100 protein-coding genes, 1 tRNA gene and 2 pseudogenes (1 of these 103 running past the window's edge) are annotated in these 91,047 nt (G+C 60.2%); 43 read left to right on the forward strand and 60 right to left on the reverse strand.

The features are described from left to right. Positions 1–1,394: the 5' portion of a histidine--tRNA ligase gene (gene hisS, locus ASD31_RS10970; RefSeq protein WP_056332827.1), read on the reverse strand. It extends 127 nt beyond the left edge of the window; the window shows 1,394 of its 1,521 coding nt (coding positions 1–1,394); the start codon lies at positions 1,392–1,394; the stop codon falls past the left edge of the window. Between the two features lie 385 nt (positions 1,395–1,779). Here hisS and ASD31_RS10975 point away from each other — a divergent pair, with 385 nt between their 5' ends. The 3 genes from ASD31_RS10975 (at position 1,780) to ASD31_RS10985 (ending at position 3,078) form a co-directional block, all read left to right on the forward strand. Next, complete coding sequence (locus ASD31_RS10975) at positions 1,780–2,190, forward strand: hypothetical protein (protein ID WP_056332829.1); 411 nt, start codon at positions 1,780–1,782, stop codon at positions 2,188–2,190. Between the two features lie 65 nt (positions 2,191–2,255). Next, positions 2,256–2,624 (forward strand): hypothetical protein, encoded by a 369-nt coding sequence (locus ASD31_RS10980; RefSeq protein WP_156392587.1) that lies wholly within the window; start codon positions 2,256–2,258, stop codon positions 2,622–2,624. 49 nt (positions 2,625–2,673) lie between these two features. Continuing rightward, the gene (locus ASD31_RS10985; RefSeq protein ID WP_056332835.1) at positions 2,674–3,078 is read left to right on the forward strand and encodes a DUF305 domain-containing protein; all 405 of its coding nucleotides are present in this window, start codon (positions 2,674–2,676) and stop codon (positions 3,076–3,078) included. Positions 3,079–3,133: 55 nt separating this feature from the next. Here the strand turns inward: ASD31_RS10985 and ASD31_RS10990 are convergent, their stop codons facing one another. Then, positions 3,134–3,763, reverse strand: a complete 630-nt coding sequence (locus ASD31_RS10990; RefSeq protein WP_056333245.1) for a DNA-3-methyladenine glycosylase I — start codon at positions 3,761–3,763, stop codon at positions 3,134–3,136. Between the two features lie 249 nt (positions 3,764–4,012). Between ASD31_RS10990 and ASD31_RS10995 the strand changes: the two genes are divergently transcribed. Both ASD31_RS10995 and ASD31_RS11000 read left to right on the forward strand, forming a co-directional pair. Beyond that, a complete protein-coding gene (locus ASD31_RS10995) occupies positions 4,013–4,780 on the forward strand; it encodes a L,D-transpeptidase (RefSeq protein ID WP_082520507.1) in 768 nt (255 codons plus the stop codon). Positions 4,781–4,949: 169 nt separating this feature from the next. Then, positions 4,950–5,639: a L,D-transpeptidase gene (locus tag ASD31_RS11000; protein ID WP_056332838.1), complete on the forward strand. Its 690-nt coding sequence runs from the start codon at positions 4,950–4,952 to the stop codon at positions 5,637–5,639. A gap of 160 nt (positions 5,640–5,799) precedes the next feature. Here ASD31_RS11000 and glcF read toward each other — a convergent pair whose 3' ends face one another. The 3 genes from glcF to ASD31_RS11015 form a co-directional block, all read right to left on the reverse strand. Beyond that, positions 5,800–7,116 (reverse strand): glycolate oxidase subunit GlcF, encoded by a 1,317-nt coding sequence (gene glcF, locus ASD31_RS11005; protein ID WP_056332842.1) that lies wholly within the window; start codon positions 7,114–7,116, stop codon positions 5,800–5,802. A gap of 202 nt (positions 7,117–7,318) precedes the next feature. Further along, positions 7,319–8,521, reverse strand: coding sequence for a glycolate oxidase subunit GlcE (gene glcE / locus ASD31_RS11010; RefSeq protein ID WP_056332845.1), 1,203 nt, complete (start codon positions 8,519–8,521; stop codon positions 7,319–7,321). Beyond that, a complete protein-coding gene (locus ASD31_RS11015; protein WP_056332848.1) occupies positions 8,518–9,957 on the reverse strand; it encodes an FAD-binding oxidoreductase in 1,440 nt (479 codons plus the stop codon). Before ASD31_RS11015 ends, glcE begins: the two co-directional genes overlap by 4 nt. 136 nt (positions 9,958–10,093) lie before the next feature. On the opposite strand from ASD31_RS11015, the gene ASD31_RS11020 reads away from it, so the two are divergent. Beyond that, positions 10,094–10,990 carry a LysR family transcriptional regulator gene (locus tag ASD31_RS11020; protein WP_056332849.1) on the forward strand — a complete coding sequence of 299 codons (897 nt, stop codon included), beginning with the start codon at positions 10,094–10,096 and terminating at the stop codon, positions 10,988–10,990. Here ASD31_RS11020 and ASD31_RS11025 read toward each other — a convergent pair. Next, positions 10,975–12,414 (reverse strand): DUF6880 family protein, encoded by a 1,440-nt coding sequence (locus ASD31_RS11025; RefSeq protein ID WP_056332852.1) that lies wholly within the window; start codon positions 12,412–12,414, stop codon positions 10,975–10,977. The two genes, ASD31_RS11020 and ASD31_RS11025, sit on opposite strands and share 16 nt — an antisense overlap. A gap of 41 nt (positions 12,415–12,455) precedes the next feature. Continuing rightward, complete coding sequence (locus ASD31_RS11030; protein ID WP_056333250.1) at positions 12,456–13,739, reverse strand: DUF3422 family protein; 1,284 nt, start codon at positions 13,737–13,739, stop codon at positions 12,456–12,458. 158 nt (positions 13,740–13,897) lie between these two features. Between ASD31_RS11030 and ASD31_RS11035 the strand changes: the two genes are divergently transcribed. The 7 genes from ASD31_RS11035 (at position 13,898) to ASD31_RS11065 (ending at position 20,559) form a co-directional block, all read left to right on the forward strand. Next, complete coding sequence (locus ASD31_RS11035) at positions 13,898–14,740, forward strand: FCD domain-containing protein (protein WP_156392588.1); 843 nt, start codon at positions 13,898–13,900, stop codon at positions 14,738–14,740. A gap of 235 nt (positions 14,741–14,975) precedes the next feature. Further along, on the forward strand, positions 14,976–15,500 hold the full coding sequence (locus tag ASD31_RS11040) for an NUDIX hydrolase (RefSeq protein ID WP_056332855.1): 525 nt from the start codon (positions 14,976–14,978) through the stop codon (positions 15,498–15,500). A gap of 75 nt (positions 15,501–15,575) precedes the next feature. Beyond that, positions 15,576–17,081, forward strand: a complete 1,506-nt coding sequence (locus ASD31_RS11045; RefSeq protein WP_056332858.1) for an inorganic phosphate transporter — start codon at positions 15,576–15,578, stop codon at positions 17,079–17,081. Between the two features lie 10 nt (positions 17,082–17,091). Beyond that, entirely contained in the window at positions 17,092–17,829 is a 738-nt protein-coding gene (locus tag ASD31_RS11050; RefSeq protein WP_056332860.1) for a 16S rRNA (uracil(1498)-N(3))-methyltransferase, read from the forward strand. Positions 17,830–17,974: 145 nt separating this feature from the next. Further along, entirely contained in the window at positions 17,975–19,348 is a 1,374-nt protein-coding gene (locus tag ASD31_RS11055; protein WP_056332863.1) for a glutamate--cysteine ligase, read from the forward strand. Positions 19,349–19,480: 132 nt separating this feature from the next. Further along, a complete protein-coding gene (locus ASD31_RS11060) occupies positions 19,481–20,332 on the forward strand; it encodes a DUF937 domain-containing protein (protein WP_056332866.1) in 852 nt (283 codons plus the stop codon). Between the two features lie 17 nt (positions 20,333–20,349). Next, the gene (locus ASD31_RS11065; RefSeq protein ID WP_056332868.1) at positions 20,350–20,559 is read left to right on the forward strand and encodes a hypothetical protein; all 210 of its coding nucleotides are present in this window, start codon (positions 20,350–20,352) and stop codon (positions 20,557–20,559) included. A 17-nt stretch (positions 20,560–20,576) separates the two neighbouring features. Here the strand turns inward: ASD31_RS11065 and ASD31_RS11070 are convergent, their stop codons facing one another. Continuing rightward, a complete protein-coding gene (locus ASD31_RS11070; RefSeq protein WP_056332871.1) occupies positions 20,577–20,870 on the reverse strand; it encodes a DUF1127 domain-containing protein in 294 nt (97 codons plus the stop codon). A gap of 286 nt (positions 20,871–21,156) precedes the next feature. On the opposite strand from ASD31_RS11070, the gene ASD31_RS11075 reads away from it, so the two are divergent. Then, positions 21,157–22,107, forward strand: coding sequence for a LysR substrate-binding domain-containing protein (locus tag ASD31_RS11075; protein WP_056332874.1), 951 nt, complete (start codon positions 21,157–21,159; stop codon positions 22,105–22,107). A gap of 276 nt (positions 22,108–22,383) precedes the next feature. Here the strand turns inward: ASD31_RS11075 and katA are convergent, their stop codons facing one another. Then, positions 22,384–23,868: a catalase KatA gene (gene katA, locus ASD31_RS11080; RefSeq protein ID WP_056332878.1), complete on the reverse strand. Its 1,485-nt coding sequence runs from the start codon at positions 23,866–23,868 to the stop codon at positions 22,384–22,386. A gap of 188 nt (positions 23,869–24,056) precedes the next feature. Between katA and ASD31_RS11085 the strand changes: the two genes are divergently transcribed. Continuing rightward, complete coding sequence (locus tag ASD31_RS11085; protein ID WP_056332881.1) at positions 24,057–24,959, forward strand: hydrogen peroxide-inducible genes activator; 903 nt, start codon at positions 24,057–24,059, stop codon at positions 24,957–24,959. A 78-nt stretch (positions 24,960–25,037) separates the two neighbouring features. On the opposite strand, the gene ASD31_RS11090 is transcribed toward ASD31_RS11085, so the two are convergent. The 7 genes from ASD31_RS11090 to ASD31_RS11125 all read right to left on the reverse strand — a co-directional run bounded on the left by ASD31_RS11090 (position 25,038) and on the right by ASD31_RS11125 (position 32,304). Further along, complete coding sequence (locus tag ASD31_RS11090; protein WP_056332884.1) at positions 25,038–25,913, reverse strand: dienelactone hydrolase family protein; 876 nt, start codon at positions 25,911–25,913, stop codon at positions 25,038–25,040. Positions 25,914–26,098: 185 nt separating this feature from the next. Next, positions 26,099–26,881: a 3-hydroxybutyrate dehydrogenase gene (locus tag ASD31_RS11095; RefSeq protein ID WP_056332886.1), complete on the reverse strand. Its 783-nt coding sequence runs from the start codon at positions 26,879–26,881 to the stop codon at positions 26,099–26,101. Positions 26,882–26,977: 96 nt separating this feature from the next. Then, positions 26,978–27,394, reverse strand: a complete 417-nt coding sequence (locus tag ASD31_RS11100) for an MAPEG family protein (protein WP_056332890.1) — start codon at positions 27,392–27,394, stop codon at positions 26,978–26,980. Between the two features lie 385 nt (positions 27,395–27,779). Then, complete coding sequence (gene guaB, locus ASD31_RS11105) at positions 27,780–29,276, reverse strand: IMP dehydrogenase (RefSeq protein WP_056332893.1); 1,497 nt, start codon at positions 29,274–29,276, stop codon at positions 27,780–27,782. Positions 29,277–29,528: 252 nt separating this feature from the next. Then, a complete protein-coding gene (locus ASD31_RS11115; RefSeq protein ID WP_056333255.1) occupies positions 29,529–29,912 on the reverse strand; it encodes a VOC family protein in 384 nt (127 codons plus the stop codon). Between the two features lie 2 nt (positions 29,913–29,914). Then, the gene (locus ASD31_RS11120) at positions 29,915–30,694 is read right to left on the reverse strand and encodes an RlmE family RNA methyltransferase (protein ID WP_056332897.1); all 780 of its coding nucleotides are present in this window, start codon (positions 30,692–30,694) and stop codon (positions 29,915–29,917) included. Then, positions 30,691–32,304 (reverse strand): Ppx/GppA phosphatase family protein, encoded by a 1,614-nt coding sequence (locus tag ASD31_RS11125; RefSeq protein WP_056332899.1) that lies wholly within the window; start codon positions 32,302–32,304, stop codon positions 30,691–30,693. Before ASD31_RS11125 ends, ASD31_RS11120 begins: the two co-directional genes overlap by 4 nt. Positions 32,305–32,619: 315 nt before the next feature. On the opposite strand from ASD31_RS11125, the gene ASD31_RS11130 reads away from it, so the two are divergent. After that, positions 32,620–32,693, forward strand: a tRNA-Gln gene (locus tag ASD31_RS11130). Between the two features lie 237 nt (positions 32,694–32,930). Here ASD31_RS11130 and arsK read toward each other — a convergent pair. From arsK to ASD31_RS11160, 6 genes and pseudogenes are all read right to left on the reverse strand, one after another. Further along, positions 32,931–34,121 (reverse strand): arsenite efflux MFS transporter ArsK, encoded by a 1,191-nt coding sequence (arsK, locus tag ASD31_RS11135; RefSeq protein WP_056332902.1) that lies wholly within the window; start codon positions 34,119–34,121, stop codon positions 32,931–32,933. Further along, positions 34,118–34,843 (reverse strand): arsenical resistance protein ArsH, encoded by a 726-nt coding sequence (gene arsH / locus ASD31_RS11140; protein ID WP_056332904.1) that lies wholly within the window; start codon positions 34,841–34,843, stop codon positions 34,118–34,120. Before arsH ends, arsK begins: the two co-directional genes overlap by 4 nt. Further along, positions 34,818–35,246: an arsenate reductase (glutaredoxin) gene (arsC, locus tag ASD31_RS11145; protein WP_056332907.1), complete on the reverse strand. Its 429-nt coding sequence runs from the start codon at positions 35,244–35,246 to the stop codon at positions 34,818–34,820. The genes arsH and arsC overlap by 26 nt, the downstream gene beginning before the upstream one ends. Further along, positions 35,243–35,947 (reverse strand): MIP/aquaporin family protein, encoded by a 705-nt coding sequence (locus tag ASD31_RS11150; protein WP_056332910.1) that lies wholly within the window; start codon positions 35,945–35,947, stop codon positions 35,243–35,245. The genes arsC and ASD31_RS11150 overlap by 4 nt, the downstream gene beginning before the upstream one ends. Next, positions 35,944–36,105 (reverse strand): annotated as a pseudogene (locus ASD31_RS11155) (GNAT family N-acetyltransferase); the annotation flags it as partial. The gene ASD31_RS11150 and the pseudogene ASD31_RS11155, both read right to left, overlap by 4 nt. A 16-nt stretch (positions 36,106–36,121) precedes the next feature. Further along, positions 36,122–36,484 (reverse strand): ArsR/SmtB family transcription factor, encoded by a 363-nt coding sequence (locus tag ASD31_RS11160; protein ID WP_056332912.1) that lies wholly within the window; start codon positions 36,482–36,484, stop codon positions 36,122–36,124. A gap of 42 nt (positions 36,485–36,526) precedes the next feature. Here ASD31_RS11160 and ASD31_RS11165 point away from each other — a divergent pair, with 42 nt between their 5' ends. Further along, a complete protein-coding gene (locus ASD31_RS11165) occupies positions 36,527–37,036 on the forward strand; it encodes a DUF6428 family protein (RefSeq protein WP_056332915.1) in 510 nt (169 codons plus the stop codon). A gap of 268 nt (positions 37,037–37,304) precedes the next feature. Here the strand turns inward: ASD31_RS11165 and ASD31_RS11170 are convergent, their stop codons facing one another. The 3 genes from ASD31_RS11170 to ASD31_RS11180 form a co-directional block, all read right to left on the reverse strand. After that, the gene (locus ASD31_RS11170) at positions 37,305–39,548 is read right to left on the reverse strand and encodes a mechanosensitive ion channel family protein (RefSeq protein ID WP_156392611.1); all 2,244 of its coding nucleotides are present in this window, start codon (positions 39,546–39,548) and stop codon (positions 37,305–37,307) included. A 41-nt stretch (positions 39,549–39,589) separates the two neighbouring features. Further along, positions 39,590–40,849 carry an alpha/beta hydrolase gene (locus ASD31_RS11175; RefSeq protein ID WP_056333258.1) on the reverse strand — a complete coding sequence of 420 codons (1,260 nt, stop codon included), beginning with the start codon at positions 40,847–40,849 and terminating at the stop codon, positions 39,590–39,592. Between the two features lie 448 nt (positions 40,850–41,297). Next, positions 41,298–43,055: an adenylate cyclase gene (locus tag ASD31_RS11180; RefSeq protein WP_244483813.1), complete on the reverse strand. Its 1,758-nt coding sequence runs from the start codon at positions 43,053–43,055 to the stop codon at positions 41,298–41,300. Positions 43,056–43,209: 154 nt separating this feature from the next. Here ASD31_RS11180 and ASD31_RS11185 point away from each other — a divergent pair, with 154 nt between their 5' ends. From ASD31_RS11185 to ASD31_RS11225, 10 genes are all read left to right on the forward strand, one after another. After that, on the forward strand, positions 43,210–43,470 hold the full coding sequence (locus tag ASD31_RS11185; RefSeq protein WP_056332923.1) for a hypothetical protein: 261 nt from the start codon (positions 43,210–43,212) through the stop codon (positions 43,468–43,470). Between the two features lie 25 nt (positions 43,471–43,495). Continuing rightward, a complete protein-coding gene (locus tag ASD31_RS25925; RefSeq protein ID WP_156392592.1) occupies positions 43,496–43,639 on the forward strand; it encodes a hypothetical protein in 144 nt (47 codons plus the stop codon). Positions 43,640–43,720: 81 nt separating this feature from the next. Beyond that, entirely contained in the window at positions 43,721–44,752 is a 1,032-nt protein-coding gene (locus ASD31_RS11190; RefSeq protein ID WP_244483814.1) for an HlyD family secretion protein, read from the forward strand. Then, positions 44,742–45,761: a DUF2955 domain-containing protein gene (locus ASD31_RS11195; protein WP_056332928.1), complete on the forward strand. Its 1,020-nt coding sequence runs from the start codon at positions 44,742–44,744 to the stop codon at positions 45,759–45,761. The genes ASD31_RS11190 and ASD31_RS11195 overlap by 11 nt, the downstream gene beginning before the upstream one ends. A 314-nt stretch (positions 45,762–46,075) precedes the next feature. After that, positions 46,076–48,007: a hypothetical protein gene (locus ASD31_RS11200; RefSeq protein ID WP_056332931.1), complete on the forward strand. Its 1,932-nt coding sequence runs from the start codon at positions 46,076–46,078 to the stop codon at positions 48,005–48,007. Positions 48,008–48,194: 187 nt separating this feature from the next. Continuing rightward, on the forward strand, positions 48,195–48,428 hold the full coding sequence (locus ASD31_RS11205) for a hypothetical protein (RefSeq protein ID WP_056332934.1): 234 nt from the start codon (positions 48,195–48,197) through the stop codon (positions 48,426–48,428). 153 nt (positions 48,429–48,581) lie between these two features. Beyond that, on the forward strand, positions 48,582–49,091 hold the full coding sequence (locus ASD31_RS11210; protein WP_056332937.1) for a hypothetical protein: 510 nt from the start codon (positions 48,582–48,584) through the stop codon (positions 49,089–49,091). A 158-nt stretch (positions 49,092–49,249) separates the two neighbouring features. Then, positions 49,250–49,744 carry a BON domain-containing protein gene (locus ASD31_RS11215; protein WP_056332939.1) on the forward strand — a complete coding sequence of 165 codons (495 nt, stop codon included), beginning with the start codon at positions 49,250–49,252 and terminating at the stop codon, positions 49,742–49,744. A 46-nt stretch (positions 49,745–49,790) separates the two neighbouring features. Then, complete coding sequence (locus ASD31_RS11220) at positions 49,791–50,636, forward strand: TIGR02587 family membrane protein (RefSeq protein WP_413813807.1); 846 nt, start codon at positions 49,791–49,793, stop codon at positions 50,634–50,636. Between the two features lie 8 nt (positions 50,637–50,644). Continuing rightward, entirely contained in the window at positions 50,645–51,064 is a 420-nt protein-coding gene (locus ASD31_RS11225) for a TIGR02588 family protein (protein WP_056332942.1), read from the forward strand. A 7-nt stretch (positions 51,065–51,071) separates the two neighbouring features. Here the strand turns inward: ASD31_RS11225 and ASD31_RS25930 are convergent, their stop codons facing one another. The 3 genes from ASD31_RS25930 to ASD31_RS25410 form a co-directional block, all read right to left on the reverse strand. Next, positions 51,072–51,383, reverse strand: a complete 312-nt coding sequence (locus ASD31_RS25930; RefSeq protein WP_156392593.1) for a hypothetical protein — start codon at positions 51,381–51,383, stop codon at positions 51,072–51,074. A gap of 205 nt (positions 51,384–51,588) precedes the next feature. Next, entirely contained in the window at positions 51,589–52,842 is a 1,254-nt protein-coding gene (locus ASD31_RS11235; RefSeq protein ID WP_056332945.1) for an NAD(P)/FAD-dependent oxidoreductase, read from the reverse strand. 177 nt (positions 52,843–53,019) lie between these two features. Next, positions 53,020–53,184: a DUF1328 domain-containing protein gene (locus tag ASD31_RS25410; RefSeq protein WP_025426013.1), complete on the reverse strand. Its 165-nt coding sequence runs from the start codon at positions 53,182–53,184 to the stop codon at positions 53,020–53,022. Positions 53,185–53,400: 216 nt separating this feature from the next. On the opposite strand from ASD31_RS25410, the gene ASD31_RS11240 reads away from it, so the two are divergent. Then, positions 53,401–53,625 carry a hypothetical protein gene (locus tag ASD31_RS11240; protein WP_056332948.1) on the forward strand — a complete coding sequence of 75 codons (225 nt, stop codon included), beginning with the start codon at positions 53,401–53,403 and terminating at the stop codon, positions 53,623–53,625. A 91-nt stretch (positions 53,626–53,716) separates the two neighbouring features. On the opposite strand, the gene ASD31_RS11245 is transcribed toward ASD31_RS11240, so the two are convergent. The 3 genes from ASD31_RS11245 to ASD31_RS11255 form a co-directional block, all read right to left on the reverse strand. Next, a complete protein-coding gene (locus tag ASD31_RS11245; protein ID WP_056332951.1) occupies positions 53,717–54,661 on the reverse strand; it encodes a PRC-barrel domain-containing protein in 945 nt (314 codons plus the stop codon). A gap of 172 nt (positions 54,662–54,833) precedes the next feature. Continuing rightward, positions 54,834–55,031, reverse strand: coding sequence for a CsbD family protein (locus ASD31_RS11250; RefSeq protein ID WP_056332954.1), 198 nt, complete (start codon positions 55,029–55,031; stop codon positions 54,834–54,836). A gap of 38 nt (positions 55,032–55,069) precedes the next feature. Continuing rightward, positions 55,070–55,399, reverse strand: a complete 330-nt coding sequence (locus ASD31_RS11255; protein WP_056332957.1) for a hypothetical protein — start codon at positions 55,397–55,399, stop codon at positions 55,070–55,072. A 270-nt stretch (positions 55,400–55,669) separates the two neighbouring features. On the opposite strand from ASD31_RS11255, the gene ASD31_RS11260 reads away from it, so the two are divergent. The 3 genes from ASD31_RS11260 to ASD31_RS11265 all read left to right on the forward strand — a co-directional run bounded on the left by ASD31_RS11260 (position 55,670) and on the right by ASD31_RS11265 (position 57,088). Further along, on the forward strand, positions 55,670–56,539 hold the full coding sequence (locus tag ASD31_RS11260; protein WP_056332961.1) for an alpha/beta fold hydrolase: 870 nt from the start codon (positions 55,670–55,672) through the stop codon (positions 56,537–56,539). 91 nt (positions 56,540–56,630) lie between these two features. Further along, the gene (locus ASD31_RS25415; protein WP_082520514.1) at positions 56,631–56,786 is read left to right on the forward strand and encodes a DUF3309 family protein; all 156 of its coding nucleotides are present in this window, start codon (positions 56,631–56,633) and stop codon (positions 56,784–56,786) included. A gap of 53 nt (positions 56,787–56,839) precedes the next feature. Continuing rightward, positions 56,840–57,088: a glycine zipper domain-containing protein gene (locus tag ASD31_RS11265; protein WP_056332964.1), complete on the forward strand. Its 249-nt coding sequence runs from the start codon at positions 56,840–56,842 to the stop codon at positions 57,086–57,088. Positions 57,089–57,167: 79 nt separating this feature from the next. Here the strand turns inward: ASD31_RS11265 and ASD31_RS25420 are convergent, their stop codons facing one another. After that, positions 57,168–57,332 carry a NepR family anti-sigma factor gene (locus tag ASD31_RS25420; protein WP_274534263.1) on the reverse strand — a complete coding sequence of 55 codons (165 nt, stop codon included), beginning with the start codon at positions 57,330–57,332 and terminating at the stop codon, positions 57,168–57,170. 281 nt (positions 57,333–57,613) lie between these two features. Here ASD31_RS25420 and ASD31_RS25425 point away from each other — a divergent pair, with 281 nt between their 5' ends. Continuing rightward, entirely contained in the window at positions 57,614–58,411 is a 798-nt protein-coding gene (locus tag ASD31_RS25425; protein WP_082520516.1) for a response regulator, read from the forward strand. Between the two features lie 39 nt (positions 58,412–58,450). On the opposite strand, the pseudogene ASD31_RS11275 reads toward ASD31_RS25425, so the two are convergent. The 9 genes and pseudogenes from ASD31_RS11275 to ASD31_RS25935 form a co-directional block, all read right to left on the reverse strand. Continuing rightward, positions 58,451–59,478: pseudogene (locus ASD31_RS11275) on the reverse strand (AI-2E family transporter); the annotation flags it as partial. Between the two features lie 270 nt (positions 59,479–59,748). Continuing rightward, positions 59,749–59,919, reverse strand: coding sequence for a hypothetical protein (locus ASD31_RS26335; protein WP_200952163.1), 171 nt, complete (start codon positions 59,917–59,919; stop codon positions 59,749–59,751). A gap of 259 nt (positions 59,920–60,178) precedes the next feature. Continuing rightward, positions 60,179–60,523, reverse strand: coding sequence for a RidA family protein (locus tag ASD31_RS11280; RefSeq protein WP_056332973.1), 345 nt, complete (start codon positions 60,521–60,523; stop codon positions 60,179–60,181). A gap of 155 nt (positions 60,524–60,678) precedes the next feature. After that, positions 60,679–61,506: a dipeptide ABC transporter ATP-binding protein gene (locus ASD31_RS11285; RefSeq protein ID WP_056332976.1), complete on the reverse strand. Its 828-nt coding sequence runs from the start codon at positions 61,504–61,506 to the stop codon at positions 60,679–60,681. Next, a complete protein-coding gene (locus ASD31_RS11290; RefSeq protein ID WP_082520517.1) occupies positions 61,503–62,357 on the reverse strand; it encodes an ABC transporter ATP-binding protein in 855 nt (284 codons plus the stop codon). The genes ASD31_RS11285 and ASD31_RS11290 overlap by 4 nt, the downstream gene beginning before the upstream one ends. Beyond that, positions 62,357–63,250, reverse strand: coding sequence for an ABC transporter permease subunit (locus ASD31_RS11295; protein ID WP_056332979.1), 894 nt, complete (start codon positions 63,248–63,250; stop codon positions 62,357–62,359). The genes ASD31_RS11290 and ASD31_RS11295 overlap by 1 nt, the downstream gene beginning before the upstream one ends. Positions 63,251–63,259: 9 nt before the next feature. Continuing rightward, a complete protein-coding gene (locus ASD31_RS11300) occupies positions 63,260–64,264 on the reverse strand; it encodes an ABC transporter permease subunit (RefSeq protein WP_056332983.1) in 1,005 nt (334 codons plus the stop codon). Positions 64,265–64,368: 104 nt separating this feature from the next. Then, the gene (locus ASD31_RS11305) at positions 64,369–65,964 is read right to left on the reverse strand and encodes an ABC transporter substrate-binding protein (RefSeq protein ID WP_056332985.1); all 1,596 of its coding nucleotides are present in this window, start codon (positions 65,962–65,964) and stop codon (positions 64,369–64,371) included. Between the two features lie 29 nt (positions 65,965–65,993). Continuing rightward, a complete protein-coding gene (locus ASD31_RS25935) occupies positions 65,994–66,302 on the reverse strand; it encodes a hypothetical protein (protein WP_156392594.1) in 309 nt (102 codons plus the stop codon). Here ASD31_RS25935 and ASD31_RS11310 point away from each other — a divergent pair. Continuing rightward, positions 66,292–67,167 (forward strand): helix-turn-helix domain-containing protein, encoded by an 876-nt coding sequence (locus ASD31_RS11310; RefSeq protein WP_082520518.1) that lies wholly within the window; start codon positions 66,292–66,294, stop codon positions 67,165–67,167. The genes ASD31_RS25935 and ASD31_RS11310 overlap by 11 nt on opposite strands. Positions 67,168–67,249: 82 nt before the next feature. Next, positions 67,250–67,639: a response regulator gene (locus tag ASD31_RS11315; RefSeq protein ID WP_056332991.1), complete on the forward strand. Its 390-nt coding sequence runs from the start codon at positions 67,250–67,252 to the stop codon at positions 67,637–67,639. 26 nt (positions 67,640–67,665) lie between these two features. Here ASD31_RS11315 and rirA read toward each other — a convergent pair whose 3' ends face one another. From rirA to ASD31_RS11335, 4 genes are all read right to left on the reverse strand, one after another. Continuing rightward, on the reverse strand, positions 67,666–68,127 hold the full coding sequence (gene rirA / locus ASD31_RS11320; protein ID WP_056332994.1) for an iron-responsive transcriptional regulator RirA: 462 nt from the start codon (positions 68,125–68,127) through the stop codon (positions 67,666–67,668). A 257-nt stretch (positions 68,128–68,384) separates the two neighbouring features. Continuing rightward, a complete protein-coding gene (locus ASD31_RS11325) occupies positions 68,385–69,455 on the reverse strand; it encodes a M48 family metallopeptidase (RefSeq protein WP_056332997.1) in 1,071 nt (356 codons plus the stop codon). Continuing rightward, positions 69,445–70,533: a YjgN family protein gene (locus tag ASD31_RS11330; RefSeq protein ID WP_056333000.1), complete on the reverse strand. Its 1,089-nt coding sequence runs from the start codon at positions 70,531–70,533 to the stop codon at positions 69,445–69,447. Before ASD31_RS11330 ends, ASD31_RS11325 begins: the two co-directional genes overlap by 11 nt. A gap of 171 nt (positions 70,534–70,704) precedes the next feature. Continuing rightward, positions 70,705–72,201 carry a CoA-acylating methylmalonate-semialdehyde dehydrogenase gene (locus tag ASD31_RS11335; protein ID WP_056333002.1) on the reverse strand — a complete coding sequence of 499 codons (1,497 nt, stop codon included), beginning with the start codon at positions 72,199–72,201 and terminating at the stop codon, positions 70,705–70,707. A 298-nt stretch (positions 72,202–72,499) separates the two neighbouring features. Between ASD31_RS11335 and ASD31_RS11340 the strand changes: the two genes are divergently transcribed. The 3 genes from ASD31_RS11340 to ASD31_RS11350 all read left to right on the forward strand — a co-directional run bounded on the left by ASD31_RS11340 (position 72,500) and on the right by ASD31_RS11350 (position 76,072). Then, on the forward strand, positions 72,500–73,381 hold the full coding sequence (locus ASD31_RS11340; RefSeq protein ID WP_056333263.1) for a LysR family transcriptional regulator: 882 nt from the start codon (positions 72,500–72,502) through the stop codon (positions 73,379–73,381). 154 nt (positions 73,382–73,535) lie between these two features. Next, positions 73,536–73,724 carry a hypothetical protein gene (locus tag ASD31_RS11345; protein ID WP_056333005.1) on the forward strand — a complete coding sequence of 63 codons (189 nt, stop codon included), beginning with the start codon at positions 73,536–73,538 and terminating at the stop codon, positions 73,722–73,724. A gap of 296 nt (positions 73,725–74,020) precedes the next feature. After that, on the forward strand, positions 74,021–76,072 hold the full coding sequence (locus ASD31_RS11350; protein WP_056333008.1) for a hypothetical protein: 2,052 nt from the start codon (positions 74,021–74,023) through the stop codon (positions 76,070–76,072). On the opposite strand, the gene ASD31_RS27110 is transcribed toward ASD31_RS11350, so the two are convergent. Further along, a complete protein-coding gene (locus tag ASD31_RS27110) occupies positions 76,000–76,443 on the reverse strand; it encodes an SANT/Myb-like DNA-binding domain-containing protein (protein ID WP_162251150.1) in 444 nt (147 codons plus the stop codon). The genes ASD31_RS11350 and ASD31_RS27110 overlap by 73 nt on opposite strands. A gap of 71 nt (positions 76,444–76,514) precedes the next feature. Here ASD31_RS27110 and ASD31_RS11355 point away from each other — a divergent pair, with 71 nt between their 5' ends. Further along, positions 76,515–76,844, forward strand: a complete 330-nt coding sequence (locus tag ASD31_RS11355; protein WP_056333011.1) for a hypothetical protein — start codon at positions 76,515–76,517, stop codon at positions 76,842–76,844. 20 nt (positions 76,845–76,864) lie between these two features. Here ASD31_RS11355 and ASD31_RS11360 read toward each other — a convergent pair whose 3' ends face one another. From ASD31_RS11360 to ASD31_RS11400, 9 genes are all read right to left on the reverse strand, one after another. After that, complete coding sequence (locus tag ASD31_RS11360; protein WP_056333015.1) at positions 76,865–77,284, reverse strand: hypothetical protein; 420 nt, start codon at positions 77,282–77,284, stop codon at positions 76,865–76,867. Next, complete coding sequence (locus ASD31_RS11365; RefSeq protein ID WP_056333018.1) at positions 77,281–78,603, reverse strand: hypothetical protein; 1,323 nt, start codon at positions 78,601–78,603, stop codon at positions 77,281–77,283. Before ASD31_RS11365 ends, ASD31_RS11360 begins: the two co-directional genes overlap by 4 nt. Beyond that, positions 78,600–79,079, reverse strand: coding sequence for a hypothetical protein (locus ASD31_RS11370; RefSeq protein WP_056333021.1), 480 nt, complete (start codon positions 79,077–79,079; stop codon positions 78,600–78,602). Before ASD31_RS11370 ends, ASD31_RS11365 begins: the two co-directional genes overlap by 4 nt. Further along, positions 79,066–79,797 (reverse strand): hypothetical protein, encoded by a 732-nt coding sequence (locus tag ASD31_RS11375; protein ID WP_056333024.1) that lies wholly within the window; start codon positions 79,795–79,797, stop codon positions 79,066–79,068. Before ASD31_RS11375 ends, ASD31_RS11370 begins: the two co-directional genes overlap by 14 nt. A 50-nt stretch (positions 79,798–79,847) precedes the next feature. Beyond that, on the reverse strand, positions 79,848–80,273 hold the full coding sequence (locus ASD31_RS11380; RefSeq protein ID WP_056333027.1) for a hypothetical protein: 426 nt from the start codon (positions 80,271–80,273) through the stop codon (positions 79,848–79,850). Further along, entirely contained in the window at positions 80,270–80,812 is a 543-nt protein-coding gene (locus tag ASD31_RS11385; protein WP_056333030.1) for a metallophosphoesterase, read from the reverse strand. Before ASD31_RS11385 ends, ASD31_RS11380 begins: the two co-directional genes overlap by 4 nt. 181 nt (positions 80,813–80,993) lie before the next feature. Beyond that, positions 80,994–81,872, reverse strand: a complete 879-nt coding sequence (locus ASD31_RS11390; protein WP_056333033.1) for a hypothetical protein — start codon at positions 81,870–81,872, stop codon at positions 80,994–80,996. Continuing rightward, the gene (locus ASD31_RS11395; RefSeq protein ID WP_156392595.1) at positions 81,869–83,560 is read right to left on the reverse strand and encodes a hypothetical protein; all 1,692 of its coding nucleotides are present in this window, start codon (positions 83,558–83,560) and stop codon (positions 81,869–81,871) included. The genes ASD31_RS11390 and ASD31_RS11395 overlap by 4 nt, the downstream gene beginning before the upstream one ends. A gap of 314 nt (positions 83,561–83,874) precedes the next feature. Then, the gene (locus ASD31_RS11400) at positions 83,875–84,105 is read right to left on the reverse strand and encodes a hypothetical protein (protein WP_056333039.1); all 231 of its coding nucleotides are present in this window, start codon (positions 84,103–84,105) and stop codon (positions 83,875–83,877) included. Between the two features lie 242 nt (positions 84,106–84,347). Here ASD31_RS11400 and ASD31_RS11405 point away from each other — a divergent pair, with 242 nt between their 5' ends. Next, positions 84,348–84,776, forward strand: coding sequence for a hypothetical protein (locus tag ASD31_RS11405; protein ID WP_056333042.1), 429 nt, complete (start codon positions 84,348–84,350; stop codon positions 84,774–84,776). After that, on the forward strand, positions 84,766–85,128 hold the full coding sequence (locus tag ASD31_RS11410) for a hypothetical protein (protein ID WP_056333045.1): 363 nt from the start codon (positions 84,766–84,768) through the stop codon (positions 85,126–85,128). Before ASD31_RS11405 ends, ASD31_RS11410 begins: the two co-directional genes overlap by 11 nt. 56 nt (positions 85,129–85,184) lie before the next feature. Here ASD31_RS11410 and ASD31_RS11415 read toward each other — a convergent pair whose 3' ends face one another. Then, on the reverse strand, positions 85,185–85,925 hold the full coding sequence (locus ASD31_RS11415; protein WP_056333048.1) for a hypothetical protein: 741 nt from the start codon (positions 85,923–85,925) through the stop codon (positions 85,185–85,187). A 160-nt stretch (positions 85,926–86,085) separates the two neighbouring features. On the opposite strand from ASD31_RS11415, the gene ASD31_RS11420 reads away from it, so the two are divergent. Both ASD31_RS11420 and ASD31_RS11425 read left to right on the forward strand, forming a co-directional pair. Beyond that, positions 86,086–86,301 carry a hypothetical protein gene (locus ASD31_RS11420; RefSeq protein ID WP_056333050.1) on the forward strand — a complete coding sequence of 72 codons (216 nt, stop codon included), beginning with the start codon at positions 86,086–86,088 and terminating at the stop codon, positions 86,299–86,301. Positions 86,302–86,482: 181 nt separating this feature from the next. Beyond that, positions 86,483–87,331, forward strand: a complete 849-nt coding sequence (locus tag ASD31_RS11425) for a hypothetical protein (RefSeq protein WP_056333052.1) — start codon at positions 86,483–86,485, stop codon at positions 87,329–87,331. 28 nt (positions 87,332–87,359) lie between these two features. Here the strand turns inward: ASD31_RS11425 and ASD31_RS11430 are convergent, their stop codons facing one another. From ASD31_RS11430 to ASD31_RS11435, 4 genes are all read right to left on the reverse strand, one after another. Continuing rightward, a complete protein-coding gene (locus tag ASD31_RS11430; RefSeq protein ID WP_056333055.1) occupies positions 87,360–88,067 on the reverse strand; it encodes a hypothetical protein in 708 nt (235 codons plus the stop codon). Next, positions 88,064–88,198: a hypothetical protein gene (locus tag ASD31_RS26920; RefSeq protein WP_256372450.1), complete on the reverse strand. Its 135-nt coding sequence runs from the start codon at positions 88,196–88,198 to the stop codon at positions 88,064–88,066. The genes ASD31_RS11430 and ASD31_RS26920 overlap by 4 nt, the downstream gene beginning before the upstream one ends. Before the next feature lie 282 nt (positions 88,199–88,480). Continuing rightward, positions 88,481–88,831 (reverse strand): Shedu anti-phage system protein SduA domain-containing protein, encoded by a 351-nt coding sequence (locus ASD31_RS25430; protein WP_320409395.1) that lies wholly within the window; start codon positions 88,829–88,831, stop codon positions 88,481–88,483. A gap of 323 nt (positions 88,832–89,154) precedes the next feature. Continuing rightward, on the reverse strand, positions 89,155–89,874 hold the full coding sequence (locus ASD31_RS11435) for a hypothetical protein (protein WP_156392596.1): 720 nt from the start codon (positions 89,872–89,874) through the stop codon (positions 89,155–89,157). 40 nt (positions 89,875–89,914) lie between these two features. On the opposite strand from ASD31_RS11435, the gene ASD31_RS11445 reads away from it, so the two are divergent. Next, a protein-coding gene (locus ASD31_RS11445; RefSeq protein ID WP_156392597.1) for an IS3 family transposase occupies positions 89,915–91,002 on the forward strand; the annotation gives its coding sequence in 2 pieces (ribosomal slippage) (positions 89,915–90,176 and positions 90,176–91,002; 1,089 coding nt in all). Positions 91,003–91,047 lie beyond the last annotated feature (45 nt).

The raw sequence follows: 91,047 nt of genomic DNA on the forward strand, positions 1-91,047 counted from the left end.
TCCTCGATCTCGCCGGAGAGGCGCTTGCCCTCGATCAAATCCTTGATCTGGATCTCGCCCGCCTCGCGTTCGCTCGACCCCTGGATGATCGCCAGCGGCGCACCACGACGGTCGGCATATTTCAGCTGGTCGCCAAAATTCTTCTTGTTGCCCTGGTACATTTCGGCGCGGATGCCGGCATGGCGCAGCGCTTGCGTGAACTGCTGGTACTTGCCGAGACTTGTCGTGTCGCGGTCCATGACGCAGACGACGACGGGCGCCACCACCTCTTCCGTGCCGAGCTTGCCGAGATTCTTCAAAGCGGTCATCAGCCGCGAGACGCCGATGGAAAAGCCGGTCGCCGGCACCGGCTGGCCCATGAAGCGCGACACGAGACCATCATACCGCCCGCCGCCGCCGACCGAGCCGAACACGACTTTTTCGCCTTTTTCATTGGTGACGGGGAACTGGAGTTCGGCTTCGAAGACGGGGCCGGTGTAGTATTCGAGGCCGCGGACGACGGAGGGGTCGATCTTGATGCGGTCGGGGCCATAGCCGGCGGCCACGAACAGCTTGTGCATTGAGTCAAGTTCTTCGTAACCTGCTCTGGCAACTGCCTGATCGAGAAACTTTGAACCAAGTGCAAGCAGGTCGGTATACTCCGTGCTTTTCACCCAATTTAAAACGACACCGATATCGTCGTCAGAAAGCCCTGCACCCTTGGTGAAATCGCCGCTCTCATCTTTGCGACCAGGTCCCAACAGCAAGCCAACCCCTTGAACACCAAACTTGTCCAGCTTGTCGATGGCCCTGAGCACCGTCAGCCGCCGTCCGGCATTTCCCTCCCCGCCAAGCCCGATCGCCTCTAGCACTCCATCCAGCACCTTGCGGTTGTTCACCCGGATCACGTAATCGCCGCGTGCGATGCCGAGGGCTTCCATCGTGTCGGCCATCATCATGCACATTTCGGCGTCGGCCTGGACACCTGCCGCACCAACCGTGTCGGCGTCGAACTGCATGAACTGGCGGAAGCGGCCGGGGCCGGGCTTTTCGTTGCGGAAGACATAGCCGGCGCGGTAGGTGCGGTAGGGAAGCTGGATCTCGTTGAAATTCTCCGCGACATGGCGGGCAAGCGGCGCGGTCAGGTCGTAGCGCGCGCTCATCCATTGCTCGTCGTCGTCCTGCAGCGAGAAGACGCCCTCGTTCGGGCGGTCGCTGTCGGGCAGGAATTTTCCGAGCGCATCGGTATATTCGAACAGCGGCGTCTCCACCGGGTCGAAGCCGTAGCGTTCGTAGACTTCACGGATCTTCGCGGTCATCTCGTCGACGGCGCGGATATCGGCGGCGGAGCGATCGACGAAACCGCGCGGCAGGCGGGCTTTCAGCTTCTGTGGCTTGGTCTTCTTGTCGCTCATGGGAGGCCTGTACTTTCAGCGTCGATCGGTCGATGGTATCGGCGCTTTCCCTATCCGATCGAGGCCAAGGCGGCAAGTCTCGCAACCCGTAACGCCGGCGAAAGCCCTTGCTCCACCAGCCGTTCGGCATCGGTCGCGCCCGGCTCGGATCTGGAAGTGAAGGCCTATCGGCGTAAATGAGTCTCCGATCTCGCACCCGACGCCGGTTCCAGCATGGTTTCATGCACCGATTTTTCAATTTTTCCGCGTAGCGTGCTTTTGTCCGGGGCGCGTCGGAACAAATGGTCGGTCCTTCCATTTCGCAGGCGTGGCGCCGGGGCGTGGCCTTTGGGGGCAAGTTCCAGTTTGCCCGGACCACACATGTCGCAGGAAAGCGAGAGACGGCATGCTGCAATTCATGAAGCCTGGCTTCGGCACGATCCTGCCCGAGGACGGGCGCGCCCATGAGGAATGGGTGGAGGCGCTGATGCGGCAGGACTATGTCATCGAAACCTGGCACTGCGACCTATCGACGGGGCTGTTTTCTGTGGGCGAAGCGGCAAAAGCCCGGCACGGCCTCAGCGACCGCCTCTGCGGGCTCCTGGATATTATCCGCGGCTACCATCCCGACCAGCACCAGACGGTGCTGAACATTCTCGAACAGGCGACGGCGGCGGCCTCTTCCTTCTGTTTTTGCGCAAGCCTTGAGGACGCAGACGGCGACGCCATCCCGGTGTTCTGCGTGGGAACCTCGCGGATCGACCAGGCGGCGGGACGCATGCAGGGCGTCTTTGCCTTCATGCCCGTCGAGGATTGAGGCTGGCCGAGGCAAGGGACAGCGAGCACCTTTTATTTCGTCCGGCGGGTGCCTATCTTGCCGACATGCGCATCGCCATGCTTGCCCTTGCCCTTTTCTGTGCCCTGATCAGCGGCTGGTCGGCGACGCTTGCGCAGATACGCCATCTCGACGCTGCACCGGCCGCGTATCATGAAAGCCTCTCGCACTCGCCTCATTCCAAGCTGACAGCGAGCCATGATTGCCGAACGGCGGACGACGGCTGCGATCAACGCGTGAACGGCGTGCATCCGCTGCTCTGCGCCGCCTGTTACGCCGTTCTTCTGGAATCGGTCGATCTCGACCGCCTGGAACTTGCCACGGCGCCTGTTCTTCCCTCGCCACAAAGACCCTTGCTCGCAAGGACGCTCAAGCCGCATTTTCCTCCTCCCCGCTCCCTGCCGATGCATTCCTGACCGCGAACACACCCTCAAAATAGACATTCATCGATGAAAGGGAGCAGATATGTCTCCGAAAACAATCATGGCCGGCATGGTGCTGGCATTTGCGCTTGCCGGTCCCGCAGCCGCACAGGATGCCGACCACGGGGCGATGGACCACGGTTCCATGGACCATGGCGCCATGGACAAGACGATGGAGCCCAAGGGCGATAACGGCCCGTCGAGCAAGGCTTTCGCCGCGGCAAACTCCAAGATGCACAAGGGCATGGACATCACCTTCTCGGGCAATGCCGATCTCGATTTCGTGCGCGGCATGATCGCCCACCATCAAGGGGCGATCGACATGGCCAAGGTCGAGCTCGAGCACGGCAAGGACGCCGAACTGCGCAAACTGGCCGAGGAGATCATCGCCGCCCAGGAAGCGGAAATCGGCATGATGGAAGACTGGCTGGCCAAGAACGGCGGCTGATACAGATAGCCTATACCCGCAGACAGGACCCGCCGGATCAAACCGGCGGGTCTCTTCATGGCCTGACGAAGGCTTGCCGCATCGTCTCTATGCCATCGCGGCAGATGCAGCCTTCGATATGATCATTGACCAGGCCCATGGCCTGCATGAAGGCATAGACCGTTGTCGGGCCGACAAAGGTCCAGCCGCGTTTCTTCAGGTCTTTCGACAGCAGCGTCGAGGTTGGTGTCGTCGGATTGGCGGCGATCGCCTCGAAGGTCACCGTCTTTGGCCGTTCGTTACCGCCGGGCTCATGGCTCCAGAAATAGCGGGCAAGCGAGCCGAACTCGGCCTTCAGTTCCTGCGCCCGCTTCGCATTGTTGATGGTGGAGACGATCTTGCCGCGATGCCGGACGATGCCGGCATCCGCCAGGCAGCGCGCGATCTCCGGCTCGCCGAAATCTGCAACGACATCGAAATCGAATCCGGCGAAGGCGGCGCGGAAGGCTTCGCGCTTCCTGAGAATCGTCAGCCAGGAAAGGCCGGACTGGAACCCTTCGAGACAGATCTTTTCGAACAACCGGATATCGTCGGCCATCGGCCGGCCCCATTCCTCGTCGTGATAGCGCTGGTAATCCTCCAGATTGGCATGCCAGGCGCAGCGGTCGCGCCCGTCCGTACCGGTGATGATGCCCCTTGCCGTCACGCTTTTCTCCCCGATTTCCATCGCTTTACCATTTGCCAACCATAGTCCTAAAGCGGGCGATAACCCTACCCAAAGCTTTATCCGACCGAACGCCTTTTACCGGGCGAAGATTTACCTTTCGGTTGCCGCGCGGTGCCACGATTGGCCGATCGCGCCATTTGCATGGCGCTCACCGTCGCATCCGCCATCCGCCCGCCAATGGACGGCGGAGCGCCGAGTTATTCCCCGGCGAAAGGTAACGTAACGCCCATGCTGAAAAAATCCCTGATCCTTGCCACATCCCTGTTTTTTGCCGTCTCCAGCCTTGCGGAGGCGGGAGAACGTCGAAGCCGCCCGCCGGTGATCGTCAGCCCCGATCTGACCGCCCCCTGGCTCCTGCAACTCGGCGGCAAGGTCGAGCCCGTCATCTACCGGCAGCAGCAGCGCCGTAGCGCGGTGCAGGCGCCGGCCGCCACCCGAAAAAAACAATATCTTTTCCAGCCGCAGGTCCAGCGGTCCGGCGCAGCGCTCGCGCAGCCGGCTTCGGTGCCACGCGCCCGCAAGCCGGTGCAGACCCGGCTTGATCCGCAATTCCTGCCGCAAACGGTCGCCTACGATGGCGGCGAAAAACCCGGCACGATCGTCATCGACACCAATAGCCGCTTTCTCTACCTGGTGACCGGCAATGGCGAAGCGCGCCGCTACGGCGTCGGCGTCGGCAAGCCCGGCTTCGAATGGGCGGGCAACCACAAGGTGACCCGCAAGGCCGAATGGCCAAGCTGGACGCCGCCTTCGGAAATGATCGCCCGCGAAGCGGCCAAGGGACATTACCTGCCGGCCCGCATGGACGGCGGCGAGGCCAATCCGCTCGGCGCGCGCGCCATGTATCTCGGCTCGACGCTCTACCGCATCCACGGCACCAACGCCCCCTGGACCATCGGCTACGCGGTCTCCTCCGGCTGTATCCGGATGCGCAACGAGGATGTGGTCGATCTCTACGAGCGCGTCAAAGTCGGCACGCGGGTCGTCGTGATCTGACCTCGGTCGCCGCGCCTTAATGGGGCGCCGGCGTTGCCTTTCGGCAACAGCGGTTCCCGGGGTGACAGCTCCGGGGGCCGGATTTGCTCTATCCATGGCCCATCAGCCTTGCGTAAAACGTGATATGGAATAGCGTTTCGCATGCTTGGGACTGGAGAGGGATTTACCGATGACACATATTCTGAAAGGCATGGCCGCGCTCGCCTTTGCGGCCGCTGTCACGCTTGGCGCCACGAGCGCCTCTGCCTTCACGCCGGACCGGCCGGCGACGTCCGTATCGGATGTCACCCTGGCGGCCATGCCGGAGAAGAAGCCGGCAAAGAAATACTGGCGCACCAAGGTGCGGCTGCAGACCGATGAAGCTCCCGGCACCATCATCGTCGATACCAACAACCGCTATCTCTATTACATCGAAGGCCGCAACCGGGCGACGCGCTATGGTATCGGCGTCGGTCGCGAAGGTTTTGGCTGGTCGGGCGTGGTCAAGGTACAGCGCAAGGCGGAATGGCCGGGTTGGACGCCGCCGAAGGAAATGATCGCCCGCGAACGCAAGAAGGGCCATATCCTGCCGGCCTACCAGGAAGGCGGCATCGACAATCCGCTCGGCGCCCGCGCGCTCTATCTCTACAAGGGCCGCAACGATTCCGGCTTCCGCATCCACGGCACCAACCAGCCCTGGACGATCGGCCTCAATATGTCGTCCGGCTGTATCCGCATGATGAACAAGGATGTCGAGCACCTCTACAAGCGCGTCGATATCGGCACCAAGGTCATCGTCGTCGGCCCCGGCAACCGGCAGGGTGAGGTCTCCTATGACGACCGCGGCGTGGACATCCTGCGCACGATCTTCGGCGGCTGAGGACGGAACGGGCGGAGGGTTTCGCCCCCTCTGTCACTTCGTGACATCTCCCCCTCAAGGGGGGAGATTATTCTTTTTCCTTATGAAGGTCGGGGCTATTGGCGGCCTTGCCTTCGATAAGCCCAAGATTCTGCTCAGCCGACAGAGAGGGCGACTTTCCTCATTGTGCCATGCCAGCCGTTTCGAGCTCCTGCGGACACACGCCGCCATAGGCCCAGTCGAGCAGTTCGACCGTGTGCAGGATGGGGATGGCCGTGCCGGTGGCGATCTGGGTGATGCAGCCGATATTGCCGGTCGCGATGATCTCGGCCCTGGTCGCTTCGATATTCCCGACCTTGCGCGCCTTGAGCGTCGCTGAAATTTCCGGCTGGAGGATATTGTAGGTTCCGGCCGAACCGCAGCAGAGATGGCCTTCCGCCGGATCGCGGACGGTGAAGCCGGCATTCTTCAACAGAATTTTCGGCGCCAGCGTGATCTTCTGGCCATGCTGCATGGAGCAGGCGGAGTGATAGGCGACCGTCCTGTTCATCGCCTCGCGTCGCGGCAGATCGAGGCCCGCCAGATATTCGGTCACATCCTTTGCCAGCGCCGAAACGCGGGCGGCCTTCTCCGCATAGGCCGGATCGAGCCGCAGCATATGGCCGTAATCCTTGATGGTGGTGCCGCAGCCCGATGCGGTGATGATGATCGCATCCAGACCACCCTCGTCGGCGGCCCTTGTCCAGACATCGACATTGCGCCGGGCGGCCTCAAGCGCCTGTTCCTCCCGGCCCATATGATGGACGAGCGCGCCGCAGCAGCCCTCGCCCGCCGGCAGGACCACCTCGACGCCGAGCCGCGTCAAAAGCCGGACTGTCGCGGCATTGATTTCGGGCCTCAGCACCGGCTGGGCGCAGCCGGTCAAGAGCGCGACGCGGCCGCGCTTCGGCGCCGTCGCTGCATGGGTGCCAGGCATGAGCGCCGCAGAGCCGGGCGCAAGCCGTGCCGGCGCCAGGTCAAGCATGATGCCGAAGGTTTTGAGGAACGGCAGGCGCTTCATCAGCCCGGCAAGGGGCCGGCCGAGCCGTGCCGCCTTCAGGGCCAGCCGGAAGCGGCCCGGATAGGGCAGGACGGCCGCCAGCACGACGCGCGCCAGCCGGTCCTTCAACGGCCGCCTGTAGGTTTTCTCGATATGAACCCGAGCATGATCGACCAGATGCATGTAGTCGACGCCGGAGGGACAGGTGGTCACGCAGGCAAGGCAGGACAGGCAGCGGTCGATATGGGTGACCACTTCCTCATCCGCCGGCCGGCTGTTTTCCAGCATGTCCTTGATCAGGTAGATGCGTCCACGCGGGCTGTCGAGTTCGTTGCCGAGCGTCACATAGGTCGGACAGGTGGCGGTGCAAAAGCCGCAATGCACGCATTTGCGCAGGATGGATTCGGATTCGGCCACATGCGGATCGGCGAGCTGCTCGGGGGTGAAATTGGTCTGCATCAGATATGGGACTCCGAAGATTTGGAGGCATACCCCCCTCTGTCCCTCCGGGACATCTCCCCCTCAAGGGGGGAGATTGGCCGTGATCTCCGTGCCTCCCTTACGGGCGATGCGTCGAGGGAAAAGAATGATCTCCCCCCTTGAGGGGGAGATGTCCCGAAGGGACAGAGGGGGGTAAGGCACGGCAAACTCATGATCTCCATCACCCCATCTTCCCCGGATTGAAAATACCCTTCGGATCGAGCTTTTCCTTGATCCGCGCCGAGAGGCTCGCGATGCCCGGCGCCTCCGGTTCGAAAGCTGGCGTTGCAGCGCGCACGGCATCGGAGGCCCGTATCAGCGTCGCGTGGCCGCCGCCCAGGCCCTTGATGTAGCGCCGCAGCATATCGCCCTCGGCATCCGCCTCCATCCGTAGCCAGACGAGGCCGCCCTGCCAGTCGTAGAAGGCATCGACACCGGCCGCGAGCCTGAGGGCCGCGACCAGTTGATGGCCCATGGTCGGCGTGACCGAGACGCGCCACAGTGGCTTTTGCGTGCCGTCGGCATAGGGTTTTACGTCGCGGATGTCGCGCCAGAGCGTTTCCGTCGCCTTCCGGTCGAGCAGGGCGACAGGCGCCACCGCTGAGAAGGCCGACCGCAGTTTTTCGGCGCGCACCGACACCGAGGCCGCCAGGCCTTCGAGACGCAGCACCGTCGCGGCGCCCTCCGGGTGGCTGCTGCCGATGAAGCGGTAGCGCACGCTTTCCGTGAGATGCGCGGCGCCCGAGACCTCCACCGGCAGAGCCAGCGCATGCGCCATGGCACCCGCCGCCTGCGCATCGTCGAAGCCGAAGACGACGACCGTGGCAGAGGCCGGCGGCAGCGGCAGGACCTTGAAGGTCACCTCCGTCAAGATACCCAATGTTCCGTGCGAACCACAGAGCAGCTTGACCAGGTCGAGCCCGGTGACATTCTTCATAACCCGGCCGCCGGAGCGGATCACCTCGCCCATGCCGTTGACGAAACGGATGCCGAGGAGATGGTCGCGGGCGGCGCCGGCGGTCAGGCGGCGCGGGCCGGAGACATTGGCGGCAAAGACGCCGCCGATGGTCGGCTCGCCCGAGGTTCCCATGATGCCTCGATGATCGATCGGCTCGAAGGCCAGCATCTGGCGATTTTCCAAGAGAGCTGCCTCGATCTCGGCCATCGGCGTCCCCGCCTTCGCGCTCATGGTCATTTCCGCCGGATTATAGCTGGTGATGCCGGAGAGATTGCGCGTCGTCAGAGGCTGCTGTGCCGCGACGCGATTGCCGAAACCCGATCGCGTCGCGCCGCCCATGATCGCCAGCGCCGTTCCGGCTTCGGCAGCGGCCCTGACGATGTCGGCGATTTCCGCCTCGGTTTCCGGTTCGAAAGGACTGCTCATGCGGCCGGACGCCCTTCAAGCGGAAAGACCTTGGACGGGTTCATGATCCAATGCGGATCGAAGGCAGCGCGGACGGCCATCTGCTGGTTAAGATCGATCTGGCTGAACTGGTGCAGCATCAGGTCGCGCTTCTCGATGCCGACGCCGTGCTCGCCCGTCAGGCAGCCGCCGGCATCGACGCAGAGCCGCAGGATGTCGTTGCCGGCCGCTTCGGCGCGCGCCGCATCCTCCGGATCGTTGATATTGTAGAGGATGAGCGGATGCATATTGCCGTCGCCGGCGTGAAAGACATTGGCGACCCTCAACCCATAGCCCGCGACGATCTCGCCGGTCCTTTTCAAGACATGGGAGAGCTGGCTGAGCGGCACGGTACCATCCATGCAGATATAATCGGCAATGCGGCCAGTGGCGCCGAAGGCAGATTTCCGGCCTTTCCAGATCAGCGCCGCTTCCGTCGCCGACTGGCTTTCCCGGATCGTCGAAACGCCATGGCGGCCGGCGATCTCGATGATGCTTGCCAGCATCGCCTCCATCTCGGCCTCCGATCCCTCGACTTCGACGATCAGCAGCGCCTCGACATCCATCGGATAGCCGGCCTGTGCGAAGGCCTCGCAGATGGCGATCGCCGGCTTGTCCATGAATTCGATGGCGACGGGAATGATGCCGGAACCGATGACCTCGGCGACACAGGCGCCCGCTTCCTCCGAAGACGGAAATCCGAAAAGCACCGGGCGCGCGCCTTCCGGCCGCGCGATCAGCCGCACGGTCGCCTCTGTAACGATGCCGAGTTGGCCTTCCGAACCGCAGACAAGGCCGAGCAGGTCATAGCCGGCGGCATCCAGCGCCTTGCCGCCGAGATCGATCACCGTGCCGTCGAACAGCACCAGTTTCACACCGAGCAGATTGTTGGTGGTGACGCCGTATTTCAGGCAATGGGCGCCGCCGGAATTCATGCCGATATTGCCGCCGATGGTGCAGGCGAGCTGCGAGCTGGGATCCGGTGCATAGAAGAAGCCATTGGCCGAAACGGCTTCCGAGATATTGATGTTGGTGACCCCGGCCTGGACAATGGCCGCGCGGTTGGCAAGGTCGATATCGAGGATGCGCGACATTTTCGACAGGCCGATGACCACGGCATCCGCCTGCGGGATGGCACCGCCCGACAGCGAGGTCCCTGCCCCGCGCGGAACGACGGGAATGCCGTAGCGGCTGCAATATTTCAACACCGCCGCCACCTGCGCGGTGGTTTCAGGCAGGGCGACCGCCAGCGGCACCTGGCGATAGGCGATGAAGGCATCGGTCTCGAACGGCACCAGCCCGCGCTTCTCGCTGATCAGGCAGCCGGGCGGCAAAAGATCCGCCAGATCCTCGACGATCGCATCCCGGCGCGCGAGTACGGATCGTTTCGGCTCCTGAAAGGCGATCGTCTCGGGCAATTCGGCCTCCCGGCTCGTTCACAGGGCCCAGGCCGGGCACAGACTGGGCGCAATTGGTATTTTTTCTTTACCACTATCACCTCGACCCGGCAAATGATAATCAGCTTTTCCGTTTGTGCAACAATGGTCAGGATTGATGACAAATCTGGGCGATCTTGAGGTCTTTTCGCGCGTTGTCTCCACCGGCAGCATGTCGGCAGCCGGCCGGGCGCTGGGATTTTCGCCCGCCGTCATCTCCAAGCGCATCAAGCGGCTGGAAGACCGGCTGGGCACGCGGCTTCTCCAGCGCACGACGAGGCAGATTTCACTCACCGAAGCCGGCCAGGGATTTTACGATCGCGTGCTTGGGGTGCTCGCCGGCATCGAGGAGGCAGAGGCCTTTGCCTCCGGCCGCTCGGGTCAGCCGCAGGGTACGCTGAGGATCACGGCACCCACCTCCTTCGGGCGCATGCATGTGGCGCCGCATCTGGCGCGGTTCATCGAGACCCATGCGGACCTCGTCGTCAATATCGTTCTCTCCGACGAATTCAGCGACATCGTGGCTGATGGCTTCGACCTCGCGATCCGCATCGGCGAATTGAGCGATTCGACGCTGGTGGCGCGCAAGCTGGTGCCGGTGCGCCGCATCCTCTGCGCCTCGCCGGCCTATCTGGCCGAGCGAGGAAGGCCGTCGACCGTCGGCGATCTTGCCGATCACATCTGCCTTCGCCAGCACAATCACGACATCTGGAAGCTGGAAGGGCCGGAAGGCGTGCTCAGCTACAGGCCGCAGGGACGGTTGATCACCAATTCGTCGGAAGTGGTGCGCGAAGCGGTGCTGTCGGGTGCCGGCATTGCGCTGCGCTCGACCTGGGATGTCGGTGGCGACCTCAAATCCGGCAGGCTGGTCCAGGTGCTGCCGGCCTGGGAGGGATCGCGCAATATCTTCGTGTCCGCCCTTTATCCGAGCCGCCAGTTCCTGCCCGCCAAGGTGCGCCTGTTCATCGACTATCTCGCGGGCATCTACGGGCCGGAGCCCTATTGGGAGCGATAGACCTCCGGCGGGACCAGGTCCCACAGGCCATATCGGCGTGGATATTCCTTCCGCAGGCCGGCGACAAAATCGCCATGTGGCATCAGCCCCTCATTGTCGCCCGGGCGGGCTGCCAGCGCGGCGAGTTTCATCAGATAGCCGACAGCATAATCATAGGCCTGCGAAATCCCGCGGGTGACGATATGGACGGCGAGAGCGCGGTAGAGAACGGTCGCCGCCGCCGGATAGTCGTCCTCCAGCGCCTCGGCGGCCGGCAGGAGAATTTCGTAGTCCTCCCCGTGCCAGTTCCCCTGCCTTTCGACGATGTAACGGGCGGCAAGATCGAGCTTAGGCCATTCAAGATAGAAGCGCAGCGCCGCATGGGGATTGCTCTCGCGCTCGACATGGGCGAAGGCCCTGTCGAGCGCCTCGAACTCCTCGAAATCGCCGGCCTTGGCGATGTATTCCTTGAGCATCCCGACATCGAGCCGCTGTTCGAAAGCTTTCCAGCGTAGCGCCTGAGAGCCGGTGCGGTCCTTCAGTCCATCAAGGATGGCTGCCTCCAGCCGCTGCCGGTCGGGTGGCGCCTTCAACTCGCCGGAGAGCATATCGGCCCGGCGGAAAAAGCCGAGGCGGTCCTTGCGCGGCGTGCGCACCCAGACCAGCGCCTCGGCATGCCGGCCGCCGGCAAAAAGCTTTTCGGCCAGGATGACCGGTTCGCGCAGCGCTTCCGGCAAGGCGTCCTCGATCGCCACATGCACGTCGAGATCGCCCAGCGCATCGCCGATCGCCCGGCGCACATGCACGATGGCAGGTAGAAAGGGCGTTGCCGCCGGTATCGTCATGGATGCGGCAAGCTGCCCGTCCCAAACCTTCAGCACCTCCGGCGACAGCGCCGCGGCAATCCGCACGGCAAGTAGCGTCTTGAAGCCGTGATAATCCGTGCCCTTGAGGCCGGGTGCGACGAGCGCCGGGATTTCCGCCTGATGGGCCGCCGGCACCGCCTGCGCCAATTGCCCGGCGGCCCAGCAGGCCTGTCCGTAGATGCCGGCGATGCGCCCGCTGGAATCGTTGACGCGCTCGGCGATGCCCTCATAACCGAGCACGAAGCGGATCAGCCTTTCCAGCGCCATGAGGGGATCGACCGCGCCGAATTCCTTGATGATGCTCGCCGAAATGCTCTCGAGATCGTTGCCGAAGGCCCGTTCCTTCTGCCAGCGGATGCGCGTTCGGGATTTTTCCAGCGCCGCCAGGCGGTTGTCGATCAGTTTTGCGACGCCCGCAGCACCACCGAGACCGGCCAGCGCCGCGTTCAGCCGCTTCTTGAAGGACGGATTGAGGGCGGCCTCGTCGAGCACGATGCCGATCAGCCGGTCGGCGCCAAGGGCGGTCAGTCCGTCCCTGTCGAGTTTTGCTTTTCGTGTGGTCCTTGCCGTCTTCGCCATGATGCCTTGCAGCCGGGTAAGTCTCGGATATCGCGCAAGGTTTAAACGCTTTTGCCGTCCTCGTCTGCATGATGTTTGCGAATGGAGCGGACGATCAGCCAGAGGGTGAGCACCGCCACAGGCACGAAAAGCCCGGTCAGCACGCTCGATTTGACCGGCAGGCCCTCGCTTTCCAATGCCTTGGCGAGATAGCCGAACAGGCCGACGACATAATAGGAAATGGCGGCGACCGACAGGCCCTCGACCGTTTGCTGCAGGCGAAGCTGCAGCTTGGCGCGCCGGTCCATGGAATTGAGAAGCGCGCCGTTTTGCCGTTCCAGTTCGACATCGACCCAGCTTCTCAGCAGCGCCGTGGCGCGGGTAAGCTTGCGCGACAGGTTGGCCTGGCGCTCCTCGACCGACTGGCAAGTCCGCATCGCCGGCGCCAGGCGCCGTTCGAGGAAGGAACCGAGCGTTTCGTAGCCGGGCACGCCTGTCTCCGCCAGCGAGCGGATGCGCTCCTGGACGATGCCGTAATAGGCGCGGCTGGCGCCGAACCGGTAGAGGCTGAGCGCCGCGCCGGCTTCAAGTTCTGCGGCCAGCAGGGTGATCTCGGCCAGCATCTCGTCGGCCTTTTCGCGGACATTGCCGCGCATCTCCTGGGTGACGCCGGTCAGCCCGTCCTCGATCCGGCGGATATCCGGCGACAGCGACTGGGCGAGCGGCAGGCCGACCATGGCCAGCGTCCGGTAGGTCTCTATATCGAGCAGCCGCTGGACCAGCGCGCCGGTTCCGGCCTGCGTCATGCCGCGATCGATCACCAGGATTTGCGTCAGGCCATCGCCGTTCTGTCGGAAATCGGTCAACACTACGGCCTGGCCATCCTTGATCTCGCTGTAGCAGAGGCTGGTCGGATCGAAGGCGCTGATCGCCCCCCGCGTTTCTTCCGTATCCGGCCGGATTTCGAGACGGATGCCGGAAATCAGGCTGCCGGGCGGCGAAAACCCGTCACCGAAGGGATGCGTCGTCACTTCGCCGCCGAAGCGATCGGGAATGACGCCGTCCCAGAAATAGGTGGAGAACTCCGTGTGCCGCTCCCAGCGCAGGCTGCCCTGCCCGAAGGACAAGGCATGGTGGTTGGCCTCGCGGCTAGGCGGCGAAACACCGCGGGCCCGCGACAGTTCGGACAGGACCGCATGATCCACGGTCGAGCCGCCATCCGTCATGAAAGCCAGCTGGAAGATGACGCGCGGCGAGGTCACCAGCGCATAGGGGCGCGCATGGATTTCGCCGAGCGCCTGGGCGCGCGCTGGCGCTAGCGGAAATGCGAAACTGCGTTTGGCCATGTCCATTCCCCCATCCATCAGAAGCTTCTTATCAACAGGGCGATGAAAAGGAAAAGGACGCATTGACGCAGCAGCCGGTATTTCCACCCATTGCGAAGTGGCAAAAGAAATTGACCACTTTCACGCGGATAGCTAGATTGCCGGCAAGGAGAGATGCAGTGACAGACGACAGCCTCGATGCCTTTGCGCGCATCCCTCATAGCCGGACATCGGGCGAAATCGTCCAGCAGATCGAGCTTCTGATCCTGGAAGGCGTGTTGCGGGACAGCGAACGACTGCCGAGCGAGCGCGACCTGTCGCGTCGGTTCGACGTGTCGCGACCGATCCTGCGCGAGGCGCTGAAGGAACTGGAAGCCCGCGGGCTGCTCGTCAGCCATCATGGCGGCGGCACCTTCGTGGCGGATGTCATCGGACAGATATTCTCCAAACCGGTCATCGAACTGATCGCCCGACATCAGAAGGCGACGCAGGACTACCTCGAATATCGCCGCGAACTGGAAGGCATGACCGCTGAACTGGCGGCGCGCCGGGCCACGCGTTTCGACAAGGACATGCTGACCCGCATCATGGAAGAGATGCGCGCCGCCCATCTTACCGGCGCGGCCGAAGCGGGGTTGAAGGCGGACGTGGATCTGCACAATGCGATCGGCGAATGCGCGCATAATATCATCCTTCTCCATACGCTGCGGGCCTGCTACCGGCTTTTGAGCGGTGGCATCTTTTTCAATCGCGAAGTGCTGTTCGCCGCTCCCGGCGCCGGCGACAGGCTGCTTGCCCAGCACGAGGCAATCTACGAGGCGATCATGGCCGGCGCGCCGGAACAAGCCCGACTGGCGGCACACGCGCATATCGATTTCATCGTCACCGCGACGCGCGATGCGGAACGATCGGGCGAATGGGCGCGGATTTCCAGGCTGCGGATGCAGCAGCGCGAGCGCCATTCCCCACCGTCCACGGCTGTGCTCGCCACCGGCGACGAGACCAAGGCGGGACCGGCCTGACCGTTGCGCCACGCCCCCGCCGCAAAGGCGCGCTAAAAGGGCGTGATCGGCATATTCGAGCGATGCGATCGGCCTAGATTGACCATCATGCATCGCGTCGCGGCCCTTACCTCGGCGGCGCCGTGCTCCTATATGTGCTTCACAAAATCTGCACGTTTACAGGCTGCGTGAAGCGGGCATAGTCAGATGTCACGCGGCAGCCGGGTGATTCTCTTTTCGAAAGGACGTTTTGACTTTGAATATCCTGAACCGTATCGCGACCGATATCCGCCTGATGTTCCGCCGCCCGGTGAGAATGCAGTGCGCGGCGCTGTGCTACCGGTTCAAGAAGAGCGGAGCGCCCGAAATGCTGCTGATCACCAGCCGCGACACCGGCCGCTGGGTCATTCCGAAGGGCTGGCCGATGGAGGGCAAGCTCTGCCATGAGGCGGCTGCACGCGAAGCTTACGAGGAAGCCGGCGTCAAGGGCGAAGCCGGGGCCGCCCGGATCGGCACCTATCTCTACGACAAGGGCTTGCGCCACGGACTGAAGGTCCAGTGCATGGTCCAGGTCTATCCGCTGCTGGTCATGGACATGCTGAAGGATTTCCCGGAGAAGGGCAGCCGCAGGATCGAATGGGTGACCTTCCGAGAAGGCGCTGGGCGCGTGGCCGAGCCGATGCTCCGCGACCTGATCCTCGATTTCGAGCGAGGCCTGCAGGGCGCCACCAGCGCGGCGGCATCTTCCTCCGAAATATCCACGAAACCGGTGGTCGGATAGCGCGGCGCAAGACCTGTCCGGCATTCTGCGCCGGATGGCTACCGGTCATGGCCGGACATGAATGGAGAACAGTCGGTGGCAAAACCGCGCCCGCACCTGGAAAAACCGACGCTCGACAAATATCTCGACCGCATCACGCTTACCGAGGAGGCTTCGCATCATGTCATGAAGCCCTGGGCGGGCGTGGGCCTCGGCTTCCTGTTCGTGATCCTCAGCATGATCTTCGCCTCGGCCTATGTGTCGGCGCAGCCTGGCTATCTGATCATCATCGCGGCGGCCGCCATTGCTGGCTACATGGCGATGAATATCGGCGCCAACGACGTGACCAACAATGTCGGCGCCGCCGTCGGCTCCAAGGCGATCACCATGACGACGGCGCTGATCATCGCCGCGATCTTCGAGATCGCCGGGGCGATGCTTGCCGGCGGCCGGGTGGTCTCGACGATCGAGGCGGGCATTGTCGATGCCGCTCAGATGCCGTCCGGCCAGGCCTTCGTCTGGGTGATGATGGCGGCGCTGATCTCGGCGGCGGTGTGGATCAATGTCGCCACCTGGTCGGGCGCGCCGATCTCCACCACCCATTCGATCGTCGGCGGCATTCTCGGTTCCGGCGTCGCGGCCGCGGGCTTTTCCTCGGTGCGCTGGACGGAACTGGCCGGCATCACGGCAAGCTGGATGGTCTCGCCGATCCTCGGCGGCATCATCGCAGCGCTGTTCCTCGCCTTCATCAAGACCTTCATCATCTATCGCAGCGACAAGATCCGCGCCGCGATCTTCTGGACGCCGATCCTGATTTCGGTGATGGTCGGCGCCTTCGCGAGCTATCTCGCCTTGATCGGCGTGGAAAAGGTGATCCATTTCTCCGAAGCCACCGGCCTGCTTATCGGCCTTGCTGCGGCAGTCATAACCCTGCCCCTGGCGCGGCCTCTCATTGCCGCGCAGGCGCGCGGGCTCGACAACCGCAACCAGTCGCTGCGCATCCTGTTTCGCATGCCGCTCATCCTTTCGGCAGCGCTGCTGTCCTTCGCGCATGGCGCCAACGACGTCTCCAATGCCGTCGGCCCTCTCTCGGCGATCGTCGCCAATGTCGATGGGCTGGCCATCCTGAAGACGACCTATGTACCACTTTGGGTGATGCTGATCGGCGCATTCGGCATTTCCTGCGGCCTGCTTCTGTTCGGGCCGAGGCTGATCCGGGTTGTCGGCGAGGAGATCACCAAGCTCAACCCGATGCGCGCCTTCTGCGTTGCACTAGCAACGGCGATAACGGTGATCCTCGCCTCGGCGCTCGGCATGCCGATCAGCACGACGCACACCGCGGTCGGCGCGGTTTTCGGCATCGGCTTCTTTCGCGAATGGTACACGCGCAATTCCAAGCGGCGGCTTGCCTATGTGCGCGAGAAGACCGGCCAGACGGATTTCGAGCGACGCGTCCGCCATAGCCCGGACGAGCAGCAGCGACGGCGGCTGGTTCGCCGCTCGCATTTCATGACGATCATCGCCGCCTGGATCATCACCGTGCCCATTTCGGCGCTGCTTTCCGCCGCCCTCTACTGGGTTCTTTCGACACTTTTCATCTGAGGAAACATCGATGCGCGCCAATTTCCGCATGCAGCGGCTTTTCATCGAGGCGCCACTTTCGGCAGGCGCCGTTTACGAGGCATCGAAGGAGCAGTTCAACTATCTGGTCAATGTGCTGCGGTTCGAGGCGGGTGATGCGGTGCTGGTCTTCAACGGCCGCGATGGCGAATGGCGGGCGGAGCTTTCCTTTCCGACGCGGAAACGCCTTTTCCTGACAGCCATCGAACAGACCCGGCCGCAACCGGCGCCCTGCGATCTCCACTATCTGTTTGCGCCCTTGAAGGTTGGAAGGCTCGACTATCTTGTGCAAAAGGCCGTGGAAATGGGCGCTGGGCTGCTGCAGCCGGTGATGACCCAGCATGTCCAGGGCAGGATCGGCAATCTCGACCGCGTGCGAGCGAATGTCATCGAGGCGGCCGAACAATGCGGCGTGCTCGGCATCCCCGAAGTGACGGAGCCGCAGCGGCTGGAGGACCTGCTTGCCGACTGGCCGAAAGACCGGCGCATCATCTTCTGCGACGAAGGCGATGCCGGCCAGAATCCCCTACCGGTTCTGTCTTCAATCAAAGAGAGGAAACTGGCGCTGCTGATCGGCCCCGAGGGTGGATTTTCCGAGAGCGAACAGGATTTGCTGCGCAGCCTCGATTTCGTGACCGCCATCCCGCTTGGGCCGCGCATCCTGCGGGCGGATACGGCGGCCGTGGCGGCCATGGCGGTGATACAGGCGGCGATCGGCGATTGGCGCTGACGCGTGTGGCAATTTCGCGCCGGCAAGGTGTTGAAAATTTGATCCGGCCTTGAAACAATTTCACTTGCACCACACCTGAAAGCGGTTCAATCACCCTCCCGATGGCTGCCGTCCGGCAGTTGCGCCCGTTGATAAGAAGACGCCCATGGCCAGAGATACCACCGACCAGACGCCGGTCACCTCGCTTGCTGACCTGACCGAGTATCTGGCTCAGGGCAACAAGCCGAAGGACCGGTTCCGCATCGGCACCGAGCATGAGAAATTCGCCTTCTTCAAAGCCGACAACAGCCCGGTTCCCTATTTCGGCGAGGCCAGCATCTCGGCGCTTCTGAACGGCATGGCGCAAAAGAGCGGCTGGGAACCGATCATCGATGCCGGCAATATCATCGGCCTTGCCGAAAGCTCGGGAAAGGGCGCGATCTCGCTTGAGCCCGGCGGCCAGTTCGAACTGTCCGGGGCACCGCTGGAAACCCTGCACGAGACCTGCAGGGAATCCAACCGGCATCTGGCCGATCTGCGCGAGGTTGCCGAACCGCTCGGCATCCGTTTCCTCGGCATCGGCGGCAGTCCGAAATGGACGCTGGCGGAAACCCCGCGCATGCCGAAATCCCGCTACGACATCATGAGCCGCTACATGCCGAAGGTTGGCAGCCAGGGTCTCGACATGATGTACCGGACCTGCACGATCCAGGTGAATCTCGACTTCTCCTCCGAAGAGGACATGCGCCGCAAGATGCAGGTTTCGCTGAAACTGCAGCCGCTCTCGACCGCGCTCTTTGCAAGCTCGCCCTTTACCGACGGCAAGCCGAACGGCCTTCTTTCCTGGCGCGGCGACATCTGGCGCGACACCGACAACCAGCGTGCCGGCGTGCTGGCTTCCGTCTTCAATGCCGATTTCGGTTTCGAGGACTATGTCAAATGGGCGCTCGACGTGCCGATGTATTTCGTCGTGCGCGACGGCCATTACCATGACTGCACGCATGTGACCTTCCGCCAGTTCATGAACGGCGCCCTGAAAGGCGAAATCGCCGACTGGGAACCCAATATGGGCGACTGGACCAATCATCTGTCGACGCTGTTTCCCGATGTGCGGCTGAAGCGGTTCCTGGAAATGCGTGGCGCCGACGGCGGCCCGTGGCGGCGCATCTGTGCGCTGCCGGCCTTCTGGGTCGGCCTGCTCTATGACGACGCGGCACTGGACGCAGCCGAGGACCTGACCCGCTCCTGGACGCGCGAGGAGGTCCTTGCGATGCGCAATGCGGTGCCGGCCGAGGGACTTTCGGCCAGCCATAGGGGCGTGCCGCTGTTCGATCTCGCCCGTGAAGTGCTGTCGATTTCCCGCCTTGGGCTAAAGAACCGCAACCGGCTGAATGGCGACGAGGTCGACGAAAGCATCTTCCTGGCGCCGCTCGACGAAGTGCTGGCCAAGAAGGCGACGCTGGCCGAGGATCTCCTGTCTCTCTACAACGGCCGCTGGAACGGCTCGGTCGAGCCTGTCTTCACCGACTACCAATATTGACGCCCCCTGCACGTTCCGCAGATGTGACATCGCGCAGAAAGCGGTTTGCTCCCGGCTTTTCCCGGTTATAGTGCAACGACATGCGTCGTTCACCTGTAAAAGGGACTGGCGCCTGCAGGGAGGAAATGGGAGATGTTACCGCTTTTCGACATGATGATGCAGGCGCAGAACGGCAAGGCCATGGAGGTGATGGCCAAGCAGTTCGGCGTCGCGCAGGAACAAATGGCCAAGGCGACGGCTGCCCTGATGCCGGCCTTTTCCACGGCCCTGAAAAACAGCGCCGCCAATCCCTATGATTTCGGCTCTGTCCTCACCGCCCTGTCGAGCGGCAGCCATGTCCAGTATTTCGAGGACATGCAGAAGGCCTTTACGCCGCAGGGCATGGCCGATGGAAACGGCATTCTCGGCCAGCTTTTCGGCTCCAAGGAGATGTCGCGGGCGATCGCCGAGCAGGCCGCCCAGATGACCGGGATCGGCCAGGACATTTACAAGCAGATGCTGCCGGTGATGGCGAGCGCGATCATGGGCGGACTGTTCAAGCAGGCGTTCGGCCAGATGGGTGGCCGGATGGTGGGATCGACGGGAGGCATGCCGAACAGCTTTGCCAATACGCCGATGGAAGCAATGATGAAGCCATGGCTGGAAGCATCAGGGTTTGCCAGGAAGACCGAGCCAACTGCCAATCCGTTCGACAATGCCTTTACCCAGGGCATGCAGGGCTTTTTCGGCATAGGCAAGCCGGCTGAAAAGCAGCAGGCGGCACCCGACATGTTTGCCGCCAACCCTTTCGTCAAGGCATTCCAGGACATGATGAGCAGCGGCACCGCCTCCGGTGCTTCGTCCCAAGCCCAGCAGAAGGACCCGATGGCGGCTTTCAGCGAAATGTTCGGCACGATGTTCGACAGCGGACTGGAGGCGCAGAAGGACTACCAGAAGCGCATCGACGCGCTGTTCGAAACCTATCGGAAGAACACCACGGCCTGAGGATGCCGGGAAAGCTTATGCTGGCGGCCGAAAAGAAAAAGCCCGATGCCAGTCTTGGGGACCAGGCACCGGGCAAGCAGCAGGGCATATTGGCTCTAACCCTGCGGGGAACGGTAACGCACAGAGGCGGCTGCGCGTCCCTGTCGCGCGGCACGTCGTTGAACATGCGCAGCGCGACAAAACTTCAATTGCTGCCTTTCTCCGAACCGGCTGGGCCGGCGCGATAAAACAGCGGAGGCGCGCGTCAACCGGAGCGCGCGCTCCGGTAGTAATTGTTCGCCCGGTTGCGTGCCGCCTGCGTCAGGTGGGAACCGGGATTTTCGAGAAAGGGCGAGGTCAGCGCGTCCCGCACGTCTTCACGGCGAAGGCCGATGTCGAGCAGTTGATGATCATCGAGATCCTGCAGGCTGCCGATCGCGCTTCGGTTTCGCATAAGGCGCCAGACCGTTTTGAGCGCGCCCGCAAATCCCGTCTGACGGGCAGCGGCAGGCCGCATCCCGGCAAGCGTGATATCGAGGGTGCATTCGGTCGTGCGCATGATCCTGTTCCTTCGTAAACTGGCGGGCGGAGGGCCGCGGGCCGTTAAATTGCGTCAGGCGTTGTCCTGTCGGAATGGCCAGCCAAGGCGAGCCCCGTCTCCACGGGGAGGTCGGCGCAGGAACGGGTCGAGCCTTGGTCTGAATCGGTTTCGCAGATGCGGGGCCGGTCGGGTCGTCTGTGTTTTGCAAGTCCAAATTCGCAAATCCTTATTGATCAGTCCAACGAATGTTTCTAATGATATTCATCAAACTATCTTATAGGTTCCTCCCTCAAGGACTCTGGCTATGGCCGCACCGCTTGATATCGATCAATTGCAGACATTCGTCGCCATCGCCGATACGGGCAGCTTCACCAAGGCTGCCGATCGGGTGTTCAAGACCCAATCGGCGGTTTCGATGCAGATGCGCCGGCTGGAGGAGCGTATCGGCAAGCAGCTTTTCGCCAAGGACGGCCGCGGCAACCGGCTGACGAGCGAAGGCGACAGGCTCCTGAACTTCGCGCGGCGGATGATCCGGCTGAACAACGAGGCCGTCGCCTCCTTCGATGACAACCGGCTGGAAGGCACGTTGCGGATCGGCACGCCTGACGACTATGCCGATCGCTACATGCCGGAAATCATCGTGCGCTTTGCCAAAACCCATCCGAATGTCGAGCTTTACATCGTCTGCGAGCCCTCGGTGGATCTGGCCGACAAGATGGCCAAGGGCGATCTCGACATCGCACTGGTGACGCACAATCCGCGTGCCCGAGCATCCGACGTGGTGCGGACGGAGCCGCTTTGCTGGGTCAGTTCGATCAACCATCCGCTGCCGGAAAACGCACCGGTGCCGCTTGCCGTCGGCAGGCGCGATTGCCAGTGGCGGCAGGCGGCCTGTTCGGCGCTTGATGCCACCGGCCGCGAGTATCAGATTCTGTTCACCAGCTGGTCGTCGACGGTGGTCGCGGCGGCGGTGCTTGCCGGAATGGCGGTTTCCGTCCTGCCGGAATCGGCATTGCGGACGGGGATGAAGGTGCTGACCCAGGCGGACGGCTTTCCGGCACTGGCGCCGGTGCAGATCGGCATCATGAAGCGGCCGGGGCTTTCGCCCTCGCTGTCGAATGCCATCACCAATCACATCACCGCCTGCCTCGACAATATCACGCCGACCGCGGGCGCCGACGATCTCGATGGCGACATGAAGAATTTCCCGCGCTATCCACGGCTGCGGCAAAGCCACATGCTGCCCGGCTGGTAAACCTTGGCAATAAACGACAAAAAGGCCGGCCTCCCGAAGGAGGCGGCCTCTTTGCCTTCCCCAAATTGATACTCGGCCGAATATGAGGCCGTAACAGTTTGATGCAATATATTTAGGTCATAGTCCGTCCCGAAGGCCGGCATATATTTTATAGTCTAATTTAGGCCACGCCAAAAGACGGGCAGGTGCGCCATTTTTGGTTGCATCCCGGTTGCCAATAAAAAAGGCCGGGCGCCTTTACGAGCCCGGCCTCCATAAGATCAATTCCGACCTCTCCTATTCGGCCGCAAAGCTGACCGTGTCAGCCTCATAGCCGTGCTTTTCGCGAAGTGCCGCGCGGATGCCGGCTTCGTAATCGGCATGGACGAGCTTGAAATGGCCAAGCTGGCGCTCGACGATCTTGCCAGGCACGCCCCCCATCGTGGCTGCGATGTTCGAGCACAGCCGCGCCTTCTGCGCATCATCGAACAGGTTGAACAGGGCGCGCGGCTGGCTGTAGTCGTCATTGCCGTCGCGATGATTGAAGCGGGCCATGTCGCCGTCGATCCGAAGCGGCGGTTCCTGGGCTGCCGGCTGCTCGACCGGACCACCGAAGGAATTGGGCTCGTAATAGGCATCCGGATTGCCGGTGCGGATGCCGCCATAGGTGTTCATCTGGCCGTCGCGATGATAGTGATGAACCGGGCATTTCGGCTGGTTGACCGGGATATGCTCGTAATGCGTGCCGAGCCGGTGACGGTGCGCATCCGCATAGGAAAAGACGCGGGCCTGCAGCATCTTGTCAGGCGAGAAACCGATGCCGGGAACGATGTTCGACGGAGAGAAGGCCGCCGTCTCGATTTCGGCAAAGTAGTTTTCCGGATTGCGGTTGAGCTCCAGCACGCCGATCTCGATCGGCGGATATTCACCGTGCGGCCAGACCTTGGTGAGATCGAAGGGATTGTAGGCGGTGGTCTCGGCTTCCATTTCCGGCATGATCTGCACCTGGACGGTCCAGCGCGGATAATTGCCTTCCTCGATCGCGCCATAGAGCGCTTCCTGGTAGCTCTCGCGGGTCCTGCCGATGACCTGCTCGGCCTCTTCATTGGTATAGAATTTATGACCGTGCTGGGTCTTGAAGTGGAACTTGACCCAGTAGCGCTCGCCGGCATCGTTCCAGAACGAAAAAGTGTGCGAACCATAGCCGTTCATGTGGAGCGGCGTCGTCGGACAGCCACGGTCGGACATCAGGATGGTGATCTGGTGCAGGCTCTCAGGCGACAGCGACCAGAAGTCCCACATGGCAGTGGCCGAGCGCAGATTGGTCTTCGGGTGGCGCTTCTGCGTGTGGATGAAATCGGGGAATTTGTAGGGGTCGCGCACGAAGAAGACCGGCGTATTGTTGCCAACGAGATCCCAATTGCCTTCCTCGGTATAGAATTTCAGCGCAAAGCCGCGCACGTCGCGCTCGGCGTCGGCCGCGCCCTGCTCACCGGCGACGGTGGAGAAGCGGGCAAGCATCGGCGTTTCGGCGCCCGGCTGCAGAGCCTTGGCCTTGGTATACTTGGAGATATCGCCGGTAATCTTCAGCGTGCCATGGGCACCCCAGCCCTTGGCATGAACGGCGCGCTCGGGAATACGCTCGCGGTTCTGATGGGCCAGCTTCTCAAGCAACTGGTAGTCCTGCAGCATCACCCCGCCGCGCGGGCCGGCCGTCAGGGTGTTCTGGTTGTCGGGCAGGGGCGCGCCGGCCGTGGTGGTGATAATCGGGCGATCAGACATGAAATCTCCTCTTTCCTGTTTGCAAGCGGCCGATACGACCCATGAGGCGATCGGCCTGGCGCGATGGCGGATCACGGAGGGTTCTTCCCGTTTTCCTGCGCCAAAATGCTTCAACAAGGCTCTTGTCTCATTCCCCTTCGATAATTCCCAATTGTATTTGTTTTTATCTTTGATAAGATTTTCCTATCATGCTGACGATCCGACAAATGCGCTATTTCGACGCCCTGGCCACGGCTAGGCATTTCGGCCGCGCCGCCGAAATGGTCAGTATCAGCCAGCCTGCCCTTTCCGCGCAAATCGCCGAGATGGAGCGCCATTTCCAGGCGAGGCTGGTCGAGCGCAACCGCAACGGCGCGCTGCTGACGCCGTCGGGCGAAGCCCTGCTGCCGGATATCCGCGCCATTCTTCAATCCATCGATGCGCTGGAGGAGCGCGCCCGCCGCGTCAGCGGCGTTCTCGAGGGACGGCTTCGGCTCGGCATCATTCCGACCGTCGCGCCCTATCTGGTGCCAAGGCTGATTCCGATGCTGCGCCAGCGCTATCAGAAGCTGGACGTGGAACTGCGGGAATTAATGACCCCGGCCTGCATCGACGACGTCAAGCACGGGCGGCTGGACTGCGCCATTACCGCCTTGCCCCAGAACGATGAAAGCCTGCGGTCGCTGCATCTCTTCGAGGACCGCTTCCTGATCGCCAGCGCCGCCGATGAAAACACGGTGCTGGTCTCGCCGATGGCCGAGGCTCAGGTCGACATGGACCGGCTGCTGCTCCTGGAGGAAGGTCATTGCATGCGCGACCAGGCGCTGGCCGTCTGCGGCACCAGCGCCGGCCGCAGGGTCGCCAATTACGGCGCGACATCGATGGCAACCCTGTTGCAGATGGTCAGCCATGGCATGGGCATCACACTGATTCCGCAGATCGCGGTCAAGGATGAGCACACCCGCAACCGCATGCGCATCGTGCCCTTCACCGAGCCCCAGCCCTCTCGCCAGATCGGCCTGATCTGGCGCAACCGAAGCGGCCGTGACAACGACCATACGGCCCTGGCGGCGGTGATTTCGGACGCCGCGGCACCCTTGCTGGCGGAATAGGAAAAGGCCGCGTCGCCAAGGCCTTCACCACCATCTGCCGGGACACGCATCAATTCAGCAAGATGAGCCGACGCAGCCTCAAGCCAGCTTTTCCCTCAGGAAGGTCACCGTGCGCTCCCAGGCGAGGTCAGCGGCCTTCTTGTCATAGCGGGCAGCCGAGGTGTCGTTGTTGAAGGCATGGTTGACACCGTCATAGACATGGATGGTGGCATCCTTGCCATTGTCGCTCAGCGCCTTCTTGTAGGCTTCGATGCCGGCATTGATGCGCTCGTCGAGACCGGCATAGTGCAGGAGCAGCGCCGCCTTTATCCTGGGCACCTCCTCGGCCGGCACCTGCGCGCCGTAATAGGCGACGCCGGCCTTGAGGTGGGGCGAAGCGACGGCGAGCTTGTTGACCATGCCGCCGCCCCAGCAGAAGCCGATGGCGCCGACCTTGCCGGTCGTTGCGTCATGGCCGCCAAGGAAGGCGACCGTCGCCACCGCATTGTCGACCGTCTGCTTGCCATCGAGGGCGCCGATCATTTCGCGCGCCTTGTCCTCGTCGGCCGGGGTGCCGCCGGAAGGCGAGAGAAAATCCGGTGCCAGTGCCACGAAACCCTCGAGCGCCATGCGGCGAGCGACATCGCGGATATGCGGATTGAGGCCCCGGTTCTCATGAATGACGATGACGGCCGGCAACTTGCCCGTGGCATCGGCGGGGCGGACGAGATAGCCCTTCATTTCGCCGCCGGCGCCCGGATAGGTGATGTCCTCCGCCTTCACGCGGGTATCGGTCTCGGCGATGATCTCGGCCTGGGCGCTGTTGGCGGCGAGCAGCGGCGCGATCGCGGCGGCACTGGCGGCCGATCCCGTGAGAACCGTCAGCTTCTGCATGAAGCCGCGTCTATCGAGCGTCAGGTGGGTGTATTCATCATAGGCGTTGATCATCGCCTGGGTGATTTCCGGCTTGTCCATGATATCCTCCTCTGATCCAGATCTGTCCGGCTACCGAACCATGGCGCTTGGCTGTGTCCGGTCTCCGCTCCGCTTCATGCGGAGAAGGCGCGAGGAAAAGATGCCGCATGGCGGGCAGAAGGCAACGGCAAGCGCCGGTGTTGACGCAATCGTGATCCGACGCCGCAGATTTCTGGAGACTTTATCTATTGCATGTACCAGCCGTGGCTGACGACCAGCGACTGGCCGGTCAGGGCGTTGGTCTCGAAGCCGGCAAACAGGAGCGCCACCTCCGCCACGTCCTCTACCGTCGTGAACTCGGTATCGACCGTGCCCGACAGCATCATCTTGCGCACGACTTCCTCCTCGGAAATGCCGAGCGCCTTCGCCTGTTCCGGGATCTGCTTTTCCACCAGCGGCGTCTTGACGAAGCCCGGGCAGATGACATTGGCGCGCACCCCGTGCGGCCCGCCCTCCTTGGCGACGACGCGGGCAAGGCCGAGCAGGCCGTGCTTGGCGGTGACATAGGCCGATTTGAGCGGCGAAGCCTCATGCGAATGGACGGACCCCATATAGATGATGGCGCCGCCTTTCTGGGCCTTCATATGCGGCATGCAGGCCTTGGTCGTCAGGAACGCCCCGTCGAGATGGATCGACAGCATCTTCTTCCAGTCGGCAAAGGGAAAATCCTCGATCCTGTGGACGATCTGGATGCCGGCATTGGAGACCATCACATCCACCCTGCCCCATTTGCCGACGACCGCCGCAACGCCGGCATTGACCGCCTCCTCGGACGTCACGTCCATGGCAAGGCCTATCGCTTCTCCCGGTCCCTTCGCCGTCAGTTCGGCGGCGGTGGCCTCGGCCGCGTCGAGCCTCAGGTCGGCGATCGCCACAAAGGCGCCTTCCGCCACATAGCGCCTGGCGATCGCCAGGCCGATGCCGCTTGCCGAGCCGGTGACGATGCAGACCTTGCCCTTGAGTTTCATGAGGCTCACTCCCTATTGGGCCGCCGACCATGGGGCGTCAGCAGCCGGAAAGACCGGAATTTTCACGTGGCGCCCGCGACAGCGGCGAGGGCTTCACTAGGCGGCGATATGGACGGCGAACAGGACCCACAGCACCAGGTTGAAGACAAATCCCAGGCTGAAAAGGCGCTGGCGTACCATCAAGCGGTTCGAGGTGACGTGGACAAGGGCATGCAGATAGCGGCTGGCGACGAACAGCCAGGCGACGACCAATACGACATGGCTCACACCGTTGGTAAGATAAAGGAGAATGGAAACGAGAAAGAACAGCACCGGCAGTTCGAACTGGTTGATCAGGCTGCGGGCGACCGTGGCGCTCGGGGCGGGCTCAATCGTCGGTATCCTGTAATCCTGCGCCTTTGCAGTGCCGGCACGCACGGCGCCGAACCGGCGTCTCATCATCAGGAAATAGATGCCGTGGACGAGAGCGACCTGCGCGATGACCGGCCAGAAAATTGCAGTCGATTGCGGCATGTCGGCTCCGTTTCGATTCTTCGAATAATCTATAGCAACGGAAATCCGGAACAACCAAGGAGATCGGCTCCGCTTGATACCGTTTTTGCAAAATGGAGGATGATGGGTGATGCAAATTCGAGGGCGAAAGCAGCAGCGCCGTGCCAGCCGGCGCATCCGGGCGAATGGGCGCCCCGGGCTGTAGCAGGACACAGCCCCGTCCTTGATTTGGAGACGATGTCATGTGGGTCAAACCGCTTAACATCACTCTTACGATACGAAAAACCCGCACGAGCTGGACAATCGCCGTGCGGGTCACATTCGAAAAGTAAGTGAAACGGTGGCCGGAGTTACAGCTTCGGCCACCACTCCAATATATGCATTTCTTCACCCACTGACAAGTTTCCTACGAAGCGCCTGGATAGTTCGGGCTTTCGCGGGTGATCGTCACGTCATGGGCGTGGCTTTCGCGCAGGCCCGCTCCGGAGATGCGCACGAAGGTTGCGCGCTCCTGGAAATCCTTGATCGTCGCGCCGCCGACGTAGCCCATCGAGGCCTTGAGGCCGCCGGCCAGCTGGTGAAGCACACCGGAGACCGGCCCCTTGTAGGGCACCTGCCCCTCGATCCCTTCCGGCACCAGCTTCAGCGTGTCGCGCACTTCCGCCTGGAAATAGCGGTCGGCCGAGCCGCGCGCCATGGCGCCGACCGAACCCATGCCGCGATAGGCCTTGAACGAGCGCCCCTGATAGAGGAAGACCTCGCCCGGGCTCTCGTCGGTGCCGGCCAGCAGCGAGCCGATCATGCAGGCGGAGGCGCCGGCGGCGATCGCCTTGGCCAGGTCGCCGGAGAATTTTATGCCGCCATCGGCGATGACAGGGATATTGGCGGCCTGTGCCGCCTCGACAGCCGACATGATGGCCGCAAGCTGCGGCACGCCGACGCCTGCGACGATACGGGTGGTGCAGATCGACCCCGGGCCGATACCGACCTTGACGGCGTCGGCGCCGGCATCGATCAGCGCCTTGGTGCCGTCGCCGGTGGCGACATTGCCGGCCATGACGCGGACGGAATTCGACATGGTCTTGACCTTGGTCACGGCATCGAGAACGCGCTGCGAATGGCCGTGGGCGGTATCGACGACGATCAGATCGACGCCCGCCTCGATCAGCCGCTCGGCCCGTTCTATGCCGTCATCGCCGACGCTGATGGCGGCAGCGGCGCGAAGGCGCCCCTGCGCATCCTTGGAGGCATTGGGGTTGAGCTGCGACTTCTCGATGTCCTTGACGGTGATCAGCCCGACGCAGCGCCCGTCGCTGTCGGTCACCAGCAGTTTCTCGATGCGATGCGAATGGAGAAGGCGCTTGGCCTCCTGCTGATCGACATTTTCCGTGACCGTGATCAGATTGTCGCGCGTCATCAGTTCGTAGATCTTCTGGCTGGGATCGGAGGCGAAGCGCACATCGCGGTTGGTGAGAATGCCGACAAGCCGGCCCGGCACCGCGCCACCGGCATTCTCGACCACCGGAATGCCGGAGATGCTGTACATCTTCATCAGCGCCAGCGCGTCTGCCAGCGTCGCATCGGGGCCGATCGTCACCGGATTGACGACCATGCCGCTTTCGAATTTCTTCACCTGCCGCACCTGCTCGGCCTGCTCCGCCGGGCTCAGATTGCGATGGATGACGCCAATGCCGCCGGCCTGCGCCATGGCGATCGCCAGGCGTCCCTCGGTGACCGTATCCATGGCGGAGGAAAGGATCGGCAGGTTGAGATCGATATCCTGGGCAATGCGGGTGGCGATATTGGTCTGCCCCGGCATGACCTCGGAATGACCCGGTTGAAGGAGGACGTCGTCGAAGGTCAGAGCCTCCAGACCGGTTGCCGTTTCGATGATGCGAGCCATGGCCAATCCCTTCAATAGATGAAACGCCCGCGGCAGTCCTTGGAACGGTCCGGCGGGAGACTTGCAAGAATTTCTTGGAAGTTGGCGAGGGCTGGTAACACGGATATGACCGCATGGAAATAGCAAATGGCCGGCGATCTCGCGGGCTTCGCGAGATTCTTGCCGCACTGCGGCATCGCGCCCACGGTCAGCGGATCATGTCCGGATTTTTCGGCCGGACAACAGCTCAACGGGCGCGCCGCTCGCTGTATCCTATTCCGGCCGCTCGCAAACCGCCGACAGCTTGTTGCCATCGGGATCGCGGACATAGGCTGCGTAGAAATGGGCGTGGAACGGCCGCAAACCCGGCGCTCCCTCGTCGCTACCGCCATGTGCCAGCGCCGCCGCGTGGAAGGCATCGACCTCGGCCCGGTTTTCGGCGGCAAGCGCGACCATCGACCCATTGCCGATCGTCGCGACACGGCCGTCATGCGGCGTGACGACCCACAGCCGGCAGCGGCTGTCGTTTTCCGCGCCATAGCCGATCTCGACATCATCCTGCCTGCGGCGGACAAGCCCGAGCGGCGCCAGCGCGGCATCGTAGAAAATCCGGGCCCGGGCAAGATCGTTACTGCCAAGCGTTACATAGAGAAGCACGATCAATCCGCCTCGGCCGTATCGCGTTCATCGATCACATCACGCTCGTCGAGTTCGGCTTCCCGATCATAAAGCGACCGGGCTCCGGGCTTGCGGCCCTTGAAGCCCTTGGCAAGCAGGAACATTTCGACCGATTCGGCCCGCGAGGCCGCCGGCTTCACATGGATGACCTGCTTGAAATTCTGCTTGAGGAGCGTCAGCAGCTCGCGCTCGGCGCCACCCTGGAATGTCTTGGCAAGGAAATGGCCGCCTTCGGCAAGCACGTCGATGGCGAAATAGGCAGCAACCTCGCACAGATGCATGGTGCGGATATGATCCGTCTGGCGGTGGCCGGTCGTGGGCGCGGCCATGTCGGACAAGACCAGATCCGGGGCGCCGCCAAGCGCCGTCATCAGCTTTTCCGGCGCCGACGGATCGAGGAAATCCAGCTTCAGGATATGGACGCCGGCCAGGGGATCGAGATCGAGAAAGTCGATCGCCACCACCCGTGGATCGCCATCGGTCGAATTCGTCACCTTGGCGGCGATCTGCGACCAGCTGCCGGGTGCGGCGCCAAGATCGATGATGCGACGGGCGCCGGAGAGGATCTTGTGCTTCTCGTCGATCTCGAGAAGCTTGAAGGCCGCGCGGGCACGGTAGCCCTCGAGCTGGGCACGCTGCACATAGGGATCGTTGATATGCCGCTCGATCCAGCGCCGCGACGAGGCCTTCAGCTTGCCCTTCTTGACCTTCTGGCCGAGCTTGCGCCCGGTGCGGTTTCCGCCGATCGGAGGTTTGGTCATGGCATTTGTCCTTCGTGGGAGGCGCGCGGATGCCGGCGGGCGCGACCGCGCCGCCAGACGCCGTCATCGGCCATCATGTCGGTGAGCAGGCCCTCGCGCAGGCCGCGATCGGCAACGCGCATGCGCTGCGACGGCCAGCGGCGGCGGATGGCCTCGAGAATGGCACAGCCGGCCAGCACCAGATCGGCGCGGTCCGGACCGATGCAGGGATTGGCGGCGCGCGCGGTAAAATCCCAGGACAGGAGGCGCGCCTGCATGGCCGAGACCTCGTCGTCGGAAAGCCAGAGCCCATCGACCTTGCGCCGGTCATAGCGCGGCAGGTCGAGATGCACGCCGGCAAGCGTGGTCACCGTTCCCGAGGTGCCGATCAGGTGAAAATCATCGTGATCGCCCAGACCGTGGACCTGCGGGCAGTCGAATTTCGCCAGCATACCCTCAACCTCGACGACCATCGTCTCGAAACTCTGAGGTGTAACATGCTCGCCGCCATGCCGCTCCGAGAGGGTCACCACGCCGACGGGCAGCGACGTCCAATGGGTGATGTGATTGGCAAGCCGGCTGGAGCGGTTTTCGCCGATCCGGATGACGGCGATTTCGGAGGATCCGCCGCCGATATCGAAGAGCACTACCGATTTCGTGTCGCGACCGACCAGCGACGAACAGCCCGACACGGCAAGGCGCGCCTCGGTCTCGCGGCTGATGATCTCCAGTTCGAGCCCGGTTTCGGACAGGACGCGCTCCAGAAATGCTTCGCCGTTTTCAGCAGCACGGGTCGCCTCGGTGGCAATCAGCCGGGTCTTGCGGATATCGCGGGTCTTCAGCTTCGCGGCACAGACCTTCAAGGCCTCGACCGACCTGTCCATCGCCTCGGCCGACAGCCGGCCGGAGGCGCCGAGCCCCTCGCCCAGCCGCACGATGCGCGAAAAGGCATCGACGACGCGAAACTGGCCGGGGCGGGTCGGCTGGGCAACCAGAAGCCGGCAATTGTTGGTGCCGAGATCGAGCGCTGCATAGAGCGGCGCCTGCGGCTCGAAGCCGTGCGAGGCACCATGTCCACTGCCACGCCGGTCGTCATGGGCAGGATTGCGGCCCGGCCGCTCACTCCATCGTGTATCTGGCCACCGAGTATCTGGCGACCGCGTATCGGGCGACCGGTTATCAGGCGAGGTTGGCTGTGGTTTTGCCACGAGATCGGCAGAGGGGCGCGGCTTGCCGCTCACGGCCAGCGGACGCCCCTGCAGGCCGCGGCGCTGCCGCTGCTTCCTGCTGCGTTTCTGGCCGGAGCCATCGAGATTTGGGGAAACGGCCTGCGGCTTGGTACCGGCAGTCTCGCCTGGCCGTTCTGACGCAGTAGCCACCGGCGCCTGGCCCGATCGTGCCCGGCGCCGACGCTTGCGTTTGCGGACCGGTTCGCCGGTCGGGTCTTTCAGTTCGGGACGCCCTGCTTCTCCGCCATTGGCGGAGGAACTGGCATTCGCAGAGACGATGCGCGACGGTTTTGCCCGCCTGCGCTTGCCCTTGCCGGAACGGGACGGTGACTGTCCTTCCCTGCGGTCTGCTGCCGACGCCCCGGAAACGGACGGCTCTTCGCCGCTGTCGGGGTCTCTCACGTGTCTGTCCATTGCGCCGCGCGGAACAATCGCCGCTCGAGGCGCTCTCTTGATTTTCGTTGGGCAGACTTTACCAGCGCCGCCCCGTTTCGCCAAATTCTTTTTGCGGGCGGTCACGGCCGGCAAACACAAGGCCATGGGAAGGGTGCCGTCGGATCGCGGCGACAAACCACGCCCTGCCTCCATGGCCGCGCCTGAGCCGCCTGCCAATACGGAAATTACCCGACCAGATGCATTTTTTGCCAAAATCTATTTGCATCCGCCAATCTTTTGTTTATAAGCCCGGCTCACCGGCTGGGCATTGCCCTCGCAGCTTGGGGAATAGGTTAACGGTAGACCCACGGACTCTGACTCCGTTAGTCCTGGTTCGAATCCAGGTTCCCCAGCCAAGCGAAATTCAGGCCCCCCAATGGGCCCTTTCAGCAAAAGCGCATCACCGTTAAAAGACCTAGATTATGATGGCTTAATCGTCAATTTTAGACTCTTTCCGTTGCAGCATGATTCTCCCATACTGCTTTCGATCGCATAATTGCTGGCTGGGGATCCCGCTCTGTGTGCGGCGCTTCATGCCCAAAGCGGGCAGGACAACTCGAATTCCCCAAAGCATTCCAGACGTGCCATGTTCCTCACTCTCCCGCTTTGCCCTCGTCTATTGCGAAAAATGCCACGACGCCGACTATGCCAATAAAGGCGATGAGCATGAGCGAGTAACTTACGCCAATGCCAACCATGGCAACCGCGAACGCAAAAGGCGCTGTCGCGGACACGATCAGCCTTGCCGCCATCACCTTGCCCTGAAGACGCCCGTATCCTTCGCTTCCGAACAGCGATAGCGGCAGTGTCCCCGATACGATGCTGAAGAGGCCGTTACCACATCCGAAAAGAACGGCGAACGCCATCGCTCCGAGCATGGATGGCGCAGTGACCGTCAAGAGGGCAACGGCAAGGGCCATCAGGGACGCCGAGATCGCGGCCAGCGTCAGCGGTCGGATGTCACGTCCGAGGAGCATGTTGATCAGGCGGCTACCGACCTGCGCGGGGCCGAAGAGTGTGCCGACCAACGCTGCTGCGGCCCCGAGACCCAGACTGGATAATAGCGGCACCATGTGGACGAGAACGGCCGATCCCACGAGGGCTTGTAACGAGAAGCCGACCACCATGAAGACGAATCCGGATCGCCGCCGCTCCGGCGGGAGGGATCCGGCGGCTCCGCTGGTTTCCCCAGTTCCTTCTCGCCGCCGCACCTTTCCGCCCGAAAAGGCGAACCGGACATGGATCGGCAGGCAGACGAGCGCGTTCAGCCCGGCGAACACGAGATAGACCTGCTGCCACGACATAAGGGCATGGAGCGCGGAGGTGGCTGGCCAGAAGATCGTCGAGGCGAAGCCGGCGATCAGGGTGAGGTATGTTATGCTTTTCTGGGCGACGTTCGGCGCGATTTGGACGAGGAGCGCGAAGGCAGCGCCGTACTGGACGAAGTTCGCCGCCACCTCGACGACGATCAGAGCCGCCACGAATGTCGGGCGATTAGGCGACAGGGCGCAGGCGACCAGTGCCAGTGCCGACACCAGCGATCCGCCCGTCATGACGCGCCCCGCACCGAACCGGTCGATCCATCTGCCGAGCGACGGCGAAACAAGACCGCCGATCAAGAGCGCCACTGACAGCGCGCCGAACATCCACTCGACCGACAGGCCGAAATCCCGCGCCATGTCCGGCGCAAGGATCGAGAACGAGTAGTAGAGGGTGCCGTATCCAATGATCTGCGTAACACCGAGACCAAGGATGGCTCCGATTGGCAACCGGTCGTCGCTCATATGGATTTCAGAGCCGTCCGCTTCTCGAGTTCGGGTGCGCGCTCCTTGCGCTCACTGTAGCGGTCGGTCAGGTAAACCGAGGCGCCCCGGGTGAGCAGGGTGAATTTCACCAGTTCCTCGCAGACGTCCACCACGCGGTCGTAGTACGAAGACGGCTTCATCCGCCCGTCGCCATCGAACTGCTCATAGGCCCTGGCGACTGACGACTGGTTCGGAATCGTGATCATCCGCATCCACCGGCCGAGTATCCGGAGTTGGTTCACGGCGTTGAACGACTGGCTGCCGCCGGATACTTCCATGACCGCCAAGGTCTTCCCCTGCGTCGGCCGCACCGATCCGATCGAGAGCGGAATCCAGTCGATCTGGGACTTCATGATCCCGGTCATCGCGCCGTGGCGCTCAGGACTTATCCAGACCTGGCCTTCCGACCAGGCAGACAGCTCTCGTAGCTCCTGCACCTTGGGATGGTCGACGGGTGACCCGTCGGGCAATGGCAATCCTCGCGGATCGAAGACACGGACCTCGCATCCGAAATGTTCGAGAAGGCGACGGGATTCGTGCGCGAGAAGGCGGCTGTAGGAAACCTCCCTGAGCGATCCGTACAGGATCAGTATGCGCGGCCTGTGCATCGAGATCGGCGGACGGAGCGCTTCGAGATCGGGCATGCGAAGATGTGCGGCAACGGCTGCGGGCATATCAGGCAAGGCGCTTTCCCTCCGCATCGATGACCTGCTCGCCGTCTTCTTTCGCGAACGGCCCCTTGTGCGTGTCGGGGAGGATATCGAGGACAAGTTCCGACGGCCTGCTGAGCCGCGTCCCCATCGGAGAGACGACGAGCGGACGGTTGATGAGGATCGGGTCCTTCAACATCGCGTCGATGAGTTGATCGTCGGTGAGGGCCGGATCGTCCAGCCCGAGTTCGGCGAAAGGCGTCCCTTTCTCCCGGATCACCTGACGGACGGTCAAACCAGCGTCGGCGATCAACTTGACCAGTTCGGCGCGCGAAGGCGGCGTCTTGAGATATTCGATGACAACCGGCTCGATCCCGGCGTTGCGGATCAGTTCCAGTGTGTTGCGGGAGGTCCCGCATGCGGGGTTGTGATAGATCGTGACGTCCATGGTCATGGGGCGGTTTCCTTCTCCGTGAGGATGTGAGTATTGCGGGCGTCCATCAGCAACCACCCCGCCAGCATCATCGCCAGCAATGCACCTACGACTTCGGCGACGACAAAACCCGGCACATCGATCGGGCGGATGCCTGAAAAAGTGTGGGTCAACGATCGGGCGATGGCGACGGCGGGATTTGCAAACGACGTGGAAGCGGTGAACCAATAAGCCGCGGTGATATAGAGGCCGACCAACCCTGCCACGGCATCTGCGCGGAACCGCAACGCCGCGAGGATGACGAAGACCAGGCCGAAAGTCGCAGTGACTTCCGCGAACCATTGCGGACCGCCGGTGCGCGGTGTTTCCGAAACCTGCAGCAGCGGCAGTTCGAACATGGCATGTGCGAGCATCGTGCCGCAGATGCCGCCGACGACCTGTGCGGCGATATAGGCCGGAAAGCTGGAGGCCGATAGCTTGCGGCGAAGCGCGAAGACCAGTGAAACGACCGGATTGAAATGAGCGCCAGAAATCGGGCCCAGAATGGTGATCAAAACGACCAGGATTGCCCCGGTTGCCAACGTATTGCCCAGCAACGCCAGCGCCGTATCATTCGTCAGCCTGTCGGCCATAGTGCCTGATCCGACCACGGTCGCGACCAGCAACAATGTGCCCAACGCTTCAGCGACCAGCCGTCGGGGTAGCGGAAATTCGGCACTCATTCCGGCAGCCTCCGCGCCATCAAGATGGCGGAGGCAGGACACAGGCTTGCCGCCTGCCGCGTCGCCAGAATGGCCACCGGCGCTTCATCGTGGGCGATCGGGTAGAAACCGAGCTTCGCAAAGAACGGAGCGGCGGTTTCCGTCAACAGACAAGCGGCAAGATCGAGGTTCATGCTAAGCCAATCTCCGCGGAGTTGAACCTTCCAGTGTGCAGCAGGCGGCAACCTCTACTGCCGGCGCGCAAATCTCGGGATGGCCGGAGCAGCAGTCTTCCATCAGAAAGCGTACAAGGCCGCCGAGCGCATCGTAATTGGCGGTGTAGATGATCGAGCGCGATTCCCGTTGCTGAGCTATGAGGCCGGCGCGGTCCAGTTCCTTCAGATGAAAAGATATGTTGGATGGTGATACGCCGAGCTTTTCCGCAATCGAGCCTGCCGCCATGCCATCGGTTCCGGCCACAACGAGCATGCGGACGATCTGAAGACGGGTTTCCTGGGAGAGCGCTCCGAATGACGCGAGGGCTTGACGTTGGTCCATTATTCAATAATCCTTGAAATGTTGAAACAAGGATTACCTCAAATGAATGCGATCGACAAGTCCATGTCTTCAGATATTAGCCTTGGTCTGCTGCTAGAGGCTCTGGCGGCATCTCCCCACCTGCCCCTTGTGTTCCACTACGATGGGCGATCGGTGAAACCGGGTTACCATGTGACCGAAGTCAAGGCCGGGCAGTTCTCGGCGCTGGACTGCGGCGCGAACCCGGAAGCCTGGCCGGAGATTTTCGTGCAACTCTGGGACGTCGAGGAAGAAGGCCGCACGCACATGCCAGCGAGCAAGTTTGCAGCCATCATCAAGAAAGTGACCGAGCACGTTCGGCTCGATGGATCCGCCAAGCTCACCTTCGAGGTCAGCGACGGCATCCGGCCGATGCAGCTTTATTGCGCGTCGTCACCTTCGATCAGGGACGGCACGATCCATGTCGAACTGCTCGCGCGTGCCGCGAGTTGCAAGCCACGTGATCGATGGCTGGCAGAGCAAGCTCATACGGCGGCTTGTTGTGCGCCGACGACGGCAAGCTGCTGCGGATAGTTTGCCTATGTCCAGTTCGGGCAAGAGCGGAAATTATTACCGCTCAACCCCGCTTGTTGATTGAGGCCCAAAGCCAGGCACGAAGAGGGCATCCAGTCATGCCGGGTCCCGTTTTGGCGTCATTGGCGATCCGATGCTCAGAGGGCTTGAAACCGGAGATCATCGATGGCCGGCAAAGGTCGTCAACGTCATCACCATCCGCCACAGTCGGGGGCAGCTAAATTGCTGCGGCCTCGATCCGGTCCGTATGGCGCCTGCCCTTTCATGCTCAGAGATTCGCTGCGGCGATCGCCTCGTTGTGTTTCGCCAGTGCCTGCTGGGCGGCGGCGGCAACGTCGGCGTTTCGCTCGCCTCCCGCGACCTGCACCGTCGGGAAGGCGGGCTTGATGCCGGCGTCGTGGAACGCCCTGTTGATCATCATCAGCGCGCGCCGCTTGAGGGTGAATTGCTCGCCGGGGATGGTGGTGAACTTCATGCGTAGAATCAGGCCTGAATCCCCCATGCTGTCGATGCCCTGCATCTTCAGCGGCTGGATGGTTATCGGCGCGAGTTCCGGATCGACCAGCAGTTCCTGTCCGATTTTCTTGATGATCTTGCGCGCCTTGTCCACGTCTGTGTCGTAGCCGACGGTAATTGTCAGCTTCTCGACGACCCAGTCCCGGCTGAGGTTCTGGACGGCGCCGAGCTCACTGAACGGCACGATGTAGACCGCTCCGCGATGATGGCGCAGCTTCACGGATCGCAGGCTGAACGATTCGACCGTTCCCTTGTAGCTGCCGCTCGATACGTACTCGCCGACCCGGAAGGCATCGTCGAGCAGGTAGAACATGCCGCTGATAATATCCTTCACCACGGTCTGTGCGCCGAAGCCGATCGCAACCCCGACAACCCCTGCCCCGGCAATCAACGGTGCGATCTCGATGCCCATCGCCGACAGGGCCATCATGATGGCGACCGCGACGAACAGGATCATCAGCACGTTTTTCAGGATGGGCAGCAGGGTGCGGATGCGCGCGCGCCGGCGTTCGCGGTCGCTTCCGGCCTCGTGGGCCAGTTCCGTCTCGACCAGCTTGCTGTCGATGAGTACCTTGACGACATTCCAGATCAGGTCGATCACCAAGAGGATGATGCCTGCGCTCAATGCCCCGCGCATCAACCGAAGCGGCACCGAATCCTGACTGGTAATGCCTCTCAGATTTATGTCGAGCACATTGGCCACCAGAACGATGGCTCCGACGATAAGCGCGGCCCGGATGCCCCGCTCGATCATGACGGACGCGACGCTTGGTCGGGTCTGAACGACGGCGACGACTTCGGAACCGCTGCCGGTTTCAGCCACGGGGGCATCACTGTCATCGACAATATCGACAATATCGACAGGCGCGTCATCCTCTGCGGCCTCGCTGACAACTATGTTTGTCTTGAGCAGGTTGTCGACGGACGCCCGTGTCAGGGCGATTGCACCCGGCAGTGCGGCTGCAACGACGGCGATCCAGAATGGCTTCATCATTCCGGCCACCCAGAGGAGCCACAGAGAGACGGAATAGACTGTCCAGAGCCATGTGCGGGTGCGAACACCGATGCGGGTGAAGCGCCCCGTCGGCTCCACCGCGTAGGAAGGCACCGGCGTGTTCCACGCGGCCTCGAGGCCGAGAATGAGAAGAATGAGCCCAAGCGCGTAGGCCGCGACCTGACGGCAATTGTCCGAAAAGCCGAGCGTGGCCATCAGGTGGACGGTCACGACGCCGAAGGCGTACCAGCCGACGATGTATCCGAGCCGCTTCGCCCAATGCGCGGCCGCCTCATCGCCGACCGGAACGACCCGGAAGCGCACGGTGTTTCCCGGGCCAACCGATCCGGATGGCGCAAGCAGGAAGTCGAACGTGACGCGCGCAAGCCGGAAGATGACCACGGCGAAGAGGTAGACGACGACGGTTTCGCGAACCAATGGCGGCCATTCGAAGACGAGGAAGAGGCCGATGCTTCCCAAGGCGAAGGCCAGGACGTAGCAGGTCGCCCAGAGCAGCCTGACGGAGATCGCAACGAGCTTGTCGCGTGGGGTCATGACCTGAAGCGAGGCGATCCAGGCGCGCCAGCCGCGGCTGGCCCACCAGAACAACCATTGCGCCGCCAATCCGGCCGCCACGAAGGCGAGCACGAAGAAAATGGGGCGTGCACTTCCACTGATGTCCAGCTCGGCTTGCAGCACGGCGGCGGCCTTTGCTGCTTCGGCCGGAAACTCCCGAAGTCCGTCGAGAAGTCGCGCCGCTTGCGCACGGAATGTCGTGGCGAACCCGGCATAGGAAGCCGGTTCATCGACGGAGACCGATGGATTGGGCGCAGCCGCGGGCTTCACGCTCAGAAGCCATGCCTTCACCTGCGGGTCCGCGGCCAGATCGAGGAATTGCTGGACTTTCTCCGCCTGGGCGGGTTCCGGAGGGGCGGCCTGGGCGAATGCCGATTGCTGGGTAGCATTTATTCCGAGGACAAGGAAAAAGGCGAAGATTGCCATGCGGGCGAGGACAGCAATCGGGTAGGAAGCCAACATTTGCACTACTTTCTGCAATTCGCGGAATCTGGGGGTTTGCATTCCGTCAGAGGCTTCCGCCGTGACGCGTTCGAGGGGCCGAGTGCACCAAGCTGGTCCGAATAATTGTTGCGGGTATCGGCGTCCACAACAGCCACCGGGGCCGCCAGGATCAGCCCGGCGGCATTGCCGGCCGCGGCCGCCGCGCCCGTCGTTGCGGCGAGTATCTTGTCGCCGAAGCCAACGCGGCTGTCCGTCAACGTCTGGCCGTCCGAGATGCGCGCACCGATGAGACGGACGATCTCGGGCGATTCGGCGAATTTGCCGTGGTTGAGCCTGTCGCCCGCCTTCACCTTGGTCAGGTCAATGACCTGGATTTCCGCGTCCGCGAGTTCCTGCTTGTAAGGCTCCGTTTCCGGATCGATGGAGCCCAGGCGCGCGACATCGCCCCAGACGCGGCGTGAGACGGCCAATGCCTTGTCGTCACGCGAGACGAACAGGGTAAACTGCGGATGAGGGTCGCCCATATCGACGATCTGCGAGCGGAAGACATCGACATCGACGTCTGGAGCCGCAAGCATCACGTTTTTAAACTTGGCCGGGAGCTTGCCATTGCGGATTGCCATCTGCCGGAGCGCTTCCAGCGTCAGCCAGTTGCCCATCGAATGCGCCAGGATCGAGACTTCCTTCACCTCGCGGTCGTCGGCGAGATACTGGAACAGGTTCTCAAGCGCGTTGCGGGTGTAGTTGGTGCTTTCGCGATCATATCCATAGGCGAGCAGGCTCCCGCGCGACGGCCAGGTGACGAGGATCGGCGCACTGTGGACGCGCGAATCGCGGACAATCTGGGCGAAGCGGTACACGCTGTCTTCGAATTTCGTGTTGAAGCCATGGATGAACACCAGCGCGCTTCCATCCGGCGTTTTCCTGACGGATGCGCTGAGCCAGGCCTTGGCGGCATCGATGTCGATCATTTCGGCCTTGAGTGCCGCAAAATCCGTAGCCGGATCCGGGGGAAGCTTTTTCGGCCATGACACTTCGCCGATCTTGCGGACATCGTCGGCAGGCACGGAAACCGTGATGCTGGCGAAATTCGGCGCCCGCGCCCGCTCACCCGTGAACATCTCACCGGGAACGGCCGATTGGCTCCTGGTGGTCGTAATCAGCATGTCCACCTTGTGAGACTGCGGCGCACTGTCCGCGACCGGCGTCAGCACATCCTTCACGTGGCCACCACATCCGCACAACAGGACCAGCAGTCCGCAGAGCACCATCCGATGCAGCATCGACCTGGCGGACACCTCCTTTGCCCCGATGACTTGAATTTCATCTTTCATTGGCATGCCACCCGTTTATCCGGCATCTGTTCCGGACACATATTTCACGGTCGTTCGATGCATGCCTGCTGGTGCAGCAACGGCGATATCCGGGCTGCCAAAAGCGACTGAACATCGAACCACAGTTGCACCTGCGAGACAGCCCATTGTCGGACCGGCAGCGATCGGCCTACCCACCCCCAATATCCGCCCCCACTGAGCCATGGCCCCTCTTGCGCACATTCAAAAATTCGTCCTGCGACGCCGCATTGCGCTGCCGCGGTATGCTCCGATGGAGATGAGGCCGTCGGCGCCGATCACATGGGCGCACTATGCAGACGCGGGGTCGCGGCCGGGAGTATGTTACTGTAACCTACATGGCGAATGGTGCAGGAAAAGACCGACGTCGGTTTCCAGGCTACCGATCCGCCGAGGCCGTGAGAGAGTGGGCATCGACAGGTATGTTCACCCCGGACTTGCGCAATCCCGCTGCCAGCCGTTCAAGATCCTTCGGCTGCATATTGTGGGAGCGCATTTCAGCGAAGAAATCGGGAACGACGTCCGGACGCATACCGACGAAGATGCCGCCTTCCCTCCTGGCGTCGTCCATCAACCCCGCTTGCGCATAGATGATGGCGGCAACCCCGTGGAAAAGCGGAAATTTCTGCAGGTCGGCCTGCCGGATCAAGGCAACGGCGGCCTGATTGTCGCCAAGCATATGCGCTGCCAAGGCGCGGGTTCCACGATAGAAACCGCCTCCGCCCGGATTATATGCAATGGCCTTGTCGAGAAGAGATGCACCCCGTTGCCACTGCCCCATGACCGCCAGGCGCGCTCCAAACTCGCCCATCAGTTCCGTGTCGTTGGGATTTTTCGCTAAGGCCTGTTCGCCGACGCGGACTGCCTCCGCGGCCTCCTGGTTGAAGAACAGCGCGGTCATCTGCGCCTGCAGTGCGCGGGTGTTGTCCGGTTCGATCAGTATCGCCTTTCGAGCTGCCTGCAGCGCCCGGCCGATGGAAGGGGGACTGCCCTCAATCCGATTGAACCCGTATCGATCCTCGTCGAGATAGATCATCGACAACATTGCCCATGCGGTGGCGTATGCGGGATAGTTCGCGACCGCATCCTCCAGGCAGCTTCGTACGATCGCGTGGGCTTTGGGGCTGAGTTCCGTGCGATAGGTATAGAATTTGAGCGTGCATTCGTAGGCGCCAAGGTCCTCGGGAGGGGGCCTGGATGCGTCCGCCTGGGCCATGATGCCATAGGGTTGCGCTATGGCCATCGCAACCCGGTTCGCGACGTCGGTCTGCACGGGAAACAGATCATGGAGCCGGACATCGTCGTCATAGGTCTGGGACCACAGGATCCCGCCGTCGCGCGTATCGACCAGACGGGCGCTCACCCTCATCCGCTGGCCCGAGACCCTCACGCCTCCCATGAGAAGATAGCCTGCGCCGAGCCGTTCGCGGATCTCTGCCACGTCGATGTCGGGTGCAAGAGCCGTCGAGGTCTCGCGGCCGAAGACCTTGATCTCCTTGAACCGCGGCAACGTCGTCATCAACTCCTCGGTGAGGCCCGCCGCATAGAGCTTCGCGTCCGGGCCTCCCAGGTCGGCGAAAGGTGCTACAATCACGGTCGGCTCATCAGGGTGAATATTTTTCGAAGCGGAGCTCATCCATATCGCGCTGCCAAGACCAGCAACCACCACGACTGCGGCAGCGGTTGCCGCCAGTGCTAATCGCCCCCGTGCCGGCTTTTGAGGAATGGCGGCGGGAACGAAGCGCTTCGTGTCGGGTTCGCATTCGGCGGGCGGCGGCATGATGCGGGAGAAGACCGGGATGTAGCCGCCCTTGGGAACATCGATCCGAACGGGGTCGTTCTGCCCGGCAATCAGATAATAGCGCTCCAGCGCGCGCCGCAAGCGTCCGGCTTCGATCCGGACGACGGGATCCTCCTGGGTAAAACGCCGGTCCCGCCTGAAGACTTCAAGCGCGATGGCGTAACCCTTGATGCGATCCGCCCGGCCAGCAAGGGATTCTTCGATGATATAGGTGAGGAAGGCTGCCCCCCGGCCCACGGTCGGAAACTCGGAGCTCGTAAGGATCCGTTCGAGCTGCGCGCGGATTTCCTCCGGGCACGGCGACTGGCGGCTCTCGACAGCATTGGAAGTCCGCATGGTCCGCCCCCCTTGCATCGGAGAACCCAGCAGAGCCTGTATGTTACCGTAACATACTCCCCATGGGTGCCTCGATGCGTCACACTATGGCTTGCAACTGCATATTCCGGAACACGCTACTGGTGTAATCTTTTAGCAGAAGGAAATCAACTATATGGGTGAGGACGCTAACGCCGCCATACGCCGTTTTCCAGACCGCAGCCGCGCGATAAGCGATCTCTTTGCCCGCGATGAAGGCTTCCGCGACATGTGCACCGATTTCGCAACCGCCGAAGCCGAGTTGCAGCGCTGGCGGGCGTCAGAAGATCCGAGACGGGAGCGACGGATCGACGAATATCTGGTCCTCGTCGAAGACCTGGCTGTGGAAATCGCAAACACCCTCGATGCAACCTCTTTCGCGCCCTTTTCAAAATGATGACCCTTATTCCTCGCGAAAAGGCATGGCGAGGAAATCCCATATCGAAGTCGATCGTTCGATCGGTGAAACAATTGCCAGTTTCTTCGTGCTGGGTGGTGGTTTCCGGGACGAGTTTCGCGCATTGTTCATTCGCGACAGCCGTGTCGCCCCGGTTTCAGTAGAATAGGACGTGACATTGACTTCCGATCAGCTTCCAACCGAGCCCTCCCCTGAAACGCCGCCTGCAAATCCATTGCGAAGGGTCGCAGTGGTCATCACGCTGCTTGCAGTCGTGTTGTTCGTGCTCTCCGTCTTCATGGAGCGCCGGACGCCTTCGACCTCGCAGGCACATGTCCAAGCCTACGTCGTCGGAATTGCATCGGAAGTGGCGGGGCGCGTCATCGAGGTCAACGTTACGGACAACTCCTTGGTCGAGCCCGAGCAGGTGCTCTTCCGCATCGACCCGACCCGCTACGAGATCGCAGTGGCGGAGGCAGAGGCGACGCTTGCCCGCGTCGGGCAGACAATCGGTGCATCGACGGCGCAGGTCGATGCGGTGCAGGCCCGTCTTGTCGAGGCGCAGGCGAACCGCGACAATGCCAGCGAACAGATGGGCCGCGTCTCCGAACTCACCAAACGCGGCGTCTATGCCGAGGTGAAGCTCGACGAGGCCACACTGGTGTTCGAGCAGGCAGAGGCGGCGGTGAAGGGCGCCGAAGCCGACCTGCTTGCCGCACAGGAGGATCTCGGTCCGGCGGGCAATGACAATCCACAATTGAAGGAGGCGCTTGCTGCCCTTGAGCGTGCGCAGCTCGATCTGCTGCGCACGACCGTACGGGCACCCTCCGGCGGCGTGGTGACCAATCTCCAGCTTTCCATCGGCAAGGTGGTCAGTGTCGGACAGTCGGCCATGACCTTCATCGATGCCGGCACGGTCTGGATCGCCGCGGCGTTCAAGGAAAACAGCCTCGAAAACGTGGCGGTCGGCAACCGGGCGGAAATCCTGTTCGATGCCCTGCCCGGCAAGCTGTTTCCAGCCACGGTCGAGAGCGTCGGCTTCGGCATATCGCAGAATGACACCGATCCGAACACGGGCCTTCCCAAGATCCGGAACGACAGCGGCTGGGTCCAGGAGGCACAGCGATTTCCCGTCCGCCTGACGCTCGATGACGGGCGCCCGAAAGGCGTGCGTTATGGATCCCAGGTTACGGCCGTTATCTATACCGGAGACAATCCGGTGACGAATGCATGGGGAGCGCTGCGGATCCGCATCATGGCGTTGCTCACCTATGTCAATTGAGCTCCAGGCCGGAGTGCAAAAGAGAAAGGGACTGCGGGTAGCCCTCGCAGTCTCTGCGCTGTTCGTGATCTCGGTAGCCTCCGGCGCGCTGGTGCCATTCCTCGGCCCGCTCTTCGCCGCTCAGTTCCTGCTTTCCGGTTCGCAGTCCATGACACTGGGCAAGGCCATCGCCATGGGCCTGTTCGTCCTGGTCGCCGGCGTCGTGATGATGATGCTGACCTCATGGTTCGGCGATCGCCCAACGACATTCCTGCTGCTGTTGGGCTTGATCTACTTTTCCTGCTTCGTCGCCCAGACGGCCGGATTGGGTGGAGCCAAAATCTTTCTCCTCCTCGTGGTCGCGGTGATGGTGCCTCTGCTTGGTATCCTCAACGAGGAACTGGCGGCCTCCATCCTGTCGATCCTCGTCGGCGGGGTGCTGGGCGGGGCGGCGGTCACCTGGCTCGCCTATCTCGTCATTCCCGAACCCCATCTTGCCGAAGAGGCAGTGCCCCCTACCGGCACGGCGGGGCCGGACTATCTGCGGGCACTGGCCAACGCGGCAATCCTGCTTCTGATCGTTGCGATCTGCCTGACCAGCCACAACCTGACATCCGCGGTCGTCATACCGGTCACCGTGGCATCACTGCTCGGACAGATCGATATCGGGCAGAGCGGCCGTGCCTCGATCGGCCTGATGGTCGTCAACCTGTTTGGCGGTATCCTTGCCTCCGTCGGCTATGCAGTCTTAGGCCTGCGGCCGAACCTTTTCTGGATGTTCGTTATCGTGCTCGTCATCTGCCTTGTGCTCGGCGGTCGCGCCGCAGCACAGTCATCCCACGCCAAGGTCTACGGCGGCGCGCTGACGATCTTCCTCATCCTGTTCGGGTTGGGTGTCTCTCCCCTGCCCGGCAGCGCGGCTGAATCGTTCTCGACCCGAATTCTGTTCGTCATGATCGCGATCGGTTACACCTTGCTGATGACCGCCCTCCTGTGGCGGCCACGGCCAGCCACAGCCGCGATGTCCTGATTTTGGCAATACGGCGATGACGGGACGGCTGCGAGATCACTCTGGTAATCTTCCGGGAAATCTGCGAAAGCCTGTCGTCCGCAAGGACCGGGCGCGGCTGCTATTGGTTTTAGAATAGGGCCGGGCGGGTTGATTGACGTCTCTCCTGCTGCCACGAAACAACGTGGCCGTCCATTTTCGCACTTGCCGGCTCGCGTCAGCGACGGCGCTGCGATGCCGCAAGAGCACTCGCCCACCTGATGATCGCCATGCCGTCCGCCACGCGCAAGCAAGGCGGACTAGGCTGGTCTCATCTGTTTTTTGAGACGGCAGCGATGGACGAACAAGGACTTGCCGCGGCAAAGGCGGCTTTCGGGCAGGCCGATTATCTCGAAGCCCTGACCTTGCTCAGCCCCATGATCGGCGGGACGGATGCAAACGCCCTTTCGCTCCTTGGCGATACGCTGGAAAAGCTCGGCCTGCCGGCGGAAGCAGGCGAGGCTTTCGAACAGGCGGCGCGCCTGGAGGACGGTGGTTCCATTCCGCTGCTCACCCGCGCTGCATCCCTCTATTTCACGGCCGGCGACGACGACCGCGCGCAACTCATCGGCACCCAGCTGTTGAAGCGGGTTCCGGAAAATGCGGATGTCGCCTATCTGCTGGCGCGGTCGTTTCGGCGCACCGGCGACCTCGCCCTTATCGATCTGGTCAAGGCCAGCCTCGCCAGGAGCGAGGACGGCGACCATCTGAAACTTGCCGGCGAAATCTTCAATGACGACGAGCGCAATCCGCTGGCGCTCGACCTGTTTCGCAAGCTTGCCGCCCTTCACCCCGACGATCCCTATGCGCAGTTCAAATTCATGTCGGTGGCGCGCGATTTTTGTGACTTCGAGGCTATCGAACGACTCGAGCAGATGCTTGCGGCGAGCCTGGAAAAGGAAGAGCACGAGACGCTGGAAGGCGAGACCGCCTATTCCAATCTCTTGCATTGCGGCGACGAGAGGCTCAATCGCCTGGCAACCAACAATCCCGGCCTTGCCTCTCACCCCTCGCCCGCCGCCAGCAGGCAGAGGCGGATGCGGCCGCACCCTTGGAGCGAAAAGCTCCGCATCGGTTATCTCTCCAACGATTTCTGGAGCGAGCATGCCACCATGCGCCTGCTGCGACACGTGCTGGAGCAACATGATCGGAGCCGGTTCGACATCCACCTCTATTGCTACACGCCGGCGCACCACACGAGCGCTGCAGACCGGCTGGCATGGGGCGAGATCCATGCGGTCGGCGCGCTCTCGGATGCCCAGGCGGCCGACCTGATCCGGCAGCACGGGATCGACATCCTTGTCGACCTCAAGGGCCATACCGGCGGATCGCGTTCCAATATCCTCAACCAGATGGCGGCACCCGTCCAGGTCGCCTGGCTCGGTTTTCCCGGCAGCGCGGTGAATATCGACTGCGACTATGTCATCGGCGACCCCATCGTCCTGCCCGCTTCATCGCGCCGGCACTATCACGAGAAGTTCTGCCTCCTGCCGGATTGCTACCAACCGAACGATCCGGTTCATCGCCCATTGCCGGCTGCGGCAAGCCGGGCGGAACTGGGTTTGCCGGAGGACCGTTTCATATTCGCCGCCTTCAATACCCCTCGCAAGATTTCGCTCGCCGCCATCGATCTCTGGGCCGAAATCCTGAATCGTTGCAGCCACGCCGTGCTCTGGGTGATGATAGACAGCGAACTGGCGCGCGCCAATTTTCTCTCCGCCCTTGCGAAACGCGGCGTCGGCCGCCAACAGATCGTCTTTGCCCCGAGCCTTGGCTATAGCGACCATATCGCCCGCCTGCAGGCTGCGGATCTGGGCCTGGATACCTTTCCCTACAATGGCCATACGACGAGCTCCGACAAATTATGGGCAGGCCTGCCTGTGGTCACGCTCAAGGGAAGCAATTTCGCCTCGCGGGTCTCCGAAAGCCTGCTGACGGCGCTCGGCCTGCGGGAGATGGTCGCAGCGACGCCGCAAGCCTATGTGGAACTGGCCGTCGCGCTCGCCAGCGATGCCGGCGAGGTTTCCCGCCTGAAGCAGAAGATCAGGCAAGACAGGTTCGTGGCGCCGCTGTTCGATGCCGAGCGGTTTTGTCGACACCTGGAGCGCGGCTATGAGGTGATGGCGGAACATGCGCAGGCCGGGCTCGCACCGGAGCACATTGTCGTGCCCGCTCTGCCGGCCAGAGGCGCGCCGTTTTCAAGCCGTGGCGAGGCGGTTCACCTATAATTCGGCAAATCTCGCAACAGCACGGCAACGCAGATAATCGGCCCGGCAGGCCCAAACGGTGCTACAGATCGGCGCGTGACGGCTATGGGCGCCACTTCCGGCATTGGCATTGACGACGCCTATATCGGGCATTTTCCACAACGGCCGCAAGCGGCTTCCAGCATCCGCATCGTGAAAGGCGCCATTCATGGCCGAAAAGTTTATCGTCATTCCCTATCGCAAGGTTCGCGGCGGGCTGGCACCCGGCGAGATGCGGCAGGCCTCCAATGCCGCCAGCGCCGAGAAGATTGCCACCGCCATGGCCGGACGCTTCGTCGGCGTTGCCGCCTATGCCGTCGAGGTCGACGAAGAGACAGGCGACATGACCAGCCCGCGCCTTCTGGCGCAATTCGGTGAGATCGCGGAACTGCCGTCGTCCTAGCACATATATTCGCCGGGACATGTCTTAGCCGGGCGACCGCTCGCATGCTTCAGATACCCTTGAGGGAACATTCGTTCGCCAGCCACGTTTAGGCCAAAGCTGCCTTCAACGTTTGCTGGCACAGTCACCAATTCTCGAAAGGATGTGAACGCCATGAATGAACGTTTCGACCCCAGTGACAAACGCCCCGTCAACCCTCAGATACGCCCGGCCGAACAGACAGGCCAGCGGGTCGATCCGCTGACGGCAGCGCCGGTGGACGACCCGCTCGCCACTTCACGCCGGCCGGAAGACATACAGCCGCGCTCATCGCGTAGCATGTGGCCCGTGCTGATCATCGTGCTGGCCGGCCTCGTGCTTGCTCTGCTCGTCTGGATGCCATCCGATGGCGTTGACGAACAGACCAACGACACGGCGACCCAGCCCGGAACCACGGAGCAGACGACCACGCCGCCGGTCGATAATGCTACCCCGCCGGCTGATACGGCCACGCCTCCGGCAGACACGGCAACGCCGCCTGCCGACAACAGCGCAACGCCCGATGCGACTGCCCCGGCAGCGCCCGCGACGCCTGACGCCGCTCCGGCAACACCGGACGCTCAGACGCCGGCTACCGGCACCGATACGCAGCCGCCGGCAGACAGCACTGCACCGCAGAATTAATCGCGGTACAAACTTTTAAAGAATGGCGGCGCCAGAAGTGGCGTCGCCATTCTTCGTGCATACCGAGTACCGGATTGGATCGAAATCCTGCGACGGCGCATGAACCAATCGTCCCGCCATTCGTTTTCCTTGCAGTTTACCAGAGTGAGGAAGGTCCCATGATCGATAAAACCGCAAAACCCACCGGACGCGAGGAAGACTATCGCGACTATGAGGAGCGTGATCTGGCCGAAGGATGGCCCTATGCCGATTCCGTATCGGGATCGCAGGTCAAGCCGGCCAACGGCGCCTATGGTCGTGGCCAGGAAAATTTCGACGAGACGGACAATCCCGGTTTCGAGCGCGCGGCCGATACAGCCATCGAAAGCGCTGATGGTCTTGATCTTTTCGGCGAGGAAACCGAAGCCGATACCGAGGACGATGCGCTGGAGGAAACGATCTCCAACACCCTGTCGGACAACGGTATCGATATGTCCGCCATGGACCTGAAGGTCCGCCGTGGCATCGCCTTGTTGACCGGTGCGGTGGAAACGGCGCAGGATCGCCGCCGGATCGCGCTGGCAATCTCCGAAACGCCCGGGATTTCCGAAGTGCGCAATCGGCTGACGACGCGGTCGGCGGATGGGAACATACCGAGCGACTGGGACGACTGAAGCCGCACCTTATGGGATAGAAAGGAACGGCACAGGAGGGAAAGCATTGGGGGGAATCAAAGCGAGCGAGGGCGACGAAACTGCGGCTTCGCCCAGATTTCTGGTCGGCATCGGCCGGGGCATCGGCGGCGCGATGCTGTTTGCGCTGCCGATGCAGATGACCATGGAAATGTGGGAATTCGGCTTCCTCATCGATCGCTGGCGCCTGCTCCTGCTTCTTCTCCTCGTCATTCCGCTGCTCGTCGGTATTTCCCATCGTCTCGGTTTCGAAAAGACCTTCTGCTGGAAGGACGATATGCGCGATGCGACGATCGCCTATGGCATCGGCATCGTGACGAGCGCCATGACGCTGACGCTGTTCAAGCTGCTCACCGCTGACATGCCTATTGATGAAATGGCCGGGAAGATCGCTCTGCAAGCCGTGCCCGCCAGCATCGGCGCCCTGCTCGGCCGTAGCCAGCTCGGCAGCGGCAAGGATGACCCGGAGGAAGAACGCCCGGCAAGCTATGGCAGCGAACTGTTCCTGATGGCGGTCGGCGCCTTGTTTCTCAACCTCAACATGGCACCGACGGAGGAGATGATCCTGATCTCCTACAAGATGACGCCATGGCATGCGCTGGCAACAATTTGCCTTTCGATCGCGCTCATGCACGGCTTCGTCTATGCGGTTTCCTTCAAGGGAGGGCACGAATTGTCGAGTGACACGCCCTGGTGGCACGCGCTTATCCGCTTCACCTTGCCGGGATATGTCATTGCCCTGGTCATCAGCCTCTATTGCCTCTGGACCTTCGGGCGACTTGACGGAGGCGCCTTGATGCCGGCGATAGAAGCGATGATTGTTCTTGCATTTCCCGGTGCCATCGGCGCGGCTGCCGCGCGCCTGATCCTTTGAGCGGAACCATGACCGACAGCAAGCCCACCGACAAGCGCGCCCACACCGTTCTTCGCAAGGCGCATTGGATCGAATGGACGACCGGGCTGATATGCGCCCTGTTGGTGACAGCGATGATCCTGCTGATTGCCTATCATGCCGTGACCGGTTCGGATGGCAAACCGGATATCGCGGCGATAGTCCTGCGCCAGGAAAGCGCCAGCGGCGGCTATCAGGTGTTTTTCGAGGTTGAGAACAAAGGCATGCGCACAGCCGCGGCCGTTCCGGTGATCGCGCGCCTGATGGAGGGAGAAAAAGTCGTCGAAATCCATGAGGTGACGTTCGACTATGTGCCGGCGCAATCAAGTGCGACCGGCGCCTTCCTGTTCAAGGCCAACCCTTCCGGCTACCGGCTAGAGATACGGGCAGCCGGCTATATCGATCCCTGACAGCCGTTCATTCCGCGTGGCAGGCTTCCCCGCCATGGGGCGACCCCTTGTCCGGCAGGGCGGAGGCAGCGTTCCAGTTGAAGCGGTTTTCCGGCGGATCACCTTCACCGGGCACCCAGAAGCTGGCGATCGGCATGGCCTGCCCGTTCGGCCTGGACATGAGGGCCTGCACCGCCTGATTTGCATCCTCCGGGCTCGAAAAAACCTGCCCGTCCAGGCTCCAGACGGCATATTTGACCGCGACGAACCGGAAATGATCCTTGTCGGGCACGATCGCGCCCACAGCTTCGCCGTTGAAATCCACTACCTGCTTCTGCATGAAAAATCCGCTCCTGCTACCGTGGGATCGGCAGTCGATTCATTTCGGCGCGCACGGCGCATCCGGCCGAATCCTCGTTCAGCCAAAGAGCGAAACGGATGAGATGGAAATTTGTTCCGGCGGTTTTGTAAAATTTTGCATGGCGCGGGCATAATGTTACCCGGCCCATCTGAATACCGATGGCCGGGCGACGTTGCCGCCGGGCTCAGGCCAGAAACCGTTCCGGCCTGTAGGGGCGCATGTCAATGATGGTCTTTTCGCCGGTCATGGCTTCGGCAAGCGCCCTGCCCGTTACCGGACCCAGCGTCATGCCGTGATGGGCGTGGCCGAAGGCGAACCAGAGGCCCTCATGGCGTGGCGCCTTGCCGATGATCGGCATCATGTCCGGCGTGCAGGGGCGCGCGCCCATCCATGGCTCCTCGTCACGACGTTCGGCAAGCGGAAAGAATTCCCGCGCCACCCGCTCGGCGCGGGTCAGCTGGACCGGCGTCTTGGCCGCGTCGCGATGGGCAAATTCCGCACCGGTGGTAAGCCGGATGCCGCGCAGCATCGGCGCAAGGAAATAGCCCTTTTCGGCATCGAGAACCCAGTTGTTGAGCTGCGCGCCATCCTTCGTGCCATAGTGCATGTGATAGCCGCGCTTGACGGCAAGCGGGTAACGATAGCCAAGCTTTTTGGTGACCGTGTCTGCCCACGGACCGAGCGCCACCACGACTTCCCTTGCCTCCAGCGGACCTTCCGGCGTCGCGACACGCCAGCCGGGACCCTGGAGAATATGTTCCAGCGTTGCCGCATCGCCGGAAACGAGACGCCCGCCCAGCGACTGGAAATAATTCAGATAGGCCATGTTGAGACTGTGCGGATCGCGGATGGACCAGGGATCGGTCCAGCGCAGGCCGCCGGTCAGATCCGCCGTGATCGCCGGCTCGATGGTCTTCAACTCGCTGCTCGACAGCTTCTGGTGATTGACGCCGAACGCGGAGGAGAGGCTTTCCGCCTCCCGGTAGGCGGCATCGCGCGCCGCCTCGGTGCGGAATACCTTCATCCAGCCGTCCTTGCGGATGAGATCGCCGGCGCCGGAGGCCGCGATCAGGTCCTCGTGCTCGGCAATCGACATCTCGATCAGCGGTGCATACATGGTGGCGATGTGGTGGTGCTGGGTAAAGCCGGAATGCCACCAATAGCGGGCGAGAAAGGGCACCAGCCCCGGCAGCGCGCGCAAATGATAGTGCGCATCGACCGTATTGTTCAGCGCGTAGCGGAAAAGCGCGCCGAAATTATGCGGGAATCCGTAAGGAAAAACGCCTTCGCGCTGAATGAGGCCGGCATTGCCGAAAGAGGTTTCCTCGCCGGCGCCGCGCCGGTCGAGCAGTACGACCGACTTGCCCCGGCGGGCCAGATGAATGGCAGTCGACAGGCCGACAATGCCTGCGCCCAAAACAACAACATCCGTCTTCATATCCGTTCCATTCCTGCGACCGACTGCTCATCCACAGCGATATATGGCGTCATGAATAGCCAAGGCGGCCCGGTTCGGCAAGGCGCATGCAACCCGCAGTTCGTCGTGTTCCCAAAGGCGAACACGAAAAGGGGGCGACACATGGTCGCCCCCTTTTTCACGGCCTGCCTGTCGAGGTCAGGTCCGGCGCATCAGTCCGACGACCAGCGAAATGACCAGGAATGCGAGGAACAGGAAGAACAGGATCTGCGCAATGCCCGCAGAGGCGCCAGCGATACCGCCAAAGCCCAGGACGCCCGCGATAATGGCAACAACCAGGAAGACGAGAGCATAGTAAAGCATCGGAATTCTCCTTGATAATTCGTCTTACCATAACGCGCGCAGGTGGTGATTGTTCCCGGGCTCGCGTCCATCGGACCTGTCCCTGGAAACTGAAAGTATTCCTTAACCATAAGAGAGAAATCTGCACCGATTTGACACGGAATGGCCACGCAATTCACGGAACCTTACCGCTAGAGGGAACGTTGTGAAGGCATAAAACCGATGAGAGAAAGTAAAATGAACGTATCGACATCGAACATCTGGAAGTCTGCGGCGGCGGCCGCTCGCCAGCCTGTCCGGACGAAAGAACAGAGCCTTCATATCGGCAGGACACTGCGCGATCTCTACTTCGGCGAGCAGACGCCGAAAACGGAGGGCGCGTTCGCCGACCTGCTTGCCGATCTCGACGAAGCTGAAAAGGACGCGGCGGCATCAAGCCGCAATCGATTACATCGCATGTAACGGAAAAAGGCGGCCGAGCCGCCTTTTTCGTTTTGGGACTGTTGAAGAACAGCATCGAAAATGGAATGCGGCTTTGCGGCCGATCCCCTGTTCAATTGGCCGGCGCGGTCATTAGAAAGCCTTGGGGATTGGCCTTGTAGGCATCTTCGTCATAGGCCGGCTGGTTTTCCAGCTGCTCCTTGGTGAAAGGCGAATAGATCACCATGTCGCCCGCTGCATCGGCCATGACCTGAATTCCCTTGGCACTCATGGCAACGGGCTTTTCACCGATTCCGAGGAAACCGCCGACATCGATGACATAGGCTTCGACCTTGCCGTCCTTGCCGAGGATCACATCGCCGATCTCGCCAACCTTCGTGTCGTCGGCAACCTTTACATTGGTGCCAACGAGTTTTTCAGCACTGATCAGGGCCGGATCGACCGGCTGCAGTTCGGTCGGCGTGGCGGCGGTCGTGGAATTATCGACTTCCGGTGCAGCCGCTTCAGGATCGGTCATTTGGGGCGTCGTGCCGGGCGTGCTGTCGGTCTGTGCCGTCTGTCCATCCGTAGCTGTTGCGCTAGCCGCATCTTCTTCGGGCGAAGCCGCTACCGCGCCGTCCATGATGGCGGCACGCTGGAATTCAGGCGCCTGCTGCAACTCCTCCTTGGTGGCCGTCACCACGATGATGCGCTGGCCATCGCGGTCCGACCAGGAAACTCGGTCGAAATTGATCGCCACATCCTTCTCGCCGAGCCCCAGGAAGCCGCCGACGCCGACCACCAGCGCCTCGGTACCGCCATCGGCATTGATGACGACATCATTGACGTCGCCGATCGCCTCGCCCTTCTCGTCGGCACCGGTATAGACCGTCTTGCCGAGCACTGAGCTCGCCAACACCTGTTCCGGTGCTGCGGAAAAATAGCCGACCGCGCCGTTGCTTTCGGATTGAGATGCGGCCGCCGCGGCAGGGCTGGTCGTCGAAGTCGCCTCCTGCGCCAGAGCGCCGGTGGCGAAGCAAAGGGCGATGGCAGTCGTCGCCAAAAGCGTGCGGGTCATCGTCAGTCTCCTTCTATGCAATCTTGCTATGCGATCTCGAATGTCAGTACCGCGTCGTGGCCGGACAATGCGGGTGGGAAACGGAAGCGTGGCGCGTTTGTTCCCGCAAGATGGAAAGTCCAATAAAAAACGGCACCCGAAAACTTCGGATGCCGTTCTGTCTGCGCGTTGGTTAATGACGGGAGGACCAATCGTCGATCTGGCGCTCGGCCTCATCCTTCTCTACGCCGTAGCGAACCTGGATGCGGCCGGCCAGTTCCTGGCGGCGACCATTGATGACGTCGAGATCGTCATCCGTCAGCTTGCCCCATTGGGTCTGCGCCTTGCCGCGATATTCATTCCATTTACCTTCGATCATATCCCAGTTCATGTCTTTCTCCTTGTTGGGGTGGGCTGGGTTGGAAACCTTCAATTGATCATGGCCGGATCGCGGTCAGCCTTTTCGGCAAGCAATACCGGCATGGCCGGCTCATCGAACGTCACGTGAACATCGAGTTCATCGGATGGCGTGATATCCCAGGTGATCGTCGCATCCTCTATGTAAAGAGCCGGATCGATGGGGGCGCATTTGCCGTAGACTACAGCGAAGCCACGTCTTGCATCCGCGACGGCTGGCCGCAGCAATTGCTGGCATTCCTCGGCCGTCTCGAAGCCGACTGACGGCGCCGGCAATTCCCGGCAATCGCCGGTGCCCTGAGCGCACCCGACAAGCATCATGATCGCTGCGATATGTTCCATCACCGTGCTCCTTGCACAAGGATCGTCTTGCCAAGAAAACGGAGATGGGCGCAGGAAGTTCCGTAAATATCGACGGGAACTTATTCCGGTCCACGGCGTTCAATTACAGCGTCAAGGAATGCCTGACGTGAACTTGGTTCTCCCCAAACGGGCCCGCAACATCAGCGGCTCGCGCCAGTCAGCCAAACTCCTTGGGCAAGCAGATGCGGTTTTAAGGATTCCGTCATGTTGCATCCCCCCTCTCCCCATTGGCTCTCCCGAGATGACGGCATGAAAACCGTGCTTATCCATGGCATGGTGATGGCGCCCTCCTTCTGGGCAGCCTTTGCGCCGAGCATCGTGCGTGAAGGAAGTGCTGCCGCCTATCCCCTTCCCGGTCACAGCCCCTGGCGGCTGGACGACCATAGTGGCGATCTCGATGCGCTCGATATCGTCAATGCCTATGCCGGCGCGATCGAACGCGACTTTGGCGGAGAGCCCGTCACCCTGATCGGCCATTCCACAGGAGGCTTCGTTTCGCTTCTGCTCGCGCGTCACCGGCCGGACCTCGTCAACACTGTCGTACTCATGGGAGCCTTTGCCTGTGGCCGTTTTGAAGGCCAGGAACGCCTGGCATCGCGCATTTTGCGACTGCCGTTGCTCGGACGCATTCTGTTCGTGCGTCTCTTCACCCGCTGGATCGCGACGAGGGAAAGCTTTCGGTGGGGTTCGCTCGACTGCGTCTTCGATAAATCGGCCGAGTGGGAAAACGACGAGACCATCGCCGCGATGGAACGGGTACGCGAGCATCTGTTGAATTCCCGGGCCGACGATATCGCCCGGTTCGTCTCGTGGATGTCGCAAACCTCGCTCATCGACGAACTGGCGCTGATCGAGGTGCCTGTCCTCAATATCATCGGTGCGCGCGATGCGATCGTTCCGCCGGCCCACCAGATCCATCTGTCCGGCCGTCTGCCGCGGGTGCAGACCGTCATTCTCGACCGGGTCGGCCATTTGCCGATGGCCGAGGCCCGCGACGCGGTGGATCGATTGATCAGCACATTTCTCTTCTTCGGTCCGCTCGCCGCCGGGCACCCGCCCAGACAGCGGAAGCCTGCGAAAGCAGAAGGATTCCGGCCCGCCGCGTCTCTGCGATTCTAAATCGAATCAGTGGCTGGAACAAATTTATGTGACAGGCGTTTTGGTGCAGAACCCCGTGGCTCCAAAGGCCTGAACCTGAAGAGGAAATACCATGCTCGGCACAATTCTCCTGATCATCCTGGTGCTCTTGCTGATCGGTGCGCTTCCCAGTTGGGGCCACAGCCGAAATTGGGGCTATGGACCGTCGGGCGGTCTTGGGCTGGTCATCGTCATCATTCTCATTCTCGTGCTGATGGGTCGTATCTGACAGGCGGCCTTTTCAATCCCAACCCCAAGCAATTTTTCACAAAGGAACCCATCATGAAAAAGATTCTTCTCGTTGCCGCCCTCATCCTTCCCCTGGCCGCCTGCACGCAGACTGAAAAGGGCGCCGGCATCGGCGCGGCCTCAGGTGCCATCATCGGTGGCGTGGCCACCGGCAATGTTCGCGGCGCAGCCGTTGGTGCCGCGGTCGGTGGTGTCGCCGGCGCACTCATCGGCAATGCCAGCGAGCCGGGCCGCTGCATCTACCGCGACCGCTATGGTCGTCGCTACACCGCAGCTTGCTGATCCGCCAGGCCAGCATATCCAGAAACGGAAAAACGGGCCTCGGCCCGTTTTTTCTTGTCTGGATCAAATCTGGAAAGTCTCAGCCCGGCGGCTTGCGCGACGATTGCTCGACCTGATCGAGCTTTTCGAGGAGATCAAGGAAAGTGTCGGGAATGGCTTCCTGCTCGACGGACGTATAGAGAGCCTTCAGCTTGGAGGCGATCTGATTATTAGGGTCCGCCAGGCCCCTTGGCCTGCCCCCCATACCGGTACGGCGCTGATTTTCCGGGACGTCACTCATTAACAGCTTCACTCCTGACCCGCGCCCCCGGCGACCTTCCGTCGGCACGTTCACGCGTCCTCTTTGATACAGACAAAATCTTGCTATATTACCAATTTTCGGGGAATTGCATTCCACCCTAATAAATTTCCGCCAGCCGCAAAACTTTCCATAAACCATAAAACATGTTCAAACCAATGCCATGATCCGACTCACACTAACGTCGGCACCGGTAATTGCAGGCATCATACTGAAGGACGTCATAAATGTCACTTTCCATGCGGATCGCTGCCCATCTTCCTTACCTGCGGCGCTTCTCCCGAGCCGTGACCGGAACCCAGGCATCGGGCGACGCCTATGTGGCAGCCGTATTGGAAGCTTTGATCGCCGATATCACGCTTTTCCCCCAGTCAAGCAACGACCGGGTCAATCTGTTCAAGCTGTTCTGCTCGGTCTATCCGACGATCACCATCAACCTGCCTGAAACGGTTTCGCCGTTCGGCTGGGAAAAGCGGGCGGCGGCAAACCTGTCGATGATCCCGCCGGATGCGCGCAAGGCCTTTCTTCTGGTATCGGTCGAAGGTTTCACGCAGGGTGAAGCCGCCGAAATCCTCGGCATCACGGATATCGAGGCGGCCCAGCTCCTGCGCGAGGCCTCGGAAGATATCTCCCGGCAGGTCGCTACCGAAATCCTCATCATCGAGGATGAACCGCTGATTGCCATGGATATAGAAGACATGGTGACCAGCCTCGGCCACAAGGTTTCGGGCGTCGCGAGAACGCATGGCGAAGCGATCGCGCTGTTTTCGAAGACCGCGCCGAAAATGATCCTCGCCGATATTCAGCTCGCCGACGGCAGTTCGGGTATCGACGCGGTCAACGAAATCCTCAACAGCGCCACGCTCCCGGTCATTTTCATCACCGCTTTCCCGGAGCGGCTGCTGACCGGCACCAAGCCGGAGCCCGCCTTCCTGGTGACAAAGCCTTTCAATCCGGACATGGTGAAGGCACTGATCAGCCAGGCCCTCTTCTTCGACGAAAACACCAGAATCGGGAAGGCCTGAGCACATCCTGCGCTGCATCGATCGGCCGTGCTGCAGGGTTTATCCCGGCAGTTGGCGTTCCGGCGGCTGGGTGCGGACTCGTTGAAGATGGTCATCGCGATCAATGACAGGGGCAGCGCTAGCATGGCGCCGACGGCGCCCCACATCCAGGTCCAGAAAATGATCGCGATAAAAATCAGGAACGGATTGATCTCTAGCCGGTGACCGAGGATCGCCGGCGCCACCAGGTTTTCCATCACCAGGTGGAGCAGGAAGAACGCCGCCGCCGGCGCAATCGCCAGAAGCAGCGCGTCATGCGTCATCATTCCCGCGCAGAAAAGCGCGATCGTCATGGCGGTAACGCCGAGATAGGGGATAAAGCTCGAGACAAAAGCAAACAGCCCCCAGATGGGAGCCATGGCCAGTCCGCCGACGAAGGCGATGGCCACGGTAATGGTGCCGAGCACAAGATAGATCGCACTGGCCGTCGAGAAATAGAAGCCGACGGCATTCTCCGTCGCGTTCATGATGCGGATCGCGGCAAGGCGCCGCTCCCGTGTTCCGAAGGCCAGGATGATCGTCCGGCGCAGATGGGCGCGGCCGATAAGGAAAAGCCCAAGAGCCGCCAGGAAGATCAGCAACTGGATAAGGGCCGGCGTGACGCCGGCGGCGACCAGCCCGAGCATGGCACCAGCATTGCGGATGGCAACCTCGGCCATGGCCTTCTCATCCGTGCCGTCGATGGCGAGTTTCGCCCATTCGAAGCGCTGGAGATAGGGCAATATCCGTTCGATGGCCCGTTCCACGATATCGGGGATTTGGCCCGCCAGCGCGGTCATGGGCTCGACGAGAGCATTGATTAGAAGGAACAGTCCAAGGACGAAGATCACGGCCAACAACAGTCCGCCGAGCGCCGGCGGCAGGCCGAACGTCGCCAGCCTGTCGGCGGCCAGCCCAAGAACCATGCCGACGACGATCGCAAGGGTCACCGGCATCAGGATCGATCCCATCATGTAAATGACGGCGGAGGCAGCAACGACGAATGTCCCGACGATGCTCCAGGCGACAACGAGGTCAAGCCCGGTCTTGGGCTCGCTCCTGGTATCCGGTGAGGAAGAGGATCGAGGTCCGTTCTCGTAGCCGGCCCCGGGATCGTCGAACGCCGCCTCCATCTCCGGCTGCTTTTTCTGCTTGAAGAAGCGTCTTCCCCGCAAAGCAGCACTCATCTGTCAACTTTCCTCGGCGCCTGGCCGGCCTATAGCCAGCGAAAGACGCCACTGCGGTTGATATCCGATGTTGCGCGGCTTTCGGAACGTTACGCGAAAAGCTGCGAGGGCGACAAGCCGACGGTGTTGCCGTCAATATCGTTCCGGCGGGAAAACATGCAGCGTGAGGGAAAACAGGCCGAGGCCGAGAATGACGACGATCAGCGTATTGGCGACATCTTCCGAAGTTGCCGGCAAGATGCCGAGCCCGAGAACCGCGCCGATGAGCAGGAAAAGGCATAGCCTTGGCAACCAGTAGAGCATGGCACAACCCTTCATTTTTTGGAAACACCCCAAAGGGACTTGCCTGTTAACGCGCGGCTGGCCGGATTGTTCCATTGCAAGGGGAATGCTTGTCGCGTTCCTGGCAGGCTCCGACGATGTCGTCAGCGACGCGTATGCCGGAAATACGCTCGTCCTTTTGCGGTGATAGCGGCATGGCATGAAAAAGCCGGCGCCCTTTGCAAGGCGCCGGCCGGATCACTCGAAACCGGTGTGTGCCGGTTCGAAAACTTCGCCTATCTCAAAGGGCGGCGACGACGATGACTTCGACGAGATGTTCGGGAGTGGCCAGCTTGGCTTCACCGGTCGCGCGCGCCGGCGCATTGCCCGGCGAAACCCAGGCATCCCAGACGCCGTTCATCTTCGGGAAATCGGCCATGTCGGCAAGCCAGATGGTTGCGGACAGGATGCGGGACTTGTCGATGCCGGCAACGGCCAGCAGCCGATCGACCGAGGCAAGCGCCTGCTTGGTCTGGGTCGCCACATCGTCGCCGGCATTGCCGACCTGGCCGGCGAGATAGACGGTGTTGTTGTGCACGACGACCTGGCTCATGCGCGGGCCGGTTTCAAAGCGTTTAATGTCCATTTTTCTATCCTCGTGAATGCGGCAGGCCGCGTGAATGATGATGATCCGGGCGCTTTACCGCAGATATCCCACAAGTGGAACCTCTATCGCCGGAAACGGAGACATACGGGGTGCAGGCGCCGAATATGCGCGCAAGCCACCTCGCCGACCGATGATCAGGCCGCGTTCTTGCGCGCCAGCCGCGCCTTGATGCTCTCCACATCGGCGCGGGGCGTCGCTGCGAAAAGCGTCTGCGTATAGCTGTGCTTGGGGTCGCCGAACACCTCTTCGCGGCTGCCATACTCCACCGCCTCGCCATAATACATGACCATGACATCGTCGGCGATATAGCGCACCACGGAGAGGTCGTGGCTGATGAAAACATAGGTCAGCTGGAACTCGTCCTGCAGGTCCGAGAGCAGGTTCAGCACCTGCGCCTGCACGGACAGGTCGAGCGCAGAGACAGGCTCGTCGAGAACCAGCAACCGGGGGTTCAGCATCAGAGCTCGGGCAATGGCGACGCGCTGGCGCTGGCCGCCGGAAAACATATGCGGATAGCGGCCGTAATGCTTTTCCTCGAGGCCGACCTTCTTCAGCATGGCCATGGCCTTGTCGCGTCGGTCGTCCGCCTTCATGCGGGTATTGATAATCAGCGGCTCGGTCAGGATTTCGCCGATCTTCCTGCGAGGATTCAACGTTCCATACGGGTTCTGGAAAACGATCTGCACCTTCTGGCGCATCTCCGGCGTCAACCGCTCCTTGGCGATATCCACCTTGACCCCATCGATGAGCAGGTCGCCGGCGGTCGCCGGATCGATCATCGTGACAATACGGGCAAGGGTCGATTTTCCGCAGCCGCTTTCGCCGACGATCGCCAGCGTCTTGCCCTGATCGACCGAGAAGCTCACACCCTTGACAGCGTGGACCGTCCGGCTTTTTTTGAACAGTGAGCCGGGGATATGATAATCGCGGACAAGATTTCTGGCTTCGAGAACATGGGTCATCGAACAGCTCCTGCAAAGATCTGGTCGTCGCTGAGGAATTCGGCGATCGTCGGCAGACGGTCACCGGTGGCATTGTCCGGCAAGGCGGAGAGAAGCGCCTGCGTATAGGTGCTTTTCGGCGCCTGGAACAGCGACAGCACGTCGGCCTCCTCGATCTTGCGGCCCTTGTACTGGACGATCACCCGATCCGCGGTTTCCGCCACCACGCCCATATTATGGGTGATGATGATCAGCCCCATCCCCTGCTCGGCCTGCAGCCGCATCAGGAGATCAAGAATCTGCTTCTGGATCGTCACGTCGAGGGCGGTGGTGGGCTCGTCAGCGATCAGCAGTTTCGGATTGCACGAAAGCGCAATTGCGATCATGACGCGCTGGCACTGGCCACCGGACATCTGGTGGGGGAAATGGTCCAGCCGTTCGGCCGGATTGGGGATGCCGACCAGCTCGAAAAGCTCGATGGCGCGCGCCCTGCGGGCCGCCCTACCGAGACCGAGATGGACACGCAGGACCTCCTCGATCTGGAAGCCGACGGTGAAACAGGGGTTGAGGCTGGCGACCGGCTCCTGGAAGATCATGGCAATATCCTTGCCGACGATCGTGCGGCGGTCGGATGGCGACATGCCGAGCAGATCGGTGCCGTTGAAGGTCAGCTTGTCGGCCGTCACCTTGGCGGTCCAGGGCAGGAGGCCCATCGCCGCCAGCATGGAAACGGATTTGCCCGAGCCGCTTTCGCCGACGATCGCCAGCACTTCGCCGGCATCCACTTTCAGGGAAACGCCGTCGACGGCACGGAAGGGACCGGCGGCCGTCTGGAATTCGACGACCAGGTTTTCGACTTCGAGAAGGGACATCACGACCTCTTCAGTTTGGGATCGAGCGCATCGCGCAGACCGTCGCCCATCAGGTTGATGGCGAGAACGGTGACGAGAATGGCAAGGCCGGGGAAGGTAACAACCCACCAGGCGCGCTGGATGAATTCACGCGCCTCGGCCAGCATCGTGCCCCATTCCGGCGTCGGCGGCTGGGCGCCCATGCCGAGGAAGCCGAGTGCGGCGGCGTCGAGGATCGCCGCCGAAAAGGCGAGCGTCGCCTGGACGATCAACGGTGCGAGGCAATTGGGCAGGATGGTCAGGAACATCAGGCGCAAGGTGCCGGCACCGGCGACCTTGGAGGCGACGACATAATCCTTGCTGCGCTCGGCCATGACCGCCGCGCGCGTCAGGCGCACGAAATGCGGCAGGTTGACGAGCGAAATCGCGATCATCGCGTTCAGCAGGCCGGGACCGAGCACCGCCACCAGCACAAGGGCCAGAAGCAGCGACGGGAAGGCCAGGATGATATCCATGACGCGCATGATGATCATATCGACGCGGCCGCGGAAATAGCCGGCGATGAGGCCGACCAGCACGCCCGAGACCACCGAAATGCTGACGACCACCAGGCCGATGAACAGCGAGAAGCGCGCGCCGTAAATCAGCCGCGAGAGAATGTCGCGCCCGACCGGGTCCGTTCCGAGGAAATAGGACCACCGCCCGCCTTCGGCCCAGACGGGCGGAAGGAGGAGAACCTCGCGGTTCTGGATGCTCGGGCTATGCGGCGCGACAAAGCCGGCGAAAATAGCCACGAACAGGATGACGACGAACAGAACGAGGCCGATGACCGCGCCCTTGTTGCGTGAGAAATAGAACCAGAATTCGGAAAGACCGGTCGGCGGCGTTGCAGTTTTGATTTCGGCGACAGCCATCACAACCTCCTAATGCCGGATACGCGGGTTGATAAGGCCGTAGAGCAGATCGACCGTGAGATTGACGACCATGATCATGGCGGCGATCAGCATCAGGCCGCCCTGCACGACCGCGTAGTCCCGCTTGAAGACCGAATCGACCATCCATTTGCCGATGCCGGGCCATGAGAATATGGTTTCGGTGAGAATGGCGCCGGCGAGAAGGACGCCGACCTGCAGACCGATGGTGGTGACGACCGGGATCAGCGCGTTGCGCAGCGCATGCACGCCGATGACCCGGAAGGGGGAAAGACCCTTGGAGCGGGCCGTGCGCACATAATCCTCGCCCAGCACCTCCAGCATCGCCGAGCGCGTCTGGCGGGCGATGACGGCGAGCGGAATGGTGGCCAGCACGATGGTCGGCAGGATCAGATAGCTCACGGCCGATTTAAAGGCCCCGGCCTGGCCGGAAATGAGACTGTCGATGAGCATGAAGCCGGTGACCTGCGGGAAGAAATACATCAGCGAGATGCGTCCCGAAACCGGTGTCCAGCCGAGATAGCCGGAGAAAAAGATGATCAGCAGCAGGCCCCACCAGAAGATCGGCATGGAATACCCCACAAGCGCCGAACCCATGATCGTCTGATCAAGCCAGGTGCCGCGCTTGACCGCGGCCAGCACACCGGCAGGAACACCCAGGAATATGGCAAGCAGGATGGCGCAGAGCGACAGTTCCAGCGTCGCTGGGAACAATTGCAGGAAATCTCCCAGCACGGCCCGCTTGGTGACGATCGAGCTTCCGAAATCGCCCTGCAGCAGATTCACCAGGTAATCGAAATACTGGATATAGACCGGCCGATCGAGGCCGAGATCCGCCATCAGCTGCGCATGCCGCTCCGGCGACATGACGCGCTCGCCCGACATCAGCATCACCGGATCACCGGGGAGCAGGCGGATGAAGGAGAAGGCGATAATGGAAACACCGATGAAGGTGGGGATCAGGACGGCGAGGCGTCCGAGAATAAAGCGCAACATGGGAGCCAATCCCTTCTTTCTTTTTGAAAAACCGGCGGCCCGAATGTTTTCGCGCCGCCGGCCATTGCACGCTCTTTGCGGCGTGCCTTTTTTAGTCGTCGATCTTATTCGGCGATGTCAACGCCTTCGAAGACGAAGTCACCGAGCGGCGACTGAACGAAGCCGGAGACCTTCTTGCTCATCGGAACGACGGCGAGCGAGTGGTCGAGCGTGTTCCAGGGGGCTTCCTTCTTGAAGACGACCTGCGCCTGCTCATAGAGCTTCGTGCGCTCGGCGATGTCGGAGGTTTCCTTGGCCTTCGTCACCAGATCGTCGAACTCCTTGTTGCACCACTGCGCACGGTTGTTGCCGCCAACGGCATCACAGCCGAGCAGGGTGTCGAGGAAGTTGTCCGGATCGCCATTGTCACCCGTCCAGCCGAGAATGGCCGCGCCGTCGCGATCCTTGGCGGAGGAGAGCTTCAGGTATTCGGCCCATTCATAGGAGACGATCTCGACCGTGACGCCGATCTTGGCCAAGTCTGCCTGCATCAGTTCTGCTGCACGGCGGGCGTTCAGCATGTACGGACGCGCGACAGGCATCGCCCAGATCTTCATCTTGAGATCCTTGACGCCGGCCTCTTCAAGCATCTTCTTGGCCGCTTCCGGATCGTACTTGTCGTCTTCGACGGCATCATTGTACGACCACATCGTCGGCGGGATCGGGTTCTTGGCAACCGTTGCCGCGCCCTGGAAGACCGCATCGACGATGGCCTGCCGGTTGATCGCCATGTTGAGGGCCTTGCGAACCTCGACCTTGTCGAACGGCGCAACAAGCGTGTTGTAGGCGAGATAGGCGACATTGAGGCCGGCCTGCTCGGAGACGTTCAGGTTCGGATCGGCCTTCAGTTCGGCAACGTCGGCCGCGTTCGGATAGGACATCAGGTGGCATTCGCCGGCCTTCAGCTTCTGGGCGCGCACCGCCGCGTCGGTGGTGATCGCGAAGACCAGATCGTCGATCTTCTGCTTGCCGCCCCAATAGTCCGGGTTGGCCTTGTAGCGGATAGCGGCATCCGGCTGATAGGCGACGAAGGTGAAGGGACCAGTGCCGAGCGGCTGCTGGTTCATCAATTCCATCTTGCCGTCAGCGGCGAGCTTGTCGGCATATTCCTTCGACACGATCGAGATGAAGGGCATGCCGAGATTGGCCAGAAGCGGCGCTTCCGGGCGCTTCAGCGTGATCTTGACCGTCAGGTCGTCGACCTTCTCGATCTTGTCGAGAACATCCGGCAGGCCCATGCCGGAGAAATATTCCCAGGACGCACCCGGAACGTATTTGTTCCAGGCATTGTCGGTCTTGTACTGGCGCTCGAAGGAGAAGATCACGTCATCGGCGTTCAGTTCGCGCGTCGGCGTGAAATATTCGGTCGTCTGGAACTTTACGCCCGGACGCAGCTTGAAGGTGTATTCCTTGCCGTCAGCCGAAATTTCCCAGCTCTCGGCCAGCGCAGGTTCGATTTCCGTCGTGCCGCGCTTGAATTCCACCAGCCGGTTATAAACCGTGTGCGCGGCTGCGTCGAAGGTCTGACCGCCCGTGTAAAGGCCGGGGTCGAAACCTTCCGGCGACGCTTCCGAGCAATAGACGAAGGTCTTCGACCATGCCGTGCCGGCCATCATACCGACGAGCGCGGTCGCAGCAAGGAGAGTAGAGAGCTTTTTCATGAGTTTGCTTCCCAGCTTTGTTCTTGTTCTCATATTTTTCTGACGCAGAAATCGCAGTTCCGGTCAAGGCCGGATGGAACGACATTTGCCCCTGCAATGCAATAAGCTGTCTCGAAATTTTGTCCATCCGGAAAAATACATCCGGATACGACAGCAAGGGCGCTATACACGACTTCCTTATCTGAAATCCAGCCAAATCGAATCGTTTTTTCAGCGCCTGAAAAGTCAATCCCAAATTGCACGGATAGAGGCCACGCCCGCATCGTGGCATAAGCAGCCTGCGGGGCGGGGAGGACTGACCGGCTTTTATCTGCCAGGCGGGGAAAGATGAAAGCCACTCTCACCAGTCCTCCCTCTCGCTCCCCTCCACCGGGGTCGCATCCCGCCCTGGCCGAGCGCCGCCAGACCTCTTTTTCATTTGAAATACCAGTTGCTTGTCACCGATCGCACGTTAAACTGGTGGCCGCGGGACAATCTGGAGACGGCCGCGTCGTGGCAAATCTTCTGACCAACCACCGGCGATACCACCTGGACAGCGATTTGGAGAAAGCTCTCAATCGCGTCGATTTCTTTCGAATTTTCCACACCATGTCGTTGCGCCACGGCTTCGACCATTTCGGCATCCTGCAACTTGGCAACGAAGGCGATGCCTGCATGCTGTCGCACCGGCTCGTCCTGCACGACCTGCCGTCGGGCCTGGCGGAGGAATATGACAAGCGTCACCGCTTCGGGGATTCGGTCGTGTTCAAGACTCTTCACAGATCCGTCATCCCCTCCATCTGGAAAGCCGACGACCCGCATCTGGGCAATGGCAGCAACCTTTTGGCCCAGCTCGGATTCGACATGCTGATATGCGTGCCGGTCACCGGCATCAACGGCGCCCGGTATGCCGTGCTGTTTCTGGGCGATTGCGAGGAGATCGCGAAGCCGGCGCATTTCGAGCTGTGCTACGATGCGCTTTGCGCGTTCGACTATTTCTACCGGCTGGTCCTGTCCAACAAGGCCGGATTGGGCCTGACCCCGCGAGAAACCGAGATCCTGCGCTGGATATCGCATGGGAAGACCGCAAGCGAGATCGCCCTGATCGTGTCGGTTTCCGAGCATACGGTCAATTCACATACCGCCACGATCCTGAAAAAGCTCGACGTGGTCAACCGAACCCAGATGGTGGCCAAGGCGATCCGGGAGCAGATCATCCAATGATACGGCATCCATGGCCGACCCGTTCCCATGCCGGAGAGCCAAATCAAACCGGCCGCTACCCCCAGAAGAACAGCAGATCATCATGACAGACACAGTTCACATTTTGCTCGTTGACGATGATCCGGCCGAATATCTGATCATGGGCGGCATCATGAAAAAGGTGACGAGCGCCGAAATCCATCTGCATTTCTGCGAGACGATCGAGGCTGCACTGGCTTTCATCCAGTCGGGAAAGCCCGCATCCGTGATTCTGATGGACAATCGCCTGCAACCGCAATGCGATTTTCGCGAGACCGTGCCGGCCCTCCGCCAGCAGGGCTTCATCGGCCCGATCGGCGTGATCTCGTCATCGCTCGCCGATCCCTATTTCCAGAAATTCGAGGATTACGGCGCCGATTTTCGCATCGACAAGGCGGAACTCGATCCGACCGCGATCGAATTCATCCTGCGCGAATATGTGACGAAAACATAGCGGCGGAGACCCCGCCTGCGGGCCGATCAGGCGGCGGTCATCGGGCGCGGGCGTTCCTCGAGGCCGAGCAGGAAGTTGATCTGCGGCCGCGCCTTGACGAGGTCGTCGATCGAATATTGCTGCAACACTTCGAAGAAGGCATTGAGCGCCTTGCGCAGCGCCGCGTTCAGACCGCAGCTATCGACCAGCGGGCAATCGATTTCGCCGGCCTCGAAACATTCCGCCATGGCGAAGCTGTCCTCGGTCACCTTGACGATATCGAAGAGGCTGATGTCGGTCGCGGGCTTCGGCAGGCGCACGCCACCGTTGCGGCCCCTCACCGTCTCGACGAGACCGGCCTTGTTAAGCGGCTGCAGAATCTTGAACAGGAAAAGCTCCGACACGCCGTAGGCCTTGGCGATCTCCGGAATGCGGCTGAGCCGGCCGTCATTGGCGGCACAGTACATCAGCATGCGGACCGCGTAGTTCGTTTGCTTCGTCAGGCGCATTTTCTACTCCAGGATTCGACATTCGGCGTATAGCGGTCGTTTGGACCGTCAGCCCATGGCGGCGTTCGAAAGGGCGGGGAGCGCGGCGACAGCCGCAATCGGCGCCTTTCCTTCATATAGGACGAATGCTAGTTTGGAACAATTCCAAAAAGCAGAAATATCCCTTGGGACGATCATTGGACCGCTTCGCCCCGGCTGTCCATCCCTTGGATCCTGAAACACCGGGCTTTCCTTAAGCGTCGGATAGAGATCGCCCGTCAGTTCGCGGTGTCGTCTTCGCGCAGTTGCGCCGCATAAGCTGCAATCGCCTTGCGACGTTCGGGCGTGCCGGGATGAGTCGACAGGATGGTGGTGCCGGAGGTATCGCCGAGCTTCGTCTCGACGATCTCGAAGAAGCGGGCGATGGCCAGGGGATCGTATCCGGCCTTGTCCATCAGTTCGACCGAATAGCGATCAGCAGCGGCTTCCGCGGTTCTCGAATAGGACAGCGCCACAAGGCCGCCGCCCTGGACCAGAAGGTCCTCCACCCCGTCACCGACATCACCGGCAATCAGCATGATCAGGCCCGCCATGCCGGCAGCCCGGTAGACCTGCCGCAGGCTGTGTTCCAGTTCCACATGGCCGATCTCGTGCGCCAGGATGGCCACCAGCATTTCGGTATCGCCATCGGCAAGGTCGACGAGTTCGTCGGTGACGATCAACGTTCCATCCGGCAGCGCGAAGGCATTGGGGCCGATCAGCCCGCCCTTGCGGAAATTCAATGTATAGCCGGCGGCACCTCGGTCCGACTGCGCCGCGATGCGGGCGAAGCCCTCGGCGATCACGGCGGTCCTGCTCTCATCCAGATCCGTTTTGGAAAGCACGGAGCGATCGAGCGTTTCCATCGTACCCGCGGACATCAGCTTCGGCACCACGGGCGGCGTGACGGCGACAGCGATCTCGACCAGCACCGGCAAGGCGAAACGATAGACCAGCCCCGACAGCAGGAAGACGGCGGCCGCGAAGATCAGGAGCCGCGGGTGAAACCGCTCCAGGTCATGCACGAAACCGGCGCGCTTGCGTCCCTGCGCGCGCAACAAGCGATCGATCGCGTCATTGTCCGTGGTTTCGAACAGCGCGCCGTCGGCAAACTGGATCCGACGCGGAATGGAGCCGACGCGCGGCGCGATATCGAGCGTCGCAAAAGCTCCTTCAGCCAGAACGTCGCCGCCCTCCCCCGCAACCGCGACGATCCGGTCCTGCCGCTCGACCAGATGTGCCGGCATGGAGCGGCTGGTCGAGGGTGGGTGCCAGTCGCCACGGCAGATCGGCCTGTCGTCAGAAGCCAAAGTCGAAACCCTCGAAATCCATGAATTCCGCGCCGACGGCGGAGCCTTCCTGTGCGACCGAGGCGAAGATTTCACCGACATCGCCATCGAAACGGACAGCAGTATGGACGTTGACATAGCGCGCCATGCGAACCGCCGCCCAGGGCCGCATCAGGCCCAGCGTGACGATGGTAACGAGGACATTCGAAACGGCCACCCAGACATAGCCCATGCGCGGCAGATCGCTGCGCAGCGCGTGCCTGCCGTCAAAGGCGGTCGCCGACCAGGCGATATTGCGCACGCCGGCACGGTAGAACAGAGCGGCGATGCCGAAGGAGAGGAAGACCGCGATATAGCCCACCACGCCGAGAAGGAACAGGGAGGCCTGCAGTTCCGGCGCAACGGTGGCCGTGCCGTCGGCCAGCGCCATCAGCAACGACAGATTGGCAATTACGACCGCGCCGATGACGAGAAGGCCGAGAATGACGATCAAGGCGGAGAACAGCCAGGTCTTGTAGATATAGCCAAGCCGCGGATCGGTTGCAAAAGGCCGGCCGCCATAGCGCAGATTGTTGCCGATATAGCGATACATCCAGCGGCTGGCGAGCGGCATCAGGATGCCGAGCGACAGGACGGCGATGACCGGACCGGCCATGAAAGCGACAAAGGCGCCACCCATCTTGCCAACGAAGTCGAAGCGGATATTCCGATAGCTGGTCACGCGCGCGCTGAACCGCAGGCCGCGCATGATCAGCCAGGGGAAGAAGAACAAGATGACGACGGCAAGGACGATGCCGGCAATCGGAAAGACGGCCAGCAGGACATTGTAGACGACGAGATAGCCGAAGACGATCAGCCGGCCGATGAAGATCTGCTTACCCTTGGCGTGATAGTCGAAGGCGCGACCGAGCAGCACCGTATTGCCGTAGAAATAACGGTTGCGCCGCACCTTGGCCCAGGCGGAATAAATGCCGAGCGTGATGATCGTCAGAAGAATATTGACGATCCAGATGCCGAAATATTCCCCCGCCCTTCCCGTAAAGGACAGCCTGTGAAATTCCTTCGATGCCGACTGCGGTGCCGTTTCGACCGTGCTCATGATAGCCCCTCATTTGTCATGGATCGCGTTCTGGACCCGGCTGGCCATCCCCCGATATTCGGCCGGTCGGAAAACTCTTAAACGCCTGGTAACGCAGGTTCAATCGAAGGACCGGTGCCGCCAACAAAAAAGGGCCTCCGAGAGGAGACCCAATTTGGGGAGGAAGGGAGATTACTTCATTGTCGGGATCGAGAACTCGGCGCCGTCCTTGATGCCGGACGGCCAGCGCGAGGTAACGGTCTTGGTGCGCGTCCAGAAGCGGATCGAATCCGTGCCGTGCTGGTTGAGATCGCCGAAGGACGAGGATTTCCAGCCGCCGAAGGAATGATAGGCAAGCGGAACCGGGATCGGCACATTGACGCCGACCATGCCGATATTGATGCGGCTGGCGAAATCGCGGGCGGCATCGCCGTCGCGCGTATAGATCGCGACGCCATTGCCATATTCATGCTTCATCGGCAGGTCGAGGGCTTCTTCGTAGTTCTTGGCGCGGACCACCGAGAGGACCGGACCGAAGATTTCCGTCTTGTAGATTTCCATGTCCGGCGTGACATTGTCGAACAGGCAGCCGCCGACGAAATGGCCCTTCTCATAGCCCTGCAGCTTGAAATTGCGGCCATCGACCACGAGCTTGGCGCCTTCCTCGACGCCCTTGTCGATCAGGCCGAGAACGCGCGCCTTGGCTTCCTTGGTGATAAGCGGGCCCATATCGGCCTTTTCGTCCGTATAGGGGCCGACGCGCAGGCTTTCCACCATCGGGGTCAGCTTCGCGATCAGCCGGTCGGCTGTTTCCTGGCCCACCGGGACGGCAACGGAAATCGCCATGCAGCGTTCGCCGGCCGAGCCGTAGCCGGCGCCGATCAGGGCATTGGCCGCCTGGTCGAGATCGGCATCAGGCATAATGATCATGTGGTTCTTGGCGCCGCCGAAGCACTGCGCCCGCTTGCCGTTCGATGCCGCCGTGCCATAGACGTAGCGGGCGATCGGGGTCGAGCCGACAAAGGAAACGGCGGCGATATCGGGATGGGTCAGGATCGCATCGACCGCGCCCTTGTCGCCATTGACGACATTGAGGATGCCGGCCGGAAGCCCTGCCTCGATCATCAGTTCGGCAAGGCGCATCGGCACGGACGGATCGCGCTCGGACGGCTTGAGGATGAAGGCGTTGCCGCAGGCGATGGCCGGCGCGAACATCCACATGGGGATCATTGCCGGGAAATTGAACGGGGTGATGCCGGCACCGACGCCGACGGCCTGGCGGATCGAATACATGTCGATACCGGGCCCTGCGCCTTCGGTGAATTCGCTCTTGGCCAGGTGCGGAATGCCGACGGCGAATTCGCAGACTTCAAGCCCGCGCACGACGTCGCCCTTCGCATCCTCGATGGTCTTGCCATGCTCGCGCGACAGGATTTCCGCCAGTTCATCCATATTGTCGTTCAGAAGCTGGATGAACTTCATGAAGACGCGGGCGCGACGCTGCGGGTTGACGGCCGCCCATTTCGGCTGCGCCGCCTTGGCGCTTTCGACCGCGCTTGCCAGTTCGGCGTCGCTTGCCAGCGCCACCTTTGCCTGGACCTCGCCCGTGGCCGGATTATAGATATCGGCGGTGCGGCCGCTGGTGCCGGCAACGCGCTTGCCGTCGATGAAATGACCGATCTCGTCCATGATGATCCTCCTGATCTTGATTATGTCGGGAGTGTCGCACTACAATATGCACAAATCAACGCGTGATAACTAGGAACCGTTGTGCACAAATTGACGTCCTCACCGAGTGTGAGGAGAATTTACCCCCCTCTGTCACCTACGGTGACATCTCCCCCTCAAGGGGGAAGATTATTCTTTTCCCATACCTGCATAGGAAATAGAAGCATGTCGCGTGCGCTCTCCCCCCTTGAGAGGGAGATGCCCGGCAGGGCAGAGGGGGGTAAGCGACCGCAAACTCCATCGCCGACGGTTCATGTCCATGAACTGGGATGATGTGCGGATGTTCCTGGCGGTCGCCCGCGCCGGACAGATTCTGGCAGCCTCGAAACGGCTGGGGCTTAACCATGCGACCCTTAGCCGGCGGGTGACGGCGCTTGAGGAAGCGCTGAAGACCCGCCTGCTGATCCGGCGAACCAATGGCTGCGACCTGACGGCGGAAGGCGAGATCTTCCTCAATGCCGCCGAGCGGATGGAAACGGAAATGCTGGCGGCGCAGGCCCAGGTTGGCCGCATCGATACGGTCATCGCCGGCACGGTGCGCGTCGGGGCGCCCGACGGTTTCGGCGTTTCGTTCCTTGCGCCGCGCCTCGGCAGGCTGACGGCACGCTTTCCCGAATTGCGCATCCAGCTCGTCCCGGTGCCGCGTTCCTTTTCGCTGTCGCAGCGAGAGGCCGATATCGCCATAACGCTGGAGCGTCCGGAACAGGGCAGGCTGATCTCGGCGAAACTCACCGATTACACGCTGGGCCTCTATGCTTCACAGGCTTATCTGGAGTCCTACGGCGTGCCGGAAACGGTCGATGACCTGAAGGCTCACCGCCGCATCGGCTATGTCGAGGATCTGATCTTCACCGCCTCGCTCAATTTCACCGGCGAGATCATGCGCAGCTGGGACGCATCCTTCGAGATATCAAGCGCGACGGGGCAGACCGAGGCGGTGCGCTCCAGCGCAGGGATCGGCATCCTCCACAATTACATCGCCCGGCAATATGACGAGCTTGTCCGCATCCTGCCGGACACGACCATTACGCGCGGCTATTGGACGACCTATCACGAAAGCGCCCGCGATCTGGTGCGCGTCCGCACCGTCGTCGACTTCCTTCAGGAACTGGTGACGGAGGAACACGGTATTTTCCTGTGAAATTTATTGCGCCCAGGCGGGCTTTGCCGGCCATCGGATACAAACGACCGCGCTCATGGACAAGGTCGTTTTCCAGGCCGCCGCATCCCGAAGACCGGGATATGGGAACAGGGCAGCGCCCTGCCGCGTTGACAGGGAAAGAAGGAGAGACAGGATGACGCTTCCCGTAGATCCCGTTCCCGGCCCCGGTATTCCGCCGGTTCCACCGTTTGAAAAACCGATCCCGATCGACGAGCCCGCCCCCGATCGCCTGCCGGATGAAGAACCCTTGCCGAACCCGGATGAAAATCCCGACCCACCGCAACAGGTCGGTCCATTCGACGCCATGCGCGACCTGACGTGATATCAGAGCATACAGCAGGCCCGCTTTTCGATAATGAAAATTGTGGAAGAAATGGTACGGTTGGGGGGTCTCGAACCTCCGACCTCAGGTGCCACAAAACTAAGGTTTAACCTAGCTTCGTCAACGCATTAACCACATACCACGTCAACCAATCATGTTTATGTTGTTTTGTTTGATTAATTTCCCCAGACAGCCTTTTTAGGCTCTATCAATCTCACTCAGTCACCTTCCAATTCGCGCGACATTTCGATATCAGAAAACGGTATAGACGCGGTATAGATATCGGCAGGCCAGAATTGACTTCAAAGATCACCTACAACAACATCCGAGTGAAGATCGCAAAGTCTCACATCACAGAGGCAGCCAAGAAGGCCGAGGTGGGGATGCCCACCCGCGTTGTCGATATCTACGCCGATGACGCAACCGCCGGACTCCAGCTCCGCGTTCAGGGTCAAAGAGCCTTTTGGGTTCTCAAATACAGAAACTCAACTAAGACTCTTGGCTATGTATATGCTGAGCAAGAACCTCACCAGATGATTCCTTCCGTATCGGAAGCGAGGTCGCTGGCTGCTGAGGGCAAAAAGGTAATCGACGACGACCCGAAGAAATTCGATTCCTTTCTCTCCACTTACTATGCCATCCAAGAGCGCGACCCTGAACAGGCTCGAAAAGAAGCTCGTGGTCAGATCACCACATGGACGCTACGGCAGTGCATCGAGCACGTGATCGAGGCAAGGACGGCAACAGGCGAAAAGAAGCCGCTGAAAAACCCTTACGAGTATCAGCTCACCCTCAGGCGGCCCGAACTTCAAAATCTGCTTGATCAGCCAGCTGCGGCGCTAGACCGTGGTGATTTTGACGACGCACGTGATACCCTAAAAAAGAACTACGGAAAATCACCGGCCAACAAGGCGCTCTCCAACATCCGGCGGTCGCTCGACTATTGCATGCGCTTCCAATCAAAAGCTTCCGGCCTTTCGCATCAGGACCAGTGGTGGAAGCTAATAGAAAGCGCGGGCGTAGTTGAGAAACGCACACGCCTCCCGAAGATCGACGATATCGTTCAGATGATGATCGTCATGGAAGACTTTCTGGATAAACCTCTACCCGGCCGAAAATCCAGAGATGGGAAAGCTGGTGTTCGAGCCAACGTCTTTGCCGCAGCATGGTGGCTAGTGCTTACAGGGCAGAGGACGTTCGCTGCTTTACATCTTCATGGTCACGACTTTTTTCCGGACAAAGAGGCAGGCAATGGCTGGTACATCGCCGCTTGGCCAGCATCAGTCATGAAAGCGACAGTGGACTTTTCACTGCCCGTTCCGCCGAGCGTAGTGCAACATATGTTGCCGCTCATTGAAGCCTCCAGAAACGATGTTAATGACGGTAGCGCTTGGGCTTTCCCATCGGGCCGCAAGCCCAAGAAGAGCAGCGCGAAGAAAGATATCACGGTGAATCAATCTGCCGTCCGACTAGCGCTGCAGCGTCTCCGAGGTCGCGATCCGCTTATGAAAGGCAATGCGGAGGCAGTGGATTTCTTTGCGCGGTGCAAAATTCCATGGTGGACGCCGCATGATATCCGGAAATGCCTGACCGCATTCATGGATAAGTCAGGCATGCCTGGCGGAGCTTCGGCGATCCTGGCCCATAAGATCAAAATGCCCGACCTGCCGCATAACGATAAGGATAGAGAAGATTGGCTTGAGCAGCATGTCGAGGACGTTACGGCAGCTTCATACTTCAGCCCAGGTCACATGCACCTGAAGGCGAAAGCAATGTCGCTGTGGACCGACGCGATCCTTGACCGGTACGAAGCACTGTCTCCGCGCGCGCAGGCAAAAATTCAAGAAGAGAAGCGTATCCAACGGGCCAAGTTCATTTTTCAAGACGCGCTGTACGCTCATCGGGCACGCGATGCTGCCCTTATCACTATCCAACCTTTGATCGAAGCCCAAAGGGTAAAGGTCTCGAAGACCGAAAGAATGATCGAGACAATGATGACAGAGACACCTGTCCCGCTGAAAGATATAGCTTTCGCGAAAGATGAGCTGCAAGGCTACCAGGACGACCTGGACCGTCTTGTAACTACGCCTGGAACTGCATTGATCAAACCGAGCGAAGAAGCCCGTAAAGGGAGCATGGTCGATGTCATGCACCATGGATTCTCGACGTATGATTTCCGATCTGAGGCACCTGACTATTGTGAGCTTCGTGATCGATACATCACTGGTCTCATAAACATTGAGACCTTCAAATCGGCGCTGTCGGACAAATACGGCTACGATTTCTCACTGGATACCCAATCTATGTACTTGCCGGGTCGTGAACCGGTTTCAGCAATCGCATCGTGAACGTGCCTGACTGCTGAAACCATTGAAATCGCTTGAGCTATACAGAGGTTACGGAACCGGTATAGCTCAAGACGACGCTGCGTGACGGTAAGTGGACGACTTTCTGCACTGCGGCACATCCACTCACCTCGATGCCCAGACTCGATTGGCCGCAGGCACCACCGGCACTTTCGCATTTTCCTTGCAGCCACGTGGACCGGGCTGGGAACATCCGGAATTACAACGACTGGCTTGACGTTCGTGCGGCTGATCCGACTGGCCACGGCAGATGGTGACCGGCCTAGTGCTTCAGCGATTCGGTCTGGCTTGTGCCCTGCCCTCACCAGTGCCACCAATCTCCTGATTTCTTCTTCGGTCCAACGCTCGCCCATAATACTCTGCCACCAACCTCTTCGATCAGTGTGCGGTGGCAATTCACCGGCCGCAAAAGGAATTTTGTCCTATGTCAAAGTTCATCCCAGACCGGGTCAGAGACGACTACGCAGCCGATATCCAGGCCATCCGCGACCAGCATGGTGATGACGTGATCGTTGACTGGGTCGAGCGATATCACGCGTCTGATGATGTCGACCGTGACGATGTGATGGAAGCTTTGGGCATTGACTACGTCGGCACATTTTATGAGCTTGTGCGAGCTTACAATGTTGATCGGCCGGAGCCTGATCAGGTGGAGGAAGCACGTCAGCTGGAAATGATGAGGCTGCTTTTAGACGGGAAAGAGGTGCCGGAAAACCTGCGGAAACCGGCATCGTGGACGAAGCAGTTGAACTGATCGGCCCTTAAGTTCAGAACTCAGACATTGTGCCGAGCGGCCACGCGATCTCGGATTTCAGCGATCTGCTGATCGATATCGGCCAAGTCGATGAGGTGGCCCTCTCGAATGATCGAGCCCGCACGAAAACCGAGCGACTGCGACATCTGTTCCATGATCGTGCCGATCAGGTCGTCTTCGTAAGGGCTGCCGTCGTTGTCCCAGGCAACGCTATATCCCGCGCCATCATCTTCGTCGCGATAGTCGACGCACATTTCGAGCGCGAAATTAGTTTCGTCACCAACGGCTTGAATGTGACCAAGGTAAGCTTTTAAGACCTCGAACTGCTTCTCGTCGAGCACGATCCGGCAACCCGGCGCAAGCAGGTAACCGAACAGAAACTGTGCTGTCATTGTGTAGTCGACGGTGCGGCCATTGATCTTGTTGTCGTTAGCGATCACGACTGCTCTCCACTCATTATCAGCTCAATCTCAGCGATGATCGCGTCGCGCTTGACTTCGTCAACCGTCGACATTGAGCGCGGATGTTCGACAGCGATCTCGTATCCGCGCTGACGTTTCCGAAGTTTGATTTCGTGGTGCCTGCCAATCGCCCGGTCGACCGCGATCAGCTTCCGGCGGAGATCGGCTAGCTCCTCGTCGGTGCCATCAAGCACAAGATCGGGATCGAGGTATGGCGTGAAATCAATCTGCATCTGCTTGGCCATGTCCATGCTCGTCCCTTCATCGAGGCCGAGTTCACCGTCAGTCCATTTTGGCTGATCGTGCTCATCGGTCCGATCAGGATCGAGGATGATATCGTCGTCGGGACGAAGCTCGCCGACGATATGCTTATGTCGGTCACAGAGAGTAGCTGCATGTGCACCCAGCCTCAGACGCCCAGGCTGACCGCACTCCTGGCAGATGCGCAGACTCTGACGACGTGCTCGTTCACGCAGGCGTGACAACCAGTAAGACTGAAGCGGTGTGGATGTGACGTGAAAGGTATCGGTGAAAAGGCGTAAGGCTCCGAATTTTTCCTTGCCCCAGCGCAGGTGAATAGGCCAGCCATCAGCCTTCCACAACCTCAGTTGATCGCAGAACTCAGATACAATTCCTGTCCACCCTGGGCCAAATTCGAGGCCCCTGGCGGCGGGTCCCTCATCAGGCTTATAGACGTCAGAATACTCGATCCTGAATTCCTCGTGTCTTCGGCGACGGAACTCCTGGCGGAAGACATCAATGTCGCTTTCCGAAAAACGAAGGCTGTCGATCACCTCTGCCAAGCTCTTTTGTTGGTAATCGCCCACGATTGCATGCGGGCGGATGTCGCCGACATCTATGATGTGCCAGATAGCGTGCTCTTTGACGTTGAGCAGCTTTGCGAATTCCAGGAATGAATAGGTTTTCTGCGGCTCCACGGTATAGGACATCCTCATCGCGATGGACATCCGGACGCCAATTCGAGCCTTCTCCATGCCCTCTCGGTCATCCGGCCATGGGAGCTGATCTGCCCATGCAATGATTGCTTCGCGAGTTCGTTGGTGTGGCATTGGATGAAAATCGAGAAAAGCCTGAGCCCAAGCGTCGACATCGTCCTTATGTCTGCGTTGAACTTCGTGGAAGGCGTTGATCCAGGCGACGTCGCGATCTGCGAAGAAGCCTGGGCGGAACTCAGAATACACCTCGTCATCGGGATGAACAGTTGATCGAGCGGCCTCAATCCGTCCACGAGCGGCATCCATTATGGCGATCTTTCGAGCCTTGTCTTCCTCGGTCATTGCGATGCCTTTCGCCCTTGCCATTCCTGGAAATGCCGGTCGCAGCACGTCCAATACCAGCCGCCCAGAACCCGCATCTCACCAGGGTCGCCGCACTGCTCGCACGTATGAGCAGCGCGGCCGATCACCTGCTGCTTGACGATGCCAATCATTTCCGCAGCAGGTGACGGCTCCGGCGGATCGATATCGTCGATCCACTCCATGAAGCCGTCGACATCCGGTCGCTCGAATGGCGCAGGCCTGGTGTAAATGCGCAGCTCTCCCATTTTTTCTTTGACCTGCCTTATGTACCAGCGGCCGACCTCGTCGTGGTGCTTGAGCACCCCTTCGAGTTGCTCGCAAAAATCCGTCAGCAGAGCCCACCAGCCAGGCCCAATCGTGATCAGATACTGCCAGGAATCCTCAGTGTTGGTCGGGTCGAATAGGTCGGAAAAACGTGTGCGGATGTAGTCGACGTACTCATCATGGGTCATCATCGCGACCCTCCTTGTTCACTGCCAAGCTGGCTTGGTCCGACTCCCACTCGGCATGTTTGATGATGTCAGCGATTTCGAACTGAGTTGCGGGATCAGCCTGATCACAGCGCACGTTGATAAAAAGCTGGCCCTCGCTCTCCATTATTTTTGTCACGTAGACCTTTCCAATCAGATCGCGTTCCTCGACGATACTTTTGATGTCGAGCAATGCTTTACGGAGGATCGCTGTGTTCGGGTCGCTGACCTGCAGCCATACGTTGGCATGCTCCTGGAAGAGCATGGACACTTCAGCGCGAAATTTCACGCGCTCGTCGAATGCATGGACTTTCGCCGCCAGTTTTTCACGGGCGCTGGTGGCATCCTCTTCGCACAGAAAGATGGTTACGCGGTCACCAAGCTCGACGGGCTCGGCAGGTTTTCCGCACCACTCACAGGTTTGCCGCGACGAAAAGTGCAGATGACGCTGCAGACCGATGGCAGCCTGAGCTTTTTCGGGCGACAATTGCATCTCCGGATTTACTAAGATGAATGCCTTGAGACCAGAGTTCGTCCGCTCAAAGCGAACTTCTCCGGGCGACATCATATCCTCGCCCAGGTCATGGAAACCGGTGATGAAGGTGATAATGATTTCAGTCCAGCCGTCAGGCATCTGACCAATCGATGCGTCGCACAGATCAGGATACGCATCCCGGATGAGCTTCTGATTCTCGGTTTTCATCGCTGTTTCCTCGTGCTGATCATGCGCTATCTGATTTGCCGTTGATCGAATCACGGACAGTCGTTGGCGTGCTCGGAGGTCCTGAATCGGCATCTCAATGCACCCTCTGTTTGCTGCAAGACGTCGGGCGACGGGCAGTGCAAACCGCCGAGCAGACCGCAGACCTGGCAGATGTGTTGCTGTCGCTCATTGAAAAATTGCAGCGCGATGATCAACGCTATCGCCGATCCGTTAGTCCACCGTTCGAAATCGACAGTCGGCGCAGCGGTCGCGCGAAACAGCCCGCCCTCATCCTCCAGCCGTTCGAAATGTAAGCTGACCCAAGGGTCCACATCGCCGTTATCTGTTGAGATAAGAGTGCACTGGTGGAACAAGCCCGCCAAAAGGTCGACGTGTCCTTCCGGGATTGACTTCAGATTCTCGCTCCACCAATGCAGATACAGCTCGCGAAAACGGTCGCCATTTTCCTTTTTCATGCCACCACCTCCGCATCCCTCATCGACGCTGTCAGCGCCTGAAAAGTAGCAGGCGCATAACCGAGGTCACTGCAATCGACACCACAGTCGCGCGACCGGCCGTATGGCGGAAGGCGGCCATGAGAGTGCCCGTAAAGGTGCCAAGAGCCATGGACAGATGCCGACCACGTGCGCATGGCATAATGGTGTAAGATGACGCGTTCGCGGTCTTGCTTGACCTCAGCATAATGTGTCGGGGGCTGGTCCCATGCCAAAGCGGCGATGCCTTTGCGGACGCCGCCGCTGTGGTCCAAATCATGGTTGCCCAAGATGAGGCGCTTGCGACCCTTCAGTTGCGCAAAAATCTGTGCGGTGCGCTTGTCGTCACCGGCGGCGAAGTCGCCCAAATGCCAAACGATATCTTGATCCTTGACGACTGAATTCCAGGCGTCGATCACGTGACGATCCATTTCATCGGTCGACGAAAACGGTCGTGACTTTAGCATCATCGGATGCTGAAAATGGGTATCGGCTGTAAAATAGTGAGAGACAAACGCCATCTCGGAAGCCCTTTCAAGTCACAATAAATCCTCACCACCTGTGTTCGAACGGATGGACAACGCGGGTGCGTCATAGATTTATGGTGGCGGACTTCATTCGATGCGGCTCCAAGAGCGGGTTGGCGTTGGAGAGAAAATAGTGAAGGTGCCGCAGATTGTAAAGCGGTACCTTTTCATATAGTTAGGCGTTGAGTGCCTCTTCCTCAGCTTCTGCGTCGGCCAGCTCATCGCTGGAGTCACGGTCGTTATTGCTACCACCGCCCAAGAGAAAATATTTGTCCGTGCTCACCTCGTCGTCTGCTGGATCAACGATCTTCCGGTCACGGTCGTTGATCCGGTCGTTCTTGATCATCCAGTCCAATGCCTGCAGGTGCGAGAGGTAGACGCCTATCATATTCGGTATCTGCCGCTCATGATAGGCGAGTGCAAGCTTGAAGTGGTGGGCGCTTCCCAAACGCTGGATGGCGGGCTTTGCGATCAGTTTCAGGGCTTCAGTCAAAGCATTCTTATTGAGCTTTTCGAGTTCGTAGATTGTAGGAAATCGGTCCCTCAAACGATGTATTATCTCTATCTCGACATATCGAGCGTTCTCTTTCGGCGACTTACCGGTGAACGGGTATCCATTCAGAAGTCGACCAAGCTCAGCGCCCTCGGTTTCCAGCTCCGGTCGGTCAAAGTATGGGTGCCAGCACGGTGACCAACCGTCCAAGCTGTAGCCCTGTTTCGAAAAGGGCCCATTTGTCTCCCGCTTCTTTTTCACCTTCGGCCTAGGGTTTTCGTTCGGCATGGAGTTGCGCTTGTGCTGAACACTTTCGATCTCGTCCGACGACAGCAAGAGGTGCTCGATCCCGTCAGCGTCGTGAGGAATCATGACGTCAGGCCAGACGACGTCCTCGGTTTGCTCTGGTCGGACCATGTGTAATTTGAATACCGCCACGCATGTTGCTGGGCCTACCCAGGTTGCCGCTTTGGCAAGGACGTCGTCGATGATCAAGCGAAAGACTTCGCCGGGCCGGACGCCTTTAACTTTGAATACAATGGCTTCTGGGTGACGGATCATGCTGCAACTCCTTCGGCCAGATAAGCCGCGATCTCGCGCTCGAAGCCCATCCATTGCGACGGGGTCGCTGAAACCTTGTGGACCCCTGAGAAGTGAGCGCCCTCGAAGCGGAGTATGCGCTGTTCGCTTCCAGCGAAATCGCAGAACAGGCTGACTACCTCAATGTCGAAATCGTCCTGAGACACGGATGGATCGAGACGGTAGACGTTGGCTACTGACTTGGGCTGTTGGACCGGCTCCTCGATGTCGGCCCATACCTTAGCCATCTCGGCTTCGATTAGTTCAGACTGTTCGCGCAGCTCCCTGGCTGCCAGATAGTCGGCCATGTCGTCTGCATCGGTGCGGCCAGGCTCGGCATTCTTGCGAAAAGTTTTTGCACGTTTTTCGAGCGTACTCGTTTTCCAACCCCGCCCAAGTCTCTGACGACGAGCTGCTTCAGCTTCGGTTTTGATGGCTAAGGGCGCATTGCTGCGATCAGCAAGGTGCTCGACCAGATCAGGATCGTCGCATTCTTCTTCTAAGAAACCCCATGCAGCCCATGCCGCACCTTGCGTATCTACTGCGGCCAGAAGAGCGTCGCCGCGATAGCTGCGAGATTCGTATCCTGAGGTCAAACCTTTGCCGCTGAGAGCCTCCTTAAGAGCCACAAGCCACAGCTTAAAAAGGTCACTGGAGATATGGCCGGTCAGTTTAAATGTTCTCGACGCGCGCTGCCATAGGTCACTGCGGACGGCAAAACGAGGATCGTCTGCACCACCTTGGCGAAACTCTGGCTTCTTAGAATAGTCGATCCCGACGCGGACATGTCTGAAATCAGGTGCACGGAGGCGAAGGGTGTAGCAGATCGAGTTGACGCGACGGCCACGACCCGGCTCCTGCACAATATCCAGCGAGGTTTTGAAACGGCGGACCGATACCAAGTCGTCTAACGACTTTCGAGCGAAATCCACGAGCTTACCAACGTTCAGCTTATCGGCATCATCATGTCCAGGAAACTGGATTACCTCGGCCAACTCCTGAGGAGAGAATCGGATATAGATTTCATTGTCCTCACCAGGCTGCCAACGCTTTCGAGTGCTCTGCAAGGCGAGGTGTTTGTATAGAGCCGGGCTGTGCTTGAGGCTCATATTCCCGTCGCCAAGGGCTGCCAGCTCAAGGTAGGCGTATGACGGCATGGAACGCATCAGGTCTTTGATGGGCGGCGCAAACATCCAGCCGATCATGGTCGTAGAGTTCTTCAACTCTTCCCATGACACGACCATCTGTACGCCCCTATACCGCCGGTCCGGGTAAGCGCTGTCGCCGAAAGACATCCGCGTCATCCGCAGTTTTTCGAGCGATTTAATGATGTCGTCCTTGCGAATGTTGGGACCGGCAAAGCGGGTGAGCGCAGCCAGCTCGATGGCGTATCGATCAGCCTGCATCTCGCGGTCGACCTCGTAAGCATGCGAGATCAGGATTTCATGGACGACGGAATCGAGCACGGACAGGGCCGGACCATCGCAGGAAACACCTGACAGCATTTCAGGTGGTCGTGGGCTTTCTGGCGCGACGGATGAGAATTCAGAGGGTTTATGCTCAGCCAGTCTGACGAGGCTGCCGTGTGGGCTGGGTTTAAATTTCTGCGTCATATTGATGGTCACGGGTGGTGATACATCGAGTGTTTTCTCGGGCGGAGAATAAAGCAAGGACTAAATCCATTTTCATTTTCACTTGGAATTTAGTGTTTAAATCCATTGATCGGCTACGGTTGGATAGTAAGTAATCACGTCAACCAAATGTTGGGATATCTGGGATTTAAACGTTATGTCAACATTTGGAGATTTGGGATATCTGGGATTTAAACAACGTTGACATATACTTGTTTTCGTTGAGGTTTCACGTGAATTTTTATGTCAACAATGCCACAATACAGAGTGAAGGGAACTGTGAGTTATTCAGGTGCTTCACCTTTTTACCGTGGCAGCTGCGCTGCAGATCAGGTTGAAGAACCGTGAGAGGTTTACTCCGGCCATCGCAGTGGAAGCTGAACGAGATAACGGAGAAGGTCTGCCAAGGCCTTTTGGCATTCCGGAGCAATCCCGTCACCCTCGATCCGGTCGGCCAACACCAGGATAGCGTCTGCCGCTGACAGCTGTAAGCCTGAATAGTCACCCGTAGTGATCACATCGCGCAGTGGCGACAACAGCCAATCGCCGGGTACTGCGGTCTTGCTCTCGAAAATGCCGATCATCACATGCCCCACTCATGTCAAATGGAAGCTAATGTCCGCAATGTCAACATCGTCAAAGCTATCGATTTTCCTGGGAAAAGTCCGCTCTAGAGACGGTAAACGCAGGTTAAAATAAATTGAAACCACTTATCTTGCTGGCATTACGATTTATTTCGATTTGTCCGATGAAAAACTCCGCGTTTCTTGCGTCGCCGATGATCACACTGTGACGGTAAACGACACAGTGTTACGGGAGACACAACATGGAACCACAGGAATACGTATCGGCGGGAGCGGCTAGGACCGCGCGTTGGAGAGCGGCAATCAAGCAGCGGTCGATCCCTGAGACGGACGACCTGGACACAGCGATAGCGTCAGCATTCTCGGCTTTCATCGGTCATTACCAGAAGTCCGGGTTGCTGGAGCACCAGCAGGCGGCGAATGGCATGGTGCTGCTGATCGGCAAAGCCCTGCAGGACGCTGGTTACTGTGGTGACGAGGCCCTGCGCCGGGCAGAGAACCGGCTCTATTACTTACAGATGACGAGCCGCTTTCCTAATGCGTCGGCAACCGCCAAAAGACGGTGGGAGCTGGGTCCACTTGATCCGGAATCTGCGCTGACGGAGAACGATTTCGACCCGTTCTACGATGGCGATTACGAAGTCACGGATGAGGACGCCTATGACGACTGATCCGGTTGCCTCCCCCCGTTACTCCATACGTTTGAAACGAAATGATCCGAAATTGAATCTGAATTGTGCAATCGTACAATGTGACGGCCCCGAAGCTTTGGCCCGCGCCCACAGGGCGGTTATGTGGCTAGCCGATCAAGACCAGGACGAAGCGCAGCTCGCCAACGGGTTGGGCTTCAGCAAGTCCGACACCAAAGCTGGACGCAACTTGGCAAATATTTCGACTCTTCAGGTGATCCTGTCTTCAATACTAACGGTGATGGCTGTCAATCTTGCTCGGAAATATCGCCGCCAGCTGCCGCATGAGTACCTGGTCGACCAACAAAAGCAGCAGAACCTGAAAATTCAGTAGGCCATTTCAGCCGACCGTAGGAGTGGCAATCGGCATGAAACTCTTGATCTAGTCTTTCATCGTGCCGCCCGCCGTTTCTCGGCCGCCTCCAGGTCCTCCGTGAGCTTCGCATGCCGATCTCGTAGCTCCTCTATGGGCACTTTCGGCAGCAGGAAAGACGGCTTGTTCTTCCGCATAGCCTCGGCTTCCTCCCGCTGCTTGGTAACCTTTTCGATTGCGGCCTTGAACGTTTCAGCTGGGTCCCACGCACCTCTTTCCAACAGAGGGACGCCATATTTCTCAGCGAGCTGGTCATTGATCAGGCAAGCCTCTAGACCGATCCAAGCATATCGAATTTCACGCTCTTGGAAGGCGTCACCAAAGTAAGGCGGACCCTCGCCATATTCGAAGTTGCTGTTGACCGCACGGTTTGCGACGTCAATCTTATTCGGCAATGATCGGATTTGATATTGCAGCTTCTTCGGGAAGGCAGCCCAGTTCCACGATTCCGGGAATCGGATATCTGGAGTATCGACGGTGGATTCGTATTCGCCAGTTTCACGGTCTTCTTCCAGAGGATCGTCGACAACGTATGAACACTCGGAAATGAGCTTGTCGAGCTGCGACACGAGGGCGAAAGCAAGGACTTCAGCTTCACTCTCCTTTTTCCAGCGAGCGGTTAAATATTCGCGTAGCCAGTTAAGAAAGAACAGAAGGACGCCTGCTACGACGGCAACGATCAGTCCTGGCACGACCGTCAAAAGCCAGTTCTGCGGAGCCGCCGTCGCGGTCCCGATGGTAAAATTGATGAAATTCATACCGTCCCCAACAGCGTTACCGCTGTGAAATTACCCAACCCGATGGCGCGTCACCAAAGATTCTCATCAGTGGATGTCGATTCTATTTGATCTAGGTCTCGTTTGCTCCAACCATTTTCATTGGGGACGGCGAAGACCGTCAGCGATGAAGGATACTACGATGAATTTATCTACTGATTTGGCGAATGAAATTCTGCAAACCGTCGTCGACTACGGCAAAGCCACAGATACTTGGGCGTGGAATGCGGCGATACTTGCAACGACGAAGGATCAACGCCTCGCCGAGCGGAAGTTTAAGCTTAAGCAGAAGGGTCTCGCTGACAGAGAGGCCGCCTTCGAAAAGCTGCAGCAGCTTCTCGCACAGGTGTCAGAATGAGTTCGCGGCCTTTCGTGATCGCCTGACGCGTCAGATCATCGTTTCAAATATCAACGTGACGCTGACGCAAGTTTCCTGTCATGTAGTTTGCCGGAAACCTAAGGTTGGGGCTTCATCAACCTGAGTTTATCAAAATTTCATAGCTGCAACCTAGATTCGGCCTCCACAGGGGGCATGCACTATGCAGACAGTTCAAAGATTTACGTTTCCTACTTTCATGGGCATCTGCTCCATCTTGGCGGCGTTCGCGGATATTCTGCAGAATCCGGCGATCTTCGCTGGAATTCTTATCGCCCTGTTCGGCATAGGTGCCGTCTCGATCATTGTACCGGCTGGGTGGGTGACGTCAAAGCTCGCTGACACGATTGGCTTTGACTCCTCGATCAGCTCCACGCTTAAGCCGTTTGGTCTCTCATGCCTGATGCTTGGCGGCTTGATCTATGTTTTCTCCGCACTGTCCGCTGGAGCCGAGGCCGAAGGTGGAGCCTTAGCGAAGGCATTTCCCGAAATCGAAAAGATTCAGCTCGCCCTCGGTCGTGTTGAGAAAGACCTTGGTGAGCTTAAGGGTCAGACGGTCGCAATCAAGCAGGACACGGGGCAACTGGTTGAAACATCTCTGAAATGGATCAGCGTGGATGCGAGCCCGGGATCATTCGCGCGGACCACGAACGCCGGTGTGCTCCACTATTTTCCGAAAGGGCTTTACGTCAATCTCTCAAATGAGACCGGTCAAACGTTCGAGGATATTTCGGTCGTCGTAACAAGTGGCGCAGCAACCCTGTTCTCCGAACAAATTTCGATGCTGTTGCAAGACGGGTATAAACACTATCTGCACGACGTTCCGGATGTCTTCGAGACGGTGTCAGTGTGCGTGACCGCAAAACGCCGAGGACGACCGGAGTGGTTGACCGAGACGCGAGCCTATAAAGCGGTGCAGAAGCGCCTTGAAGACATGCCATCATATGATGTTGTAGATATGACGGACCTGACGATGTCTTCGGAGAAGCCCAGCTGTTCCTCCTCCACATGATCTTCGAATATGGACGGCGGTGTGTAAGTCACTCTGCGTCCATGCCGATTACGCCGCCAGCTGCCAGAATCTGATCGATATCCGTGGTTCCACGGTGGCGATAGCCGTCGAGGTGCGCCAACCTGTAAGCATTTGCCTTTCCGACATTGCTCTCCCAGGACTCTACGCGCTCAACGTGGATCATTCCGTTCAGGGCTAGCACGTCCAGGCCTTGCCTAATTTGATGTCGCTGCAGGCCGGTATACTCGGTAATGGCGGTGTAGCTCAGGAGCGCCAGATTCAGCTTGCGGTCGCGGCGCGATACGAACAGGAGATAGAGCTTCAGGGCGTAAAGTTCCCCTTGGCTGCGCTTCCCGAAGCGATGAGCGAAAAGTAATTCGCCACGTTGGTAAAGTCCCTTGGCCGGAAGTTTGGCCCAGCCCTCCGAGAGCTTGAAGTCAACAAGCTGGAAGGTGCTCTGTCCGTGCGGTTCACGTATCAATAGTTGGCGCTTTTCAAGAACATCGAGTCCTGCCGCCACGGTAGCACGGCTCATTCCCGTGATGAGAAGGAATTGATCGTAGGTCATCCGAGCGACACCCTCATCGTCTGTGCGATGAGCGATGGCGATCAACGCTATCAGGGCTGCGATTTGGCTACCGCCCTCGCCCTTCTTCCACATGAACTCCTGAAGACGCTTCTGTTCGATCCATTCGGTCGGGAGGCGTACCCACTCATGATGACGATAGGCTTTCACTTGTTGCGCTCCCGCATGATCTCGCGAATGACCCAGAGCATTGCGAGCACGATAACCCCAAGGGCAGTTACACCCGTCAAACGCTCGGGCGGAATGGTGAACAGGAATGTCAGAAATTCCAGGACTGTCATGGCTCAACTCCTATTTTTGGCGACCATGACAAAAAAATAGAAGCCTAGAAGCGTCTATTCTAGAAGCAGTTTCTTAGGAGTTGCACAAGGGTTTTGTTATTTTCCCAGCTTGTACAAAGGCTTAGAAAGTAGCGGAACAGTTTTTAGGAGAACCTGTTCTAGTTCGCGAAACGGGCCATCTTAGAATTCCGTGAACTACTTTGAGCCAGCGCGACCGTGGTCGACAGATAATATCGCAAGTGCCGCCATAGCTAAAGTTTTGATTCTGGAACGACGCCAACACTATTTCTGCGACGGATCGTTCGCCGCGACGATCAGACATGCTCGCTCGTACAACTCGTCAAAAGTAATTACTTCCGGGCGTAGTAGGTTCCTGCGGAAACGCTCGAAGGACGCGAACTTACGCTCGTTCACTCCATGCTCACCATCGAATTCGCTCAGGCGGCCACAAATGACGAAAGAGCGAGGCTCGGTAGTGTAGATCGTTTCCCCGGTTGGTTCGCCACTGGTGTCGGTCACACGGACTGTCGCACACCAACGCTCGACGGCGGCAGCCACGGTACCCTGCACTTGGGAGAGCGCGCACGTATGCGCCTTCGAGGGAGCACAGATGCCCGAACGGCTTCTGCGAATATACGCGTTGCTTCGTACTTAATTTCCGTTGTCGTTTCGTATATACGGACGGCCTGCGGCGATCAGTTTCGTTTACTACGTTAATTCATACGACATTGCGTCGTTGACAATGCGGTGCATTGCGCACATATCTAATTGGCCTTGTGTCGTTTTATGCAGAGCGGTTTAACCTAGCTTTAGGTATCGCTCAGCCTTTAGCGTTTGTATCGGTGGATTTTGAGCAGCGGCGTAAAGTCGTGATCTGGTCATATCGCAGCGGTGAAACGAATTTCCACATAGGCAACAAATTGGACGGGAGCGTATTCGTACGCTCCCGTTTCGCGTTACGCGATGAAGTCGTTCGGAAACATGTTTATGTAGTCCCTCTTCGATACAGTAGCACCCCCTACGTGACATCCTGGAAATTCACCGGACATTTTTCCCGAAGCTAGCGACACGTTGTAGTGTTTATCTACCTCGTACCTTTTACCAAATCGGAAGTTGGCTCCGAATAAGCAGCTATTCCCGTGAGGTGGGTTTTTCGTATCCGGTTTCGCGTGATGTTCCGGACCGTATGCGAAATACCGGTCTTTATCATCCACGAAATACGTCTTGGGAGACGTTGATACCGTCATTGGAGTCTGGCGTTTACGCAGCTGCCCGAAGAAATTGCTCAATGCCAGCGGTAAACCTTTCGCTGGCACCCCTGCAGAAAATATTTCGTCCAATGTATTCAATTCCGCTGCAATGAAATTTCTCAATGGTAGAAGAAGCATTTTTCTTCGTCCCTCCTTGTCGAACTCTTCGGCGTAGAAAGAGAAAGATTTGGCGAGCAGCGGTAGCGTTCTGTTGAAATAATTATGAATACTCATGCCGCCGAGATTACGGTCGAGCTTCGAAACGAAGAAAATACGGCCCAGCTCGGCGATAATTTGGTAATCCCCCCGCAAATTAACGGGCTTCAAAAGTAGAATTTTCTCGGGCTTTATGAACGAGGAGATTTTGATGAAGACGAGCAGATTTAGCGAACCCCGGTAATCCCCCCGCAAATTAACGGGCTTCAAAAGTAGAATTTTCTCGGGCTTTATGAACGAGGAGATTTTGATGAAGACGAGCAGATTTAGCGAACCCCAAATCCTTGCCATCCTTCGCCAGGCGGAAGGGGGCGTCCCAGTCCCCGAGCTTTGCCGGGAACATGGAATGAGCACGGCATCCTTTTACAAATGGCGATCCAAATACGGCGGCATGGACGCGTCGATGATCAGCCAGCTGAAGGCTCTGGAGGATGAGAACCGTCGGCTGAAGAAGATGTATGCCGAGATGAGCATGCAGGCAGAATTGCTGAAGGAAGCTCTGGGAAAAAAATAACACGGCCGTCTCAACGCCGAGAGATGGCCGGGAAAGCCGTGGCATCGCGCGGGGTGAGCATTGCGCTTGCCTGCCGCACCTTCGCGGTCAGCGAGACCTGCTATCGTTACAGCGCCAAGCTGAACGACGAGAACGAGCAGATCGCCGATCTTCTGATCGGACTGACGCGGGCAAAGAAGACCTGGGGCTTCGGCCTGTGTTTTCTTTATCTGCGGAATGTCCGGGGACATCGCTGGAACCATAAGCGCGTATACCGCATCTACCGCGAGCTGGAGTTGAACCTCAGGATCAAGCCACGCAGGCGTTTGAAGCGGGACAAGCCCGATGCCTTGACTGTGCCTGAGGCTCCGAACCTGGTTTGGTCCATGGACTTCATGGCAGATCGTTTGGAAGACGGCAGGCAATTCCGACTGCTGAATGTTCTGGACGACTTCAACCGCGAAGGGTTGGGCATCGAGGTGGATTTTTCGCTGCCTGCTGAACGCGTCATCCGCAGTCTGAACCAGATCATCGAATGGCGCGGCAAACCGTTCGCCATTCGTGTGGACAATGGGCCCGAGTACGTCAGTGGCAAACTGATGGAATGGGCCGAAACGCAAGGAATTGCCTTGAGCCACATCCAGCCCGGAAAGCCGCAACAAAATGCCTATGTCGAGCGCTACAACCGCACCGTCCGACATGAATGGCTAGACCAATACATCATTGAAAGCATCGAGGAGGCGCAGGAATTCGCCACACAGTGGCTATGGACCTACAACAACGAACGGCCCAATATGGGCATCGGCGGCATAACACCCGCACAGAAACTGAAAATGGCCGCGTGAATTCTACTGCGGAGCCCCGTTAAAAACGGGGGGATTACCATTTCA

Origin of the sequence: Rhizobium sp. Root482, assembly GCF_001426565.1 — a bacterium.
GTDB lineage: Bacteria > Pseudomonadota > Alphaproteobacteria > Rhizobiales > Rhizobiaceae > Pararhizobium.

What these genes read in the sequence shown, in the direction of transcription:
- ASD31_RS10975 (WP_056332829.1), top strand. Translation starts at nt 1,780, where the DNA reads ATGCTGCAATTCATGAAGCCTGGCTTCGGCACGATCCTGCCCGAGGAC.
- ASD31_RS10980 (WP_156392587.1), top strand. Translation starts at nt 2,256, where the DNA reads ATGCGCATCGCCATGCTTGCCCTTGCCCTTTTCTGTGCCCTGATCAGC.
- ASD31_RS10985 (WP_056332835.1), top strand. Translation starts at nt 2,674, where the DNA reads ATGTCTCCGAAAACAATCATGGCCGGCATGGTGCTGGCATTTGCGCTT.
- ASD31_RS10995 (WP_082520507.1), top strand. Translation starts at nt 4,013, where the DNA reads ATGCTGAAAAAATCCCTGATCCTTGCCACATCCCTGTTTTTTGCCGTC.
- ASD31_RS11000 (WP_056332838.1), top strand. Translation starts at nt 4,950, where the DNA reads ATGACACATATTCTGAAAGGCATGGCCGCGCTCGCCTTTGCGGCCGCT.
- glcF (WP_056332842.1), bottom strand. Translation starts at nt 7,116, where the DNA reads ATGCAGACCAATTTCACCCCCGAGCAGCTCGCCGATCCGCATGTGGCC.
- glcE (WP_056332845.1), bottom strand. Translation starts at nt 8,521, where the DNA reads ATGAGCAGTCCTTTCGAACCGGAAACCGAGGCGGAAATCGCCGACATC.
- ASD31_RS11020 (WP_056332849.1), top strand. Translation starts at nt 10,094, where the DNA reads ATGACAAATCTGGGCGATCTTGAGGTCTTTTCGCGCGTTGTCTCCACC.
- ASD31_RS11025 (WP_056332852.1), bottom strand. Translation starts at nt 12,414, where the DNA reads ATGGCGAAGACGGCAAGGACCACACGAAAAGCAAAACTCGACAGGGAC.
- ASD31_RS11030 (WP_056333250.1), bottom strand. Translation starts at nt 13,739, where the DNA reads ATGGCCAAACGCAGTTTCGCATTTCCGCTAGCGCCAGCGCGCGCCCAG.
- ASD31_RS11050 (WP_056332860.1), top strand. Translation starts at nt 17,092, where the DNA reads ATGCGCGCCAATTTCCGCATGCAGCGGCTTTTCATCGAGGCGCCACTT.
- ASD31_RS11055 (WP_056332863.1), top strand. Translation starts at nt 17,975, where the DNA reads ATGGCCAGAGATACCACCGACCAGACGCCGGTCACCTCGCTTGCTGAC.
- ASD31_RS11060 (WP_056332866.1), top strand. Translation starts at nt 19,481, where the DNA reads ATGTTACCGCTTTTCGACATGATGATGCAGGCGCAGAACGGCAAGGCC.
- ASD31_RS11065 (WP_056332868.1), top strand. Translation starts at nt 20,350, where the DNA reads ATGCTGGCGGCCGAAAAGAAAAAGCCCGATGCCAGTCTTGGGGACCAG.
- ASD31_RS11070 (WP_056332871.1), bottom strand. Translation starts at nt 20,870, where the DNA reads ATGCGCACGACCGAATGCACCCTCGATATCACGCTTGCCGGGATGCGG.
- ASD31_RS11075 (WP_056332874.1), top strand. Translation starts at nt 21,157, where the DNA reads ATGGCCGCACCGCTTGATATCGATCAATTGCAGACATTCGTCGCCATC.
- katA (WP_056332878.1), bottom strand. Translation starts at nt 23,868, where the DNA reads ATGTCTGATCGCCCGATTATCACCACCACGGCCGGCGCGCCCCTGCCC.
- ASD31_RS11085 (WP_056332881.1), top strand. Translation starts at nt 24,057, where the DNA reads ATGCTGACGATCCGACAAATGCGCTATTTCGACGCCCTGGCCACGGCT.
- ASD31_RS11090 (WP_056332884.1), bottom strand. Translation starts at nt 25,913, where the DNA reads ATGGACAAGCCGGAAATCACCCAGGCGATGATCAACGCCTATGATGAA.
- ASD31_RS11095 (WP_056332886.1), bottom strand. Translation starts at nt 26,881, where the DNA reads ATGAAACTCAAGGGCAAGGTCTGCATCGTCACCGGCTCGGCAAGCGGC.
- ASD31_RS11100 (WP_056332890.1), bottom strand. Translation starts at nt 27,394, where the DNA reads ATGCCGCAATCGACTGCAATTTTCTGGCCGGTCATCGCGCAGGTCGCT.
- guaB (WP_056332893.1), bottom strand. Translation starts at nt 29,276, where the DNA reads ATGGCTCGCATCATCGAAACGGCAACCGGTCTGGAGGCTCTGACCTTC.
- ASD31_RS11120 (WP_056332897.1), bottom strand. Translation starts at nt 30,694, where the DNA reads ATGACCAAACCTCCGATCGGCGGAAACCGCACCGGGCGCAAGCTCGGC.
- arsK (WP_056332902.1), bottom strand. Translation starts at nt 34,121, where the DNA reads ATGAGCGACGACCGGTTGCCAATCGGAGCCATCCTTGGTCTCGGTGTT.
- arsH (WP_056332904.1), bottom strand. Translation starts at nt 34,843, where the DNA reads ATGCGGAGGGAAAGCGCCTTGCCTGATATGCCCGCAGCCGTTGCCGCA.
- arsC (WP_056332907.1), bottom strand. Translation starts at nt 35,246, where the DNA reads ATGACCATGGACGTCACGATCTATCACAACCCCGCATGCGGGACCTCC.
- ASD31_RS11150 (WP_056332910.1), bottom strand. Translation starts at nt 35,947, where the DNA reads ATGAGTGCCGAATTTCCGCTACCCCGACGGCTGGTCGCTGAAGCGTTG.
- ASD31_RS11160 (WP_056332912.1), bottom strand. Translation starts at nt 36,484, where the DNA reads ATGGACCAACGTCAAGCCCTCGCGTCATTCGGAGCGCTCTCCCAGGAA.
- ASD31_RS11165 (WP_056332915.1), top strand. Translation starts at nt 36,527, where the DNA reads ATGAATGCGATCGACAAGTCCATGTCTTCAGATATTAGCCTTGGTCTG.
- ASD31_RS11170 (WP_156392611.1), bottom strand. Translation starts at nt 39,548, where the DNA reads ATGGCAATCTTCGCCTTTTTCCTTGTCCTCGGAATAAATGCTACCCAG.
- ASD31_RS11175 (WP_056333258.1), bottom strand. Translation starts at nt 40,849, where the DNA reads ATGCTGCATCGGATGGTGCTCTGCGGACTGCTGGTCCTGTTGTGCGGA.
- ASD31_RS11180 (WP_244483813.1), bottom strand. Translation starts at nt 43,055, where the DNA reads ATGCGGACTTCCAATGCTGTCGAGAGCCGCCAGTCGCCGTGCCCGGAG.
- ASD31_RS11185 (WP_056332923.1), top strand. Translation starts at nt 43,210, where the DNA reads ATGGGTGAGGACGCTAACGCCGCCATACGCCGTTTTCCAGACCGCAGC.
- ASD31_RS25925 (WP_156392592.1), top strand. Translation starts at nt 43,496, where the DNA reads ATGGCGAGGAAATCCCATATCGAAGTCGATCGTTCGATCGGTGAAACA.
- ASD31_RS11195 (WP_056332928.1), top strand. Translation starts at nt 44,742, where the DNA reads ATGTCAATTGAGCTCCAGGCCGGAGTGCAAAAGAGAAAGGGACTGCGG.
- ASD31_RS11200 (WP_056332931.1), top strand. Translation starts at nt 46,076, where the DNA reads ATGGACGAACAAGGACTTGCCGCGGCAAAGGCGGCTTTCGGGCAGGCC.
- ASD31_RS11205 (WP_056332934.1), top strand. Translation starts at nt 48,195, where the DNA reads ATGGCCGAAAAGTTTATCGTCATTCCCTATCGCAAGGTTCGCGGCGGG.
- ASD31_RS11210 (WP_056332937.1), top strand. Translation starts at nt 48,582, where the DNA reads ATGAATGAACGTTTCGACCCCAGTGACAAACGCCCCGTCAACCCTCAG.
- ASD31_RS11215 (WP_056332939.1), top strand. Translation starts at nt 49,250, where the DNA reads ATGATCGATAAAACCGCAAAACCCACCGGACGCGAGGAAGACTATCGC.
- ASD31_RS11225 (WP_056332942.1), top strand. Translation starts at nt 50,645, where the DNA reads ATGACCGACAGCAAGCCCACCGACAAGCGCGCCCACACCGTTCTTCGC.
- ASD31_RS25930 (WP_156392593.1), bottom strand. Translation starts at nt 51,383, where the DNA reads ATGCAGAAGCAGGTAGTGGATTTCAACGGCGAAGCTGTGGGCGCGATC.
- ASD31_RS11235 (WP_056332945.1), bottom strand. Translation starts at nt 52,842, where the DNA reads ATGAAGACGGATGTTGTTGTTTTGGGCGCAGGCATTGTCGGCCTGTCG.
- ASD31_RS25410 (WP_025426013.1), bottom strand. Translation starts at nt 53,184, where the DNA reads ATGCTTTACTATGCTCTCGTCTTCCTGGTTGTTGCCATTATCGCGGGC.
- ASD31_RS11240 (WP_056332948.1), top strand. Translation starts at nt 53,401, where the DNA reads ATGAACGTATCGACATCGAACATCTGGAAGTCTGCGGCGGCGGCCGCT.
- ASD31_RS11245 (WP_056332951.1), bottom strand. Translation starts at nt 54,661, where the DNA reads ATGACCCGCACGCTTTTGGCGACGACTGCCATCGCCCTTTGCTTCGCC.
- ASD31_RS11250 (WP_056332954.1), bottom strand. Translation starts at nt 55,031, where the DNA reads ATGAACTGGGATATGATCGAAGGTAAATGGAATGAATATCGCGGCAAG.
- ASD31_RS11255 (WP_056332957.1), bottom strand. Translation starts at nt 55,399, where the DNA reads ATGGAACATATCGCAGCGATCATGATGCTTGTCGGGTGCGCTCAGGGC.
- ASD31_RS11260 (WP_056332961.1), top strand. Translation starts at nt 55,670, where the DNA reads ATGAAAACCGTGCTTATCCATGGCATGGTGATGGCGCCCTCCTTCTGG.
- ASD31_RS25415 (WP_082520514.1), top strand. Translation starts at nt 56,631, where the DNA reads ATGCTCGGCACAATTCTCCTGATCATCCTGGTGCTCTTGCTGATCGGT.
- ASD31_RS11265 (WP_056332964.1), top strand. Translation starts at nt 56,840, where the DNA reads ATGAAAAAGATTCTTCTCGTTGCCGCCCTCATCCTTCCCCTGGCCGCC.
- ASD31_RS25420 (WP_274534263.1), bottom strand. Translation starts at nt 57,332, where the DNA reads ATGGGGGGCAGGCCAAGGGGCCTGGCGGACCCTAATAATCAGATCGCC.
- ASD31_RS25425 (WP_082520516.1), top strand. Translation starts at nt 57,614, where the DNA reads ATGTCACTTTCCATGCGGATCGCTGCCCATCTTCCTTACCTGCGGCGC.
- ASD31_RS26335 (WP_200952163.1), bottom strand. Translation starts at nt 59,919, where the DNA reads ATGCTCTACTGGTTGCCAAGGCTATGCCTTTTCCTGCTCATCGGCGCG.
- ASD31_RS11280 (WP_056332973.1), bottom strand. Translation starts at nt 60,523, where the DNA reads ATGGACATTAAACGCTTTGAAACCGGCCCGCGCATGAGCCAGGTCGTC.
- ASD31_RS11285 (WP_056332976.1), bottom strand. Translation starts at nt 61,506, where the DNA reads ATGACCCATGTTCTCGAAGCCAGAAATCTTGTCCGCGATTATCATATC.
- ASD31_RS11290 (WP_082520517.1), bottom strand. Translation starts at nt 62,357, where the DNA reads ATGTCCCTTCTCGAAGTCGAAAACCTGGTCGTCGAATTCCAGACGGCC.
- ASD31_RS11295 (WP_056332979.1), bottom strand. Translation starts at nt 63,250, where the DNA reads ATGGCTGTCGCCGAAATCAAAACTGCAACGCCGCCGACCGGTCTTTCC.
- ASD31_RS11300 (WP_056332983.1), bottom strand. Translation starts at nt 64,264, where the DNA reads ATGTTGCGCTTTATTCTCGGACGCCTCGCCGTCCTGATCCCCACCTTC.
- ASD31_RS11305 (WP_056332985.1), bottom strand. Translation starts at nt 65,964, where the DNA reads ATGAAAAAGCTCTCTACTCTCCTTGCTGCGACCGCGCTCGTCGGTATG.
- ASD31_RS11310 (WP_082520518.1), top strand. Translation starts at nt 66,292, where the DNA reads ATGAAAGCCACTCTCACCAGTCCTCCCTCTCGCTCCCCTCCACCGGGG.
- ASD31_RS11315 (WP_056332991.1), top strand. Translation starts at nt 67,250, where the DNA reads ATGACAGACACAGTTCACATTTTGCTCGTTGACGATGATCCGGCCGAA.
- rirA (WP_056332994.1), bottom strand. Translation starts at nt 68,127, where the DNA reads ATGCGCCTGACGAAGCAAACGAACTACGCGGTCCGCATGCTGATGTAC.
- ASD31_RS11330 (WP_056333000.1), bottom strand. Translation starts at nt 70,533, where the DNA reads ATGAGCACGGTCGAAACGGCACCGCAGTCGGCATCGAAGGAATTTCAC.
- ASD31_RS11335 (WP_056333002.1), bottom strand. Translation starts at nt 72,201, where the DNA reads ATGGACGAGATCGGTCATTTCATCGACGGCAAGCGCGTTGCCGGCACC.
- ASD31_RS11340 (WP_056333263.1), top strand. Translation starts at nt 72,500, where the DNA reads ATGAACTGGGATGATGTGCGGATGTTCCTGGCGGTCGCCCGCGCCGGA.
- ASD31_RS11345 (WP_056333005.1), top strand. Translation starts at nt 73,536, where the DNA reads ATGACGCTTCCCGTAGATCCCGTTCCCGGCCCCGGTATTCCGCCGGTT.
- ASD31_RS27110 (WP_162251150.1), bottom strand. Translation starts at nt 76,443, where the DNA reads ATGGGCGAGCGTTGGACCGAAGAAGAAATCAGGAGATTGGTGGCACTG.
- ASD31_RS11355 (WP_056333011.1), top strand. Translation starts at nt 76,515, where the DNA reads ATGTCAAAGTTCATCCCAGACCGGGTCAGAGACGACTACGCAGCCGAT.
- ASD31_RS11365 (WP_056333018.1), bottom strand. Translation starts at nt 78,603, where the DNA reads ATGACCGAGGAAGACAAGGCTCGAAAGATCGCCATAATGGATGCCGCT.
- ASD31_RS11370 (WP_056333021.1), bottom strand. Translation starts at nt 79,079, where the DNA reads ATGATGACCCATGATGAGTACGTCGACTACATCCGCACACGTTTTTCC.
- ASD31_RS11375 (WP_056333024.1), bottom strand. Translation starts at nt 79,797, where the DNA reads ATGAAAACCGAGAATCAGAAGCTCATCCGGGATGCGTATCCTGATCTG.
- ASD31_RS11380 (WP_056333027.1), bottom strand. Translation starts at nt 80,273, where the DNA reads ATGAAAAAGGAAAATGGCGACCGTTTTCGCGAGCTGTATCTGCATTGG.
- ASD31_RS11385 (WP_056333030.1), bottom strand. Translation starts at nt 80,812, where the DNA reads ATGGCGTTTGTCTCTCACTATTTTACAGCCGATACCCATTTTCAGCAT.
- ASD31_RS11390 (WP_056333033.1), bottom strand. Translation starts at nt 81,872, where the DNA reads ATGATCCGTCACCCAGAAGCCATTGTATTCAAAGTTAAAGGCGTCCGG.
- ASD31_RS11400 (WP_056333039.1), bottom strand. Translation starts at nt 84,105, where the DNA reads ATGATCGGCATTTTCGAGAGCAAGACCGCAGTACCCGGCGATTGGCTG.
- ASD31_RS11405 (WP_056333042.1), top strand. Translation starts at nt 84,348, where the DNA reads ATGGAACCACAGGAATACGTATCGGCGGGAGCGGCTAGGACCGCGCGT.
- ASD31_RS11410 (WP_056333045.1), top strand. Translation starts at nt 84,766, where the DNA reads ATGACGACTGATCCGGTTGCCTCCCCCCGTTACTCCATACGTTTGAAA.
- ASD31_RS11415 (WP_056333048.1), bottom strand. Translation starts at nt 85,925, where the DNA reads ATGAATTTCATCAATTTTACCATCGGGACCGCGACGGCGGCTCCGCAG.
- ASD31_RS11420 (WP_056333050.1), top strand. Translation starts at nt 86,086, where the DNA reads ATGAATTTATCTACTGATTTGGCGAATGAAATTCTGCAAACCGTCGTC.
- ASD31_RS11425 (WP_056333052.1), top strand. Translation starts at nt 86,483, where the DNA reads ATGCAGACAGTTCAAAGATTTACGTTTCCTACTTTCATGGGCATCTGC.
- ASD31_RS26920 (WP_256372450.1), bottom strand. Translation starts at nt 88,198, where the DNA reads ATGACAGTCCTGGAATTTCTGACATTCCTGTTCACCATTCCGCCCGAG.